At 63.3% G+C, this 115,343-nt stretch carries 85 protein-coding genes and 1 tRNA gene (1 of these 86 cut by a window edge); 52 read left to right on the forward strand and 34 right to left on the reverse strand.

Annotation, left to right across the window (positions count from 1 at the left end; all coding sequences use genetic code 11):
• Nucleotides 1-177: 177 nt before the first annotated feature.
• A complete protein-coding gene (gene xseA / locus LCW13_RS02060) occupies nt 178-1,545 on the reverse strand; it encodes an exodeoxyribonuclease VII large subunit (RefSeq protein ID WP_043333717.1) in 1,368 nt (455 codons plus the stop codon).
• A 426-nt stretch (nt 1,546-1,971) separates the two neighbouring features.
• On the opposite strand from xseA, the gene guaB reads away from it, so the two are divergent.
• Both guaB and guaA read left to right on the forward strand, forming a co-directional pair.
• Nucleotides 1,972-3,441, forward strand: a complete 1,470-nt coding sequence (gene guaB / locus LCW13_RS02065; RefSeq protein ID WP_043333718.1) for an IMP dehydrogenase — start codon at nt 1,972-1,974, stop codon at nt 3,439-3,441.
• 165 nt (nt 3,442-3,606) lie between these two features.
• Nucleotides 3,607-5,181 carry a glutamine-hydrolyzing GMP synthase gene (guaA, locus tag LCW13_RS02070; protein ID WP_043333719.1) on the forward strand — a complete coding sequence of 525 codons (1,575 nt, stop codon included), beginning with the start codon at nt 3,607-3,609 and terminating at the stop codon, nt 5,179-5,181.
• A 173-nt stretch (nt 5,182-5,354) separates the two neighbouring features.
• Here guaA and LCW13_RS02075 read toward each other — a convergent pair whose 3' ends face one another.
• The 3 genes from LCW13_RS02075 to LCW13_RS02085 form a co-directional block, all read right to left on the reverse strand.
• Nucleotides 5,355-5,987, reverse strand: a complete 633-nt coding sequence (locus LCW13_RS02075) for a hypothetical protein (RefSeq protein WP_043333720.1) — start codon at nt 5,985-5,987, stop codon at nt 5,355-5,357.
• Nucleotides 5,984-7,177 (reverse strand): DUF3500 domain-containing protein, encoded by a 1,194-nt coding sequence (locus LCW13_RS02080; protein ID WP_197738698.1) that lies wholly within the window; start codon nt 7,175-7,177, stop codon nt 5,984-5,986. The genes LCW13_RS02075 and LCW13_RS02080 overlap by 4 nt, the downstream gene beginning before the upstream one ends.
• A 142-nt stretch (nt 7,178-7,319) precedes the next feature.
• A complete protein-coding gene (locus tag LCW13_RS02085) occupies nt 7,320-8,210 on the reverse strand; it encodes a pseudouridine synthase (RefSeq protein WP_043333721.1) in 891 nt (296 codons plus the stop codon).
• A gap of 514 nt (nt 8,211-8,724) precedes the next feature.
• Between LCW13_RS02085 and LCW13_RS02090 the strand changes: the two genes are divergently transcribed.
• A complete protein-coding gene (locus tag LCW13_RS02090) occupies nt 8,725-9,969 on the forward strand; it encodes an AAA family ATPase (RefSeq protein WP_084589407.1) in 1,245 nt (414 codons plus the stop codon).
• A gap of 4 nt (nt 9,970-9,973) precedes the next feature.
• Nucleotides 9,974-10,645: an HNH endonuclease family protein gene (locus LCW13_RS02095; RefSeq protein ID WP_084589408.1), complete on the forward strand. Its 672-nt coding sequence runs from the start codon at nt 9,974-9,976 to the stop codon at nt 10,643-10,645.
• 122 nt (nt 10,646-10,767) lie between these two features.
• Here the strand turns inward: LCW13_RS02095 and LCW13_RS02100 are convergent, their stop codons facing one another.
• A complete protein-coding gene (locus LCW13_RS02100; RefSeq protein ID WP_043333722.1) occupies nt 10,768-11,082 on the reverse strand; it encodes a hypothetical protein in 315 nt (104 codons plus the stop codon).
• A gap of 203 nt (nt 11,083-11,285) precedes the next feature.
• Nucleotides 11,286-11,789 (reverse strand): hypothetical protein, encoded by a 504-nt coding sequence (locus LCW13_RS02105; protein ID WP_153635088.1) that lies wholly within the window; start codon nt 11,787-11,789, stop codon nt 11,286-11,288.
• A 426-nt stretch (nt 11,790-12,215) separates the two neighbouring features.
• Between LCW13_RS02105 and LCW13_RS02110 the strand changes: the two genes are divergently transcribed.
• On the forward strand, nt 12,216-12,650 hold the full coding sequence (locus tag LCW13_RS02110; protein WP_043333725.1) for a hypothetical protein: 435 nt from the start codon (nt 12,216-12,218) through the stop codon (nt 12,648-12,650).
• A 342-nt stretch (nt 12,651-12,992) separates the two neighbouring features.
• On the opposite strand, the gene LCW13_RS02115 is transcribed toward LCW13_RS02110, so the two are convergent.
• Nucleotides 12,993-14,588 (reverse strand): hypothetical protein, encoded by a 1,596-nt coding sequence (locus LCW13_RS02115; RefSeq protein WP_197738699.1) that lies wholly within the window; start codon nt 14,586-14,588, stop codon nt 12,993-12,995.
• Nucleotides 14,589-15,695: 1,107 nt separating this feature from the next.
• Between LCW13_RS02115 and dbpA the strand changes: the two genes are divergently transcribed.
• Complete coding sequence (gene dbpA, locus LCW13_RS02120; RefSeq protein WP_043333726.1) at nt 15,696-17,096, forward strand: ATP-dependent RNA helicase DbpA; 1,401 nt, start codon at nt 15,696-15,698, stop codon at nt 17,094-17,096.
• Here the strand turns inward: dbpA and LCW13_RS02125 are convergent.
• Nucleotides 17,086-17,424: a hypothetical protein gene (locus LCW13_RS02125; RefSeq protein WP_225347497.1), complete on the reverse strand. Its 339-nt coding sequence runs from the start codon at nt 17,422-17,424 to the stop codon at nt 17,086-17,088. The two genes, dbpA and LCW13_RS02125, sit on opposite strands and share 11 nt — an antisense overlap.
• Nucleotides 17,425-17,448: 24 nt before the next feature.
• On the opposite strand from LCW13_RS02125, the gene LCW13_RS02130 reads away from it, so the two are divergent.
• Together LCW13_RS02130 and LCW13_RS02135 are read left to right on the forward strand one after the other, a co-directional pair.
• Entirely contained in the window at nt 17,449-17,898 is a 450-nt protein-coding gene (locus LCW13_RS02130; RefSeq protein WP_167333695.1) for a GNAT family N-acetyltransferase, read from the forward strand.
• 163 nt (nt 17,899-18,061) lie between these two features.
• A complete protein-coding gene (locus LCW13_RS02135) occupies nt 18,062-18,229 on the forward strand; it encodes a hypothetical protein (RefSeq protein ID WP_166019763.1) in 168 nt (55 codons plus the stop codon).
• 121 nt (nt 18,230-18,350) lie between these two features.
• Here LCW13_RS02135 and LCW13_RS02140 read toward each other — a convergent pair whose 3' ends face one another.
• The gene (locus tag LCW13_RS02140) at nt 18,351-19,709 is read right to left on the reverse strand and encodes a NarK family nitrate/nitrite MFS transporter (RefSeq protein WP_043333727.1); all 1,359 of its coding nucleotides are present in this window, start codon (nt 19,707-19,709) and stop codon (nt 18,351-18,353) included.
• Between the two features lie 551 nt (nt 19,710-20,260).
• Here LCW13_RS02140 and LCW13_RS02145 point away from each other — a divergent pair.
• From LCW13_RS02145 to LCW13_RS02155, 3 genes are all read left to right on the forward strand, one after another.
• Nucleotides 20,261-20,836, forward strand: a complete 576-nt coding sequence (locus tag LCW13_RS02145; protein WP_043333728.1) for an ANTAR domain-containing response regulator — start codon at nt 20,261-20,263, stop codon at nt 20,834-20,836.
• A gap of 50 nt (nt 20,837-20,886) precedes the next feature.
• Entirely contained in the window at nt 20,887-22,095 is a 1,209-nt protein-coding gene (locus LCW13_RS02150; RefSeq protein ID WP_043333729.1) for a CmpA/NrtA family ABC transporter substrate-binding protein, read from the forward strand.
• A gap of 170 nt (nt 22,096-22,265) precedes the next feature.
• Nucleotides 22,266-22,886, forward strand: a complete 621-nt coding sequence (locus tag LCW13_RS02155) for a TetR/AcrR family transcriptional regulator (protein WP_043333730.1) — start codon at nt 22,266-22,268, stop codon at nt 22,884-22,886.
• Nucleotides 22,887-23,047: 161 nt separating this feature from the next.
• Here the strand turns inward: LCW13_RS02155 and preA are convergent, their stop codons facing one another.
• From preA to LCW13_RS02175, 4 genes are all read right to left on the reverse strand, one after another.
• Complete coding sequence (gene preA / locus LCW13_RS02160; RefSeq protein WP_084589409.1) at nt 23,048-24,412, reverse strand: NAD-dependent dihydropyrimidine dehydrogenase subunit PreA; 1,365 nt, start codon at nt 24,410-24,412, stop codon at nt 23,048-23,050.
• A complete protein-coding gene (locus tag LCW13_RS02165) occupies nt 24,412-25,812 on the reverse strand; it encodes an NAD(P)-dependent oxidoreductase (RefSeq protein ID WP_043333731.1) in 1,401 nt (466 codons plus the stop codon). The genes preA and LCW13_RS02165 overlap by 1 nt, the downstream gene beginning before the upstream one ends.
• Before the next feature lie 195 nt (nt 25,813-26,007).
• On the reverse strand, nt 26,008-27,450 hold the full coding sequence (hydA, locus tag LCW13_RS02170) for a dihydropyrimidinase (RefSeq protein ID WP_043333732.1): 1,443 nt from the start codon (nt 27,448-27,450) through the stop codon (nt 26,008-26,010).
• Between the two features lie 84 nt (nt 27,451-27,534).
• Nucleotides 27,535-28,437, reverse strand: coding sequence for a nitrilase-related carbon-nitrogen hydrolase (locus tag LCW13_RS02175; protein ID WP_052384559.1), 903 nt, complete (start codon nt 28,435-28,437; stop codon nt 27,535-27,537).
• 487 nt (nt 28,438-28,924) lie between these two features.
• On the opposite strand from LCW13_RS02175, the gene LCW13_RS02180 reads away from it, so the two are divergent.
• Together LCW13_RS02180 and LCW13_RS02185 are read left to right on the forward strand one after the other, a co-directional pair.
• A complete protein-coding gene (locus LCW13_RS02180; RefSeq protein WP_153635089.1) occupies nt 28,925-29,320 on the forward strand; it encodes a hypothetical protein in 396 nt (131 codons plus the stop codon).
• Nucleotides 29,277-30,803: an NCS1 family nucleobase:cation symporter-1 gene (locus LCW13_RS02185; RefSeq protein WP_043333733.1), complete on the forward strand. Its 1,527-nt coding sequence runs from the start codon at nt 29,277-29,279 to the stop codon at nt 30,801-30,803. Before LCW13_RS02180 ends, LCW13_RS02185 begins: the two co-directional genes overlap by 44 nt.
• A 137-nt stretch (nt 30,804-30,940) precedes the next feature.
• On the opposite strand, the gene LCW13_RS02190 is transcribed toward LCW13_RS02185, so the two are convergent.
• On the reverse strand, nt 30,941-31,834 hold the full coding sequence (locus LCW13_RS02190; RefSeq protein ID WP_043333734.1) for a LysR family transcriptional regulator: 894 nt from the start codon (nt 31,832-31,834) through the stop codon (nt 30,941-30,943).
• Between the two features lie 286 nt (nt 31,835-32,120).
• Between LCW13_RS02190 and LCW13_RS02195 the strand changes: the two genes are divergently transcribed.
• From LCW13_RS02195 to LCW13_RS02240, 10 genes are all read left to right on the forward strand, one after another.
• Nucleotides 32,121-33,230, forward strand: coding sequence for an S-(hydroxymethyl)glutathione dehydrogenase/class III alcohol dehydrogenase (locus LCW13_RS02195; protein WP_043333735.1), 1,110 nt, complete (start codon nt 32,121-32,123; stop codon nt 33,228-33,230).
• Between the two features lie 121 nt (nt 33,231-33,351).
• Nucleotides 33,352-34,215, forward strand: coding sequence for an S-formylglutathione hydrolase (gene fghA / locus LCW13_RS02200; RefSeq protein WP_043333736.1), 864 nt, complete (start codon nt 33,352-33,354; stop codon nt 34,213-34,215).
• Nucleotides 34,216-34,903: 688 nt separating this feature from the next.
• Nucleotides 34,904-36,085: a choline metabolism transcriptional regulator GbdR gene (gene gbdR, locus LCW13_RS02205; RefSeq protein ID WP_043333766.1), complete on the forward strand. Its 1,182-nt coding sequence runs from the start codon at nt 34,904-34,906 to the stop codon at nt 36,083-36,085.
• Nucleotides 36,086-36,378: 293 nt separating this feature from the next.
• A complete protein-coding gene (mtgA, locus tag LCW13_RS02210; RefSeq protein WP_084589412.1) occupies nt 36,379-37,140 on the forward strand; it encodes a monofunctional biosynthetic peptidoglycan transglycosylase in 762 nt (253 codons plus the stop codon).
• Nucleotides 37,141-37,388: 248 nt separating this feature from the next.
• Nucleotides 37,389-38,399 carry a dipeptidase gene (locus tag LCW13_RS02215; RefSeq protein ID WP_052384560.1) on the forward strand — a complete coding sequence of 337 codons (1,011 nt, stop codon included), beginning with the start codon at nt 37,389-37,391 and terminating at the stop codon, nt 38,397-38,399.
• A 99-nt stretch (nt 38,400-38,498) separates the two neighbouring features.
• Complete coding sequence (locus tag LCW13_RS02220) at nt 38,499-39,035, forward strand: DUF5943 domain-containing protein (RefSeq protein ID WP_043333737.1); 537 nt, start codon at nt 38,499-38,501, stop codon at nt 39,033-39,035.
• A 278-nt stretch (nt 39,036-39,313) separates the two neighbouring features.
• Nucleotides 39,314-41,392 (forward strand): dimethylglycine demethylation protein DgcA, encoded by a 2,079-nt coding sequence (gene dgcA, locus LCW13_RS02225; protein ID WP_043333738.1) that lies wholly within the window; start codon nt 39,314-39,316, stop codon nt 41,390-41,392.
• Between the two features lie 88 nt (nt 41,393-41,480).
• Nucleotides 41,481-43,691: a (Fe-S)-binding protein gene (locus LCW13_RS02230; protein WP_043333739.1), complete on the forward strand. Its 2,211-nt coding sequence runs from the start codon at nt 41,481-41,483 to the stop codon at nt 43,689-43,691.
• The gene (locus LCW13_RS02235; protein WP_064503289.1) at nt 43,688-45,142 is read left to right on the forward strand and encodes an electron transfer flavoprotein subunit alpha/FixB family protein; all 1,455 of its coding nucleotides are present in this window, start codon (nt 43,688-43,690) and stop codon (nt 45,140-45,142) included. Before LCW13_RS02230 ends, LCW13_RS02235 begins: the two co-directional genes overlap by 4 nt.
• Nucleotides 45,143-45,175: 33 nt before the next feature.
• On the forward strand, nt 45,176-46,063 hold the full coding sequence (locus LCW13_RS02240; protein ID WP_225347499.1) for an electron transfer flavoprotein subunit beta: 888 nt from the start codon (nt 45,176-45,178) through the stop codon (nt 46,061-46,063).
• Nucleotides 46,064-46,166: 103 nt separating this feature from the next.
• Here LCW13_RS02240 and LCW13_RS02245 read toward each other — a convergent pair whose 3' ends face one another.
• Nucleotides 46,167-46,799 carry a DUF4174 domain-containing protein gene (locus LCW13_RS02245; RefSeq protein WP_167333696.1) on the reverse strand — a complete coding sequence of 211 codons (633 nt, stop codon included), beginning with the start codon at nt 46,797-46,799 and terminating at the stop codon, nt 46,167-46,169.
• A gap of 684 nt (nt 46,800-47,483) precedes the next feature.
• On the opposite strand from LCW13_RS02245, the gene LCW13_RS02250 reads away from it, so the two are divergent.
• Nucleotides 47,484-47,876: a DUF4168 domain-containing protein gene (locus LCW13_RS02250; protein ID WP_043333741.1), complete on the forward strand. Its 393-nt coding sequence runs from the start codon at nt 47,484-47,486 to the stop codon at nt 47,874-47,876.
• 153 nt (nt 47,877-48,029) lie between these two features.
• Here LCW13_RS02250 and LCW13_RS02255 read toward each other — a convergent pair whose 3' ends face one another.
• On the reverse strand, nt 48,030-49,619 hold the full coding sequence (locus LCW13_RS02255; RefSeq protein ID WP_043333742.1) for a BCCT family transporter: 1,590 nt from the start codon (nt 49,617-49,619) through the stop codon (nt 48,030-48,032).
• Between the two features lie 420 nt (nt 49,620-50,039).
• On the opposite strand from LCW13_RS02255, the gene LCW13_RS02260 reads away from it, so the two are divergent.
• The 3 genes from LCW13_RS02260 (at nt 50,040) to LCW13_RS02270 (ending at nt 55,327) form a co-directional block, all read left to right on the forward strand.
• Nucleotides 50,040-51,803, forward strand: coding sequence for an NADH-ubiquinone oxidoreductase-F iron-sulfur binding region domain-containing protein (locus tag LCW13_RS02260; RefSeq protein ID WP_052384562.1), 1,764 nt, complete (start codon nt 50,040-50,042; stop codon nt 51,801-51,803).
• Nucleotides 51,800-54,826, forward strand: a complete 3,027-nt coding sequence (locus LCW13_RS02265) for a molybdopterin-dependent oxidoreductase (protein ID WP_153635090.1) — start codon at nt 51,800-51,802, stop codon at nt 54,824-54,826. The genes LCW13_RS02260 and LCW13_RS02265 overlap by 4 nt, the downstream gene beginning before the upstream one ends.
• 261 nt (nt 54,827-55,087) lie before the next feature.
• On the forward strand, nt 55,088-55,327 hold the full coding sequence (locus LCW13_RS02270) for a hypothetical protein (protein ID WP_043333148.1): 240 nt from the start codon (nt 55,088-55,090) through the stop codon (nt 55,325-55,327).
• Between the two features lie 127 nt (nt 55,328-55,454).
• Here LCW13_RS02270 and LCW13_RS02275 read toward each other — a convergent pair whose 3' ends face one another.
• Nucleotides 55,455-57,035, reverse strand: a complete 1,581-nt coding sequence (locus LCW13_RS02275; protein ID WP_043333147.1) for a BCCT family transporter — start codon at nt 57,033-57,035, stop codon at nt 55,455-55,457.
• Between the two features lie 232 nt (nt 57,036-57,267).
• Nucleotides 57,268-57,897, reverse strand: a complete 630-nt coding sequence (locus tag LCW13_RS02280; protein ID WP_052384477.1) for a flavin reductase family protein — start codon at nt 57,895-57,897, stop codon at nt 57,268-57,270.
• Nucleotides 57,898-59,390: 1,493 nt separating this feature from the next.
• Between LCW13_RS02280 and cyoA the strand changes: the two genes are divergently transcribed.
• Genes cyoA through cyoE form a run of 5 tightly spaced genes read left to right on the forward strand, consistent with a single transcriptional unit; the run spans nt 59,391 to nt 64,195 of the window.
• Complete coding sequence (gene cyoA, locus LCW13_RS02285; protein ID WP_084589337.1) at nt 59,391-60,359, forward strand: ubiquinol oxidase subunit II; 969 nt, start codon at nt 59,391-59,393, stop codon at nt 60,357-60,359.
• A gap of 3 nt (nt 60,360-60,362) precedes the next feature.
• Nucleotides 60,363-62,372 carry a cytochrome o ubiquinol oxidase subunit I gene (gene cyoB / locus LCW13_RS02290; RefSeq protein ID WP_052384476.1) on the forward strand — a complete coding sequence of 670 codons (2,010 nt, stop codon included), beginning with the start codon at nt 60,363-60,365 and terminating at the stop codon, nt 62,370-62,372.
• A gap of 17 nt (nt 62,373-62,389) precedes the next feature.
• Nucleotides 62,390-63,001, forward strand: coding sequence for a cytochrome o ubiquinol oxidase subunit III (gene cyoC / locus LCW13_RS02295; RefSeq protein WP_378080002.1), 612 nt, complete (start codon nt 62,390-62,392; stop codon nt 62,999-63,001).
• Nucleotides 62,998-63,327: a cytochrome o ubiquinol oxidase subunit IV gene (cyoD, locus tag LCW13_RS02300; RefSeq protein ID WP_043333144.1), complete on the forward strand. Its 330-nt coding sequence runs from the start codon at nt 62,998-63,000 to the stop codon at nt 63,325-63,327. Before cyoC ends, cyoD begins: the two co-directional genes overlap by 4 nt.
• A gap of 13 nt (nt 63,328-63,340) precedes the next feature.
• Entirely contained in the window at nt 63,341-64,195 is an 855-nt protein-coding gene (gene cyoE, locus LCW13_RS02305; protein WP_043333143.1) for a heme o synthase, read from the forward strand.
• A gap of 147 nt (nt 64,196-64,342) precedes the next feature.
• Here the strand turns inward: cyoE and LCW13_RS02310 are convergent, their stop codons facing one another.
• Nucleotides 64,343-65,626, reverse strand: a complete 1,284-nt coding sequence (locus LCW13_RS02310; protein ID WP_043333142.1) for an aromatic ring-hydroxylating oxygenase subunit alpha — start codon at nt 65,624-65,626, stop codon at nt 64,343-64,345.
• Nucleotides 65,627-66,245: 619 nt separating this feature from the next.
• Here LCW13_RS02310 and LCW13_RS02315 point away from each other — a divergent pair.
• Nucleotides 66,246-67,355 (forward strand): hybrid-cluster NAD(P)-dependent oxidoreductase, encoded by a 1,110-nt coding sequence (locus tag LCW13_RS02315; RefSeq protein ID WP_043333184.1) that lies wholly within the window; start codon nt 66,246-66,248, stop codon nt 67,353-67,355.
• 215 nt (nt 67,356-67,570) lie between these two features.
• The gene (gene nhaC / locus LCW13_RS02320) at nt 67,571-69,103 is read left to right on the forward strand and encodes a Na+/H+ antiporter NhaC (protein WP_052384475.1); all 1,533 of its coding nucleotides are present in this window, start codon (nt 67,571-67,573) and stop codon (nt 69,101-69,103) included.
• A 559-nt stretch (nt 69,104-69,662) separates the two neighbouring features.
• On the opposite strand, the gene LCW13_RS02325 is transcribed toward nhaC, so the two are convergent.
• Nucleotides 69,663-70,553, reverse strand: a complete 891-nt coding sequence (locus tag LCW13_RS02325; protein ID WP_043333141.1) for an AEC family transporter — start codon at nt 70,551-70,553, stop codon at nt 69,663-69,665.
• Between the two features lie 372 nt (nt 70,554-70,925).
• On the opposite strand from LCW13_RS02325, the gene glyA reads away from it, so the two are divergent.
• The 6 genes from glyA to purU all read left to right on the forward strand — a co-directional run bounded on the left by glyA (nt 70,926) and on the right by purU (nt 78,894).
• The gene (gene glyA / locus LCW13_RS02330; protein ID WP_043333140.1) at nt 70,926-72,236 is read left to right on the forward strand and encodes a serine hydroxymethyltransferase; all 1,311 of its coding nucleotides are present in this window, start codon (nt 70,926-70,928) and stop codon (nt 72,234-72,236) included.
• A gap of 141 nt (nt 72,237-72,377) precedes the next feature.
• Nucleotides 72,378-73,628, forward strand: a complete 1,251-nt coding sequence (locus tag LCW13_RS02335) for a sarcosine oxidase subunit beta family protein (RefSeq protein ID WP_043333139.1) — start codon at nt 72,378-72,380, stop codon at nt 73,626-73,628.
• A gap of 25 nt (nt 73,629-73,653) precedes the next feature.
• A complete protein-coding gene (locus LCW13_RS02340; RefSeq protein WP_043333138.1) occupies nt 73,654-73,980 on the forward strand; it encodes a sarcosine oxidase subunit delta in 327 nt (108 codons plus the stop codon).
• Entirely contained in the window at nt 73,977-77,084 is a 3,108-nt protein-coding gene (locus LCW13_RS02345; protein WP_043333137.1) for a sarcosine oxidase subunit alpha family protein, read from the forward strand. Before LCW13_RS02340 ends, LCW13_RS02345 begins: the two co-directional genes overlap by 4 nt.
• Nucleotides 77,077-77,778, forward strand: coding sequence for a sarcosine oxidase subunit gamma (locus LCW13_RS02350; RefSeq protein ID WP_225347500.1), 702 nt, complete (start codon nt 77,077-77,079; stop codon nt 77,776-77,778). The genes LCW13_RS02345 and LCW13_RS02350 overlap by 8 nt, the downstream gene beginning before the upstream one ends.
• Before the next feature lie 240 nt (nt 77,779-78,018).
• On the forward strand, nt 78,019-78,894 hold the full coding sequence (gene purU / locus LCW13_RS02355) for a formyltetrahydrofolate deformylase (protein WP_043333136.1): 876 nt from the start codon (nt 78,019-78,021) through the stop codon (nt 78,892-78,894).
• A 124-nt stretch (nt 78,895-79,018) separates the two neighbouring features.
• Here the strand turns inward: purU and fhuB are convergent, their stop codons facing one another.
• From fhuB to LCW13_RS02405, 9 genes are all read right to left on the reverse strand, one after another.
• On the reverse strand, nt 79,019-81,139 hold the full coding sequence (gene fhuB / locus LCW13_RS02360; protein WP_225347501.1) for a Fe(3+)-hydroxamate ABC transporter permease FhuB: 2,121 nt from the start codon (nt 81,137-81,139) through the stop codon (nt 79,019-79,021).
• Nucleotides 81,126-82,070, reverse strand: a complete 945-nt coding sequence (locus LCW13_RS02365) for an ABC transporter substrate-binding protein (RefSeq protein ID WP_225347502.1) — start codon at nt 82,068-82,070, stop codon at nt 81,126-81,128. Before LCW13_RS02365 ends, fhuB begins: the two co-directional genes overlap by 14 nt.
• 8 nt (nt 82,071-82,078) lie before the next feature.
• Nucleotides 82,079-82,846 carry an ABC transporter ATP-binding protein gene (locus tag LCW13_RS02370; protein ID WP_043333135.1) on the reverse strand — a complete coding sequence of 256 codons (768 nt, stop codon included), beginning with the start codon at nt 82,844-82,846 and terminating at the stop codon, nt 82,079-82,081.
• Between the two features lie 99 nt (nt 82,847-82,945).
• Nucleotides 82,946-83,713 (reverse strand): RNA polymerase sigma factor, encoded by a 768-nt coding sequence (locus LCW13_RS02375; protein WP_064503260.1) that lies wholly within the window; start codon nt 83,711-83,713, stop codon nt 82,946-82,948.
• A 220-nt stretch (nt 83,714-83,933) separates the two neighbouring features.
• A complete protein-coding gene (locus LCW13_RS02380) occupies nt 83,934-86,651 on the reverse strand; it encodes a GNAT family N-acetyltransferase (protein WP_052384473.1) in 2,718 nt (905 codons plus the stop codon).
• The gene (locus tag LCW13_RS02390) at nt 86,648-88,234 is read right to left on the reverse strand and encodes a lysine N(6)-hydroxylase/L-ornithine N(5)-oxygenase family protein (protein ID WP_064503259.1); all 1,587 of its coding nucleotides are present in this window, start codon (nt 88,232-88,234) and stop codon (nt 86,648-86,650) included. The genes LCW13_RS02380 and LCW13_RS02390 overlap by 4 nt, the downstream gene beginning before the upstream one ends.
• Entirely contained in the window at nt 88,227-89,861 is a 1,635-nt protein-coding gene (locus LCW13_RS02395; RefSeq protein WP_225347503.1) for a pyridoxal phosphate-dependent decarboxylase family protein, read from the reverse strand. Before LCW13_RS02395 ends, LCW13_RS02390 begins: the two co-directional genes overlap by 8 nt.
• Before the next feature lie 444 nt (nt 89,862-90,305).
• Nucleotides 90,306-92,438 (reverse strand): TonB-dependent siderophore receptor, encoded by a 2,133-nt coding sequence (locus tag LCW13_RS02400; RefSeq protein ID WP_084589336.1) that lies wholly within the window; start codon nt 92,436-92,438, stop codon nt 90,306-90,308.
• 277 nt (nt 92,439-92,715) lie between these two features.
• Nucleotides 92,716-93,420 (reverse strand): hypothetical protein, encoded by a 705-nt coding sequence (locus LCW13_RS02405; protein WP_043333134.1) that lies wholly within the window; start codon nt 93,418-93,420, stop codon nt 92,716-92,718.
• A gap of 208 nt (nt 93,421-93,628) precedes the next feature.
• Between LCW13_RS02405 and LCW13_RS02410 the strand changes: the two genes are divergently transcribed.
• Nucleotides 93,629-93,705: transfer RNA gene (locus LCW13_RS02410), tRNA-Ile, on the forward strand.
• A gap of 261 nt (nt 93,706-93,966) precedes the next feature.
• Here the strand turns inward: LCW13_RS02410 and LCW13_RS02415 are convergent.
• Nucleotides 93,967-94,524, reverse strand: coding sequence for a PRC-barrel domain-containing protein (locus tag LCW13_RS02415; RefSeq protein WP_052384472.1), 558 nt, complete (start codon nt 94,522-94,524; stop codon nt 93,967-93,969).
• A gap of 722 nt (nt 94,525-95,246) precedes the next feature.
• Between LCW13_RS02415 and LCW13_RS02420 the strand changes: the two genes are divergently transcribed.
• From LCW13_RS02420 to LCW13_RS02430, 3 genes are all read left to right on the forward strand, one after another.
• Entirely contained in the window at nt 95,247-95,609 is a 363-nt protein-coding gene (locus tag LCW13_RS02420) for a hypothetical protein (RefSeq protein ID WP_153635092.1), read from the forward strand.
• Nucleotides 95,610-96,251: 642 nt separating this feature from the next.
• Nucleotides 96,252-96,566, forward strand: coding sequence for a hypothetical protein (locus LCW13_RS02425; RefSeq protein ID WP_043333132.1), 315 nt, complete (start codon nt 96,252-96,254; stop codon nt 96,564-96,566).
• Nucleotides 96,567-96,802: 236 nt separating this feature from the next.
• The gene (locus tag LCW13_RS02430; RefSeq protein WP_043333131.1) at nt 96,803-97,030 is read left to right on the forward strand and encodes a hypothetical protein; all 228 of its coding nucleotides are present in this window, start codon (nt 96,803-96,805) and stop codon (nt 97,028-97,030) included.
• A 132-nt stretch (nt 97,031-97,162) separates the two neighbouring features.
• Here the strand turns inward: LCW13_RS02430 and LCW13_RS02435 are convergent, their stop codons facing one another.
• Nucleotides 97,163-98,776: a peptidoglycan DD-metalloendopeptidase family protein gene (locus LCW13_RS02435; RefSeq protein ID WP_225347504.1), complete on the reverse strand. Its 1,614-nt coding sequence runs from the start codon at nt 98,774-98,776 to the stop codon at nt 97,163-97,165.
• A gap of 509 nt (nt 98,777-99,285) precedes the next feature.
• On the opposite strand from LCW13_RS02435, the gene LCW13_RS02440 reads away from it, so the two are divergent.
• Together LCW13_RS02440 and LCW13_RS02445 are read left to right on the forward strand one after the other, a co-directional pair.
• Nucleotides 99,286-100,191 (forward strand): LysR family transcriptional regulator, encoded by a 906-nt coding sequence (locus LCW13_RS02440; RefSeq protein WP_225347505.1) that lies wholly within the window; start codon nt 99,286-99,288, stop codon nt 100,189-100,191.
• A 155-nt stretch (nt 100,192-100,346) separates the two neighbouring features.
• Entirely contained in the window at nt 100,347-101,357 is a 1,011-nt protein-coding gene (locus LCW13_RS02445) for a glutathione S-transferase family protein (RefSeq protein WP_225347506.1), read from the forward strand.
• Between the two features lie 86 nt (nt 101,358-101,443).
• On the opposite strand, the gene LCW13_RS02450 is transcribed toward LCW13_RS02445, so the two are convergent.
• The gene (locus LCW13_RS02450) at nt 101,444-101,965 is read right to left on the reverse strand and encodes a YaiI/YqxD family protein (RefSeq protein ID WP_084589335.1); all 522 of its coding nucleotides are present in this window, start codon (nt 101,963-101,965) and stop codon (nt 101,444-101,446) included.
• A 591-nt stretch (nt 101,966-102,556) separates the two neighbouring features.
• Here LCW13_RS02450 and LCW13_RS02455 point away from each other — a divergent pair.
• The 3 genes from LCW13_RS02455 (at nt 102,557) to LCW13_RS02465 (ending at nt 105,814) form a co-directional block, all read left to right on the forward strand.
• Complete coding sequence (locus LCW13_RS02455; RefSeq protein ID WP_043333127.1) at nt 102,557-104,263, forward strand: DEAD/DEAH box helicase; 1,707 nt, start codon at nt 102,557-102,559, stop codon at nt 104,261-104,263.
• Between the two features lie 169 nt (nt 104,264-104,432).
• Nucleotides 104,433-105,005 (forward strand): hypothetical protein, encoded by a 573-nt coding sequence (locus LCW13_RS02460; protein WP_225347507.1) that lies wholly within the window; start codon nt 104,433-104,435, stop codon nt 105,003-105,005.
• A 53-nt stretch (nt 105,006-105,058) separates the two neighbouring features.
• Complete coding sequence (locus LCW13_RS02465) at nt 105,059-105,814, forward strand: endonuclease V (protein ID WP_225347508.1); 756 nt, start codon at nt 105,059-105,061, stop codon at nt 105,812-105,814.
• Between the two features lie 6 nt (nt 105,815-105,820).
• Here the strand turns inward: LCW13_RS02465 and LCW13_RS02470 are convergent, their stop codons facing one another.
• Entirely contained in the window at nt 105,821-109,411 is a 3,591-nt protein-coding gene (locus tag LCW13_RS02470) for an AAA family ATPase (protein ID WP_225347509.1), read from the reverse strand.
• Complete coding sequence (locus LCW13_RS02475; protein ID WP_225347510.1) at nt 109,408-110,826, reverse strand: exonuclease SbcCD subunit D C-terminal domain-containing protein; 1,419 nt, start codon at nt 110,824-110,826, stop codon at nt 109,408-109,410. Before LCW13_RS02475 ends, LCW13_RS02470 begins: the two co-directional genes overlap by 4 nt.
• A 415-nt stretch (nt 110,827-111,241) precedes the next feature.
• Between LCW13_RS02475 and LCW13_RS02480 the strand changes: the two genes are divergently transcribed.
• From LCW13_RS02480 to recC, 3 genes are all read left to right on the forward strand, one after another.
• Nucleotides 111,242-111,661: a DUF1499 domain-containing protein gene (locus LCW13_RS02480; RefSeq protein ID WP_043333122.1), complete on the forward strand. Its 420-nt coding sequence runs from the start codon at nt 111,242-111,244 to the stop codon at nt 111,659-111,661.
• Nucleotides 111,662-112,216: 555 nt separating this feature from the next.
• On the forward strand, nt 112,217-113,554 hold the full coding sequence (locus LCW13_RS02485) for an MFS transporter (RefSeq protein WP_052384471.1): 1,338 nt from the start codon (nt 112,217-112,219) through the stop codon (nt 113,552-113,554).
• A 205-nt stretch (nt 113,555-113,759) separates the two neighbouring features.
• A protein-coding gene (gene recC / locus LCW13_RS02490) for an exodeoxyribonuclease V subunit gamma (RefSeq protein WP_225347511.1) crosses the window boundary here: on the forward strand, nt 113,760-115,343 show its 5' portion. 2,475 nt of this gene lie beyond the right edge of the window; 1,584 of the gene's 4,059 nt are visible here — the first part of the coding sequence; it begins with the start codon at nt 113,760-113,762; its stop codon lies beyond the right edge, outside the window.

A 115,343-nucleotide genomic window follows, 5' to 3' on the forward strand; every position in this document is an offset into this window, starting at 1 on the left:
GAAAGGCGTAAGGTCAAAAGCGGCCCACAGCTTCTTGCAAGCCCACGCGCGTAAAGCGTGAGTGCAAAAGCGGCTTGGTGTATCGGACGTGAAGCGCTCATGAAAAAGCCCCGTTACCTGTTCAGGTAGCGGGGCTTTTTGCGTCTTGTTCTCGTCATGCCGAGGCAAGGCAGGGGATCAGGGGCGCGGCTTGTAGCGGCGTTTGACCTCGACGGCGAGGCGGCCTTCGCCGAGGCGGATCGAGAGCATCTCGCCGGGCTGGGTCTGGTGGGCGGCGCGAATCACCTTGCTGTCGCCGGGTGCCGGCGTCTGGCTGCCGACACGCTCGACGATGGCGTAGCCACGGTTGAGCACATTGAGCGGGCTGACTGCATTCAGCGCGCGCATCGCGCCTTCCAGGCGCTCACGATCAGCGGCCAGGCGACGTGGCAGGGCGTTGTTGAGGCGCGGGGTCAGCATCGCCAGTTGCTGACGATGGCGCTGGATATCGCGCGCGGGGCTGGCCTGCTGCAGGCGGCGGGTCAGCTGATCGGCCTTCTGCTGCTCACTGGTCATGCGCATGCGCACTGCGGTGTGCAGGCGGCGTTCCAGCTCGCGGGCACGCTGGCGCTGGGTTTCCAGCTCACGCGCCGGATGACGCAGGCGCGAGCGGGCATGATCCAGCCGCTGCGCCGCCTGATCGAGGCGGGCACGCTGCGCGCGCCACAGGCGCTGCTTGAGGGCGGTCAGTTGCTGCACCTGGGCGCGTTGGTCCGGGTACAGCGCCTCGGCAGCAGCAGAGGGCGTCGGCGCGCGCAGGTCGGCGGCCAGCTCCGCCAGGGTGGTGTCGGTCTCGTGGCCGATGGCGGCCACCACCGGCAGGCGCGAGTGGAAGATGGCGCGCGCCAGATGCTGATCATTGAAGGCCCACAGGTCTTCCAGGCTGCCGCCGCCACGCGTGATCAGCAGCGCATCACAGTCGCTGTCGCGATTGGCCATCGCCACCGCGCGAATCAGCTGCGGCACCGCCTGCGGCCCCTGCACGGCGACCGGCAACACGCTCAGATGCGCCTGCGGCCAGCGCTTGCGCGTCACCGCGATCACGTCCTGCAGCGCCGCGCCGGTGGCGGAGGTGATCACGCCCAGATGGCGCGGCGGATGGGGCAGGGCGCGCTGATTGGCGAACACGCCCTCGGCCGCCAGTTGCTCCCTCAGGCGTGCCAGTCGCGCCAGCCACTCCCCCAGCCCCGCCTGCTGCAACGCCTCGACGATCAGCTGATAGTCGCCACGCGCCTCGAACAGCGACACCTTGGCGCGCACCCGCACCCGATCGCCATCCCTGGGTTTCTCGCGCAGAAACTGGGCGCGGCTCTTGAACAGCGCACAGCGCACCTGGGCGTTGTCATCCTTGAGCGTGAAGTAGCAGTGGCCGGAGCGCGGCTGCGAAAAGCCCGAGATCTCCCCCTCGATCCAGAGCTCCCCCAGGCCTCGCTCCAGCAGGCCCTTGGCCTCGCGGTTGAGCTGGGTCACGCTGATGGCGTTGGCGGCAGACGAGGTTTCGAACACGCGACATTCCTTGTGCTGGAGCTGACGGGGAGCTTGAGTGAGGGCGACTATTGAAGTTGTGAAGCACTGAAGCTTGTGAAGTGAACAAGACAATGATGCCACAGGCGAGAAGCGAGAGACGATCCAAAGCGATCCTCGGGATGCGCTGGCCGGCACCCAGCAAGGCTCGGCTCTGGCAAGGTGACTCACCGCCCGCCAGCCCGCAGGCCGCGCCATCCGTGGCTTTAGTTGACCAGATGGTTAGTGTCGTCGGGACGTGAAGTTGCGAGTTTGATAGCCTGCGACGTTTGTCTCGGGCGGGGCGAATGGGTTATCATGGGTGATTACCTCGCAGCAACCGCTAGAACCGTAGTCATGGCGCCTGTCCATCGGGCCCTGCACTGCGGCTTTCGCGCATCCCTCATAAACTGCTACTGGGCGTTCGACATGCTACGTATAGCGCAAGAAGCTCTGACGTTTGATGACGTTCTTCTCGTCCCCGGCTACTCCGAGGTCCTCCCCAAGGACGTCAGCCTGAGATCACGTCTCACACGCGACATCAGCGTCAATATCCCGCTTATCTCCTCTGCGATGGATACCGTCACCGAAGCTCGCCTGGCCATCGCCATGGCGCAGGAAGGTGGTGTCGGCATCATCCACAAGAGCATGAGCATCGCCCAGCAGGCCGCGGAAGTCCGCAAGGTCAAGAAGCACGAAAGCGTCATCGTGCGTGACCCGGTCACTGTCAGCCCGAAGGCCAAGATCCAGGATCTGCTGGCAATGTCCGAGGAGCATGGCTACTCCGGCTTCCCGGTGGTCGAGGGCGAATACCTGGTCGGCATCGTGACCGGTCGCGACATGCGCTTCCAGCCTGACTTCAGCGATACCGTCGCCGGCATCATGACCGGCCGCGAGAAGCTGGTCACCGTGCTGGAAGGCACGCCGCTGGACCAGATCAAGGCCAAGCTGCAGGAAAGCCGTATCGAGAAGATGCCGATCGTCGATGAAGAGTTCCGCCTGCGCGGCCTCGTCACCGTTCGCGACATCGAGAAGGTCAAGACCTACCCGAACGCGGCAAAAGACAGCAACGGCAGCCTGCTGGTCGGCGCCGCCGTCGGCACAGGCCCGGAAACCCCCGACCGCGTCGCTGCACTGGCCGAAGCCGGCGTTGACGTCATCGTCGTCGACACCGCTCACGGTCACTCCAAGGGCGTGATCGACCGCGTCGCCTGGGTCAAGGAGCACCACCCGAAGATTCAGGTCATCGGTGGCAACATCGCGACCGCTGAAGCCGCCATCGCCCTGGCAGAAGCCGGCGCAGACGGCGTCAAGGTCGGTATCGGCCCGGGTTCCATCTGCACCACGCGTATCGTCGCCGGTGTCGGTGTGCCGCAGATGAGCGCCGTCGCCAACGTCGCGGCCGCCATGGCCAAGTACGACGTGCCGGTCATCGCCGATGGCGGTATCCGCTTCTCCGGTGACATCGCCAAGGCCATCGCCGCAGGCGCCAGCATCGTCATGATCGGCGGCCTGCTCGCCGGGACAGAAGAAGCGCCGGGCGAAGTCGAGCTGTTCCAGGGTCGTACCTACAAGGCGTATCGCGGCATGGGTTCCATGGGCGCCATGTCCCAGACCCAGGGTTCCAGCGACCGTTACTTCCAGGACAAGAATGCCGGCGTCGAGAAGCTGGTACCGGAAGGCATCGAAGGCCGCGTGCCCTACAAGGGCATGATGAGCGCCATCGTGCACCAGCTGATGGGCGGCCTGCGTGCCTCCATGGGCTACACCGGTAGCCAGACCATCGAAGAGATGCGCACCGTGCCGCAATTCGTGCAGATCACCGGTGCCGGCTTCGCCGAATCCCACGTCCACGACGTGCAGATCACCAAGGAAGCGCCCAACTATCGGCGCGACTGATACATAGCGAAGCGCGACGCAAAGCGGGAGCCCAACACGGGTTCCCGCTTTGCTTGGGTCGAACGAACTTTCGGTATCGGCTACCCTCGACGCCAGATTGTTTCGGCCCTGCGCTCCCTCGCAGCTCCGAAGCGGGTCTCACGACTCCCCAATGAGAGACTGAAGATGCAAGACATCCATTCCCACAAGATCCTGATCCTCGATTTCGGTTCCCAGTACACACAGCTGATCGCGCGTCGCGTGCGTGAGCTGGGCGTGTTCTCCGAGGTGCGTGCCTTCGACATCACCGAAGAAGAGATCCGCGAGTACAACCCCAACGGCATCATCCTGGCCGGTGGCCCGGAATCCGTCACCGAGCTGGACTCGCCGCGTGCGCCTGAGTGCGTGTTCGAGATGGGTCTGCCGGTGTTCGGCATCTGTTACGGCATGCAGACCATGGCCGAGCAGCTCGGCGGCAAGGTCGAAGGCTCCAACATGCGCGAATTCGGCTATGCCCAGATTCGTGTCGACGGTGAGTCCGCGCTGTTCAAGGACATCAAGGACCACCTGGACGACGAAGGCCGCCCGCTGCTCGACGTCTGGATGAGCCACGGTGACAAGGTCGCGCAAGTCCCGGAGACCTTCACCGTCACCGCCTCCACCCCGAGCTGCCCGATCGCCGCCATGGCGTGGGAAGAGAAGCAGTTCTACGGCGTGCAGTTCCACCCGGAAGTCACCCACACCCTGCAGGGCCAGCGCATCCTCGAGCACTTCGTGATCGAGATCTGCCAGTCCGAGCGTCTGTGGACTCCGGCCAAGATCATCGAAGACCTCACGGATCGCGTTCGCGCTCAGGTCGGTGACCGCAAGGTGCTGCTCGGCCTGTCCGGCGGCGTCGACTCCTCCGTGGTCGCGGCGCTGCTGCACAAGGCCATCGGCGACCAGCTGACCTGCGTCTTCGTCGACAACGGCCTGCTGCGCAAGAAGGAAGGCGACCAGGTCATGGAAACCTTCTCTCGCCACATGGGCGTGAAGGTCATCCGTGTTGACGCCGAAGACCTCTTCCTCGGCAAGCTGGCTGGCGTCAGCGACCCGGAAGCCAAGCGCAAGGCCATCGGCAACACCTTCATCGAAGTGTTCGATGCCGAAGCCGCCAAGCTCAAGGATGTCGACTTCCTCGCTCAGGGCACCATCTACCCGGACGTGATCGAATCCGCTGCCAGCAAGACCGGCAAGTCTCACGTCATCAAGTCCCACCACAATGTCGGCGGCCTGCCGGACGACATGAAGATGGAACTGGTCGAGCCGCTGCGCGAGCTGTTCAAGGACGAAGTCCGCAAGGTCGGCCTCGAACTCGGCCTGCCCTACGACATGGTCTACCGTCACCCCTTCCCGGGGCCGGGTCTGGGCGTGCGTATCCTCGGTGAAGTGAAGAAGGAATACGCAGATATCCTGCGTGAAGCCGACGCCATCTTCATCGAAGAGCTGCACAACTTCGACTGGTACCACAAGACCAGCCAGGCGTTTGCCGTCTTCCTGCCGGTCAAGTCCGTCGGCGTCGTCGGCGATGGCCGTCGTTACGAGTGGGTCATCGCCATTCGTGCCGTCGAGACCGTCGACTTCATGACTGCCCGCTGGGCGCACCTGCCGTATGAGCTGCTGGAGAAGGTCTCCAACCGCATCATCAACGAGCTGGAGCACGTCTCGCGCGTCACCTATGACGTCAGCAGCAAGCCGCCGGCCACCATCGAGTGGGAATGATCGCCTGACGATCCCCCCTCGCTGAGCTGACGCAGCGTTCTGTCTTGACGGTCTCTTGAGCTGATCGAGACGAGAACGCAGCAAGCAAAAAGCCCTTCTGGCCATTGGCTGGAAGGGCTTTTTTGTGGGCGCGATTCAGGAAACGCTTACCGCCTTGTTTACTCCAGCTCGGCTCACTCCTGCTTGGCTGGCGCCTGCCTGGCCTTGCGTAGATCGAGCCGGACGCCGTGGGCGGAGTGGAAGAAGCCGAAGTCGGCCAACAGGCGGGTGTCGCCTGCGGGAGTTTGCCATTCGACTTCGGCGCGGTGATTGCGGACTTCGTGCATCACGGCGTCGTACTTCAGCAGCAGTGAGTCCAGATCGGCTTGCTCGGTCTTCACATTCCATTGAGTGACGACCAGCAGGTAGTCGCCGAGTTGTGGCTGATAGGTGGAGGTGAGATGCGCCTCGGTGAGCGTCAGCGGTAGCGCGTCGCCATCCTTGGAGAGTGCCAGATGCTGATTGAGATAGTCGCTGAGTTGATCTGTCAGCGTCTGCGCCAAGGGAGCATCGGGCTTGGCGTCACCCAGCGCTGCCAGTTGTGGCGCTGCGATCAGCAGGTCTTCACGCGGGAACTGGAGAGTGAGCTTGAGCGTGTGCTGCGGCTGCTGCTGGAAGATGAGCGTGCTGCCGGGCAGGGCATGGGCGTGAGCCGACTGGATGATGCCCATGCCGCTGACACCCATGCCGCTGATTCCCGTGGCAATACCGCCGATCATCACCGCGAGCGTGAGCAGCGCCGCGCGCCACGGCGAGCTGCGGGTCATTCGCTCTGGCCGCCGTAGTCGTCGGTGCGGTCACGCCATACCGAGTGCGGATGGTTGCCGACCTTGTCGGTGGACTTGTTGGACTGCAACGAGAATTCGATCCACAGCGACGGGCCGTGTATGCGCACATAATCGTTTTCGGCGCTGACCTGCGGCGTGCCGGAGAAGCCGAGATAGGTCTCGGGAAGCTCGGAGGTGTACTTCTCCATGTAGGCCGCGGCTTCGGGGGCGGAGATGTCGTCCACATAGGTTTCGATGGCCGTCAGCAGCAGCGCTCGCTGGTCATCATCCAACTCGGAGACCGGCAGGCCTTCATAGCTTTCGGGGATGGCATCGTCGGCCTGGGGGCCAGCGAGGATATCGCGGTAGGTGCCTGCCAGCGTGGCCTCGGCCTTCTGGTCATCGGAGAGCGAGCTCAACAGGGTGGCGAAGGCATCGCGCTCCTGGGTCAGCGGCTCGTTCACCCGGCCGTTCATCTCGAAATAGGGGAAGGGTTCTACACCACGGAAGGAGGGCGTGGCACCGGCCAGCTTGCCGTCGGTATAGGTGTTGGCGAAGGCCATGTGGTGGCCACCGTAGTACAGCTCCCAGGTGCCGGTCTCGCCGGGCGTGCCGAGGAAGGCGAACTTGGTGTTGTAGGAGGAGTAACCGGCCTTGTAGTCGGTGCTGACGGTGTTGATGTAGTCATCGGCGTTGAGCGTCTGGAGCATCTCGTCGAAGCCTTCATCGGGCGCGTGGCCGGTGGCTTCCAGCATGATGGCTTTGACGAGGCCGCGCTGCTTGATGTTCAGCTCGCCCAGCAGCACGCCGGGGCGTTTCGGGAAGGCGCCAGCGGGCAGATTGCTCCAGTTCTCGGCCTCAGCGAGGGAGTAGTCATGCTGGAGGTTCTGCAGGATGTCGTCGTCGGAGATATCCGCCTTGAGCAGATCAATCAGGCACAGCATGCGCGCATAACCGGGTGTGTCGCCGCACTCGGCGGCGCTCTCGGGGATGGGCACGCTCTGCATCTGGGTGCTGGTGTCGCCCATGCGCGCGCGCAGCGCCTCGCTCAGCGCCTGGTCTTCCGCTGACATCGGCGGCGGGCCATCGTGATCGGGCGGCGGCCCATCGTGCCCTTGCTGTGCGAGGACGGGGAAGGACAGGAGCGCGGCCAGCGCGGCTCCTCCGGTCACTGCGAGACGTCGGGACATCGATGGGCCTATTTTCCGGGGACAGGAGGAAAACCTTAGCCCGCCTGACGTCGAGCAGGAAGCCTTCGCCAGATGATTTCTTTGTGCACATGCGGTGGGCTGTGCGTCGGCTGGCGACGACAGCCACGGGCCATGTCACGGCTCACGCCAGTGTCAGGTCACCGTCGTATTCGAAGCACCTTTCCTCGCCGGTGACGGGGTCAATGAACTCGAATCCCTTGGAGAGCAGCTGCAGGGGGCGCGCGTAGTCATCCGGCGAGAGCGGTTGCAGCACGGGGTAGTAGCGGTCATTCAGAATCGGCCAGCCCAGCGTCTGCATGTGCACGCGTAGCTGGTGGGTTCTGCCGGTGACAGGATGCAGCTCGAACAATGCCTGGCGGTCTGTCTGCTGCACGCAGCGAATCACCGAGTGGCTGTTGGCCGCGCCGTCGGTGACATGAATGCGGAAGCGTTGCTCGCTCTGCTCGAGACGATTCTTCACCTCCCACTGCTGGCCCACCAGGGACTCATCGCTGTGGGTCTCCGCGATGGCCTGATAGGTCTTGTGGATATTCCGCGACTTGAACAGCTGATGATAGAGGGGGCGCGTGTCGGGATTGACGGAGCACAGCACCAGCCCCGCCGTGACCCTATCCAGGCGATGCACCGCCTGCAGCGCCTCTATCCCGGTGCGCTTGCGCAGTCGCTGCTGCAGGCACTCATTCACGTACAGGCCGCCGGGTGTCACCGGCAGAAAATGCGGCTTGTAGGCCACCAGAATGTGCTCATCCTGATAGAGAATCCGCTCCGCGAAGGGGATGCTCGGCTCGCTTGCCACCTCGCGGTAATAGAACACGCGTAGATGTGGCTGGTAGGGCGACTCTGGCGTAATCCGCGAGCCATCATCGCGATGCACCTTGCCCTCGGCCATGCGCTCGCGCCAGCGTGACTCGGCAATCGCCGGAAACTTGAGCAGCAGATACTCCAGCACCGTCGTCACACCGGGATTGACCTGAGGCAGGCTCAGCTTGGAAGGACGCGCGGAAATGGACATGGAAGGCCTGAGGTTGAGGGGGGGGGGGCGGCTTGAGGGAGCCATTGTACAGGGTGAGGTGGGGAGCGAGTGTCAGTAGAGGATAGGTTATCTGTGTCGCCGATATATGATCGGGTCTTATGACACTGATCAACGTCCAGTCAGTATTTGCGACACGAAATAGGAATCCGGCTGTATATCGTTGTCATCAAGAGCTACCATCGCGCATTTACCTACATGATAATTTTAGGCTATTGTCAAGAGAGCTCTGCGTTTGTCTCTGCAGTGGACGCCGACTTTGTCGTAGAGCCTTGAGCAGCGACGTTAAGTATTATCTGTGAAATTAGAAGGTTGATTGTGAGTCAAGGGGGAATGAGAGAAGTTGTGTAATATCGTAATTTATTAAGTGCTCATAATATTCGTAATCCAGTTGCTTTGTTGTAGGAGCATATTATCTTTATATGAGATCAAAAAATAGCGCCTAGCTAACCTCCTAATTCAATTTTCGCCGATTAATGCTAATAAGGGTTGTCTGATGACAAAATATATTGAAGAAATAGACCTGGTTATCCCTAGTACTGGTAAAGAGGTAAGAATTGATCTTAAGGGAAGGAATTTAATCATAACTGGCTCTAATGGGTGTGGCAAGACACAACTGTTAAGCTGTATTTATAAGGAGTTATGGTCTTCTGTTATTGAGCGTGACAATAAAAATGTTAATGATGTTGAGCGTGATATCAGGAACACGGAATATTATATTGGCACTTTGAATGTTTCGTCTCAAAACTATAAGATTACAAAGGAAAACCTAAATAATCTTCGGCTTGCACTTGCTAAAGCACAACGACCGCCTGTTGTTATTAATGGGTTAGATGATTTTGTGTTAAAGGTCGAAAAATCTACAGCAATATTATCTAATTTTGGGGCCATGAGGAAGTCAGAAATTGTCAAACCAACATCTATTGTTAGTTTTGATAAGTTGCGCGAACAAGACAGAAGAACATCTATGGACAGGGAGCTTAAGTCTAGCTCTTCTCTTTTTGAACAGTTTTTAGTATCTAATATGGCTCTCCAAGCTTTCTCGGAATCTCCTAATATAAATAATGATGCGGGAGAGGCCAAACGAATTAACAAATGGTTTGTTAAGCTAGAGGAAGATTTGAAAAACCTATTCGAGGATAATTCTCTAAATATAAAATTTAAATCAGACACACTTTCTTTCGAAATAAATCAGTCAGGAAAAAAACCTTATACATTACAATCTTTATCATCTGGCTTTTCTTCTATAATGGCTATATATGCGGAGTTAATCACAAAGGTTTCACTTTACTCAGTAGATCCTAGTGAGTTAACAGGAGTAGTGCTCATAGATGAAATCGATGCGCATTTACATGTTTCTTTACAAAAGAAGATACTTTCATTCCTAACAATATCTTTCCCAAAAGTTCAGTTTATTGTTACTACTCATTCACCATTTGTAGTTTCATCAGTCGAAGATGCTGTGATCTATGATCTATCATCTAATAAGCAAATAGATGATTTGTCTATGTACTCTTATGAATCTATTTTGGAAGGACTTTTTGATGTGCTACCAGTATCTAACAATATGCAAGAAAAGATCAGCTACTTAAACAAGCTCACAAGTAGCAGTTTTATAGATATCGCTAAGATAAAAGATATATTAAGTAGACTCCCTAAAGACGACGATCTAGATCCAGAGACGTTGTATTACGTTAATTTAGCAAAGGTTGCTATTCGTAAAAGCAAGAAAGAGGTTTAGAGCCATGTTTAATACAATAAGAACACGAGAAGCGCCCTCGTCTCTATCACGTCGTCAAAAATACAATTCTAAAGATGTATTGGATGAGCTTTGTAAAGTGTTTTTCAAGAAGTGCTATATTTGTGAGACTAAAGAACCTTTAGATATTAATGTAGAGCATTTTTCATCTCATAATGGAGATTTGAATAAAAAGTTCGATTGGGAGAATCTATACTTATCATGTGCACGGTGCAATAACATAAAACTTCAGGGGTATAATAATCTGCTAGACTGCTGCGATACAAATACCGATGTTTTGAGAGCAATAAAGCACAAGCCACCTACTACCCCTTATGCAAAAAGATTGGAAATAGAACCACAGCTTGTAGATGAAAGTACTTTGGCGACGGCTGAGTTGTTAAATAAAGTTTATAATAGTGACCATACCGATACTAAAATGGTTACTGCTGTAGCTTTGCGTAAGGAGGTTTTTAAGCAGTTTAATATATTTCTTGAGTTACAATGTGAGTATTTTGACGAAACGAGTCTTGAAGTTGAGAAAGAAAATGCTATAGAAAGAATGAAGCTTTTAATAATGCCTTCCTCTAAATATAGTGCATTCATAAGCTGGTGTATAATTGAAGATACAGTGCTTTATCCTATTCTGGAGCCATATATTGGATTAAGTGAGGAGTAAGGGTTATTAGATGTTAGGTCAAGGTAAAGCCCTCCCGGCATCGCCGGGAGGGCTTTTACATGCGTCTTGCGGACTACGTTCACCGATGGGTTGATCTGCGGGGTTCTACTCAGATCAGACCATTACATCGGGTGTTGCTCTTCTTCGTAGAGCTCGGCCTTGGCGTCGCGTAGGACATCTTCGCAGGCGCTGTGGTTGGCCAGTTGCAGCATCAGGTTCTGGCTGAGGGCGAAGCCCTTGCCCAGGCAGGTGTCGACCTCTTCGCGGGTGAGCGCCGGGGTGACATTGCAGTCAATCTTCATCGTACGACTACCGCCATCAAAGCGGTCGGCTAGGGCGCGCAAGCGCCAGGCAAGCCGTGTTTTCCAGCGGGCGGTGGGGTCGGGGCCTTCCGTCACGTCGAGCGTGCAACGCCATTCAGGTTTGTAGACCTTCATGTGAACCTCCTCGGCTGGTCGTTTTCAATGATCGATCGTGATGTTCTGCTCCGCGTGCTGTGCTTGATGTCGTGCCTTGTTGCTCGTACCAGAAATGCGTTCCAGTCGTGCATATGACAGTCGTGCTCGAGGCTCGCGCGTCATCTTGATCGACGACAGGCCGAGCCTCTCTCTCACCATACGAGTTTTGGCGCCGAGATACATCAGTCTGAGTGTAAACGTTGCTTATCCTGATGTATCTGCAACAGCTGCTCCAGCGCCAGATGCAGCCAGTCGAAAGTATCAAGTGGCCTCACGACCCGCGCTGGCTCGCCACTTTGTGCAGCGGTGGCGGGGCTGTCAGGCGGAGTGTGCTCACCCAGCAGCTCCGCCAGGCTCTCGATCTGGATGCCTTCGCGTAATGCGAATGTCTCAAGCTCGCCACTGGCCAGCCAGATCTCCTGAATCACCGTCGGCACCGCACTCATGGCACAGGCGTAGTCGAGAATCTCGCCGCGCTCGCGTTCTGCTGCAATGCGCGCGGCATGCGCCAGCAGTTGGGCGCTCAAGGCCGGAAAGCGCGCCTTGGCAATGCGTGGCGGCAGGTGAGAGTCGCCAGGCCCGGGCGCTCGCCAGCGGCGCAGCGCAGGAAGGGGCTGGGTGGAAGAGCCCGGCATTGAAGCGTCTGACGACGGACAAGCAGACGGGGGATCAGTCTTGGAGGCCATGTGGATAAACTCCAGCGCGAAGGGCGAACCGGCAGGCCGGTCGAGGGCGAGGGCTAGGGTCCAGGGTCAGGGCGAGGCAGCAAAGGCCATAGCCGCTGATGAATCAGACAGCGAGGCTGCAAAGACGCTAGCCGCTGATGAATCAGACAGCGAGAAGGGCAGAGTGTTGGATGGCGGGCGAGTCAGCGTCTCTTGTGCGGCAGTCACTGCTGCTGTATTGCCCAACAATGGCAGCTCGGGGTCGCTTAAGCGGCCTATGCAGCAGGCGTTTGCGCCAAGGAGTCACGCGGCGGGCTAGGCTGCCAAGTGATTAATTTTGCGAGAAAAATCATCAATCAATGCAACCAGGCGGCCACTTCGTGCGTACACAGCAGCACGTGCCCGCTGCGTTGCAGCGCTGGCCCATTCCCCCTGGAGAGAATTGACATGACGAAGTACGCCGATCGAATCCGCATTTCCCTGCTGCTGCTGCGCCTCGGGGTCTTCCTCGTTATCACGATGTGGACACTGGACAAGTTCTTCAATCCTGGCCACGCCGCCGCCATCTTCGAGAAGTTCTATGCCATCGGTGGCATGGGCGAGGGCATCGTCATCGCGATTGCCGTCATCGAGATGGTGTTGTTGCTGCTGTTCGTCACCGGCGTGAAGAAGACCCTCACCTACGGTCTGGTGCTGTTGCTGCACGCCGGGTCTACCTTCTCTGCCTTCAAGCAGTATCTGGACCCGTTCGATCACCTGCTGTTCTTCGCTGCCTGGCCGATGCTGGCCGCCTGTGTCGCGCTGTTCATGCTGCGCGAGATCGATACCTGCTTCACCCTCGGTGGCAAGCAGGCGCGTCTTGAGGAAGAAGCGGCACGCTAAGTGACCGTGGTCGAGCTGGCTGCAAGGTTCGGCCACTGCCCTTGCTGAGATGACACACAATAGCGCCGCTCGGGACATGCCCGGGCGGCGCTTTTGTGTGGGGAGGTATCGCCATCGTGCGTCTTCGTGTGGCCTTGCTTGCTTGCGCCGGGGAGAGTAGGGGCTCCAGCGTCGTTATGTGTTTTTTCTTGTTATGTTTATCCAAAAGGCAATCATTTGTCTTGTGTGCAGATAGTAAAGCCCATGATTGTTTCTACTGTGCTCCATAACCGGCATTACGTAATCATCTGATGGCAAGGCCCACAGGCAGCACTGTGCTTGCTCAGGTCACGTCATGCCTTGCTACGCCATGCGGGATTTCTGATGCAGGCCCAGTGAGTCACTCAGCACCTTGAGGGCGCTGGAGAAGTCCTCGGCTTCGCTCGCCTGTGCGAGGCTGTCCGCGCTGGCTTTCTCACTGACGACACTGTTTGCGCTGCTCTTGTCGCTGGGCATTCCACTGCCGCTGACGCTTGCCATGCCGCGATCGCTGGCGATCACCTGACCGACGGAGTGAGCAGTATCGCTGCCGAGTGCGTCGTCACTGGCGTTGCGCGCGATGATGGCGTGGAGGGCCGGCAGGCTGGCGTGATTGTGGAACTGCCAGACGCCGTAGATGCGGCCATCAAAGGAGGCTTCACTGCCCAGCGTCGGGTCGACGGCGAGACCGGCGCCCAGCCCGAACATGTAGAGGCCCGCAAGACGCTGGCCGTGGATGTCGCAGGGGTTGCCGTTGGCATCGGAATCCAGCCCGCCATTCACTTCACGCAGCGTGATGGGCTGATGATGGGCGTCGCTGATGGTGGGCAGAATCGGCTGATAGCCGTTGCACTGCACCACGATGGGCGCGTCGGCGAGTACTTCGCTGGCCAGTTCCAGGCGTTGGGCACTGCCGGGACCGGTCTGCACCAGCTGGATGTCCATCGCGCACTCTTCGATGCGGCCGGTGGCCAGTATTTCCTGACCGATGGCCAGTGCCCGGTAGCGCAGCCCGCCGGAGCGGTTGATGCGACCGCTGATCGGGCATACATCGCGCTCGGCATCGTAGTGATAGCCTGCGGCGCGCGCTTCTTCGGCATTCTCGAAGAACAGCCGAATCGGCGAGCGATGCAGCAGGGTAATCTCCTTGACGCGGGTATTGCGCAGCGCGTCGGCCAGCACGTCGAGCATCGAGAAGGCGCTGTGCGAGCCACCCACCACACAGACGCGACCACCACGGCGCAGACGCGGCAACAGCAGGCTGCGCAGCTGTCCCGGCGGCATGCGCAACAGCTCATCGCCGCTGTAGATGCGTGCGCGCCGCGACGGCGTCAGTCCCTGACGATTGAGGCTCTGGGTCAATCGCTCCGGGCACTGCTGGCCGCCCAGATTGAGCACCAGGTTCTCGGTGCGCAGCCGCGACGTGCGCTGGGCCACTTCCGGTTCATGCGAGAGGGTCAGAATGCTGGTGCCGTCGAGGTACTGCAGCGTGTCCAGGCTGGTGCCGCACCACATCTCGACGCCCGGCAGGGCGGTGATGTGCGCCAATACCAGCGCACTGGCGGCTTCCAGCAGCTCGCCGATCTCATCGAGTCGCGGGGAGGAGTAGGGATCGGCGCGGATTCGCTCCAGGCAGGGTTCGCCTTCGAGCGGGGCCAGCACGTCGGCGAGTGCCGGGTCGCGCAGGCAGTCGAGGAACACATCGCCGACCGAGTTGGCGGTGATGCGATATTCACCCAGCCGACCAGCGCCAAGCTTGCCGCTGGCGTGGGTACCGCCGGCATCGAGAATCAACAGTCCGTGGCGGGCCAGTGTCGTGATCTGGCCTGTCTTGAGGGCATTGAACAGAAATCCCATGCCTGCCGGGCCGACACCGGCCACGATACATCCGTAGCCCGTGATTCTTAAGAGGTCCTTCATGTCGTCTTGCTCCCTGGGTCGTAGTGACATCTTGTGGCTGTTTGGGTAGAGAGGTGTGATCCCCTCTTACAGCTGGCGGCTTGAAGACTGCGCCGCTCTATTGCTGCTCCCCTGTTGTCGGGGCAGCGGTGACCGTGGTGTTTCGGGTGGCAAAGATCGCCTGTCCGTGCGATATCATTTGCTCTTTGATGTGCTATTACAGCAACTTGCATGCGCGTTATGCCGTGCATTGCGGCAATGAAGCTGCCGGATTCACGTCAATGCTGTTTCCATGGTGTTGCCGGTTCTGAGTGCCGGTTCTGAGTGCCGGCGACCTGTGCCTTGCGCCGGGCTTGATGACCGGTTTCATGACCAGCGTGATGACCGGCTTCACACGAGCTGTCAGTACGCTTGCAACGATCCAATTCGGGAGACCACCCCGAGATCGAAAACGCCTGTGCGACACAGACAGCATTTCGCTATCTGCAAGTCATTGATATTCATGATATCGGTTCAGATGGATCCTTTGGACGCGCAGCGGCACCGCTGCGGTAGCCGAGCAATAGCCGAGCGGTATCCAGCAGCACATCACTGATGAGAGGTGGCATTCCTCATACCCGGCATGGGGGTGGGCCCATCTCGGTATGCGCCAATCCTGGTGTGTCATTGGCACTGATAGTCTGAGGCAGATAACAAGAACGTCTTGATGATTATCCCGTCACGAATGTCGGCGCCATTTTCGTGAAGTGCGCTGCAGGAAATGCACGGCGTGAAATATGCAGCGACTCAGCCACCGCCTGATATGGGATTTCGTGACATGCCAACTGACCGTTGGCCATTTTGTTTAATTAACGATAATTAATAAATGATATTTGGCGGGAATCGAATCCTGTCGTGACGAAAATCATGCTTTGAGTTGAGTCACATTCGAGCTGGCTCATACGGTGTGCTGAGAGGTGAGTCTGGCGGGCAAGAGAGGGCGTTGCTCAAAAAGGCTATCTCGCCTGGGGAGCCGGTATCAGGTGCTGGCATCCGTGGCAGGCGTTAGTGGCCACGCTCTGCTATGCTCTGCGCCCGCGCGTAAGCCCGTTCGGCTCGTGCCTGTTCATCGATTGAAGGAATGTCCCCGTGACTGACGCCACCGCCACCCCTGCCTTTGCCTCTCTGGCGCTGGCGCCCGAGCTGCTCGACAACCTCGCCACGCTCGAATATCACACCATGACGCCGATTCAGGCGCAGAGCCTGCCGCCGATGCTGCAAGGCCGCGATGTCATCGCCCAGGGCCAGACCGGCTCCGGCAAGACCGCTGCCTTCGGCCTGGGGCTGCTGTCACGCCTCAAGGTCTCGCGCTTCCGTGTGCAGTCACTGGTGCTGTGTCCGACGCGTGAGCTGGCCGATCAGGTCGCCGGCGAGATCCGTCGTCTGGCGCGCGGCCTGCACAACGTCAAGGTGCTGACCCTGTGCGGCGGCGCGCCCTTCGGCCCGCAGCTGGGCTCGCTGGAACACGGCGCGCACATCATCGTCGGCACGCCGGGACGCGTGGATGAGCACCTGCGCAAGGGCAGCCTGAGCCTGGTCGAGCTCAATACCCTGGTGCTGGATGAAGCCGACCGCATGCTCGACATGGGCTTCGCCGAGGTGCTGGATGCCATCGTCGCCGAGACCCCGGAGGAGCGTCAGACGCTGCTGTTCAGCGCGACCTTCGCCGATGGCGTGCGTCCGATCGCCGAGCGCATGCTGCGTGACCCGGTCAGCATCGAGGTGGCCTCCACCCACGATGACAGCAGCATCCGTCAGCTGTTTCACCGTGTCGCCGATGACGAGGCGCGCTTCGAGGCGCTGCGTATCCTGCTGCTCAAGTACCGCCCGGAGTCCAGCGTGGTGTTCTGCAACACCAAGCGTCAGGCGCAGGAAGTCAGCGACGCGCTCAATGAGCACGGCTTCAGCGCCATGGCGCTGCACGGTGATCTCGAACAGCGCGAGCGTGACCAGACACTGGTGATGTTCGCCAACAAGAGCACCTCGATTCTGGTGGCCACTGACGTCGCGGCGCGCGGGCTGGATATCGAAGCGCTGGACGCGGTGTTCAACTACGAGATCGCGCGTGATCTCGACGCTCACGTGCACCGTGTCGGGCGTACCGGCCGCGCCGGCAGCTCCGGCATCGCCTGCACGCTGTACACCGAGAAGGAAGACTATCGCCTGACCAAGCTGGGCGAATTCCTCGAGCAGACGCTGGAAGCCGAGCCGCTGCCCTCGAAAAGCATGCTGACGCGTGAGCCGTTCCATGCGCGCATGGCGACGCTGCAGATCGACGGCGGCAAGAAGGACAAGCTGCGCCCCGGTGATATCCTCGGCGCGCTGACCGGTGACGGCGGCCTGGAAGGCAGCAAGATCGGCAAGATCAAGGTACTGGCGCGGACCACCTTCCTCGCCGTGGAGCGTGATGTCGCCAAGTCGGCACTCACCCAGCTGATGAATGGCAAGCTCAAGGGGCGCTCCTTCCGCGCGCGTCGTCTCAAGAGCTGAGGCGGGCGGCGTCGGTGACGCGCCTGACCGGTATCGGCGACATGTCTGAGAGGGGCTGAACCAGGCTTTTCATCTGCCATGCGACCTTGATATCACCCCAAGCGATGCCCGCCACCACGGCGGGCATCGTGCTTTTTGAGCAGCAGATTGACGCTCGCAGCCGCTGCGGGCGGTGGCTAAGCTTGAGGTAACGTCCCTGGCCATCAGGGCGCTGATTCGGTACCTCGTGATGACTGCCAACGCCGTCGATAATCTTCGCATTCGTGAAGAACGTCTCATTGATCATGAGCGCATCTACCGCATTCATGAATCCGTCTTTGCCGGCCATCGTGAAGCGCGCCTGGGTGACAGATTGCGTCGAGGCAATCTGGCGCAGATCTCGCTGGTGGCCGAGCGTGTCACCGACCCGGAGACCGGCCGCCACCTCAGCGAAGGCGAGGGCGGCCTGCTGGGGCATGTGATGGTGTCGCGGGTGGAGCTTTCCGGCTACCCGGACCGCGTGCTGATGGCGTTGGCGCCGCTGGCGGTGCTGCCCCAGCATCAGCGTCACGGCATCGGCAAGCGGCTGGTGATCTCGGCGGTCAAGCGCTGCCGGCTGCTGGGGGCGGGGGCCGTGGTGGCGGCAGGCCATGCGGATTTCTATACCCACCTGGGCTTTCATCCGGCGGGTCATTACGGGCTCTACTGCCATCATGACGACGTGCCGGGTTCCTTCGTCGCCTTCGAGCTGCTGCCGGACTATCTGGAGGGGCTGGGCGGTGAAGTGCAGTTTCCCGATACCTTCTCTGAGCTGGGTATCTGAGCAGCCTTGAGCGGTTGGTTTTGATCAGCAACAGGCAACTCGGCGTTGCGTGACCCTTGAAACGGCAAGGCTCCAGCTCCATGTCATGGGTAACACCACGTGGCAGCCTGAGTGTGATGGCAGCTGTCGCGTCATTCCGACCGATGATTCAAGGAGAGACATCATGAAGCTCAAGACTCTGGGTAGTTCGCTGATGATTGCCATGCTCGGTCTCGGTGGCCTGTCGCTCGCCGGTTGCGAGGACGAAGGCCCGATGGAGAAGGCCGGTGAGAAGATGGACAACGCCGTCGAGGAAGCCGGTGATAGCGTCGAGAACGCCACCGATAGCTGAGGCTCGGATGCCAGCGCCGCGATGAGTCGCCGCTGACCTGAGCTGTCGCCAGACACAAGAAGGCCCCGCCTCCCATGAGGCGGGGCCTTCTTGTGTCTGGCTCGGGGAGAAAGCAATCCGCTTATGCCGAGGCGGGCTGCTGCTCGCTCTGCTGCTTGCGGTCCGCGACGGCGGCGTCGTAGGCGCGGCTTTCCTCGGCCTCGGTGGCGGCGCTGAAGCGCACCAGCAGTGCGAACAGCGAGATCACGATCACGCCCATGCCCAGGTACATCAGGCCTTCCTGGTAGGTCAGCTCCTCACTGCGGAACAGGAAGCCCGCGGCGACCGCGCCTGCGTTGCCGCCCGCGCCGACGATACCGGCGACCGCGCCGAGTGCCTTGCGATTGACGAAGGGCACGATACCGAAGGTCGCGCCTTCCGCCATCTGCACGAAGAGGCTGAAGACCAGCATGATGCCGATGGCGACCGCGAGGGTTTCCATCTGGGCGAAGCCGACCAGCGCCACGCCTTCACACAGCAGCGCGATGAACAGCCAGCGCACGCGGCCCTTGAGGCCGGACTGGCGGGCGAACAGGTCGGAGAACACGCCGCCCAGGGTGCGGGCGAACAGGTTCATCAGGCCGAACAGCCCCGCGATGAGACCGGCGGTGGCGAGGTCGAGATCGAAGTGATCGAAGAAGTAGATGGCGGCGACGTTGTTGATGGTCAGCTCGACCCCGAAACAGGCGCCATAGACGAGGAAGAGGGCCCAGACGCGAATGTCGCGTGCCGCCGCGCCGAAGGTGGCGCGCATGCTGTATTCCTTCTCGGCCTTGGGCAGCTCACCACGCTCACGCAGCTCGCTGAAGTTGCCGTCCGGTGCATCCTGGGTGAAGAAGTAGTAGGCGATACCGGTCAGGAACAGCACGATGCCCGGCACGACCATCGCCAGACGCCAGCCCAGGGTCTGCTCGACGCCCAGCATCAGCAGGCCGGCCATCACCAGCGGCATCAGCATCTGGGTGGTGCCGCCGCCCAGGTTGCCCCAGCCCGCGGTGGTGGCGTTGGCGGTGCCGACCACGTTGGGGCCGAACATCACGGAGGTGTGGTACTGGGTGATGACGAAGGAAGCGCCGATGGCACCGATGGCCAGACGGGCCAGAAAGAAGGATTCGAAGCTGTCGGCGAAGCCGATGCACATCACCGGCAGCGAGCCGAGGCACAAGAGCCAGGTGTAGGCCTTGCGTGGCCCGATGCGATCACACAGCACGCCGATGGCGAGGCGCACGATCACCGTGATGGCGACGGAGGCGATGATGGTGTTGCCGATCTGGGTCTTGGTCAGGCCGAGGTCGTCACGTACCACGGCCATCAGCGGCGCGATGCCGAACCAGCCGAAGAAGCAGACGTGGAAGGCGAACCACGACATGTGGAAAGCGCGCATTTGCGGGGTGTTGAAGCTGAACAGCCGGATGCGGCTGGCCTTGTTGCGGATATCCATGAGTGGGCTCCTGATTCAGCGTCGGTGCCGGGCACGAAGTCAGGTGTGCTCGGCGAGTGGTCGAACGGCTGTGAATGAACGACAGCAAGGGCGCCTCGTCATTGAGGGGCCTGGTTCGACGCACTCGTACTCCGAAGAGCCTGGTCCACGTCATGGATAGCGATGGCAGCAGTCGGTGATGCCATGGTTGCCGGCAGCAGAGCGTCTGTGCGGCAAGTGACAGGAACAAAGCAAGTAGCGCGCCAGTTGCGGGGGTGTGGGCGGGACAAGTCCCAGAAGATCAATGGCTTGGCGAGGACAATAGGTTGGCACGTGCAGGCGGTGTCTAGGGCTGGGTGCGCGCTGGCGGTGCGTCAGCAAGGCGCGAGGTACCAGTCTGGCGCACGAAGATGGCGCTGGGAGGGTCGGCAAGGCGCATGCCTCATTGCAGTGCAGCGACGCTTTCGGCTCGGCCGCTCTGAAGGCCTTTAACCGCAGGGTTGCACCAGATTGCGGCACGAATCCTGCTTGGGTGTACGGCAAGTCTCATGCCCGACCCAAGGAAACCTGACATGCCCGTGACCGTGCTGATCGTCGATGTCCGCAGTGAGCGCTCCGCCGCGCTGGAGCAGGCGCTATTGAGCGCCGGCTTCGAGGTGGCGCTGCGCGTTGACGAGCACGAGGACCTGCACGCGCTGGTCGAGCAGCATCAGCCCGATGCGGTGATCATCGACGCCGACCTGCCCAGCCGCGACACCCTGGAGCATCTCGGCCAGCTGGGGCGACGCTATCCCAAGCCGATGATCATGCTGGCCAGTGAAGATGCCCCGGACCTCGTGCGTGAGGCGGCAGGCGCCGGTGTCTCGGCCTATGTGGTGGACCACGTTATACCAGCGATGGTGCGCAGCATGGTCGAGGTCGCCATCACCAGCTTCGAGGCGCACCGTGCGCTCAAGGGGGAGCTCAACCGTACCCAGACCACATTGGTGCAGCGGCGCAGCGTCGATCGCGCCAAGGCCGTGGTGATGGAGACGCGCGGGCTCAGTGAAGATGCCGCCTACCAATACCTGCGCAAGACCGCCATGAACCGGCGCCTGGCCCTGCATGAGCTGGCCGATGAGCTGCTCAAGGCCGCGCGTCGGCGCTGAGCCGGTCGCCGTACTGTCCTTCTCTCTCGATCGTTCAAGAGGTGTGCGTGATGCCCACAGATGTACCCCTGAATGGCCATCAGCTGACGCTGGGCCTGATGCCACTCAATGATGCCGCGCCCTTCGTGGTCGCTGAGCAGTTGGGGCTTTTCCGCGAGGAAGGGCTGGCGGTGACACTCAAGTGGCAACCTTCGTGGGCGGCGTTGCGTGATGACCTGCAGACCGGCGTGTTGCAGGGCGCGCAGATGTTGGCGCTGATGCCGCTGACCTCCACCCTGGGCCTGGATGGCCGCGCCACGCCGGTGATCAGTGCCATGACGCTCAATCTGGGCGGCAACTCCATCACGCTGTCGCGCGCGCTGATGGCCGCCCTCGGCGAGGACGGCCACGACCTCTCCAGTCCGTTGCAGGTCGCGAAGGCGCTGGCGGCGCATATGCGCGAGCGCAAGCAGCGCGGTGAGCCGCTGCTCAAGCTGGCCAGCGTGCATCCGTTCTCTTCGCATCGCTATCTGTTGCGCTACTGGCTGGCGGCGGGCGGCATCAATCCGGACCGCGACGTCGAGATGCGCGCCGTGGCACCGCCGCTGATGGCCGCGCAGCTGGCCAGCGGTGCGCTGGACGGCTTCTGTGTCGGAGAGCCCTGGAACAGCCTGGCAGCGGCGCAGGGGATGGGGCAGGTGGTGGCGGGCAGTCACGATATCTGGCGCTTCGGGCAGGAAAAGGTGCTGGGCGTGCGCGAGGACTGGGCGGAGCAGCATCCGCTGGCGCATCAGGCGCTGATTCGCGCGCTGCTCAATGCCTGCGCCTGGCTGGATCGCCCCGGCAATCGGGCCAGAGCCGCCGAGTGGCTGCATGACGAGGGCATGCCGGAGGTGCCGATGAGCGTGGTGACGCGCGGACTGGAAGATGTCGATGTCGAGCAGTCGGTGGACGACTTCCAGCAGCACAATCCCGGCTGGACCATCTTCCATCGCTACGCGGCCAACTTCCCGTGGCGTTCCCAGACGCGCTGGTATGCCGCCCAGATGCAGCGCTGGGGGCATCTCGAGGGCATCAGCGACAATGATCTCGAAGCGACCTTGGCGCGCTGTGTGCGTCCGGACCTCTACCGCACGGCGGCCCGCAAGCTGGGCATGGTGGTACCGGTGGCGGATGAGCGCAGTGAAGGCACGCATCCGGCGCCCTGGTGGCTGAGCGGTGAGGCGGGCCAGGTGCCGATGCCGGCGGATGGCTTCATCGATGGTGCGGTCTTCGAGTGATGTCGCGGGCGCGGTCCTTGCCGATCCGCGCTGGCGCGGGATTGCACAGCACTTGTAGATAAGTCGCCATCTCCTTTGCCGGATGACAGGGCAAACCTGACGGCTCAGACATGTTGGCAGTGCGGTTGTGATATTCTCATCGCACTGCCAGCACCGCGTCAGGGGATCGCATGACCACTCGCAAGTCTCAGATTCGCAAGGATAATGTCGGCCGCATCCTGCTCGCCGCCGAAAAGATCTTCGCTCTCAAGGGCTATGTCGGCGCCAGCATGGTCGATATTGCCGCCGAGGTAGAGCTGCCCAAGTCCAATCTGCATTACTACTTCAGCACCAAGGAAGCGCTGTATCGCGCGGTGCTCGATGGCCTGCTGGCGCTGTGGAAGGAAGATGCGCTGTGCTTCGAGGCCTACGACGACCCGCAGCTGGTGCTCTCCACCTACATTCGCGCCAAGATGATGCACTCGCGCCAGCGCCCCTATGGCTCCAAGGTGTGGGCCAGCGAGATCATGCAGGGTGCGCCGGTGCTGGGCGAAGAGCTGACGGTGTGGCTCGACGAGTGGGCCGAGATGAAGAAGTCACGTCTGCGCCAGTGGATCGGCGAGGGCCGCATCGACAACGTCGATGCCTCCGCCTACCTGTACATGATCTGGGCCAGCACTCAGCATTACGCCGACTTCGATCACCAGATCGCGGTGCTCAATCAGGGCAAGGCGCTGAGTGATCGGGAATTCGAGCAGGCGGTGCAGAACGTGACGCGGGTGCTGCTGAAGGGCGTCGGTTTGTCCGCCTGAGTCAGCAGTTGACTCCATGATTTCATTGTCCTTAAGCTAATCATGGTCATCGTTGATTGGTCATCAAGACAATGAAGAAGGGGCTGCCATTGCTGGCAGCCCCTTTTTTTGGTTCCCATCTATTGCTACCTGCGCCCCGGGATCAGAGGAGCACCAGACGATCAGGCCGCGCGATGCGGATTGCGTGGGTCCTCCATCCAGTTCATGTACGGCTTGCCGGTGTCCTGCACTTCCATGGTGATGCAGTCCTCGACCGGGCAGGTGATCTCGCACAGGTTGCAGCCCACGCAGTCGGCGTCCTTTACCTCATAGCGGGCGGTGCCGTTGTCCTTGGCCAGATGCATGATGGCCTGGTGCGAGGTGTCCTCGCAGGCGATATAGCAGCGTCCGCAGCCGATGCACTTGTCCTGGTCGATGCGGGCGATCACCTGATAGTTCATGTCCAGCTGCTTCCAGTCGGTGGTGTTGGGCACCGCCGCGCGGGAGAACTCGTCGATACGCTGATAGCCCTTGCTGTCCATCCAGCGCCCCAGGCCATCCTTCATCTCCTCGACGATACGGAAGCCGTGCAGCATCGCCGCCGTGCACACCTGCACGCTGCCCGCGCCGAGGGCGATGAATTCCGCGGCATCTTCCCAGTTGGAGATGCCGCCGATGCCGGAGATCGGCAGGTTGGCGGTTTCCGGCGTGCGCGCTATCTCGGCCACCATGTTCAGCGCGATGGGTTTCACGGCGCTGCCGCAATAGCCACCGTGGGTGCTGCGGTCGCCGACGATGGGATGCGCGACCATGCGGTCGAGATCCAGGTGGGTGATGGAGTTGATGGTGTTGATCAGCGAGACGGCATCGGCGCCACCACGCCAGGCGGCCTTGGCCGGTTCGCGCACGTCGGTGATGTTGGGGGTCAGTTTGACGATCACCGGCAGCGAGCTGTAGGTCTTGCACCAGCGCGTGACCTGCTCGACATACTCCGGCACCTGGCCCACCGCCGCGCCCATGCCGCGTTCCGGCATGCCGTGGGGGCAGCCGAAGTTGAGTTCGATGCCGTCACAGCCGGTGGCCTCGACCTGCGGCAGGATGGTCTTCCAGGCCTCTTCCTCACACGGCACCATCAGCGAGACGATCAGCGCGCGGTCCGGCCAGTCCTTCTTGACCTGGGTGATCTCGCGCAGGTTGATCTCCAGCGAGCGGTCGGTGATCAGCTCGATGTTGTTGAAGCCGCTGACCTCGCCATTCGGGCCATAGTGCGCCGAGTAGCGGGAGGAGACGTTCACCGCGGCCGGGTCTTCGCCGAGGGTCTTCCAGACCACGCCTCCCCAGCCGGCCTCGAAGGCGCGTACCACGTTGTAGGCCTTGTCGGTGGGCGGGGCGCTGGCCAGCCAGAAGGGGTTGGGGGCACGGATGCCGGCGAAGTTGACCGACAGATCGGCCTTGTAGCTGGCGACGTGATCGCCACTTGCTTCAGCACTTGATCCAGCACCTGCCGGGCGCGCGTTATCGTCATTGAGCGGGGTATGAATGGTCATCAGGCGGCCTCCACCTTGAGCATCAGATCGTGATGGATGGCCTCGGCGGCCAGCTTGCCGTGGGCGACGGCTTGAACGGTGAGGTCCTGCCCGCGGGCGATGCAGTCACCGCCGGCATAGACGCCGGGCAGACTGGTGCGCAGCATCTCGTCCACCTCTATCTTGGCCCCCTCGCGGACCAGCCCTGCGGCATGCGCATCGCTCAGGCTCGCGTCATCGAAGCCCTGGCCGATGGCGGTGAAGACCCCGTCGCAGGCCAGCGTGAAGGTCTCGCCGGTATCGACGAGGCGGCCATCCTCGACCCGCGTGCGCGCGAACTGCATCGCGCTGAGCGCGGCGTCATCACCTTCTTCGCTTCTACCACTATCGTTTGCCACATCGAGCGCCAGCGGGCGCGCCCAGGTGTGGATCATCACGCCATTGGCGCGCGCGATTTCCTGCTCGTGATGGGTAGCGGACATCTGCTCTTCGCCACGCCGGTAGACCAGGTCCACCGTCTGCGCGCCGAGGCGCCTGGCCTGCACCGCGATATCGATGGCGGTGTTGCCGGCGCCGATCACCACGGCGTGTCTGGGCACCGCGAGGGCGTTCAGTTCGCCACTCTGACGCAGCACCTTGATGAAGTCGGTGGCCGCCATCAGGCCGCTGGCATCCTCGCCGGTCAGGCCGAGGGCATGGCTGGTGCCAAGGCCGAGGCCCAGGAAGACGCTATCGAATTCGCGTGTCAGGGAGGCCAGCGCCAGGTTGTCGCCGAGGCGCTGGCCGTGGCGGATCTCGATGCCGCCGATCTCGAGCAGGAATTCGACCTCGCGGGCGGCGAAGTCATCGGTCAGCTTGTAGCGGGCGATGCCGTATTCGTTGAGGCCGCCGGCCTTTTCCTCGGCCTCGAAGATCACCACGTCGTGGCCGAAACGCGCCAGGCGATGGGCGCAGGAAAGCCCGGCAGGCCCGGCGCCGACCACCGCGATACGCCGACCGGTGCTGGCGCCACGCGTGAACGGATGGGCTTCGAACTGGGCGTTGTCCAGCGCATGGCGTTGCAGCAGGCCGATCAGCACCGGCTGGCACTCATCGCCCTGATTGCGCACGCAGGACTGCTCGCAGAGGATCTCGGTGGGGCAGACGCGGGCGCAGCTGCCACCGAGGATATTGGCATCGAGAATCTCGCTGGCGGCGCCTTCGAGATTGTCATCGTGGATACGGCGAATGAAGGTCGGGATGTCGATGCTGGTCGGGCAGGCCTTGATGCAGGGGGCATCGTAGCAGTACAGACAGCGCGAGCTCTCGATGAAGGCCTGGCGCTTGCTGAGCGCCGGATGCAGGTCTGTGAAACGCGCACTCAGCGCCTCTTCCGCGAGCCCGCTCGGGGCCCAGTGGGAAGGAGTGGAGGATGTGGTCACGGTGTGGCTCCTGCCCGCGCTCAGGCGCGGGGTCGTTGTTGTTGGTCTTGCAGGCGAGTCGGGTTGCGCTTCTTGACTGGCAGCGGCTTGTTTAGCAGTGCTAAGGGACTGGCAGCGCGTCAGGTGCGCCGCCAGGCCGCCGTTCAGTCGTGTCGTACTTGTCTCAGTTGTCTCAGGTGGGCCGTTCGCCGACCGTCAGCTGCGATCCACGGCGCTGACGACGTTGCTCTCCGCGCGGGCCTTGAGCTGGTCGAACACGCTGGGGTAGGCCGGACGCTCGACATACTGGCCGTGACCGCGCTTGGCATGCAGTTCGCCATCGCGCCAGGCCCAGTCGCCGCGGCTGATGGTGTGACGCGGAATGCCCTTGACGGTGCGGCCTTCGAAGATGTTGAAGTCGATGTTCTGGTGGTGGGTCTTGGCCGAGATGGTGCGTTCGGCGTTGGGGTCCCAGACCACGATGTCGGCGTCGCTGCCGACGCGGATCGCACCCTTGCGCGGATAGAGATTGAAGATCTTGGCCGCATTGGTGGAGGTCAGGCCGACGAAGTCCTCGGCGGAGAAACGCCCGGTGTTGACGCCTTCGTGCCACAGCATCGCCATGCGGTCCTCGACCCCGGCGGTGCCGTTGGGAATCTTCGAGAAGTCGTCCTTGCCCATCTCCTTCTGCTCGGCGCAGAAGCAGCAGTGATCGGTGGCGGTGGTCTGCAGGTCACCGGACTGGATGCCGCCCCACAGCGCCTGGCGATGCTCCAGCGAACGGAACGGCGGGCTCATCACGTGGCCGGCCGCGAATTCCCAGCTCTTGTTCTGATAGACCTCTTCATCGATCAGCAGATGGCCTGCCAGCACCTCGCCGTAGACCGGCTGACCGTGCTCGCGGGCGTAGCGGATCTCCTCCAGCGCATCGGCGGTGGAGACGTGGACCAGATACACCGGCGTGCCCAGGGTGCCGGCGATGCGGATGGCGCGGCTGGCGGCTTCGCCCTCGACCTGCGGCGGGCGTGACAGCGGGTGCGCCTCCGGGCCGGTGATGCCGTCGGCCAGCAGCTTCTGCTGCAGGTGGTAGACCAGCTCGCCGTTCTCGGCATGCACGGTGGGAATCGCGCCCAGCTCCAGGCAGCGCGCGAAGCTCGAGACCAGGGTGTCGTCCGGCGCCATGATGGCGTTCTTGTAGGCCATGAAGTGCTTGAAGCTGTTGACGCCGTAATCGGCGACCAGCGTCGCCATGTCCTGGCTGACGCTCTCGTCCCACCAGGTGACGGCGACGTGGAAGCTGTAGTCGCAGCACGACTTCTCGGCCCATTCGCGCCAGGTGTGATAGGCCTCCATCAGCGGTTGCTGCGGGGAGGGGATCACGAAATCGATGATCATGGTGGTGCCGCCGGCCAGCGCCGCGGCGGTGCCGGTCTGGAAGTCCTCGCTGGCCACGGTGCCCATGAAGGGCAGCTGCATGTGGGTGTGCGGGTCGATGCCGCCGGGCATCACCAGACAGCCGCTGGCGTCGATCACTTCGCAGTCGTCCGGTACGTCCAGGTCGGTGCCGATGGCGGTGATGGTCTCGCCGTCACACAGCACATCGGCGGTGTAGCGCTCTTCGTGGGTCTGGATGCTGCCGCCCTTGATCAGGATTGCCATGAGTCTCTCCCGGCCGCATCGCGCGGCCTTGTCCGGCATTGAGTGTCAGGTCGTCTTGTTGTTGTCGTGCGGGTCGTCAGTCCGTCATTCGCCGTCGGTGAGGCGGGTATAGGCATCCGGGCGACGGTCGCGGAAGAACTGCCAGTTGTTGCGCACCTCGCGCACCATCGCCATGTCGAGGTCGTGGATCAGCAGCTCATCCTCGGTGGCGCTGGCCTGGGCTTCGATCTGGCCGCGTGGATTCACGAAGTAGGAGGAGCCGTAGAACTCGCCGATATCCCAGGGCTGTTCATGGCCGACGCGGTTGATGGCGGCGATGTAGCAGCCATTGGCGGCGGCGGAGGCGGGTTGCTCCAGCTCCCACAGGTATTGGGAGAGGCCCGCGACGGTGGCGGAGGGATTGAAGATGATCTCGGCGCCGTTGAGCGCCAGTGCGCGCCAGCCTTCCGGGAAGTGGCGGTCGTAGCAGATGTAGACGCCGATGCGCCCGTAGGCGGTGTCGAAGACCGGCCAGTCTGACTTGCCCGGCTTGAAGAAGAATTTCTCCCAGAAGCCCGCCACCTGCGGGATGTGAGTCTTGTGATACTTGCCCAGATAGCTGCCGTCGGCATCGATGACGGCGGCGGTGTTGTAGTACACCCCCGGCTGCACTTCCTCGTAGATGGGCACGATGATCACCATCTGATGCTTCTTCGCGTACTGCTGCATCAGGGTGACGGTGGGGCCGTCGGGCACGCGCTCGGCGGCGGCATACCACTTGGCATCCTGGCTCGGGCAGAAATAGGGCTGATTGAAGACTTCCTGGAAGCACAGGATCTTGACGCCTGCCTCACCGGCCTGGTCGATCAGCGGCAGGTGGGCCTCGTTCATGGCATCACGGATCTGCGCGGGCTCGAGGTCGGTGGAGACGTTGAGTCCCATCTGGATGACGGCGCAGCGCAGCTTGCCGGCATCCTCGGTATAGGAGATGCGGGAATCGTTCGACATGTCTTCCTCATCGGGCGCTTGGCGCCGGTTGTTGTTGTCTTCAATGAGTGCTGGTGGGCTGAGCGGGTGAGCAGGGATAGCGCGAAATGGCCCCAGGAAAAACACGCCGCCTGCCTGGCAAGTCTGCATGCCGCTGGCAGGCGTCATGGGTCAGGAAAGGTCCGATTTAAATCCTGTCTCACCAGTCAGCTTAATGAACATTAGACAGTGTTCCCGCGTTCGGCAAGATGAAGTGTCAAATAAAGTCTTGTGGATTTATCTTGTTGTTATCAAAGAGTTTTTATTCAATAAAAGGCCATATTTCACCATTGTGGTGCCTGGAGAATCAGCGTGGTTCACGCGATTTTCAAAGGAAAAGACGATGCACAACAGTGGCTTGTGATCGTTTGCGTGGGCATTGCGCAAGACCGCCTTGCACCAGCTTGGAACCTGACCATACTGACAGTTGGCGCGAACACGGCTTGTCGCCACCTGACAGGCGTCATGAATGAAAATACGCGCCATTGCATCTCAAGTTGTCTTGCAAGACAGGTTTGATTTGTCGGCAATAATCCGGCCGGCGGCATGCGATTTGCCACAGGGTTTTCCACACGAACTGCGCAAGGTGTTTCTTCTACACGGCCTGCCACAGATTCGTCTGCCGCAGAATCTTCTGAATCAGAATCTTCTGCATGCAGTGCCGAATGAAGTGTGCCTGATGATGTGTGCCGAACGGGGAGGAGCGAAGAGGAGTCAGGAAAGCGACGGAGAAGGTAAGGAAGACAGGAAACGACAAGTGACACAAGGCAAGCGCAGTGCATCACCCTCAACAATAACAACAGCTGAACAGGTGAGGACTCATGGCCCCGACACAGACGCGCTCGCACATGGTGCGCAGCAATGAGGAAATGATCGAGCTGGTGGTGGCACAGGATGTCGCCCGCAGCCCGCGTTACAACGAGGATATCGCGCCGACCAGGAGTGCCGAACGCACCTGGTCGCGCTGGAACATCGCCGCACTGTGGGTCGGCATGTCGATCTGCGTGCCGACCTACACCCTGGGTGGCGTCCTGACCGCCTACTTCGGCCTGAGCGTCGGCGAGGCGCTGTTCACGATTCTGGTCGCCAACCTGGTGGTGCTGATTCCGCTGACCCTCAACGCCTTCCCCGGCACGCGCTTCGGGATCCCCTTCCCGGTGGTGCTGCGCTCCTCCTTCGGCATCATCGGCTCCAACGTGCCATGCATGATTCGCGCGGTGGTCGCCTGTGGCTGGTTCGGTATCCAGACGATGTTCGGCGGGCTGGCCATCCACCTGCTGCTGTCGAGCCTCTCGGCCGACTGGAAGGCGCTGGGCGGGGTGGGCGAGGTCATCGGCTTCTTCGTGTTCTGGGCGCTCAACCTGTTCGTGGTGATTCGCGGCGCGGAATCCATCAAGTGGCTGGAGACGCTGTCCGCGCCCTTGCTGCTGGCGGTGGGGGTCGGCCTGATGGTGTGGGCGCTGCCGCATACCTCGATCAGCGAGCTGTTGGCCCAGCCGCCGAATCGTCCCGAAGGCGATGGCGTGGCCAGCTACTTCATGGCGGGCCTGACCGCGATGGTCGGCTTCTGGGCGACGCTGTCGCTGAACATTCCTGACTTCAGTCGTTACGCGAAGAGCCAGAAGGACCAGATCGTCGGTCAGATCATTGGCCTGCCGCTGACGATGTTCTTCTTCGCGGCGCTCGGCGTGGTGCTGACCGCGGCGTCCAGCTCGCTGGTAGGCGAGACCATCTCCGACCCGGTCAACCTGATCGGTCGTATCGACAGCCCCGGCTGGGTCGCCATCGCCATGGTGCTGATCATCATCGCGACGCTCTCCACCAATACCGCGGCCAACATCGTCTCGCCGACCAATGACTTCCAGAACATCGCGCCGAAGTTGATCAACCAGACGCGCGGCGTGCTGCTGACCGGGCTGGTCGGGGTGCTGCTGATGGGCTTCGAGCTGATCAAGAAGATGGGCTGGATCGTCTCGGACGTCAGTCTCGAGAGCCTCTATTCCAACTGGTTGCTGGGCTATTCGAGTCTGCTGGGGCCGATCGCGGGGATCATGATCGTCGACTACTTCGTGATCCGTCGTCAGTCCTTTGATCTGCCGGCACTCTATCTGGATGGCAGCACCTATCCGGCCTTCAATCCGGCGGGCTTCATCGCCTTCTTCGTGCCGGTGGGACTGACGGTGATCAGCTTCTCGCAGCCCGGACTTTCCTGGTTCTACGACTACGGCTGGTTCACCGGCTCGCTGCTGGGGGCGCTGGTCTACTTCGTGGCCAGCAAGTTGCTGGTCAAGGCACCGCCGGTGCATCTGCCGGAGGCAGTACCGGGCAGCGGGGCGCAGCGCGCCTGACGCCGCTTATGAGCATGGTGAGTGCAATGACAGACGGGCTGCCGATTGGCAGCCCGTCTGTCGTTCGTCGGCTTATCAACTCATCCGCTCATCAACTTATTCGTTCATCAATTCGGCAGCTCATCCGCGGCGGCGCGTCATGCGTCAAGGCCGGGGGTGCCATCTTCGAAGCGCTCGACCATGAAGTCGACGAACTGGCGCACCTTGGGCGAGAGGTGGCGGTGGCGGGGATAGACGATCCACACCCCGGTATCGCGCACCTGGTACTCATCCAGCACCGAGATCAGCTTGCCGCTGGCCAGATGGGGCGCGACGTAATAGTCGGGAATCTGGGCAAGGCCGAGGCCCTTGAGCGTGGCGTCCAACAGCGCCGGGCCGGAGTTGGCCTGCCAGCTGCCGGTGATACGCACCTCACGGCGCTGACCCTCGACCTCGAACAGCCACTCGCGCTTGGAACCGGCCAGACAGCGATGACTGGAGAGCTCGGCCAGGGTGTGCGGGCGCGGTGCCTGCTGGAAGTAGTCGTGCGAGGCGACGACGAATTCGCGGCGATCCACCAGCCGCCTTGCGATCAGCGAGGAGTCCTTGAGCACGCCCATGCGGATGGCGACGTCGAAGCCCTCGTCGATCAGTTCCACCGGACGGTTGGTGAAGTGCATCTGCACTTCCAGTTGCGGGTGCAGCAGCTGGAAGTCGTTGACCAGCGGCGCGACGTAGCGCTCGCCGAAGGTGGTGGCGCTGGTCAGCTTGAGCACGCCGCTGGGGCGGGCGTGGAAGTCGCCGATGGCCTGTTCGGCGGCGCGGAAGCCATCGAAGAGGTGATGGCAGTGCTCGAAATACACCTGTCCGGCATCGGTGAGACGCGTCTGACGGGTGGTGCGGTAGAGCAATTGGGTATCGAGCTGGGCTTCCAGCTGGCTGATCAGACGACTGACATGTGAGCTGGACACCCCGAGATGACGGGCAGCACCGGAAAATGAGCCGATTCTGACGACTTCCACGAAGGCTTCGATACGGTCCCAGCGCTGCATGCTGGCTCCTCTTTCATTGTTGTTGAGTGGCAATAATCATCTGAGTGCCAACGGCTTAATCCCACCCGCATGACTGCGTAGACTGTGCTCCATGCCAAGCCCGCAAGGATGAACCGCAAGGACAAGCCCAGTGCCTGTCGCGTGGGGAGTCCCTCGGGCGACTCATCCATGCAACCTGTCAGGTGCGGCTACCTTTCAGGGTGGCCTCCGTGGTGATCATCACCACACCAGGGGGCATGAGATTGGCAGCCAGTTTACCGCTATTGATGCTCACTAGGAGAGATTCATGAAATCACGTGCTGCGATTGCGCTGGAAGCCGGCAAGCCGCTGGAACTGGTCGAGATCGATGTCGAAGGGCCGAAGGCCGGTGAGGTGCTGGTACGCATCGTCAATACCGCCGTCTGTCACACCGATGCGTTCACCCTGTCCGGCGCAGACCCGGAAGGCCTGTTCCCGTCCGTGCTGGGCCACGAAGGCGCCGGTATCGTCGAGGAAGTGGGCGAAGGCGTGACTGGCCTGGTGCCGGGCGACCACGTCATTCCGCTCTACACCGCCGAATGCGGCAAGTGCAAGTTCTGCCTCTCCGGCAAGACCAACCTGTGCAGCGCCGTGCGTGCCACCCAGGGTCGCGGCCTGATGCCGGACGGCACCTCGCGCTTCTCCCTCGATGGCAAGATGCTGCACCACTACATGGGCACCTCCACCTTCTCCGAATACACCGTGGTGCCGGAAGTCTCGCTGGCCAAGGTGTCCAAGGAAGCGCCGCTGGACAAGATCTGCCTGCTGGGCTGTGGCGTCACCACCGGTATCGGCGCGGTGATGAACACCGCCAAGGTCGAGCCGGGCTCTACCGTCGCCATCTTCGGCCTCGGTGCCATCGGTCTGGCCGCCATCCAGGGCGCGGTGATGGCCAAGGCGTCGCGCATCATCGCCATCGACATCAATGAAGACAAGTTCGACCTGGCCCGCAAGTTCGGCGCCACCGACTTCGTCAACCCGAGCAAGCTGTCCGTGCCGGTCCAGGAAGCCATCGTCGACATGACCGACGGCGGCGTCGACTACTCCTTCGAGTGCATCGGCAACGTCAATGTCATGCGTGCCGCGCTTGAGTGCGCGCACAAGGGCTGGGGCGAATCCATCGTCATCGGCGTCGCCGGTGCCGGTGAAGAGATCTCCACCCGCCCGTTCCAGCTGGTGACCGGGCGCGTCTGGAAAGGCTCCGCCTTCGGTGGCGTCAAGGGCCGTACCGAACTGCCGGGCTACGTCGAGCGTTACATGGACGGCGCGATCAATCTGGACGACTTCATCACTCACCAGATGCCGTTCGAGAAGATCAACGAATCCTTCGATCTGCTGCACGAAGGCAAGTCGATCCGTACCGTGCTGAGCTTCTGATCCGGGGCTGAACTGCCGCCGGGCAACACGGAAACACCTGTTGCCCGGTGAGGTCTGGAACGCGAAACGGCGTCGGCTTGCCGACGCCGTTTTCATGGGCGATATCACAAGGGAGAGCATGATGACCGCGACCGAACAACTCGAGCTGGTCAGCGCCAACAAGGTGCATGGCGGCTGGCTCAAGCGTTACCGTCACCGCAGCGGCAGCCTGGATTGCGACATGGTGTTCGCCATCTATCTGCCGCCCCAGGCCGAACAGGGCCCGGTGCCGATGCTGTGGTGGCTGTCGGGGCTGACCTGCACCGACGAGAACTTCATGCAGAAGGCCGGCGCGCAGAAGAAGGCGGCGGAACTGGGCATCGCCCTGATCTGCCCGGACACCAGTCCGCGCGGCGTCAATCTGGACGGCGAAGACGACAGCTACGACTTCGGCAGTGGCGCAGGCTTCTACGTCAATGCCACCCGCGAGCCGTGGGCGCGTCATTACCGCATGTATGACTACGTCACTGAGGAGCTGCCGGCGCTCGTCAAGCGTCACTTCCCGGTGGACGGCGAGCGCGAATCGATCTCCGGTCACTCCATGGGCGGCCACGGCGCGCTGATCTGCGCGCTGAAGAATCCGGGCCGCTATCGTTCGGTCTCGGCCTTCGCGCCGATCGTCAATCCTATGGCCTGCCCGTGGGGCGAGAAAGCCTTCAGCGGCTATCTCGGCGATGACCGCGCCCAGTGGGCGCAGTGGGACACCTGCGAGCTGGTCAAGCAGGCGAGCAAGAGCGGCACCGAGCGTCAGGAGCTGTTCGTCGAGCAGGGCGAGAGTGATCAGTTCCTCGAGGAGCAGCTCAAGCCGGAGCGCCTGGAGGCGGTCTGCGCCGAGCTGGATCACCCGTTGGTCCTGCGTCGTCAGCCCGGCTACGACCACAGCTACTTCTTCATGGCCAGCTTCATCGATGAGCATCTTGCCTACCATGCGAAACACCTCCTTTGAGGTGTGAGTGTGGTCGCCGGTAGAAATGAAAAGGCACGCGAAACACCTGCTTTGAGGTGAGCCTCAGGCGTTGAGGTATGAAAGCGCCAGTCGCAGCTGATCGCTCGCCGAGCAGAGACACTGCGTGAAAGACAGAAACGACAGTCCCGCTATCGATTGATGGATAGCGGGACTGTCGTTTTTTCGTCATGAGAAGCAGAGTTTTTCAGAACCTTCAGGCATGAAAGCCCGTTTTGGTGGCGTTTGCTTATGCTGCGTCAGTGGTAGCCAACTCAGGCGTTATTCTGTGCCGTACGGCAACGATGATTTGCTGCACAGCGGCGATAAAGTCACTGCGCCAGGCAGGCGCGATGGTTTACTGTCGAGAGGTGGACAACGCACGACGTCCAGGCAGTGAATCACGACATCCCTGACGCTATCGGAATTGCAGAGGTCGCTTATTGACCTCCCCCTGATGGGACCGATCGCCGATGTTGTCGCTGCTGGAGCTGACCCCCCAAGGTTCGCTCCCTGCTGAGACCCAATAACGATAATACTGCGGACCCCCGCCGGCCTCATCAGGCCACGGGAGAGGGCACCACGAGGCCCCGGTCTGCCACTCAAGCAGATATAGAGAAGGACTCCCCTCATGGCATTGACCAGTGGCCGTTTCGCCCGCCCGTACGAAGCTCACTCATCCGCTGCAGGAATGGCCGGCGAGACGCGCCAGCCGCAGACCATCGGCTTCCTGCTGCTCGACAGCTTCACGCTCATCTCGCTGGCCTCGGCGGTGGAACCGCTGCGCATGGCCAATCAGCTGGCCGGACGCGAGCTGTACCGCTGGTATACCGTGACGCTGGAAGGCGCCCCCGTGCGCGCCAGCGATGGCCTGCAGGTCACGCCCGATACCTCCACCGAGGCCTGCCCGCCGCTGGATATCGTCATCGTGTGCGGTGGAGTCGGCATTCAGCGCTCCGTGCATCGCCCGCATGTCAGCTGGCTGCAGGCCCAGGCACGTGCCGGCCGCAAGCTGGGTGCCGTCTGCACCGGCAGCTGGGCGCTGGCCCAGGCAGGGCTGCTCGAAGGCCATGAGACCAGCATCCACTGGGAGTGCCTGGCCGCGATGCAGGAAGCCTTCCCGCGCGTGCCGCTGACCACACGACTGTTCTCCATCGATCAGGACCGCGCCACGGCCTCCGGCGGTACCGCGCCGATGGACATGATGCTGACCATGATCGGTCGCGAGCATGGCCGCGAGCTGGCGGCGGGCATCTCCGAGATGTTCATCTGTGATCGCGTACGTGGCGAGCAGGACCAGCAGCGCGTGCCGCTCAAGCATGTGCTGGGCACCACCCAGCCCAAGCTTCTGGAAATCGTCGCGCTGATGGAGGCCAATCTGGAAGAGCCCATCGGCCTGGACGAGCTGGCGCACTATGTCGATGTCTCGCGCCGTCAGCTGGAGCGGCTGTTCCAGCGGTATCTGCACTGTTCGCCGTCGCGCTACTACCTCAAGCTGCGCCTGACCCGCGCGCGTCAGCTGCTCAAGCAGACGGCGCTGTCGATCATCGAGGTGGCCTCGGCCTGTGGCTTCGTGTCCACGCCGCACTTCTCCAAGTGCTACCGCGAGTACTTCGGCATGCCGCCGCGTGATGAGCGCATCGGTGGCGAGCGCAGTGTCAGCGTGCTGGAGGTGCCGTGTCGCGCCGATGGCGACCATCAGCTGACCGGAGTCGCCAGTCTGGAAGGGCTGCTGCACCAGTCGATCGGTCAGAGCATGGTCGGCAATGCGCCCCTGCAACCGGCCAGCGAGTCCCCCGTCTCCTCGGCGATTCTGGCACTGGCCAATGCGCGCGGTGAGCCGACCTACGCCAGCGTGCGCCTGCAGGGCTGACGCCTGCCGACTGACAGCAGCTTCCCGCAACATCCAACGCCTCTGCCGCTCCGGCAGGGGCGTTGTCGTTTTCACAGGAGCCACTGGCACGCTCTGGTACACTCGAAGGCACCAGGAAGCAGTAGCTGACACGACAATGGCTCGGTGGCGGAATGACGCGCCACGACACGCACGACAGGGGACGGCAAGGGATGGCACGAGGACAGCAACGCAGGCAGGAAGGCACGGAGCGTGTGGCGGGTGCTCGGCGCGGGGCGACACGCCGCCCGGCGCCGCGTGCCGGCATGCGCCCGATGGAGCGTCTGCGCTGGCTGGCGGTGTGGGCATTCAAGGTCGTCGCCTGCTGGATGGTGGCCTGCATCGGCCTGGTGGTATTGCTGCGCTTCGTGCCGCTGCCGGTGTCGATGGTGATGCTCGAGAAGTGGGGCTATGGCCTGGTCACCGGCGAGCCGATGGCGCTGCAGCATGACTGGGTGCCGATGGAGCAGATTTCCAACAATGCCCGTCTGGCGGTGATCGCCTCGGAAGACCAGAAATTCCCCGATCACTACGGCTTCGATGTCGATCAGATCGTCAAGGCCATCGATGCGCGGCTGGCCGGTGAGCGTCTGCGCGGCGCCAGTACCATCAGCCAGCAGACCGCCAAGAATGTCTTCCTGTGGAACGGGCGCAGCTGGGTGCGCAAGGGGCTGGAGGTCTGGTTCACCATCCTGATCGAAGTGATCTGGCCCAAGGAGCGCATTCTCGAGGTCTATCTGAATGTCGCCGAATGGGGGCCGGGGGTCTTCGGCGTCGAGGCCGCGGCCGAGCATCACTTCAATACCGATGCCGCCAGCCTTTCCGCCTACCAGGCCAGTCTGCTGGCGGCGGTATTGCCCAACCCGATCCGCTTCAATGCCGGCAAGCCCTCGGCCTATATCCAGCGCCGCGCCAGCTGGACGCGCCGTCAGATGAACAATCTCGGCATGGGCTACTTGAAGCGTCTGGAGCAGCCGCGTGGCTGGCTGAGCTGGGACCTGCTGCCTTCGCTCAAGGAGCTGTCCCCCGCGCATTGACCGGCCTGACGGTACACCATCGGCTGTCCCACGACGCCCCGGCTCTCTCGAGTCGGGGCGTCGTCGTTTCAGAAACGACAGCCCTGACGCGATTCGATAGCCACGGGTCGCATCTGGCGTCAGAGGGGAAAGAGGGCAGGACTATGCTGGCACAGCCTGCTGGAGATCGTGTTCCGGCAGGCCCTGTCCGCCGGGTACGGGCAGTGACCTGACTTCCAGAGCCGCCTGCCCAGCGCCGGAGCGACATGATGTCCGAATTCTCCTCCTCCTTCGGTGGGTCCGATGCGGCCCGCGCCCTGCACGATGACAGCATCGTCATCGATGGTCTGGTGATCGCCAAGTGGCAGCGCGAGCTGTTCGAGGACATGCGCAAGGGCGGTCTGACCGCTGCCAACTGCACTGTCTCGGTCTGGGAAGGCTTCCAGGCGACCGTCAACAACATCGTCAAGAGCAACCAGCTGATCGCCGAGAGCAGTGATCTGGTCTGCGTGGCGCGCACGGCCGCCGACATCCGCGCCGCCAAGGCCGCCGGCAAGACCGGCATCATCTACGGCTTCCAGAATGCCAACGCCTATGAAGACCAGATCGGCTATGTCGATGTCTTCAAGCAGCTCGGCGTGGGCATCGTGCAGATGTGCTACAACACCCAGAATCTGGTCGGCACCGGCTGCTACGAGCGCGACGGCGGCCTGTCCGGCTTCGGCCGCGAGATGGTCGCCGAGATGAACCGCGTCGGCGTGATGTGTGATCTCTCCCACGTCGGCTCGAAGACCTCCGAGGAAGTCATCCTCGAATCCAAGGTACCTGTCTGCTATTCCCACTGCGCGCCGGCCGGTCTCAAGGACCACCCGCGCAACAAGTCCGATGCCGAGCTGCGCTTCATCGCCGAACACGGCGGTTTCGTCGGCGTCACCATGTTCACCCCCTTCCTCAAGGCCGGCGTCAACGCCACCGTCGACGACTACGTCGAGGCCATCGAATACGTGATGAACCTGGTCGGCGAGGATGCCATCGGCATCGGCACCGATTTCACCCAGGGCCACGGCCAGGACTTCTTCGAGTGGCTGACCCACGACAAGGGCTACGCCCGTCGTCTCACCAACTTCGGCAAGATCGTCAATCCGGAAGGCATCCGCACCATCGGTGAGTTCCCCAATCTGACCGAGGCGCTGCTGCGTCGCGGCATGAGCGAGCATCAGGTGCGCAAGATCATGGGCGAGAACTGGCTGCGCACGCTGGAAAATGTCTGGGGCGGCTGAGTCTGGCTGCCTGTGCCTTTTCTTGATCGCTCTTACTTGATCTCTCTTTCCTGATCTCTCTTTTGCAATTCCCTCAAGCCCCCTTTGGAGGACACCGACATGAGCAAGATGGCCCCTGAACTGCCGATCGAAGTGGATAGCGAGACTGGCGTCTGGACGTCCGATGCGCTGCCGATGCTGTACGTGCCGCGCCACTTCTTCATCAACAACCATGTCGCGGTGGAAGAGGCGCTGGGCGTGGAGAAATACGCCGAGATTCTCTATCACGCCGGCTACAAGAGCGCCTGGCACTGGTGCGAGAAGGAAGCCGAGCTGCATGGCCTGGTCGGCGTGGAAGTCTTCGAGCACTACATGAAGCGTCTGTCGCAGCGCGGCTGGGGCCTGTTCATCACCGAGGAGATCGATCTGGAGCGCGGTACCTGCAAGGTGCGCCTGGAACACTCCTGCTTCGTCTATCAGCAGGGCAAGACAGGTACCAAGCTCGAGTACATGTTCACCGGCTGGTTCGCCGGCGCGATGGACCAGATTCTGGCTGCGCGTGGCAGCGAGCTGCGCACCGTCGCCGTCCAGACCCAGAGCGGCGGTGAGGAAGGCTGTGACGTGGGGTATTTCGAGGTCGCTCCCGGAACAGTGTGACGTTTTCGGATCCGCCACTCTCTATTCCATGGCTCGGGCCAAGGCCAAGGCCCAGGCCCGGCCCAGGCAAAAGGCAACAGCACAAGCCGGCTGCCCGATCATCTCTCTGTCACGACACTCACCACCCACAACAACGACAACGCAACGCCTGAGCGCCGCCTTTCCTGACATGCAAGACGCCTGACGCCGACCCCGCCGCCACCAGCAACGACTCGTGGCGGCGGGCAGGCCAGGCCAGCGTGACAAGGCGGCGTTCTCCCCGGCGAGGAGCTCTCACCATGGCATTCGACGCACTCTTCCAGCCGATCGAGATCGGCAAGCTGACCATCCGCAACCGCGTCGTCAGTACCGCCCACGCCGAGGTGTATGCCACCGATGGCGGCATGACCACCGAGCGCTACGTGCGCTACTACGAAGAGAAGGCCAAGGGCGGGTGTGGCCTGTGCATCTGTGGTGGCTCCTCGGTGGTCTCCATCGACAGCCCGCAGGGCTGGTGGAGCTCCGTCAATCTGTCGACCGACCGCATCATTCCGCATTTCCAGAATCTGGCCGATGCCGTGCACAAGCATGGCGGCAAGATCATGATCCAGATTACCCACATGGGCCGTCGCTCGCGCTGGGACGGCTTCGACTGGACCTCGCTGATGTCACCGTCCGGCATCCGCGAGCCGGTACACCGCTCCACCTGCAAGACCATCGAGGTGGAGGAGATCCAGCGCATCATCGCCGATTTCGCCCAGGCGGCGCGGCGTGCCAAGGAAGGCGGCCTGGACGGCGTCGAGCTGTCCGCCGTGCACCAGCACCTGATCGACCAGTTCTGGAGCCCGCGCGTCAACAAGCGCACCGATGAGTGGGGCGGCAGCTTCGAGGGCCGCATGAAGTTCGGCCTCGAGGTGCTCAAGGCGGTGCGCGCCGAGGTCGGCGACGACTTCGTGGTCGGCATGCGCATCTGTGGCGATGAATTCCATCCCGATGGCCTGTCCCACGACGACATGAAGCAGATCGCGGCCTATTACGATGCCACCGGTCTGCTCGACTTCTTCGGCGTGATCGGCTCCGGCTGTGATACCCACAACAGCCTCGCCAACGTCATTCCCAACATGTCCTACCCGCCGGAACCCTTCCTGCACCTGGCGTCCGGCATCAAGGAAGTCGTCTCGATTCCGGTGATCCACGCCCAGAACATCAAGGACCCCAACCAGGCCGAGCGCATTCTGGAAGGCGGCTATGTCGACATGGTCGGCATGACCCGCGCCCACATCGCCGACCCGCACATCATCGCCAAGATCAAGATGGGCCAGCTCGACCAGATCAAGCAGTGCGTCGGCGCCAACTACTGCATCGACCGCCAGTATCAGGGCCTCGACGTGCTGTGCATCCAGAATGCCGCCACCTCGCGCGAATACATGGGCCTGCCGCATCAGATCGAGAAGACCAGCGGCCCGGTGCGCAAGGTCGTCATCGTCGGCGGCGGTCCGGCCGGCATGGAGGCAGCCCGCGTGTGCGCCGAACGCGGCCACGACGTGACGCTGTTCGAGGCCCGTGACGAGCTGGGCGGCCAGATCACCATCGCGGCCAAGGCGCCGCAGCGGGATCAGATCGCCGGTATCACGCGCTGGTATCAGCTGGAGCTTGCGCGCCTGAAGGTTGACCTGCGCCTCGGCACCCGAGCCGATGAGGCCACCATCCGTGACCTGCGCGGCGATGTGGTGATCCTCGCGGTGGGCGGTCGTCCGTTCATGGACCAGTTCGCGTCCTGGGGCTACGACGAAGACCCGGCCAAGAGCCTGATCGTCTCCTCATGGGACGTGCTGGACGGGCGCGTCGCGCCGGGCAGCAACGTGCTGATCTACGACAGCATCTGCGAGTTCTCCGGGGTCTCGGTGGCCGACTATCTGGCCGACAAGGGCGCCAGGGTCGAGATCGTCACCGACGACATCAAGCCGGGTGCGGCGGTCGGCGGCACCACCTTCCCGACCTACTACCGCAGCCTGTATGCCAAGGAAGTCGTGATGACCTCCGACATGGTGCTGCATGAGGTCTACCGCGAAGGCGAGGGCCTGGTGGCGGTGCTCGAGAACGAATACACCGGCACGCTGGAAGAGCGCGTCGTCGATCAGATCGTGGTCGAGAACGGCGTACGCCCGGATGAGGCGCTCTACTACGCCTTCAAGGACGGCTCGCTCAACAAGGGCCAGATCGACGTCGAGTCGCTCTACGCCATCAAGCCGCAGCCGTGCCTGAGCCAGGCCACCGAAGGCAATGATTACCTGCTGTTCCGCCTCGGTGACTGCAACGCACCGCGCAACACCCACGCCGCCATCTATGACGCCCTGCGTCTGTGCAAGGACTTCTGATGACGTGATCTGCCGAGCCGGCTGCTCCTGTGCGCCGGCTCGGCAGTCGTCCGGTCGACAGCGGGCTTGAAGAAAGAGGGTGAGCAGCATGAATGACACGATCTTGTCGGTATTGATCTTCACCGCGCTGGCGCTGGCTGCCCTCGGCGCGGTCAAACGTATTGGTCTGTGGCGCCAGGGGCGGGCGGACGCCACGTCCATGAGTGTGGGAGAGCTGATCGCGAGCCTTGCCAAGGTACCGCGCCGCTACGGGGTGGACCTGCACCACGTGGTCGCGCGGGACCGCTACATGGCCAACACCCACGTCGCCACCGGGGGTGGTTTCGTGGCCGCGGCGCTGCTGATGGTGGTGGTCTACGGCTTCGGCATCGACTCCGCCTGGCTGGGCGTCTTGCTGCTGCTGGCCAGTGGCGCGATGTTCGGTGGCGCGCTGTTCGTGCGTCGTCGTCGCCTCGACCCGCCGGCGCGCCTGTCGCGTGGCCCGTGGATGCGTCTGCCCAAGAGCCTGCTGGTGTTCTCCGCAAGCCTGTTCGTGATGAGTCTGTCACTGGTGCTGCCGGAAGGCGTCGGCGGCATGATCTCCGGCGGTATCCTTGGGCTGGTGCTGGTAGCGGGCATCGCCTGGGGACTGCTCGAGATGATCGTCGGCATGACCGGCGGCGGCTCGCGCATCACCGGGCCGACGAAACATGCCTTCGCCGGCGCGCTGCATCTGGCCTTCCATCGGCGTCCGGCACGTTTCAGCACCCGTGACAGTGCCGGCATCCGCGACAGCGCACTGCTGCCGCTGGACCTGACCAACCCCGAGGCACCGCTGGGCGTCGGCAAGCCGTCCGACTTCAACTGGCGTCAGCTGCTGGGCTTCGATGCCTGCGTGCAATGCGGGCGCTGTGAAGCGGTGTGCCCGGCGTTCGCGGCCGGTCAGCCGCTCAATCCCAAGAAACTGATTCAGGACATGGTGGTGGGCATGGCCGGTGGCAGCGATGCCGCCTACGCCGGTTCGCCCTATCCGGGCGATGAGCCCAGGCGCGCGCCCGGCCAGCATGGCGGCGGCCCGCAGCAGACCATCGTCGGGGCCTCTCCGCATGCTCGCCCGGCAGCTCAGGCCGTTGACTCTGATAGCCAGACCGTTGCCTCTGGGCCGATCCAGATGAAGGCGGCACCGGGTGCTGCGGGTGAGGCGACAGATGGCGACAAGCTGATCCACGAATTCAAGGTACTGGTCGAGCCGGAAACCCTGTGGGCCTGCACCACCTGTCGTGCCTGCGTCGAGGAGTGCCCGATGATGATCGAGCACGTCGATGCCATCGTCGACATGCGCCGTCACATGACGCTGGAGCAGGGCGCGACACCGGGCAAGGGTGTCGAGGTGCTCGACAACCTGATCGCCACCGACAATCCGGGCGGCTTCGCGCTCGAAGCGCGTCTGCATTGGGCGGCGGACCTCGACCTGCCGCGCATCGCCGAGCTGCAGGCCGCCCGCGAGGCAGCGCGTGATCCGCGTCCGGTGGAAGCGCTGCTGTGGCTGGGCGATGGCGCCTTCGACATGCGCAATCAGCGCACGCTGCGCGCCTTCGTGCAGGTGCTGCGCGCCGCCAGGGTGGATTTCGCCATCCTCGGTGCGGAAGAACGTGACAGTGGCGACGTGGCGCGCCGCCTGGGGGATGAGGCGACCTTCCAGTCGCTGGCCACCCGCAATATCGCCACCCTGTCGAAGTATCGCTTCGCGCGCATCATCACCTGCGATCCGCACAGTTTCCATGTGCTGGGGCGCGAATATGCCGCCTTCGGTGGCGACTACCTCGTCAACCACCACACCAGCTACATGAACGAGCTGCTGGCGGCCGGTCGCCTGAGCCTTGATGCCACCAGACTGGCGACGCTCGGCGCGGTCACTTGGCACGACCCCTGCTATCTGGGTCGCTACAACGGTGAATTCGAGGCGCCACGTAGCTTGCTGGCGGCGCTGGGGCTGGAAGTGCGCGAGATGCAGCGCTCCGGTTTCCGCTCACGCTGCTGTGGCGGCGGTGGTGGAGCGCCGGTGACGGACATCCCCGGCAAGCAGCGTATCCCCGACATGCGCATGGGCGATGTGCGCGAGACCGGCGCCGAGGTCGTGGCGGTCGGCTGCCCGCAGTGCACCGCGATGCTGGAAGGCGTGGTGGCTCCGGCCGGTGAAGCCGAACCCCAGGTGCTGGATCTGGCGGAACTGATGGCGCGGGCGCTGGTACTGGAAGCGTCCACGCAAGGCTTGGCGACGTCGACCACGCAGCCCACTGACGCGGAGGTGGCGGCATGACGATTCCCGTCGATCCACAAGCAACCGAGCGCGAGTCACTGCCACGCCGTGACCCGCGTCTGGAGCAGCAGGCACGCAATCGCCTGCACCCGCAGCATCTCATCGCGCTGCAGGCGCTGGGCCGCGGCGCGGCAGCCCCTCAGGAACGCTGGATGGGCCCGAAGGGCGTGACGCGTCGCGATCCGCACGTCGGCCACTTCATCGCCGCCAATGGTCGCAAGCGCATCGACCGCAGTGGCCGCTCCGGGCCTGCCGCGGCGGGTGCTGGCCAGCCCGCAGTCGTGGCCAAGGCGCGCGTACTGCCGCTGGTCGAGATCGCATCACCCGCCTTCCTGATCGCGGTGGTGCCGGACATGACCGGTGGGCGATTGTCGAGTCACGACCGCGATGTACTGGGGCTGGCGCGTCAGATCGCCGATGCCGACCCCGCCCATCAGGGCGCGGTGCTGGCCATCACCTTCGGCACGCTGCGTGAGGATGGTGACGCCGCCGACAGTGTCGGACTCGGCGCGGCGGGTGCCGATCGCTGGCTGCACTTTGCCGATACTCTCCACGATGGCTACGCGCCGCTGGCTCAGCTGGCGGAGCTTGAGGCCATCGATGGCAAGCTGGCACCACGGCTGTGGTTGCTGCCGGAATCCCGTACCGGCGGCGGCGAACGCGGCCGACGTCTCGGTGCGCGCCTGCTGTGCCGGGGCGATGCGCTGGCGCGGCCCAGCGGCAATGCCTATCAGCTTGACGGCGAGCTTGCCGCCATCGGGCGTGGCGAGCTTGTCGAGGTGAGCGTCACCGGGCGCAGCGGCAATGGTCAGCAGGACCTGACCCGCCCGCTGACCCGTATCGTGCTGTGCGAGGCGGAATGCGCCGAGCCGGTGGAAGATGTGCGCCACGCCGCGCTGCCGCTCGAGTGGGAGGCGGCCAGCACCGCGCGCGCCGTGCCAGACGTGATCGAAGACCTTGGCCCGGTGGCCGTCGATCCCTCCGCGATCGCGCTGGGCGAGGCCGAATTCATTCTCTCGGCGGGCAACGGCATCCGCGATTGGGATGGCTTCCACCGCGCCGCCAGCCTGCTGGGCGCCACCGAAGGCGCCTCGCGGGTGGCGGTGGATGACGGCTTCATGCCGCGTGCCCGCCAGGTCGGCGCCACCGGTACCTGGGTGACGGCGCGGGTCTATGTCGCGGTGGGTATCTCGGGGGCCATCCAGCATCTGCAGGGCATCCAGCGCTGCGACAAGGTGGTGGCCATCAACACCGATGGCGGCTGTGACATGGTCAAGCGTGCCGATCTTTCGGTGATCGGTGACGCCGGGGCGATTCTCGCCAGCCTCTGTCAGCAGCTCGAGGCCGAACGCAGTGCCGTCAGTGATGCCTCGGCGGCGGGTCAGGCACCTGCCGCGCCCTCGACATCATCCAGTGCGTCATCCGCCACGCTTGCCGCCGACGCGGCCTGAACTCGCGCCTGTGACAGGGGAAAGGAGAAGGACATGAAGGCAGATCGTTCGTCCGTTGCGCAGCAGGCCTCGGCGCCGCTTGAGGTCGTGAGTCTGGTGTCGTTGGGGCAGCACCCGGTTTCGGGGCGTCTGCGGCGCGCCGAGCAGGACGCCCGCGCCCTGGAGCTGTGTCTGGCGCTGGAGCGTCAGTCGGCACCCGGTGCCGTAAGCCTCAGCGCCTGGCATGCCAGTGGCAGCGAGATCGCGCTCGGCAGCGAGCAGGATCAGGCGCTACGCGGCTATCTGGGCATGGGGCTGGAGTCGTTGACGCTGGTGACGCCGAATGCTCCTGGCGCTGCCCCGCTCAAGGCTGTTGATCAACCGGTCGTTGATGTCTGGCCGCTGCTGGTCACGCGCCTCAAGCAGGCGGCACCGCAGCTGGTGGTGTGTGGCGGCCAGGGCGAGACCGGTGAGGGCAGTGGCCTGCTGCCGCATCTGCTGGCGGAGAGTCTTGGCTGGCCGCTGGTGGAGGGTATCGTCGCGATCGAGAGCTGCGATGGCGCGCATCTCACCGCCTTGCAGGCGCTGCCGCGTGGCCAGCGGCGACGGTTGCGCGTGAAGCTGCCGGCACTTGTCAGCGTCGATTCCGCGGCGCCGGCGGCGCGTCAGTCGGCCTTTGCACAGGCGCGGCGCGGTGAGCTGTCCACACTGGCCAGCGGCGAGCTGGTGCATGATGCACAGGCCGAGACCTTCGGCGTGGCCCCGGCTCGCAAGCGTCCCAAGCGCTTGAAGCGCATCAAGGCGACCAGCGCGCGGGACCGCTTCAAGGCCGCGGCCGCCAAGGCCGAAGGGGGTGGTGGCAAGCGGCTGGAAGGCGTAAGCGCCGAGGAGGGCGCGGCGGAAATCCTCAAGCTGCTGCGTGAGGAAGGCGTACTGCGCTGAAGCCGCGCAGACGGTAAAAAGCCCCTGTCAGCCGAGCTGACAGGGGCTTTTTCATGCAACACAGAAAGTAGCTCCTCACAGAAGGTCGCTCCTTACAGAAAGGTCACTCCTCCCACTGCCAGTCCTCATCGTTCAAGGGGTCGGGCGAGGTGTGCTCGTCGGTGCCCTGGGGGGGCTTGCGCGCTGCCTGACTGGCTTCGCGCTGGCGCATCGGCATGTTGTCGATCACCTGATAGATCTGGTCGGGGGAGACGAAGCCTTCCTGCTGCATCTTCTTGCCGCCGTCCTTGCCCATCAGGATGACGGTGAAGGGCGCGCCCTCGCGCAGTTGCATGGCATCACGCAGGGCACGCACCTCCTCGAAGCTCATCGGCACGCCATCGTGGATGCCGCGCGTGCCCATCAGCGTATAGAGCGTCATGTCGCGTTGCTGCATCTCGCCACGCGTGGCGCGCAGTTCCTCGCGCTGACGCTCGAGGTCCCGGTCCTGCTCATCCGGCGCGATCAGCACCAGCGAGCGTCGGTTCCAGGTCTCGCCCAGCAGCGGGTTGGCGGCGGGGTCGACATTGGCGGCGGTCATGGTGGTCTCCGCGGTGTCCGGCGAGGTCGGGGGCGGCGGCGCGCCAGTGGATGTCTCGGCGGGCGCGTTCAGGTCGGCATCCGAATCCAGCAGGCTGATGGCATGCACCGGCGAGCTCAACAGCAGGGCCGGCAGCAGGGCCAACAAGAGGCTCATCAGGCCCGGCATCAGCCTGTGATGCGAGAGCAGTCGAGGCAGTGCGGGCGGTATCTGTGTGGACAGTACCTGCTTGGACAGTCTCTGCTTGGACAGTCTCTGCTTGGACAGTCTCTGCGTGGACGGTATGTGCGTGGACATGGCAGTCCTCCGGCAACGAATGTTATGAGCTGGGCTAGCCAGCCTGGGCTGCAGAAGCAGGTTGCACAGGAGAATGGCACACCCGGGATGACAGCCTCTCCTTCAAGACTAAGACAGTCGCCGAGAGTTTGCTGCCCGTTGGCGCGCGATTTATGTGGTACTTCATGACATGCCACCCTCATTCAGCCTGTGAAAAGGCCAGTGGCGACATACCGATAGCGGCGGCAGCAGGTGGCATGCCTTGCTAGAGCGCGTAGCGAGCGCAGAGGCATGTCTGTATCGAGGGCGGGGCGAGTGCGTGGCGGGCAGACCTCACGCGGCTTGCTGCAGATATTTTCACAATCGTGGCGCAAGCTGTATGCGCGTCCAGCCGTCATGACGCCCGCCATGCGCGGCCCCGCGGTTTTTACGTTGCTGATCTGCGACTCATGTAACTCTGGCGATACAGAATGTTTTCAAAGAGTTGCATGAAAAAATGAACATCCTGTCGTCAGGCCCGTCTGAGTTAGGGCAAACACTTATTGATCACTGCTGGAGGCTGCAATGAAACGGATGACTGCATACATGACGGCTGCCCTGATTTCCGCGGGCATGATGTCGGCACCGGCGTTCGCTGCTGACGCACCGGCCCAGGGTCAGTCTACTGCCCAGGCGGCACAGGCTCAGGCTGGCGATTTCACTGACGCTCAGCTGGAACAGTTCGCTGCGGCCTCTCAGGACATCGCACGCATCTCTCAGGAATTCGCCGGCAAGCTGCAGAAAGCCGACGACGAGACTGCCAAGCAGAGCGTGCGTCAGGAAGCCAACGACGAGATGGTCAGCGCTGTCGAAGACTCCGGTCTGGAAGTCGCTACCTTCAACTCCATCGGTCAAGCGGTCCAGAACGACCCGGACCTGATGAAGAAGGTGCAGAAGCTGGCTCAGGAAAACTCCTGATCTCGCCTGGATGACGTTCGGGTCATCCAATGAAAACGCCGCCCCCGGTTGCCGGGGGCGGCGTTTTTTTGTGCCCATGTCTTGCGGCCTGTCAGTCAGTACCGCCTTGGTCAGTAAAGCTTTGGTCAGTAAAGCTATGGTCAGCGCCGCATGTCAGGCGCCGGCGACCGGACGAATGAGCATGTCCTGTGCCTTCTTTTCCTGCATCAGGCCACGGAACAGCGAATAGCACATCACCAGCAGTACCAGCGTGAACGGCAGCCCCGTGGCGATGGCGCCCGCCTGCAGCGAGCCCAGCGCAGCGCTTCCGCCGCCATAGAGCAGGGCACCGGCGATCAGGCCTTCCATCGCTGCCCAGAACATGCGCTGGCTGATCGGTGCATCCACCTTGCCGCCGGCGGTGATCGAATCGATCACCAGCGAACCGGAATCCGAGGAGGTCACGAAGAACACCAGTACCAACAGGATGGCGATGAAGGACGCCACACCGGACAGCGGCAGGTTGTCGAGCATCTGGAACATGGCCAGCGACACGGAATCGATGCCATTGGCCAGCGCGCCGACGCCATTGATGGCCTGTTCCAGTGCGGTACCGCCGAAGACTGACATCCACACGATGGTGACGAGTGTCGGTACCAGCAGCACGGCGGTGACGAATTCGCGTACGGTGCGGCCGCGCGAGACACGTGCGATGAACATGCCGACGAACGGTGACCAGGAAATCCACCACGCCCAGTAGAAGACGGTCCAGCCGTGGAACCAGCTTTCATCGGGGCGGCCGATCCAGTTGGACAGCGGCAGTAGATATTCCACATAGCTGAGGGTGGTGGTGCCCAGGCCCATGAGAATGGCGAGTGTCGGCCCGAAGATGAGGATGAAGATGATCAGGACAGCGGCGATGATCATGTTGATGTTGGAAAGCAGCTTCACGCCGCCATCCAGGCCACGACTGACCGAGTAGATGGCCACCAGCGTCACCAGGATGATGATCGCGATCTGGGTCGGCAGGCCATCGCCGACGCCGAACAGGTAGTCCAGCCCCGATGCTGCCTGAGCGGAGCCCAGCCCCAGCGAAGTCGCCAGACCGAAGATGGTCGCCAGCACGGCGAGGATATCGACGATATGCCCCATCCAGCCCCAGGTGCGCTCACCGAGTATCGGGTAGAACGCCGAGCGGATGGTCAGCGGCAGGCCCTTGTTGTAGGTGAAGAAGGCCAGCGACAGCCCGACCACGGCGTAGATGGCCCAGGGATGCAGGCCCCAGTGATACATGGTGGCGCCCAGCGCGGCGCGTGCTCCTTCCGGCGTCCCGGCGGGTGCGTTCAGTGGCGTGCCGTACCAGTCGGTGTAGTAGGCCACCGGTTCGGCGACGCTCCAGAACATCAACCCGATGCCCATGCCAGCGGCGAACAGCATCGCGAACCAGGAGCGTGTCGAGAACTCGGGCTTCGCCTTCTGACCGCCCAGGCGCAGCTTGCCCACCGGGTGCACGATCAGCAGCAGGCAGAACAGCACGAAGAGGTTGCCGGCCAGCATGAACAGCCAGTCGCCATGTGCGATGGACCAGGCCTTGGCGCCGCCCAGGGCACTTTCCGCGCCCGCTGGGAAGAGGATGGCAAACAGGATGAAGCTGACGATCAGCACGGCGCTGATCGCGAAGACGGGGTTGTGAACATCGAGACCCATGACCTGGACATTGTCCTGGCCGATCTCGTAGTCCGTGTCATACGGATTCGATGACATGTGGTGACCTCATGTTGTTATTGGTGTCGCCAGCCGGGCAGGGCAGCTGGCGTGAAGCGAGGTGTTGTCGTGGGTGTCTCCCGGGGCTGCGATGTGGGAAGGGGGTGGAATGGCAATCCGGAGCGCGGTGGCGAGTCTGACTGCGGGGCAGGTCGCCACCGGCCCTCGTGATTGTGTGAGGGCTGGGCGAGAGCGAGTTAGCTGGATACGACGCCGGCATATGCGTGACTGACATAGGGGGCGATTCAGCGCTCAGAGCGGTTGTCGCAGGTGTGCCCGCTTTGTAGATTGCGATCTACAGTGAAGGAAAGTGGTGCGTGCTCCCTGACCGCGCACCACTTTCGCGCCCGAGACTTCACTCCTCGCGCGATACGCCAGTCCTTGCCTGCTCCTGCCCAATAACAACACCGTGGTGCCGCCATGACGCCTGAGACCCTGACCGAGCCGACACCTGTCGCTCGCCGCCGTTCGCGCAGCCAGTTGCGCGGCCGTCCGCTGGATGCCGAGGCCTGGGCCGAGGTACAGCGCCTGCTGGGCGATGCCCCGGCGCAGCGTGACCTTCTGCTCGAATATCTGCATGTGCTCAATGATGAGGTCGGCTACCTGACACTGGCCCATCTGCGCGCGCTGGCCGAGTGGATGCGCCTGCCGATGGCCGAGGTCTACGAGACGGCCACCTTCTATGCCCACTTCACCGTGGTTCGCGATGGCGAGACGCCGCCCGCGGCGCTGACCGTGCGCGTCTGTGATTCGCTGTCCTGCCAGCTGGCCGGCTCCGAGGCCTTGCGCGCCGGTCTCGCCTCGGGGCTGGACCCCGAACAGGTGCGCGTGCTGCGTGCGCCCTGCATGGGGCGCTGCGACAGTGCGCCGGTGGCGGAGGTCGGGCATTACCATCTCGGCCACGCCAGCGTGCAAGGCGTCACGGCGGCGATTGCCGAAGGCCATGTGCATGCCGCGCCGGCAGCGAGTCTCGACTATCCGCGGCTGGCGGAATATCGCGCCAGTGGTGGCTATGGGCTGCTCGCCGCGCTGGATGGCGGTGAGGTCAGCATCGAGGACCTGGCGCAGATGATCGAGCAGGCCGGTCTGCGTGGCCTGGGCGGGGCGGGCTTCCCGACGTTTCGCAAGTGGGGCTTCGTGCGTGCCGAGGCGAGGCCGCGCTATTGCGTGATCAATGCCGATGAAGGCGAGCCCGGCACCTTCAAGGACCGCTGCTATCTGGAGCGTGAGCCGCACACCTTCCTCGAGGGCGCGCTGGCCAGTGCGCATGCCATCGAGGCCGAGGCGCTCTACCTCTATCTGCGCGACGAATACCCGACCCTGAATGAGGTGCTGCGCGAGTGCATCGCGGAGCTGGAAGCCGCAGGCCTCGTCGCGCCGGGCTATATCCAGCTGCGGCGTGGCGCCGGCGCCTATATCTGTGGCGAGGAATCGGCACTGATCGAGTCGCTGGAAGGCAAGCCCGGCAAGCCGCGTCAGCGGCCGCCCTTCGTGGCGCAATGTGGCTTGTTCGGTCGCCCGACCCTGGTCAACAACGTCGAGACGGTCTATTGGATCGCGCGGCTCCATCGCGAAGGCCATGACCACTACGTCGCGGCCGGCCGTCAGGGACGTCAGGGGCTGCGCAGCTTCTCGCTCTCCGGGCGCGTCAGACGCCCGGGCATGTATCTGGCACCGGCCGGCATCACGCTCAGCGAGCTGGTCGAGGAATATGGCGGCGGCATGGCCGACGGCCATCGTCTGCGTGCCTATCTGCCCGGCGGCGCCTCCGGCGGCATTCTGCCGGCCAGCAAGGCGGACCTGCCGCTGGATTTTGACACCCTGCAGGCCCACGGCTGCTTCATCGGCTCGGCCGCGGTGGTGGTGCTGTCGGATAAGGACGATCTGGCAGCGGTGGCGCGCAATCTGATGAGCTTCTTCATGGACGAGTCCTGCGGCCAGTGCACGCCGTGTCGTGTCGGCACGCGTCAGATGCTGGCGGCGCTCAGCGGCGATGAGTGGGATGAGACGCTACTGACGCGCTTGTCGCAGGTGATGATGGACGCCTCGATCTGTGGGCTCGGTCAGGCCGCGCCCAATCCGGTGCTCGGCCTGCTCAAGGACTTCCGGGAGACCCTCGCCAGCAGCGGGGTGCGCTTGATCGCCACGAGCCATGCGGCTGACGCCACGGGAGGTGAGGCATGAATGCGCTGACAGGGTTGGGCAACTCATCCTCGGATGATCAGCCGCTGCGCGAGGATGGCTTCACCATCACGCTGGATGGTGCGGAGGTGACGGCCTATCCCGGCGAGACGCTATGGAAGATCGCCAAGCGTGCCGGTGAGACGATTCCCCATCTCTGCTACAGCGAAGCGCCGGATTATCGCGGCGATGGCAACTGTCGCGCCTGCATGGTCGAGATCGATGGCGAGCGCACTCTCGCCGCCAGCTGTATCCGCGAGGCGCGGGCGGGCATGGTGGTGCGCAGTGCCAGCTCACGGCGTGCCGGCGAGGCGCGTGCGATGGTGGTGGAGCTGCTCGCCGCCGATATGCCCGCCGAGGCGCACAACCCCGATGTCAGCAGCCACTTCATGGCGATGGCCGAGCTGCTGGCGGTGGATGTCGGGCGCGCTCGCGAGACCCTGTGCGGCGCCCGCGAGACGGTCCGCGAGTGGCTGGGGGATACGGTGGAGGAGTGGTTGCCGACGCAGGCCAGCGCTCTCGATCACTCCCATACCGCGATGGCGGTCAATCATGATGCCTGCATCAGCTGCGGCCTGTGCGTGCGCGCCTGTCGCGAGGTACAGGTCAATGACGTGATCGGGCTGGCGGGGCGCGGCAGCAATACGCGCATCGTGTTCGATCTCGAGGACCCGATGGGCGACAGCACCTGCGTCGCCTGCGGCGAGTGCGTGCAGGCCTGCCCGACCGGCGCCCTGATGCCTGCCGCCCAGGTGGATGAGCAGGGCTTCGGCGACAGCGCCGCCGTCGATGAGCGCGTCGCCTCCATCTGCCCGTACTGCGGCGTGGGCTGTCAGCTGGAGTATCAGGTCAGTCGCGGCAGCGGCGAGGCGTTGAGTGTCGAGGGCCAGCCGGTCGCGACCCTGGCGGATGCCCAGCAGGGCATGGCGGACGGCGACTCCCTCAAGACTGACAAGCGCCGACAGCGCGTCGCGGATACGCGGCTGGACAACATCATCGCGGTCAGTGGCCGCGACGGGCCCTCCAACCACGGCCGGCTGTGCGTGAAGGGGCGCTTCGGCTTCGATTATCCGCGCCATCCGGAGCGTCTGATCCGCCCCCTGATCCGCCGTGACGGCGTAGCCAAGGGGCTGGATGCGAACTTTGACCCCGCCCACCCGCTGACCCACTTCCGTGAGGCCAGCTGGGACGAGGCCCTCGAGGTCGCGGCCGAGGGGCTCATGCGCCTCAAGCGCGCGCATGGCCCCGACAGCCTGGCGGGCTTCGGCAGCGCCAAGTGCACCAACGAGGAGGCGTGGCTGTTCCAGAAGCTGGTGCGCACCGGCTTCGGCTCCAACCATGTCGATCACTGTACGCGTCTGTGTCATGCAAGTTCGGTGGCGGCGCTGATGGAAGGCGTCGGCTCGGGCGGCGTGAGCGCCTCCTTCATGCAGGCCGAGCAGTCCGATCTGATCGTGCTGACCGGCTGCAACCCGGGCGTCAATCATCCGGTGGCGGCGACCTTCTTCAAGCGCGCCGCCAAGCGTGGCACACGCATCGTGGTGATCGACCCGCGTGCGCTGGCGCTGCGTCGTCAGGCGCATCGCTCGATCCAGTTCACGCCGGGGGCGGACGTGGCGCTGTTCAATGCCATGCTCAACGTCATCATCAGCGAGGGGCTGGCCAATCAGGCCTATATCGAGGCACACACCGAGGACTTCGCCGCGCTGGCGGAGCATGTCGCGGCGCTGACGCCGGAGGCGATGTCGCCGCTGTGTGGCGTGGCGGCAGAAGAGATTCGCGCCGTGGCCCGCGAGTACGCGACCGCCAGGCGCGCGATGATCTTCTGGGGCATGGGCATCTCGCAGCACACCCACGGCACCGACAACGCGCGTTGCCTGATCGCGCTGGCGCTGGTGTGTGGTCATGTCGGGCGTGAAGGCACCGGCCTGCACCCGCTGCGCGGTCAGAACAATGTCCAGGGTGCCTCGGATGCCGGGATGATTCCGATGGTGTTCCCCGACTATCAGCCGGTGGGCGACACGGCGGCGCGCGAGCGGCTGGAAGCGCTGTGGCAGACCCCGCTCTCGGCGACGCCGGGCCTGACGGTGGTGGAGATCATGCACGCCATCCACGCCGATCAGATCCGCGGCATGTACATTCTCGGCGAGAATCCGGCGATGTCGGACCCGGATCTCGAGCATGCGCGCAGCGCGCTGGCGCATCTGGAGCACCTGGTGGTGCAGGACATCTTCGTCACCGAGACGGCACAGTTCGCCGATGTGGTGCTGCCTTCGTACGCCTGGCCGGAGAAGGACGGCAGCGTCACCAATACCAACCGGCAGGTGCAGCGTGGCCGGGCGGCACTGCGCGCCCCGGGCGAGGCCAAGCCGGACTGGTGGATCACCCAGCAGCTGGCGCGGCGCATGGGGCTTGACTGGGATTACGCCGGGCCGGAGGAGATCTACGCCGAGATGCAAAAAGGCATGGATTCCCTCGACAACATCGACTGGGCGCGGCTGTCCGAGGAGAACTCGGTGACCTATCCGTGCCTGACGCCGGGGGGCGAGGGCGAGGATGTGGTATTCGGCGAGGGCTTCCCGCGCGCCAGCGGCCGTGCCCGCTTCGTACCGACCTGGCCCACGCCGCCGGATGAGACGCTGGATGACGACTATCCGACGGTGTTGACCACCGGCCGTCAGCTCGAACACTGGCATACCGGCTCGATGACGCGCCGCGCGGCGGTACTCGACAATCTCGAGCCGGCCGCCGTGGCCACGCTCAATCCGGTGGAGCTGGAGCGCCTGAGTATCACGCCGGGCGAGCCGCTCTCGATCACCACGCGACGTGGCCAGATCACCCTCGCTACCCGCGCCGATCCGCTGACGCCGGCCGGCATGGTCTTCGTGCCATTCTGCTACGCCGAAGCCGCCGCCAACCTGTTGACCAATCCGGCGCTCGATCCGGTGGGCAAGATTCCCGAGTTCAAGTACGCCGCCTGCCGTCTGGCCAGAGCCGAACCCGCCTCGGCGGGTGTGGAGAGCTGAAGCAGACATGTGAGGCGGACATGGCAAGCGGGCTGGACCGAGCGGATAGATCGAGGCAATAGACCGCAACCGAGCCAGACGCGCCTGACGCAAATGCCTACGCCAGTGGCGTGGGCAGGCACGCAGAGGGCGCCCCGGTCTGACCAGAATGTCGGAGACAGCCCGTCGTGCATTTCGGCTATCCTCAGAAAGGCTATGCTCAGAACAGAGTGGGTCAATACCAATGACAATGCCCGCCGTCAGCGAGCAAGGAGAATGACGATGATGATCGTGGAGCTGATTGATCACGAAGACTTTCGTGAGCGGCTGGTGGCGCTGGGCGTGCAGATTTCCGAGCATGCCTGCGCGGATACCTGCGCGCGCATGGCACTCAGAAAGCATGCCGAGGTGGGCGTGCCGGGCCTGCAGGAACTGGTGCGCGAGCTGGTGATGCACTCCGATATCCTGCTGCCGTCGGTGCGCCAGGCGCTGGACAAGTATCTGCTGCCGGGACTGCGCTAGGCGCGGCACTCCTGAAAGATTGCGCGCCGCGCGCTGACACTGATTGCCAGATGAACAAAAGGGCCTGTCGACTGACAGGCCCTTTTGCGTGGGTGCTCACTCGCCTCTTTTCACTGCGCGCAGTGGCTCAGGTCGCTGCGTTGGCGCGATCGTATTCGCGCTTCTCCCAGCGCAGACCGCGGAACAGCGAGAAGCACATCACCAGCAGCACCACCGTGAAGGGCAGTCCCGTGGAGATGGCGCCCGCCTGCAGCGCACTCAGTGCGGTGCTGCCGCCGCCATACAGCAGGGCACAGGCGATCAGGCCGCCGGCCGCTGCCCAGAAGATGCGCTGGCGCGTCGGAGCATCCTGCTTGCCACCGGCGGTGATGGAATCGATCACCAGCGAGCCGGAGTCGGAGGAGGTCACAAAGAACACCAGCACCAGCACGATGGCGACGCAGGAGGTGATGGAGGACAGCGGCAGGCTGTCGAACATCTGGAACATGGCCATCGAGGGAGTGTCGATGCCCTGGGCCAGCTCGCTGCCGGCGGCTCGTGCCTCTTCCAGTGCGGTGCCGCCGAAGACGGTCATCCACACGATGGTGACCAGGGTCGGTACCACCAGCACGGCGGTGACGAATTCGCGCACGCTGCGTCCGCGCGAGATACGCGCGATGAACATGCCGACGAACGGCGACCAGGAAATCCACCAGGCCCAGTAGAAGATGGTCCAGCTATGGAACCAGCCTTCGTCGGGGCGATCGATCCAGTTGGAGAGCGGCAGCAGATATTCCAGATAGCCGACGCTGGTGGTGCCGAGTCCGGTGATGATGTCCATGGTCGGGCCGACGATGAACAGGAACACCACCAGCAGCGCGGCCAGCATCATGTTGAGATTGGAGAGGCGTTTGACGCCGCCATCCAGGCCGCGACTCACCGAGTAGATGGCCGCGAGCGTGACCGCCACGATCACGCCGATCTGACTGACCAGCCCATCGCCGATGCCGAACAGATGGTCCAGCCCCGAGGCCGCCTGTGCCGCGCCCAGCCCCAGAGAGGTGGCAAGGCCGAACAGGGTGGCGAGCACCGCGACGATATCGATGATATGGCCGCTCCAGCCCCATACACGTTCACCCAGCAAGGGGTAGAACACCGAGCGCAGCGTCAGCGGCAGGCCCTTGTTGTAGGCGAAGAAGGCCAGCGACAGGCCGATCACGGCATACATGGCCCACGGGTGAAGCCCATAGTGGAAGACGGTGGCCGAGAGTGCCGCCGTTGCGCCTTCCGGCGTACGCGGTGGTGCGTTCAGTGGCGTGCCGGACCAGTCGGTGTAGTACGCCACTGGCTCGGCGACCCCCCAGAACATCAGGCCGGTGCCCATGCCGGCCGCGAACAGCATCGCGAACCAGGCCATCCGGCTGAATTCCGGCTTGGCGTCGCGTCCGCCCAGACGCAGGCGGCTGACCGGGTGCAGGACCAGCAGTAGGCAGAACAGGATGAAGAAGTTGCTGGAGAGCATGAACAGCCAATCACCATGGGTGATGGACCATGCCTTGGCGCCGCCCAGTGCCGACTCGGCCGACTCGGGCATCAGCAGCGTGAACAGGATGAAGCCTACGATCAGCAGCGCACTGATGGTGAAGACCGGCTTGTGGACATCCAGCCCGAGTCGCTGAACATTGTCCTGACCGATCTGGTAATCCGTCACATACGGATTCGATGACATGGAGTTACCTCGTATGTTTTCTTTCGATAGCCGCTCCTGTGGGCATCTCGAGTCAGAATGAGGGACCTTGTCCCGCCTGGTGGAAGCGTTCAGACCTTGGTCTGAAGCCTTGTGCAACATGCGCCTTTCTGCCAGTTGCAGGTGGTGGCGTCAAACCTTGAGCCATCCTTGTCGTGCGCTGAAAGGCATTGATTGTATTAAGGTTTATGGATTTCCTATCCGTGCCGGAAAGTCATTCGGGGCGCTGTAAACTGAACAGGCTATCCGTGCGTGCATAGTCACTGCCGGCCATGCGCCCGATGGCACGCAGCACCTCATTGTCGACATGCCGCCCATCCCAGACCGCTGCGTCGGCATGCATCACCACCACCTCGGCCAGCACCAGTGAACCGGCCAGCGGCTGATCACCGAACGAGATGATGTCGCGCAGTCGACAGCCGAAGGCGATCGGGGCGCCCTCCACGCGCGGGACCGCAAGCGGCGGCATGGCCACCTTGTTCAGGCCCGCGTGGGTGAACTCATCCTCGTCGGCGGCGAGACTGGCGCTGGTGAGATTGAGCGCCTCGCTCATCGCCTCGCCACCGATGTGAATGACGCATTCCGCGACCTGCCCGAGGTTGTTGAGGGTGTCCTTGGTCTTGCCTTCGCCATTGCGCAGCGGGCTGAAGGCGAGCACCGGCGGATTGATGCTGGCGATGGTGAAGAACGAGAAGGGCGCGAGGTTGGTGTTGCCTGCCGCATCGATGGTCGAGACCCAGGCGATCGGCCGGGGCGCGATGCTGCCCGAGAACAGGCGATAGAGGATGCCTGCGGGAAGCTGGTCGGCGGCGATGAGGGAATGCGTGGTCGAGGAGGCAGTCATGGTAGGGCTCTCGTTGCAGGGCTGTTGTTGTAGAGCTGTCATTGCAGAGCTGTAGCTGTAGAGCTGTCATCGCAGAGCTGTCATCGCAAAGCGGGCGTTTCAGGGCATGGCTCTCGACCCGCTCAGGCAGCATGTCGCACGGCCCTGACATTGGAGAGAGTGTGAGCCCGCCAGGCCCAGAGCCCGATAAGCCAAGAGACCCGGCAAGCCAAGAGACCCGGCAAGCCAAGAGACCGCTAGACCGAGAGCTCGAGAATCTGGCCGTCGCGGCGAGTGGCGGCCGCGAATCATCGCTGATGGGGAACGCGAATCGCGCCTGACCTCAGGCCGATGGTGCTGGTGAAGAGAGACCTGTGTGGCCGCTGGGCGTGGAAAAGGCCCCGGGAAATTCTCCCAGATCATTGTCCCTATTTTTGGTGTGGTCAATTGTCGCAGGTCTTGACCTTTTTCGAGGATGTTGTTCCTGACGCCGCGGTCGAGTTCATTCCTTGTCTGACTCAAGTCACACAATGGGGGCGGGAAACCGGATTTTTGTGCAAAATTGGTAACCAGAGAGTTTCTGAGGTGTGTTTATTTGTGTATTTTTTATGATGGAAGGCTGGGCGTCATCTGGCAGAAAGGTGGTGAGTCCGCGTAAATGAATGACGGAAAATGACACTCATCAGGCCATTTGGTTCGGCATTGATCATGAGAATGGCATGCCAAGGTTGCGAAAAAGTGTCCCCTGTTGATCGGGAATGCCAGCATCATGTGAGACGCATCATGGTGCATTTACCTGTCAGGTAATGATCGATAATGATGCATGTTTTCTCGTCAATGAACGCCGGCCTCATACAAGTATCATGTCGGGAAAATGCCTCTCTCGCCCGGGTTGGGGGAGTACTTCAGCAACTTTTGAAAGGCTTATCGGTACAATTTTTGGCATTTAATTTCAATTGGTGGCTGTTTATTGGGGTTTTGTTGCGCAGTATCGTGTGGCGGTAGTGGTTGCTTCGACGCCACCTGGTGCGCCGATGGCGAGGACATCTGTGGGGATGCACTGAATTGTGACGCGACAAGGTCGTGATTCTCACGGGCATCATCAAGCAGGGCAGGGGGGCTGGCATCGCGGAGAAGGCCGGTGAATGACGAGCTGTCTGGCCCTGCAAGGCATGCACTGTCGCGACATCATTGCCGTGAGTGTCGGCTTCCCCCTCCGATCCCGCTGCTTTAACCTCCCTCGAGCGTGAGAGAACTCATGCCGCTCAAGGCATGATTGGCGCGCACCGGATGGCCGAAGTCATCCGCATGTGGCCCCTGGTGCGTCATCCTGCCCCGTAGTCAGCCCCCCTGTCTTTTCTCTATCCTGTGCCCGCCTGCGGGAAATCTTCTGATTTCGTTCGAAAGATCGACGGCTTCCTGTTGGTCATTTCTTCGAACGCTGTGTTCCACATGTGGGCTCGTCATGACGCCATGGCGTGTTCCAACGAGGTCGTGAGATGAGAAAAAGCCTAATGCGGGGGGCTCTGCGGGGACTCCCTATCCTCGCGGGATTATTGATGCTGTCCGGCTGTGACGCCGTACTCTTCGATCCCAAGGGGCCTATCGGTGAATCCGAAAAGTCGCTGATCCTGACTGCTACCTACCTGATGCTCGTGGTTGTTATCCCGGTCATCTTCATGACGCTGTGGTTCGCCTGGCGCTATCGCGATACCAAGCAGAGCAAGGCGACCTACACGCCCAACTGGGCGCATTCCACCAAGATCGAGATCGTGGTCTGGGGCATTCCGTGCCTGATCATCCTCGCTCTGGGCATCCTGACCTGGAAGAGCACGCACGAGCTGGACCCGCGTGCCGAGATCGTCGACGGCGGTGAGCCGATCGAGGTGCAGGTCGTGTCCATGGACTGGAAGTGGTTGTTCATCTATCCGGAGCAGGGCATCGCGACGGTCAATGAACTGGCCATGCCGGTGGATCGTCAGGTTCGCTTCCACATCACATCCGACACGGTGATGAACTCGTTCTTCGTCCCGCAGCTCGGTAGCCAGATCTATGCAATGGCGGGGATGGAAAACCGTCTGCACCTGATCGGCAGTGAAGTGGGTACCTACGACGGTATCTCTGCCAGCTATAGCGGCGCCGGCTTCGCCGACATGCACTTCAAGGCGCATGTCATGAGCGAAGGCGACTTCGACGCCTGGATCGAGAAGGCACGCGGCAGCAGCAAGGTGCTGGATGACGCTGGTCTTGCCGCTCTCAAGGAGCCGAGCGAGGACGTCGCCCCGACCTTCTATGGTCAGGTCAAGCCGAACCTGTATGAGCAGATCATGGCGCCCTACATGGACGGCATGGAGCTGGGCATGAGCGATGATCAGATGCGCCACATGAAGAAGGGTGGAATGCATCACGACAGCGCCGAAGACGGCATGTCCGATCATGACGCTTCTGGTCACGCTGAATCTGCGATGGCAACCGAGGAATAAGCAATGCTTGGAAAACTCACATTAGAGGCGATTCCGTATCACGAGCCGATCATCATGATCGTGCTTGCGGCGGTAATCCTCGGTGGTGCAGCCCTTGTCGGCTTCATCACGGTAAAGAAAAAGTGGGCCTACCTGTGGAATGAGTGGTTCACCTCTGTCGATCACAAGAAGATCGGCATGATGTACATCATCGTCGCGTTGGTGATGCTGATCCGTGGTTTCTCCGATGCGATCATGATGCGTTCCCAGCAGATGCTGGCGTCCAGTGGTGGTCAGGGCTATCTGCCCCCGGATCACTACGACCAGATCTTCACTGCCCACGGCGTGATCATGATCTTCTTCGTGGCGATGCCGCTGGTCATCGGTCTGATCAACGTTGTCGTGCCGCTGCAGATCGGCGCACGTGACGTGGCCTTCCCGTTCCTGAACTCGCTCAGCTTCTGGCTGTTCGTGGTCGGCGCGCTGCTGGTCAACATCTCTCTGGGTCTGGGTGAGTTCGCCAAGACTGGCTGGCTGGCCTATCCGCCGTTGTCGGGGGCCAATTACAGCCCCGGGGTCGGGGTGGATTACTGGATCTGGTCATTGCAGATCTCCGGTGTCGGTACCCTGCTGACAGGTGTCAACTTCATCGCCACCATCCTCAAGATGCGTGCGCCGGGCATGTCCCTGATGAAGATGCCGGTCTTCACCTGGACCGCACTGTGCGCCAACGTCCTGATCGTCGCGGCCTTCCCGATTCTGACCGCTACCATCGCGATGCTGACGCTCGATCGCTACCTCGACTTCCACTTCTTCACCAATGACCTTGGTGGAAACATGATGATGTACGTCAACCTCATCTGGGCCTGGGGCCATCCTGAGGTGTACATCCTGGTGCTGCCGGTCTTCGGTGTGTTCTCCGAAGTCATCGCCACCTTCTCCAAGAAGAAGCTGTTCGGTTACACCTCGCTGGTGTGGGCGACTCTCGTCATCACCGTCCTGTCGTTCATCGTCTGGCTGCACCACTACTTCACCATGGGTGCCGGCGCTGACGTGAACGCCTTCTTCGGTATCGCGACGATGATCATCTCGATCCCGACAGGTGTGAAGATCTTCAACTGGCTGTTCACCATGTACCGCGGTCGCGTCGAAATGACCTCTCCGGTACTGTGGACCCTGGGCTTCATCGTCACCTTCACCATCGGTGGCATGACCGGCGTTCTGCTGGCCGTTCCGGGCGCCAACTACGTACTGCACAACTCGCTGTTCCTGATCGCCCACTTCCACAACGTCATCATCGGCGGCGTGGTCTTCGGTGCGATGGCCGGTATCACCTACTGGTTCCCGAAAGCGACCGGCTTCATGCTGTGCGAGAAGTGGGGCAAGCGTTCCTTCTGGTTCTGGATCACTGGCTTCTACCTCGCCTTCATGCCGCTGTACATCCTCGGCTTCATGGGCATGACCCGTCGTCTGCAGCACGTCGACAACCCGCTGTGGGTGCCGTACCTGGTCGTCGCCTTCATCGGTGCTGTCCTGATCCTGATCGGTATCGCGTGCACCGTGATCCAGATCGCGGTCAGCATCAAGAACCGCAAGCAGCTGCAGGACACCACTGGCGATATCTGGGGCGGTCGTACCCTGGAGTGGAGCACCACTTCACCGGCACCGTTCTACAACTTCGCTCACGAGCCGCAGGTTTCCGAGCTCGACGAGTTCTGGGAAATGAAGGAACGTGGCATCGAGCAGGAGGCCAAGAAGCCTTATGCGCCGATCCACATGCCGCGCAACGCCGCTGCTGGCGTCATCATCTCCGCCTTCAGCCTGGTGTTCGGTTTCGCACTGATCTGGCACATCTGGTGGATGGCCGTGGTCGGGCTGGTCGGCATGATCGCTACCTTCATCGTGCGCTCCTTCAACTACGACATCGACTACTACGTGTCCGTCGAGGAAGTGGAGCGTGTCGAGCGTGAGGGTCGCGAGCGTCGCGCCCTGCCCAGCGCCCGCACACCTAACGACACAGTGGTTCAGGGGTAATCATGGCGAATAATGCAATGACATCTCACGATGGGGCGCATGACGCCCATGACGATCACGAGCATCACGATACCAACGGCCTGAAGGTCTTCGGTTTCTGGCTCTATCTGCTGAGCGACTGCATCCTGTTCGCGATGCTGTTCGCGGTCTACGTGGTACTGAGCCAGGCGTATGCCGGTGGCCCGACGGGCGCCGAGATCTTCGAGCTGAACTTCGTGCTGGTCGAGACCGCGCTGCTGCTGGCCTCGAGCTTCACCTACGGCCTGGCGATGCTGGGCATGAACCGCGGAGACAGCTCCGCGGTGATCAAGTGGCTGATGATCACCTTCGCCTGTGGCGCAGGCTTCATCGCGATGGAAATCTATGAGTTCTACCACCTGATCGTGAACGGCCAGGGTCCGGACAAGTCCGCGTTCCTGTCTGCCTTCTTCACCCTGGTCGGCACCCACGGTCTGCACGTGACCGTCGGTCTGATCTGGATGGCGCTGCTGATCTTCCAGGTCAAGAAGAAAGGTCTGACGGAAGTGCATCGCGGTCGTCTGATGATGCTCAGCCTGTTCTGGCACTTCCTGGACGTCATCTGGATCTGCGTCTTCACCGTCGTCTATCTCACAGGAGTGATGCTATGAGCCATTCCAACAACGACCACAACGACAATCACGGCAGCGTCAAGCAGTACGTGACCGGTCTGATTCTCTCCATCATCCTGACCATCATCCCGTTCGGGATGGTGATGATGATGGATGATCCGGGTGTCGGCGTGATCTGGGCCATCTACGGTTTCGCCATCGCTCAGGTCTTCGTGCAGCTGTACTTCTTCCTGCACCTGGACGGCTCCAAGGAGCAGAGCTGGAATGTCATGGCCATGCTGTTCACCGTGGTGATCGTGGCAATCGTCGTTGGTGGTTCCATATGGATCATGATCGAGCTGAATCAGAACATGATGCCCATCTGATAGCGTGAGCCTGATGATCAAGGACTACCTGCGTACCACCAAGCCGGGCATTATCTTCGGCAACCTGATCACCGTCAGCGGCGGCTTCTTTCTCGCTTCCGGTGGTGAGGTGGATTGGGCGCTGTTCATCGCCACCCTGGTCGGGGTGGCGTTGATCGTGGCCTCAGGCTGTGTGTTCAACAACTGCATCGATCGCGATATCGACCGCCACATGGCACGTACCCAGGGCCGTGCTCTGGTGCAGGGCGACATCTCGCTGAAGGGGGCCTTCGTCTTCGGCAGCGTGCTGGGCCTTGCAGGCTTCTGGCTTCTGGCCGCGATGACCAATCTCATGGCGATGATCGCCGTGGGGCTGGGCTTCGTGATCTATGTCGGGGCCTACAGCATGTGGCTCAAGCGTGGCTCGGTGTATGGCACCCTCATCGGCTCACTGTCCGGCGCTGCGCCGCCAGTGGTCGGCTACCTGGCCGTCACCGGTCAGGCGGACATGGGGGCGCTGCTGCTGTTGATCATCTTCAGCATGTGGCAGATGCCGCATTCCTATGCGATTGCCATGTTTCGTGTCGATGACTATCGGGCCGCCAATATTCCGGTACTCCCGGTAGCGCGAGGCATGGAGCATGCCAAGCGTGTAGTGACGGGGTACATTGCCGGCTTCATCCCGGTGTCGCTGTTGCTGACACTGTGGGGATATACCGGCATCTGGTATCTGGTAGTCGCGACCGTCACGGGTGGCTGGTGGCTGTATCTGGCCGCCTGGCGCCTCAAGGATCAGCCTGATGCCTCCTGGGCACGCAAGCTGTTCGGCTTCTCCATCATCATCGTCATGGCGCTCAGCCTGATGATGAGCCTGGACACGCAGCTGTAATCCAGCCGTAGTACCTCTCGGGTGACCCGCCATCGGCGTGTTGCCCGAGTGAAAGCCAAAAAAACCCGCCACCGGCTTGCCGGTGGCGGGTTTTTTCTTGCCTGTCTTTCAGAGTCTCAGGTTTCGAGGACTCAAGGACTCAAGCCCTCAGGCCAGCTGCAGATGCGGCTCCTGCTGTCCCTTGAGCGCTTCCTGCATGCGCTCGGCATACCAGTCGACGAAGTCGACGACACCGAACTCGAAGGTCGCCGAGTAGGGGCCGGGCTGATAGGCGCTGGAGTTGACGCCGCGCTGGTTCTCTTCCACCAGCTGACGGTCCTGATCATTGGTGGCGTCCCACACCTTGCGCAGCTTCGCCAGGTCGTAGTCGACACCTTCCACCGCGTCCTTGTGCACCAGCCATTTGGTGGTCACGCGGGTCTTGAGGGGGCCGATCGGGTCGACCTGGAAGACCACGGCATGATCGCCCATGAAGTGGTTCCAGGAGTTGGGCAGGTTGAGGATGCGCAGCGAGCCCATGTCGGGGCTTTGCAGGCGACCCAGCAGCTTCTTGCACGCCGGGGTGCCGTCCGTGGTCATCGAGACGGTGCCTTCCAGCAGCGGCGTGCGCGTCATGCGATTGCGGCGACCGAAGCGCACCAGTTGATAGGGCACCTTCTCGGCATCCCAGTCGGCCTGCTTCTTGGCGACCAGCGCCTTGTAGGCCTCGGTGGCACGCGGGTCATCGGTGTCATCGAATTCCTGCAGGGTGTTGAGCAGCTCCGGGTGGGAGCCATCGCAGTGATAGCACTCGCGATTGTTCTCGATCACCAGCTTCCAGTTGCCTTCCTCGATGATGGAGGAGCTGGCCGCGACCTTGACGTTCTCCATGTCGTAGGGCTTGAGGTAGAACTCCAGCGTCTTGAAGAACGGCTCGCAGTTCTCGGGCTGCTCGGCGAGGTTGATGAACAGCATGCCGCCGGCTGAGCGCACGTGGACGGGGTGCAGGCCGTATTCACTGGTATCGAAGGTGGTACCCATGTCGGAACCGGCGAACAGCAGGCGGCCATCCAGCTCATAGGTCCACTTGTGATAGCCGCACACCAGCTTGGCGACCTTGCCACGCTCGGTGCTGCACAGGCGGGACCCGCGATGGCGACAGACGTTATGGAAGGCATGGATGGCCCCGTTGTCACCGCGCACGATGATGATCGGACTGTTGCCTACATCCATGGTCATGAAGTTGCCCTTGAGCGGGATCTCGCTGCTGAGACCGGCAAACAGCCACTCGCGCTCGAAGATCTCCTTCATGTCGAGATCGAACAGGCGCTGATCATTGTAGAAGGGCTGGGGCAGGGTGTAGCCGGGACTGCGGGCCTCTAGAAGCCGCGCGGCGGCCTCGCGTACCGCCTGACGCTGCTGATCCTGAGCGTGTTCCAGTAAGTCGCTCATCGCGGTGTCCTCGCACGGTCGGTAGGCGCCGGGAGCAGGGTCGCCTTGGGTTGAGTGAGTGTGCTGATCATTGTTGTTGTGAAGCCGGGACAGAGGGAACGAGTGAACAGACCATTGCCGGGCAGCACCGCGGGGCTACATCGGGGCCCCATGAGGGAGTGCCAATGCATCGCGCGGTGCGTCATCCCGTCCTGGTCGGTTCGGGTGTCGAGGGCGGCGCAGGCAGAGTGCCGCTCGCTCGACAGGATAGTCAGCGTGGAAGTTCAGGCAGTCCGCATGACATCTGAGTGGCATTGCCACGCATGGATCGCAGTGTGGCTGAGGTCAAGTCACGACTTATGTCTGATGGCGACGCTCAATGATGTATTTCCGACGCCGGTCGTCTGCGCAGGGGCTTTGAGGCACAGGCAGGCGTAGCGATGAGGCGGCGGCAGGGCGCTGCGGGGGCGGGATTGGAGTGATCGGGCATGTTTCTGTCGTGCACGGATAAATGCTTGCCGGGCGCTGACTCGACAATCCTGAGCATGTCCCACCGTTGGCCGCGCACGCAGCGCAGGGTGGCCTGACACTGTCTCTTCAAGAACATGTCTCCAAGAACAACATGCCCAGCGAGGCCTTCATGAGCACCACTCTCAGCAACTTCAATCCAGTTACGACGCAGACCTGGACCAACGGTCGACATAGCGTGCGCTGCGTGAAGGTCATTCAGGAAACCTGGGACGTTCGCACCTTCTGTTTCATGGCCGAACAGCCGGTGATGTTCTTCTTCAAGCCGGGGCAGTTCGTGACCCTGGAGCTCGAGATCGATGCCCAGCAGATCATGCGCTCCTACACCATCTCCAGCTCACCGTCGGTGCCCTACAGCTTCTCGATCACCGTCAAGCGCGTGCCGGGCGGGCTGGTCTCCAACTGGCTGCACGACAACCTCAATGAAGGCGATGTGCTGGCGGTGCACGGCCCGGTCGGCAACTTCAACTGCATCGACTACCCGGCGGAACGCATTCTGATGCTGTCCGGTGGCGTGGGCATCACGCCCTTGATGTCGATGGCGCGCTGGTACTTCGATACCAATGCCAATGTGGACATCTCCTTCGTGCACAGTGCGCGCAGCCCGCGCGACATCATCTTCTGGCGTCAGCTCGAGTTCATGGATTCCCGCGTGCCGGAGTTCAACATGCACGTCATCTGTGAACGCTTCGAGACCGGCCAGACCTGGTCCGGCTATCGCGGCTATCTCACCGATGCGATGCTCGAGATGATCGCGCCGGACTTCATGGAGCGCGAGATCTTCTGCTGTGGCCCCACGCCCTACATGAATGCGGTCAAGCATCTGCTGCGCAGCCACGGCTTCGACATGAGCCGCTATCACGAGGAATCCTTCGGTGCCACGCCGGTCGATGTCGAGGAAGAGGCCATCGAGCAGGCCGAACAGGCCGAGGTGCTGGCCGATGAGCTGGACCGCTCCGATCTCACGCGGGTCGAGTTCTCCGCCACCGGCAAGTCGGTGCAGATCGCCCCGGGCGAGACCGTCCACGCCGCCGCCGCCAAGCTCGGCCTGCATATTCCCAAGGCCTGCGGCATGGGCATCTGCGGCACCTGCCGGGTGCAGAAGGTCTCGGGCGAGGTCGAGATGGAACACAACGGCGGCATCACCGATGAAGACGTCGCCGAAGGCTTCATCCTGTCCTGCTGCAGTGTGCCCAATGGCGATGTGGTGATCGATTACTGAGGATCTGAGGTTCTAGTGGAGAGCGTCTTTTCACCACAAGATGAAGTTGGTGACAGTCCCCGGCGAGGTGAATGAATCTCGCGCAAGTGATAGGCGGAAAGTCGTAGACGATGTCGCATACAGGGAGGCCGGTGACGCTGTCAGTCATCTGTCGGGACATGGGTCGGTTAGCGTGGGGGTACAACAAGTAAAACTGGCTAATGGAGCAATGTCTCATGACTCGTGATGTCGATGCACCGCAACGCCCCTCCCTGCCCATGGCCAGCTTGCCTATCCTGGCAACGCTGGCCGTGTTGGCCCTGCAACTGTTTGTCTTCGGTGAATTCACTCCGCACGTACCGCTGATCTGTGGCGTCGCGATGACGGCGCTGGTCGGCTGGAAGCTGGGCCACGGCTGGTCGGCGATGGAAGAGGGCATGATGCGCATCGTGCGTGTCGGCCTGCCTTCCATCGCGATCCTGATTCTGGTCGGCATGACGGTCGGGGTTTGGATCGCCTCCGGCAGCGTGCCGATGATCATCTACTACGGACTCAAGCTGGTCTCGCCGGAATACTTCCTGGCGGCGGCCATGCTGCTGTGCGCGGTGGTCTCGGTAGCGCTGGGTACCAGCTGGGGCACCGTGGGCACGGTGGGGCTTGCGCTGATGGGCATCGGGGCCGGCTTCGGCATTCCGCCGTGGTGGACCGCCGGTGCGGTGGTGTCCGGCGCCTTCTTCGGTGACAAGGTCTCGCCGCTGTCGGATACCACCAATCTGGCGCCGGCGGTGACGGGTGTGAATCTGTTCGCGCACATCCGCAACATGATGCCGACCACCATTCCCGCCATGCTGATCGCACTGGTGATCTACCTGATCGCCGGCAACCTGCTCGCCGCCGGTCAGGTGCTGGATCTCGAGCGCATCACCGCCATCACCGAAGGGCTTTCCGGACACTTCACCTTCAATCTGTGGGTGCTGATGCCGCCGCTGCTGGTGATGACACTGGCCGTTGCGCGCATGCCGGCACTCCCGGCGCTGTTCGTCGGGGTGCTGGCCGGGGCGGTCGTGGCATTCGGCGTACAGGGCGAGGCGGTCAAGGCACTGTTCGGCTATATGCAGGGCGGCTACGCCTTGAGCACCGGCGTGAGCGAGATCGACAGCCTGCTCAATCGCGGCGGCATCATGTCGATGGCCTGGGTCATCCTGCTGGTGATGATCGCACTGGCCTTCGGGGGCTTGCTGGAAATCATCGGCTGTCTGGAGGCGCTGTGTGCCGCGGTGCTGGTCAAGGTGCGCGGTATCTTCGGTCTGCAGGTCGCGGCCAGTTCCACGGCGGCGCTGACCAATGTCATCGCGGGCGACCCCTACCTCTCCATCGCTCTGCCGGGGCGCATGTACGCGCCGATCTATCGCGGTGAGGGATACTCGACGCTCAATCTGTCGCGCTCACTGGAAGAGGGTGGCACGCTGATCTCACCGCTGATTCCCTGGAATGCCGGTGGTGCGGTGGTGGTCAGTTCACTGGGGCTGATGGCCGGTGGCGCGGGCATGGAGGGGCTGCTGTACATTCCGCTGGCCTTCGCCTGCTGGCTGTCACCGTTGCTGGGGCTGCTCTACACCCTGCTTGGACGCTTCATCATTCGGGCCGATGATGATGAGCGCGCCGAATGGCAAGCCAGGGGACATGCCGTGACAACGCTGGCCCAGCTGCGTCAGCAGCAGGCCGAGGGCCTGGCGGGACTGCCAGCCGCCACGCCCGAGGTGCGCTGACAGTCTGCTCGGCATGAGTGCTCTAAGACTTCATGCTCAGGTTCATGAGCAAGTCGACTCGCGCAGGAAGACGGCACAAACCATCTGGAGGTGCAGACGACTTCGGGGCTACCCTTCAGATGTTGCCACGTGAATGAGCGCATGCAGTGCAGGGGGCTCTGCGGGAAGTCCCGCCAGGCCATGCCAGGGTTTGCCCTGGTGCCATAAGCACAAGGCCCCGTTGGGCTGCATGCCACCTTCAGCTGCGGGTCGAGAGCGGAGAGCGTTCACGTCAGGTCCACGACTGCCACTCCAGTCACGGGTTTGGTCAAAAGGGCAATGATGACACAGGGGAACAGTGCGCCACCTCCAGGCCGGGAGCGGGTGCCAGCAGGACTACAAGGCTGATCGTCGCAACAGGAAGCGCCGTGCTGCTCAATATCGGGATGGTGCAATACCGTCTTCTTCACGGCACGGCAGTTTCCGCAGGAAGGTGTCACACGACCACGCAAGCTCAGGCTCGCGTGGTTTTTTTGTGCCTGTCATTCACTGCGGAAATGCTCGGGCAGCCGCAGTCTGCTCAGCCCAGTGTCGCCCCCATCGCCGCCAGCAGCATGGGCAGATAGAGGAAGGCGGCGAGCGTCGAGCAGAATACCAGCGTAGCGACGTACTCCGGCTCACGCCCGGCCTTCTGGGCGAACATGTAGTTGTAGACCGCCACCGGCATGGCCATCTGCATGGTCAACACATGCAGCGCCAGCGGGGGCAGGTCCAGCAGGGTGCCGATCCCCCAGGCACACAGGGCGGCAAAGGGAATGCGCAGGACACTGAAGCCCACGCCCGCCGCCAGATTCCTGACGCGAATGCTGGCCAGCGACACGCCCAGGGTGATCAGCATCAGCGGCACGGTGAAGCCGGAGATCAACTCCAGGCTGTTGGCGACGAAGCGCGGCATGTGCACATCGCAGAGCAGCATGAGGGTGGCGACGATGCTGGCCCAGATGGTCGGCGAGCGCACCACGCTGCGCAGCGGGTTGCCGCTGGTGCTGGCAAGCCAGGCGCCGAGGGTGAACTGCAGCAGCGACATGGTGACCATGATGGTGATGGCGTAGGCGAAGCCGGCCTGACCGAAGGCGTAGAGCGAGACCGGCAGGCCCATGTTGCCGACGTTGGAGAACAGCAACGGCGCCACCGCGACCTTCCAGGGCTTGCCGATCAGGCGCGCGAAGGGCCAGCTCAGCGCCAGCAGCAGAGCCATCACGGACAGCGTCGCCAGGCCCGTACGCAGGAAGCTCGAGTTGTCGATCTCGGCGCTACCCAGCGCATTGAGGATCAGCGCCGGCGTGCCGATGTAGAGCACCAGCCGGGTGACGAAGGCCATCGGGTAGTCGTTGCCCAGCCTGACCCAGAAGAAGCCGATGGCGGCGCCACACAGTACCGGTGCCATCACCGCCAGCAATTCCATCAGCATATTCTCAACTCCCTTCCTCAGGCGCGCGCTTGCATGGATCAGTCGTCATCCGGCGCCTGATCGCACGATATCGGTGTCTAGCATACCTGCCCGCAGGGGCTTCGGTGTAGCGCCAGTGGCGGGCAGCCACTATTCGCAGCAGCTCTGCGCGGGCCGTCGAGATGTCGCTTTTGCCTGCCGATGTCGCATTCGCGCTGCGGGGTGACGCTGACAAGCAGTTTGCCGCAGGGGGGCAGGGCTAGTATCGGGTCAAGACAGCCACCCATGGCCTTGGCGCCGGCTGACTCGACAGGATTTGAGCGAACAGACGAACACTGATCACCCTTCATCGATCCACTCCAACAACAACGATCCGCTTACCGGAGGCGCGCAATGTCTCAGCAACATGGCTACACCCGTGATGACCGACTGGCCAGACTCGACCCTGCACTGGCCGAGGCCATCCTCGAAGAGACAGCGCGTCAGGAAGCGCATATCGAGCTGATCGCCTCCGAGAACTATGCAAGCCCGCTGGTGATGGAGGCTCAGGGCAGTCAGCTGACCAACAAGTACGCCGAAGGCTATCCCGGCAAGCGCTACTACGGCGGCTGCGAATTCGTCGACAAGGTCGAGACGCTGGCCATCGAGCGCGCCTGTGCGTTGTTCGGCTGTGACTACGCCAACGTGCAGCCGCACTCCGGCGCCCAGGCCAACGCGGCCGTGTTCATGGCACTCGTCTCGCCGGGCGACACCATCCTCGGCATGAGCCTGGCGCATGGTGGCCACCTGACCCACGGCGCGGCGCCCAACTTCTCCGGCAAGCACTACAACGCCATCCAATACGGCCTGACCGAGAGCGGCGAGCTGGACTACGAGGAAATGGAACGTCTGGCGCGCGAGCACAAGCCGAAGATGATCATCGCCGGCTTCTCCGCCTACTCGCGGGTGGTCAACTGGCGTCGCTTCCGCGATATCGCCGACGAGATCGGCGCCTGGCTGATGGTCGACATGGCCCACGTGGCCGGTCTGGTCGCGGCGGGTCACTACCCGAGCCCGCTGCCCTACGCCCATGTCGTCACCACCACCACGCACAAGACGCTGCGCGGCCCGCGCGGTGGCCTGATTCTCTCCGCCACCGGTGATGAAGCGCTGCACAAGAAGCTCAATGGCGCCGTCTTCCCCGGCCAGCAGGGCGGCCCGCTGATGCACGTCATCGCCGCCAAGGCCGCGGCCTTCAAGGAAGCGATGAGCCAGGACTTCGTCAGCTATCAGGCCCGCGTGATCGCCAATGCCCGCGTGATGGCCGAGGTCTTCATGGCGCGCGGCTATGACGTGGTCTCCGGCGGTACCGATGACCACCTGTTCCTCGTCTCGCTGATCCGTCAGGGCGTGACCGGCAAGGACGCGGATGCCTCACTGGGCCGCGCCCATATCACCGTCAACAAGAACAGCGTGCCGAATGACCCGCAGAGTCCCTTCGTGACATCCGGGCTGCGCATCGGCACTCCGGCCGCCACCACGCGCGGCTTCGGCGAGGCGGAATGCGAGGCACTGGCCGGCTGGATCTGTGATCTGCTCGACGCGCTGTCCACCGGCGAGAGCGCCAAGGTGGAAGCCGAGGTGCGCGGCAAGGTCGAGGAAGTCTGTGCCCGCTTCCCGGTCTATGCATCGAACAGCGTGACCGACCCCGCCGCGCTTGCCTGAACAAGGCGCTGGCGAGAGACAACGATAACAACGACACATGCCGCAAGCGCAGAGACATCACTCGGGTGACAACAACAGACATCACTCGGGCGAGAGCACCGGACAGCGCTTGCGGTGGCAAAGATGTGAGGAGGGTGGCAAATGCAGCGTTACTCGGGATTCGGGCTGGTCAAGCATGCGCTCAGCCACCATGAGAACTGGCAGAAGGTCTGGCGTAGTCCAGAACCCAAGAAGGAATACGACGTCGTCATCGTCGGTGGCGGCGGGCATGGTCTGGCCACGGCCTACTATCTGGCCAAGGAGCACGGCATCACCAATGTCGCGGTGATCGAGAAGGGCTGGTTGGGCGGCGGCAATACCGCGCGCAACACCACCCTGGTGCGCTCCAACTATCTGTGGGATGAGGCGGCGGCGCTCTACGAGCACTCCATGAAGCTGTGGGAAGGCCTGTCCCAGGATCTCAACTACAACGTGATGTTCTCCCAGCGTGGCGTGCTCAACCTGGGCCACACCCTGCAGGACATGCGTGACATCCAGCGGCGCGTGAATGCCAACCGTCTGCAGGGCATCGATGGCGAAGTGCTGGATGCTCAGCAGGTGCAGGAACTGGTGCCGGCGATGGACTGCTCGAGCCGCGCACGCTACCCGATTCTCGGCGCCTCCTGGCAGCCGCGCGGTGGCGTGGCACGTCACGACGCCGTGGCCTGGGGCTTCGCGCGCGGTGCCGACAGCCTCGGCGTCGACCTGATCCAGCAGACCGAAGTCACTGGCTTCCGCAAGCAGGATGGCGCCATCGTCGGGGTGGAAACCTCACGCGGCTTCATCGGTGCCAAGCGTGTCGGCGTGGTCACCGCCGGCAACTCCGGGGTGATGGCCGAGAAGGCCGGCTTCCGCCTGCCGCTGGAATCCCACCCGCTGCAGGCGCTGGTCTCCGAGCCGCTCAAGCCGATTCTCGACACCGTGGTGATGTCCAACCACGTCCACGGTTATGTCAGCCAGTCGGACAAGGGCGACCTGGTCATCGGTGCCGGCATCGACGGCTACGTGGGCTACGGCCAGCGTGGCAGCTACCCGACCATCGAGCACACCCTGCAGGCCATCGTCGAGATGTTCCCGATCTTCTCGCGGGTACGCATGAACCGTCAGTGGGGCGGCATCGTCGACACCTGCCCGGACGCCTGTCCGATCATTTCCAAGACGCCCGTGAAGGGGCTCTATTTCAACTGCGGTTGGGGGACCGGTGGCTTCAAGGCCACGCCGGGGTCCGGCAACGTCTTTGCCTGGACACTGGCCAAGGGGCGCACCCATCCGCTGGCAGAACCCTTCTCCTATGACCGTTTCAACACGGGCAAGCTGATCGACGAACACGGCGCCGCTGGCGTCGCGCACTGAACCTGCCGTCAGGAGACGACCGACCATGATGCATATCTTCTGTCCCTACTGCGGCGAGCTGCGCGAGGAAGAGGAATTCCACGTCAAGGGCCAGGCGCATATCGAGCGCCCGAAGGACCCCGAAGCCTGCTCCGATGCCGAGTGGGGGGATTATCTGTTCTTCCGCAACAACCCGCGTGGCGTCCACCACGAGCTGTGGATTCACGCCGTGGGCTGTCGCAAGTATTTCAACATCACCCGCCACACCGTGACCTACGAGATTCTCGAGACCTATCGCATGGGCGAGCAGCCCACCATCACCGGTGAGACGAAAGCCGATCCGACTACGCAAGCCAAGGGGGTGAGCGCATGAGCCAGCAAGACAACCAGACCGCCGCTGCCCCGCGCCGTCTCGCCTCGGGTGGACGCATCGATCGCGCCACGCCGCTGACCTTCACCTTCAATGGCAAGCGCTATCAGGGCCTGGCAGGCGATACCCTCGCCTCGGCACTGATGGCCAACGGCCTCGACGTGCTCAACGCCAGCTTCAAGTATGCGCGTCCGCGCGGTCTGGTCGCCGCCGGTGCCGAAGAGCCCAACGCCATCCTGCAGCTGGGCAGCACCGAAGCCGGCCAGGTGCCCAACGTGCGTGCCACCCAGCAGGCGCTCTACGACGGCCTGGAAGCCCACGCCGTCAGCGGCTGGGTCAAGGCGCAGAAGGACCTGATGAGCCGCTTCCTGCCGCAGGTCGGCAAGCTGGGCGGCAAGTTCATGCCGCCGGGCTTCTACTACAAGACCTTCATGGCGCCGGCCTCGTTGTGGATGACCTACGAGAAGTACATCCGCAAGGCCGCCGGTCTCGGGCGTTCTCCGCTCGAGGAGGACCCGGACATCTACGATCACCTGCATCAGCACACCGATGTGCTGGTGATCGGCTCCGGCCCGGCGGGCCTGATGGCGGCGCTGGTCGCGGCCCGCAGCGGCGCGCGCGTCATCCTGTGTGATGAGCAGGAAGAGCTGGGTGGCTCGCTGCTCTCCATGTCGGCGGACTGTCTCGATCAGACCCTGGATGGCCAGCCTGCCATCGAATGGCGTGACGCGGTGCTTGCGGAACTCGAAGCCTGCGAGGATGTGCAGCTGCTGCCGCGCACCACCGCCAACGGCTACCACGATCACAACTTCGTGACCCTGCACGAGCGCCGTACCGAGCATCAGGCTGACCTCGCGCCCTTGAATGCCCGCGGCGCCCAGCAGGCACGTTCACGTCTGCACCGCGTGCGTGCCCATCGCGTCATCATGGCCACCGGCGCCCACGAGCGGCCACTGGTCTACAGCCACAACGATGTGCCGGGCAACCTGCTGGCCGGTGCCGTCACCACCTATCTGACCCGTTACGGCGTCGCCGCCGGTGACAAGCTGGTGCTGTCGGTCAACAACGACCACGCCTATCGCGCGGCACTTGCCTGGGCGGCGGCCGGTCGTGAAGTGGTCGCGATCGCCGATGCGCGTCCGGACCCTGCCGGCGTGATGGTCGAGGCGGCGCGTGCCGCGGGCATTCGCATCATCGCCGGCGCCGCGGTGATCGAGGCCAAGGGCGAGCGTCGCGTGACAGGCGCACGCATCGCGGCCATCGATATCGATGCCTTCAGCGTGACGGGGGCAGTGGAAGAGCTCGCCTGCGACACCATCGCGAGCTCCGGCGGCTACAGCCCGGTGGTTCACCTGGCGGCGCACACCGGTGCGCGTCCGGTATGGAGCGACGAGATCCACGGCTTCCTGCCCGCGCTGGGCGCACCGATGCTCAAGGGCTTCGATGCCTGCGGCGCCGCCAATGGCAGCTTCGCGCTGGAAGATGTGCTGGTCGCGGCCTACGCCAGCGGTGTCGCCGCGGTGGAAGCCTGTGAGTTCGAGACCGCCCAGGCCGAGGTGCCTGCGGTCTCCGAACTTGCAGAAACGCCGATGCTGCCGCTCTATCAGGTGCCGCACGACAAGCCCACCGCTCGCGCGCCCAAGCAGTTCGTCGATCTGCAGAACGACGTCACCGCCGCCGGTATCGAGCTCGCCACCCGTGAAGGCTTCGAGTCCATCGAGCACGTCAAGCGCTACACCGCGATGGGCTTCGGCACCGACCAGGGCAAGCTGGGCAACATCAACGGCATGGCGGTCGCCGCGCGCTGTCTGGGGCAGACCATCCCCGACACCGGTACCACCGTGTTCCGCCCCAACTACACGCCGGTGACCTTCGGCGCCATCGTCGGCCGTCACTGCGGCGAGCTGTTCGACCCGATCCGCTACACCGCGATGCACGAATGGCACGTAGCGCAGGGCGCCAAGTTCGAGGATGTCGGCCAGTGGAAGCGCCCCTGGTACTACCCGCAGGGCAGTGAGGACATGCATGCCGCGGTGGAGCGCGAGTGTCTGGCGGTGCGCGAGAAGGTCGGCGTTCTGGACGCCTCGACCCTGGGCAAGATCGACATCACCGGTCGCGATGCGCGCGAATTCCTCAACCGCATCTACACCAATGCCTGGGCCAAGCTGGGCGTCGGCAAGGCGCGCTACGGCCTGATGTGTCACGACGACGGCATGGTGATGGACGACGGTGTCACCACCTGTCTGGCCGAAGACCACTTCCTGATGACCACCACCACCGGTGGCGCGGCCTCGATCCTGGAATGGCTGGAACTGTGGCACCAGACCGAATGGCCGGAACTGGACGTGCAGATGACCAGCGTCACCGATCATTGGGCAACCCTGACCGTCACCGGCCCCGAGGCGCGTGCGCTGGTCGGCGAGCTGACCGACATCGACCTTGATCGCGACAGCTTCAAGTTCATGGAAGTGCGTGAAGGACTGATTGCCGACATTCCCGGGCGCATCTTCCGCATCTCCTTCACCGGCGAGCTGTCCTACGAGCTCAACGTGCCGGCCAACTACGGGCTGCATGTCTGGAAGCGCCTGTTCGAGTGCGGCAAGAAGTACGGCCTCACGCCCTACGGCACCGAGACCATGCACGTGCTGCGCGCCGAGAAGGGCTTCATCATCGTCGGTCAGGACACCGATGGCTCGATCACCCCGGAAGATCTCGGCATGCAGTGGTGCGTCGGCTACAACAAGCCGTATTCCTGGATCGGCAAGCGTGCGCTGTCGCGTCCGGATACCCGTCGCGATGACCGCAAGCAGATGGTCGGCCTGATTCCGACGCGCAAGAAGGCCGGCGATGAGCGCATCGTGCTGCCGGAAGGCTCGCAGATCGTCTTCGACCCCGAGCATGCCATCCCGATGCCGATGGTCGGCCACGTGACCTCCAGCTACTACAGCCCGACGCTGGGACATGGCTTCGCGCTGGCGGTGGTCAAGGGCGGTGCCAAGCGCATCGGCGAGACGGTGTTCCTGCCGCAGGCCGATGGCACGACGCTGGAAGCCGAAATCACCTCACCGGTGTTCTACGACAAGAAAGGGGAGCGCCAGCATGTCTGATGCCACCACACTCGACCCGCAAGCGGGTGCCGCCGTCGATGCGCAGCCGCAGGACATGACAAGTTCTCAGACGTCGGTGATCGACCAGCGCCCGACGCCCGAGGTCCACGCTCAGTGCGCCCGTTCGCCGCTGGCGCATCTGTTCACGGCCCGCGATGACGGCGATGCCGGCATCGTGCTGCAGGAAAAGGCGTTTCTCGGTCACCTGACGCTGCGCGGTGACCCCGCGCAGCCGGGCTTCGCCGAGGGTGTCGAGGCGGCGCTGGGTCTGGCGCTGCCGTTGACGCCGGCGACCCTCCACCAGAATGAGGGCGGTCGCTCGATCCAGTGGCTGTCACCGGATGAGTGGCTGATCCTGGTGCCCGGCGAGGAAGCCTTCACTGTCGAGAAGGCGCTGCATGAGGCGTTGGCCGGCCGCTATCAGGTGGTCAACGTCAGCGGTGGTCAGACCGTCATCTCGCTGAGTGGCGACCAGGCGCGTCAGGTGCTGATGAAGTCGACGCCCACCGATGTGCACCCGCGTGCCTTCCCGGTCGGACGTGGCGTGCCGGCGGTGTTCGCCAAGGCGACACTGGTGCTGCGCCGCGTCAGCGAGAGCGAATTCGAGCTGGTGGTGCGCAGAAGCTTCGCCGATTACCTCGGCCGCTGGCTGCTGGATGCCAGCGAGGAATTCGGGGTCTGCATCAAGGGCTGATTCTGCGTCTGGAGAGAGAGGTCTGCGTCTGGAGATAGATCTGCGTCTGGAGAGAGGTCTGTCGCAGGCGCACGCAATGACCTGAATCGACTGCCAGGGGCCTTGCCCGGGCCAGGAGGCGGGCTTCAGAAATACTGAAGCCCGCCTCAATAATATTGGTTTGTCGCGCAGGGCCTCGGATGCAACCCTGACGTTGCTGCTTCCAACAATAGATAATCCTTACATGACAGGCACCTACGTATGCGTGATACCTGGATTCTGACCGCCCAATGTCCCAGCCGCATCGGCACGGTGGACGTCGTGACACGCTACCTGCGCGAGCAGGGCTGCTATATCACCGAGCTCAATTCCTTCGATGACCGCCTGTCGGGGCGCTTCTTCATCCGGGCCGAATTTCGTCCGCAGACCGAGGCCGGCACCCTCGATGACGGCTTCGATGCCGCGAGTTTCGAGCAGGGCCTGGGTACGCGTGCCGCCGACTTCGAGATGGACGTCAGCCTGAGTGCGCCGGATGAGCGCATGAAGGTGGTCATCATGGTCTCGCGCTCGGACCACTGCCTGAACGACCTGCTCTATCGGCATCGCATCGGCCAGCTGCCGATGGACATCACCGCCGTCATCTCCAACCATCCGGACATGGCACCGCTGGCCGAGTGGCATGGCCTGCCGTATCACCACCTGCCGATCACCGCCGAGACCAAGGCCGAGCAGGAGGCTCGGGTATGGCAGATCGTGCAGGACACCGGGGCTGAGCTGGTGATTCTGGCGCGCTACATGCAGGTGCTGTCGAGCGACATGTGCGAGAAGCTCTCGGGGCGGGCGATCAACATCCACCACTCGCTGCTGCCGGGCTTCAAGGGTGCGCGCCCCTATCACCAGGCCTACGAGAAGGGCGTCAAGCTGGTCGGTGCCACCGCGCACTACATCAATGATGATCTCGATGAAGGGCCGATCATCACCCAGGGCGTCGAGACGGTGGATCACGCCCACTATCCCGAAGACCTGATCGCCAAGGGCCGTGATATCGAGTGCCTGACCCTGTCGCGCGGCGTGCGTTATCACCTCGAGCGTCGCGTTTTCCTGCATGACAAGCGCACGGTGGTGTTCGGTAACTGAGCCCGGGCTGCGTCCGTCAGTTCACTCAGTTCATGCAGTTCACGAGCTCCACAACGTCCACCAACGACGAAGCCCGCGACCTTTCGGTGGCGGGCTTCGTCGTTCCTGCGTGTGCGTATGCGCGTCAGCTTCTGCGCAGGCTCCACAGGAAGTAGCTGCCGCCGATCAGCGAGGCCATCAGGCCGGCGGGAATCTCGTAGGGCGACAGCAGCTGGCGGCCCAGCCAGTCGGCCAGCACCATCAACAGCGCGCCGCACAGCACCGCGCCGAGCATGTGCTCGCGGGCGCGGCTCAGGCCCAGCAGGCGCGCCAGATGCGGGGCCAGCAGGCCGACGAAGGACAGCGGGCCGACGATCAGGGTCGCCAGCGCGGTGAGCACCGCCACCGCGCCCAGCAGCACCAGGCGGGCGCGGGTCACGCCGATGCCCAGCGCACTGGCGCTCGCCATGCCCAGTGGCAGGATGTCCAGCCAGCGCGCCAGCGGACGCACCAGCAGGACCGCGATGATCGCCAGCGCGAGCACGCCGACCGCCGCGGAGAGACCCACGTAATAGGTGGAGCCGGACAGCCAGGCCAGAATCTGCTGACCGCGCGGGTCGCCATCGGCAAGGATGATGCCGCGCACCGCATCGTAGAGCGCCGTGATCGCCACCCCGCACAGCAGCACGCGTTCGGGAATGAAGCCACTGCGATGATTGAGCATCACCAGCAGCGCCAGACAGGCCAGCGCCCCGCAGATGCCTGCGCCCAGCAGGGTCAGCTGCCCCGGTGACGGGACCAGCAGCAGTGTCAGCATCAGGGCGATGGCGGTGCCGCCGCTGATGCCGAGAATCTCGGGGCTGGCCATCGGGTTGCTGGTCAGACGCTGCAACAGGGTGCCGGCCAGGGCCAGCAGTACGCCGGCGCCTGCCGCCGCCAGTACCCGTGGCAGGCGGAAGTCCAGCACGCTGGTCTGGCCGGCCATCAGCTGTTGGAGCATGTCACTGCCCAGGGTCCAGCCATCGGCGCCATTGCCGACCAGCAGGGCCAGCATCAGGGCCACGCAGACCCCGGCCAGCAGCCAGCCGAGCAGGCGGTCGGGGCGGGGGTGACGATGCGTCAGTGACATGCCGTGATGACTGGCGGGGCCAGCCCCCTGCGCCATCTTGAGGCGCGGAATCAGCCACAGCAGCAGCGGCGCGCCGAGGGCCGCCGTCATCGCGCCGGTTGGAATCAGGTTGGGCAGCAGGCCATCGAGACTGGCGACCACCTGGTCCGTCACCGCCAGCAGTAGCGCCCCGAACAATGGTGCCCACAGCAGGCGCTGGCCCAGGCGGCGCGCGCCCATCAGACGCACGCACGCTGGCGCGGCCAGGCCGATGAAGCCGATGATGCCCAGCACGCTGACCACGCAGGCGCTCAGAAATACCGCCAGTCCCAGACTCATCAGGCGCAGCTTGCGCAGCGAGACGCCAAGGCTTCTGGCATTGGCCTCGTCGAGGTCCAGTACTGCCAGCGGACGCATCAGCACCAGTGCCAGCAACATGCCCGGCAGCAGACGGGAGAGCAGCGTGATCACGCCATCCCAGCTGTTCTGGGCCAGCGAACCTGCGCCCCATACCAGGGTGCCGTGCAGGGCCTCCTGATTGAACAGCAACAGCACCATGCCCAGCGCGCCGATGTAGAGATTGACCACCAGCCCTGCCAGTACCACCACGGTCGGTGACATGCCTCGCGCCCAGGCCAGCGCGAATACCAGCCCCATGGCGGCCAGGCCACCGGCCAGCGCGACCCATTCACGGCCCAGCTGGAAGCCGTCTCCCCCAAGACCCGTGCCGGCCATCAGTGCCGGGGCGAACAGCGTCGCCAGCATCATCGCCAGACTCGCGCCACTGGCGACGCCGAGAGTGGTGGGCGCAGCCAGTGGATTGCGCAGCACCTGCTGCATCAGCACGCCCGCCATGCCCAGCGCGCCACCGGCCAGCAGCGCGCAGACCAGACGCGGCCACCAGCTGACATGGGCCACCAGCTGCGCGGAGAGCAGCGCGCTGTCTGCCTGGCCGAGACTGGCCGCAGCGCTGAAGTCGGGCGATGCCCACAGTGCGGTCAGGCCCTGCATCAGGCTCAGGCCTTCACGGTTGAGCGCGAGGCTGCCGAGTACCACAAGGGCCAGGGCCAACAGGCTGCAGGCCCGGCCCGGCGAGAGATGCAGCGGTCGCCGGCCTGATGCGGGGCGGGTGCTCATGGCCTGCTCAGTGGTTGCCATCGGTGGTCTCCCCCTCAAGTGTCGCCTCATCATCAATCAGATGGCTGGCAAGCAGTGCGGCGAAACGATTGGCCGAGGGCAGGGCGCCGAAGCTCCAGACCGGCGGCAGGAACAGCGGCGCCGAGGCCTGACTGTTCTCGCGCACGCCGGGCATGGCCTGCCACAGACCGTTATGCGCCAGTGCCTGGTGTCCGCCGGGCGGCAGCGGCTCCACCACCACCATGCGGCCCTTCAGCGTCACCAGCTTCTCGAGACTGACGGTGGCGAAGCCCCAGGCGTTGGTGTCCCCTTGCCAGGCGTTGGCGATGCCCATGCGCTCGATCACGGCCTGGAACAGGCTGTTGTCGCCGAAGATGCGCACATGGCGGTCATCCATGAATTGCACCATCAACAGCGGCAGGGGCGATTGACCCTTGCGTGCCGCCTGCTGGCGCAGCGCGGCGTTGTAACCGGCGAGGCGAGCGGTGCTCAGGCGGATCAGCTGTTCGGCCTGGGGCTCGCGCTGCGTCAGCTTGCCCAGCTGGCGGGTCGCCTTGACCAGTGTCTGCCAGGTGTCGGCGTCCGGGGTATAGATGGCGATGCTGGTGACCGGCGCGATGGCCGACAGGCGCGGCGCGAGGCTGGACAGCATCGGGCTGATCAGGATATCGGCGGGGGCGAGGGCGGCCAGCTGCTCCAGGTTCGGCTGGGTGCGCAGGCCGAGATCCCGCGTGCCCTGCGGCAGCGCCGGTTGATCCACCCAGCTTGCGTAGGTCGCGACCTGACCCACACCCATGGCGCGTACCCCGATTCCGGTCAGGGTCTCGGCCAGGGTCCAGTCCAGTGCCACGATGGGGCGATCGACGAAGCCGGCCGGTGGCCGGACTGTCTCGTCCGTCGTGGCAGCGCTGGCGGCCCCCACCGCCAGCAGGCTCAGACTGATCAGTGCCAACAGCCACTTCATAGCGGCACCGCGATCTGCTGCTGGCTCTGCGGCGGGGTGATCACCTGCATCTCGACGCCGTAGATATCCTTGAGCGTGACGGGGTTCATCATCGCGTCGGGTGCGCCTTCAGCCAGCACCTGGCCGCCGTGCAGCGCCACCAGGCGATCGCAGTAACGCGCGGCCAGATTGATGTCGTGCAGCACGATGATGATACCCAGCCCGAGGGTGTGGCTCAGGTGCGAGACCAGCTCCATCACCTCGATCTGATGGGCGATATCCAGCGCCGCCAGCGGTTCATCCAGCAGCAGATAACGACTGCCCTGGGCCAGCAGCATGGCCAGCCACACGCGCTGACGTTCGCCACCGGAGAGGGTATCGACCTGCTGTTCGGCGAAGGCTTCGGTGTGGGTCAGCGCGATGGCGCGCTCGATGGCTTCTTCATCCTTGGGGCCGGGACGGCCGAGCAGGCCGTGCCACGGATAACGGCCGAAGGCGACCAGCTCGCGGCCGGTCAGCGCTTCGGCCGCCGGCAGATGCTGCGGCAGGTAGGCCACCGCCCGCGCGAATTCCCGACTGCCGAACTGCGAGAGCGGGCGATCATCCAGCGCCAGCTTGCCACTGGTCGGGGTGTTCTGACGCGCCAGCAGCTTGAGCAGTGTCGACTTGCCGGAGCCATTGTGGCCGATCAGGCCATGCACCTGGCCGGGGGCGAAATCGAGAGACTGCGTCTTGAGCAGGCAGCGCTCGCCGAGGTCAAAGCGCAGGTGGTCGAGAGTGAACATGAAAGCATCGTCATCCGTGGTCAGGGCGTCAGGCTAGGGGCGATTCATTCTGGGCGACATGACGCGGAGACGTTCGCCCATCCGTGCTCCGCGGGGCCATCAGTGCTGATCGCCTCTTGCTGTCGGGCTGTCATCACGCCGGCTTCGTCGTCGCGCCTTGCCGGGCGCGGTTGACGTGCGCTGCGCGGCTGGCGGCGAGTTCGTGGTGTCCTGTTGGCTGGCGGCGCAGTCGCGGCTGACTTCATTGCGATAACAGCCCGCCGCGGCCAGGCGCATCTCGCAGTGCTGCTGCGCCTGGGTGACGTAGCGGCCTGCCATGCGCTCGGACACGCCGAGTCGCTCGCCGATCTCGCGCTTGGTCAGGCCCTCGAGGCGATACCAGGTCAGGGCGAGGCGAAAATGGCCCGCCAGCTCGGAGAGTGCCGCATCGACGACCTGCAGCTTCTGGCGGCGCGCCAGGCTCCTCTCCGGGTCCAGATGGGCGGCCGCCACGCGCTCATCGCCCTCGGACACCGATTCGAATTCCGGTGCGCGGGACTGGTGGCGGTGATGGTCGATGATCAGATTGCGTGCGATGCGAAACAGCCAGGCGCGCGGGTTGGCGGGCCAGTCTCCGGTTAGGCGCAGACGCAGATAGACCTCATGGCTGATGTCTTCCGCCAGCTCATGCGAGCCCAGCTGACGCACCAGAAAGCCGGTCAGTTCGTGACGATGCTCGGCAAACAGCTGGTCCAGCGAGTGACGGTATTGCTGTGCAGCACAAGCCTGAAGCTCAGCGGGCGTTTCAGCTTCTGGCCCGTGTGCGTCAGGCGTTCGCTCATCCGTGTCGCGATGAGGCCGAACAGGGGGCTTGGCGTGAGAGGACATCCACGGCTCGCAATGAGATCTGTCGTGATGGGAGGGTAATGGTATTGTTGTTACGAATCATTATCAATGATTGTGTGTCAGGAACGCCAAGGACCACCCCCGTGCATGACAAGGGCGGTCCCGGTGCTGCTTGGTCGTAGTTAGCTGGTCGTAGTTAGCTGGTCGTAGTTAGCTGTTCTTGGCTGACGGGCCGTAGCTGACGGGTCATGGCGATCACCGCCTAGCGGCGGGCGAAGGCCGCGATGGGGTTATCCAGCTCGCCCTTGAGCTGCAGGGCGCCGGACGGATCGGTGAGATCGACCATCTGCTGGTTGTTGCGCAGCTGCAGGCGGTTGAGGCACGACAGCGTGAAGCGCGGCGCGAACAGGTCATGACGCGCGAACTTGTCGGCCATCTCCGGATGGGCATCCTGGTAGTCATGGATACAGGCCGCGACGCGAGACCAGAAGGCCTCTTCCGTCATCACCTGCTCGCGCACCAGCAGCGGTACCGCGAAGCGGAAGATGCAGTCGAAGACATCGGTGAGCAGCGACAGGATACGGATCGGTTCCGGCACCTCGACCACCAGACGCTCGACCCCTGCCGGCAGTTCGAGTGCGCGCGTCTCCTCGGTGGCGAACAGCGCCGCTTCCTCGGCGATGTCCTTCATCAGCGCACCACACGGCACGCCATCGCGCAGACGCATGATCAGGTTCTCGCCGTGCGGCATGAACACCAGGTCGTGCTTGAAGTAGCAGTGCAGCAGCGGCGTCATGTAAGCCGTCAGCCACTTGTCGATCCACGCTTCGGCGCCGATGCCGGAGCGCTCGATCAGCGCCGGCAGCAAGGCCTTTTCATCGTTGTCGACATGCAGCAGCGCGGCCATGGTCATCAGGCGCTCGCCCTCGTCCTTGACGTCTTCCGGGCTCTCGCGCCACAGGCTGGCCAGCATCTTGCGATAGCCGACGGCTGCCGGGTCCGCGTCTTCCAGCACATCATCGCGATAGCCGATGGCCGCGACTTCACGCAGCAGGCGGAAGCCCCACTTCTCGAAGGACGGGTCCGAATCGATCAGGCCCTGCAGCCACTGATTGATGACCGGAGTGGCACGCATGTAATAGGGCGACAGGCCGCGCATGAAGCCCATGTTGAGGATCGACAGCGCCACCTTCACATAGCGACGGTTCGGCTGATTGCGGTTGTAGAGCGTGCGGATCGACTGCTGCGCCTGATAGCGGTCCTCCCCCAGGCCGAGACAGACGATGTGCTGACTGGCGATCTCTGCGGCGAAGGTGATCGCCAGCTTGTGGCTCCACTGCCACGGATGCACCGGCATCATCAGGTAGTCGGCGGGCGCAAGGCCCTTCTCGGTCAACTGCTGTTCCAGGCGTGCCAGCTCGGCTTCACCCAGCTCTTCCTCGAGCAGACGGCGCGGATCGAGACCATCCACGGCCGAGTAATGGGCGTTGTCGCGATGCACGGCGATCCACACCAGCGAGAACGGCTGCGCGGCTTCCGGCGCGTAGGCGCGATAGTCCAGCGCATCGAAGCCCATGCGGCCATTGTTGGCGACGAAGCACGGATGGCCTTCGCTCATCGCCGATTCCAGGGTCTGGAAGGAGGCACCTGCCAGCACGCGGGCGGACTGATTCTCGCGCACGGCGCGCTGCATCTTCCAGGCGCTGGAGGCAAGCGTGGCGCTGACCTCCTCGAGATAGACCGGCAGCAGACGCGGCGGAATCTCCAGCACGTCATTGAGTTCCAGAATCAGCTCACGCGCGTCCAGCGGCAGGGCGTTGCCGTCGGCATCCAGACGCTGGATGGAGGCGGCATCGATCAGCCAGTGATCGAGCTGGAAACGGCGCGCCACAAAGCGATATTCCGCCGCGCGGCGGCTGACCGGCGGCGTGTCGCTGACCTGCGCTGCCAGCGGCAGGCGGAAGTGATGCCAGTTGTCATGGCTCTGGCAGGCGGTGCGGGTGCCGCAGCCATCGGCGCATTGCGGGTGGATCAGACGCTCGTGGCTGAACTCGGCCAGCGCCTTGCGCACCAGCAGGCGATTGGCCTGCTGCCAGTCCGGGCCGGTGAGGTGCTGGCTGGCCGCGGCCGGGTTGGCGGTCACGCCGCGGTCCAGACGCGGGCTGCGAGTGGCCAGGGCGGCGCGGAAGTCCTGCGGGGTGCAGAAGCACAGGCGCGCCGGCTTGCCGTCGAGATCCAGCGGGCCATGATCGACGAAGCCCACCGCGGCATTCAGCGGATGAATGGCGCGATTGCGGCTGTCCGGCTCCACCACCACACGGGTCACGGGACGGACTGCATCTTTCCCTTCATCGGCATGCTCATCGCGGAACTGGCCGGCGAAGATCATCGCCATGATCGATTCGATCACCGCCCGCGAGAAGCCGCTGATGGGGGCCTGGTCCTCGCTGCGCGGCGCGACGAGGAAGTGCATGCCGAAGTCGCCGGGCTGCACACTGTAATGCTTGCCGAGCGGGTCGTGCGCCGGGTCATAGAGCTCAACCAGAAAGGCCGGCTTGTCGTTGTAGAAACCGACCCAGCCCTGGGCGTGCTGGCTTTCTTCCAGGCCCTGGTAGAAGTCGTACTTGGTGGTGATGAGGTCATCACTCATGCCCCAGAAGCTGGCGCGTTCGCCGCTGGTCCACTCATCCACCATCGCCATGTCGGCGGCAAGGTCGAGCGGGCGTAGCGCGAATTCGGCGCGCTCGCTCGTGCTGTCATCCTTTGGCTTGCGCAGGCGTGCCTGGGCTTGCTCCAGCTCCACCGCGCGGCGGGTGAAGCGCGTTCCCGGTGCCGGGCTGAGCAGATCGAGCGGTGCCGGCGCGGCGAGTGAGGTCGTCCCGAACAGCTGCTGTGAGGGTGTCGCTGCACTGTGAGAACTTGCCGCACTGCTGGACTGTTCGGCGCTTGCGGCGCTGGTGATGTCGACTGGCATGTTCATGCGGTGGTCTCCCGGTGTTGCGGTGCAGCGGTGTGAGTCGTATCGGCCTGGGTGTCAGAGACGGTGCCGGCAGAAGAGAGGCCGGTAGAAGAGCTTTCGGTAGAGGATGGGCCGGCGTGAATATCCGTCTCGCCGTAGGGCAGGTGTGCGGCGGGCAGCGGTGTGAAGCCATTGCCACAGCCCTTTTCAGAGCCGGGCGCGCCGAAGCTCTGGAAGGCGATGCGGCGCTCGATGGTATAGACCTCACGACCGGTGATGGCGCGCAGGATGCAGCTGTTGCGATAGCAGGCCATGCCCAGGTCAGGCGCGGCCAGCGAGTGGGTATGCAGCTCGGCATTCTGGACGAAGATCTCGCCGGCGAACGGTGATTGATCGCCCTCGTTGCCGTCAGCATCCGCGGTGCTTTGCGTGTCGACGGCGTAGAAGCGACCGACGGCGTAGCGGCCTTCCTCGTCACGACGAATGCGCGATTCGATGCTGCGCAGGAAGGGCGGTGCCACGTAGTGATAGCCCGTGGCCAGCACCACGGCGCTGGTGTCATGACGCCAGGCCTGCTGCTGTTCGCGCTGATAGAGCCCCAGCGTGAAGTCGCCGTCGGTCTCTTGCTTGTTCAGCGAGGTCAGTTCGGTATTGGTCATCAGGGTGGTGGGCACCACGCCTTGCAGCTGCTTGGCATAGAGGGTGTCGTAGATCTCGTCGATCAGCTCGAGATTGATGCCCTTGTAGAGGCCCTTCTGGGTCGCCAGCAGGGTGTTGCGCTGCTCACGCGGCAGGGCGTGGAAGTAATCGATGTAATCCGGCGAGGTCATCTCCAGCGTCAGCTTGCCGTATTCCAGCGGGAAGAAGCGCGGCGAGCGCGTGATCCAGTTGAGCTGGTAGCTGTGCTGGTCGATCTCGCGCAGCAGGTCGAGATAGATCTCGGCGGCGCTCTGGCCGGAACCGATGATGGTGATGGCCGGCTGGGAGGTCAGCTCCTCCTTGCGCGCCAGATAGTGGGCGTTGTGGCACACGCGGCTGCCCGCGACCGGCACCACGTCACGCACGGCATCGGCGGCTTTCGGCAGATAGGGCTGGGTGCCGGTGCCCAGCACCAGCTTGCGTGCGCGATAGGCGAAGGCTTCGCCGGTGCTGGGGCGAGTGCCGCGCACGACATAGATGTCGCCGACATGCTGGATGTCCTGGACGTCGTGATCGAAGCGCAGGCTGGTCAGCTCGCGCGCCGCCCACTGGCAGTACTGGTTGTACTCGCGACGCAGCAGGAAGAAGTCTTCGCGGATGTAGAAGTTGTAGAGCTTGTCATGCAGCTTCAGATAGTTGAGGAAGCTGAAGTGGCTGGTCGGGTCGGCCAGCGAGACCATGTCCGCCATGAAGGGCGTCTGCATGCTGGCATCTTCCAGCAGCATGCCCGGGTGCCAGTCGAACGCGGCCTTGCGCTCGAGGAAGACGCCCTGGACGTCTTCCAGCGGCTCGCTCAGGCAGGCAAGGCTGAGGTTGAAGGGGCCGATGCCGATGGCAACGAAGTCCAGCACATCATCGCGCGCTTCCAGAGTGTCTGTGACGTGAGGGTTCGAGGTGTCATGCATGACGGCTTTCCTTGGCTTCTGTGGTGTGACTGCGACGGCTGGCGGCCGGAATGTCGGCCAGTGGTGCGCCATGGTTCGGCTGGGCGGTGGTGCTGACGGCCAGATGATGCGCCTTGACCAGCGCCTGGCCGTGCTGACGGATCAACTCGACCACGGCGGCCAGGTCTTCCTGGCGCGTTTCCGGGTTCAGGAGAGTGAACTTCAGGTACTGACGGCCGGAGACCTTGGTGGCGGCGACGATGGCTTCACCGCTGCGTGACAGGCGCTTGCGGATCTCGCGGTTCAAGGCGTCCCACTGCTCGGCGCTGAGGGTCTCTTCACTGGCGTCATGGAAGCGGAATACCAGGGTGCTGAGCTCCGGCGCCTGGACGACATCGATGTCCGGCGCCGCCTCGAGCAGCTGGTAGCCCTCGCGGGTGAGGTCGATCACGCAATCGAGCATGTCGCCGAGGGCATCGGCGCCCATCAGGCGCAGTGTCATCCACAGCTTCAGGGCGTCGAAACGGCGCGTGGTCTGCAGACTCTTGTTGACCTGATCCGGCGTGCCTTCGCGGGCCTGAAGCTCCGGGTTGAGGTAGTCGGCGTGATAGGTGACGTGGCGCAGCTGGGTGCGATCACGTACCACACAGGCACTGCAGCTGACCGGCTGGAAGAAGGTCTTGTGGTAATCGATGGTGACGGAGTCGGCCATCTCGGTGCCCTTGAGCCAGTGACCATGACGACGAGAAGTGATCAGGCCGCCGCCATAGGCGCCATCGACATGGAACCAGATACCGCGGGCGTGGCACTCACGGCCGATGGCCTGCAGCGGGTCGATGCTGCCGAAATCGGTGGTACCGGCAGTGGCGACCACGGCCATCGGGATCAGGCCTTCGGCGCGGGCGTTGTCGAGGGCGTCACGCAGGGCCACGGGGTCCATGCGGCGGCGCTCATCCACGGCGACCGGGATGACGGCGTTGTGGCCGAGGCCGAGCAGGGCACAGGCCTTCTGCAGACTGAAATGGCTGATGCCGGAGGCGAAGACGCGCAGGCGTCCGGCTTCCGGCGGCAGGCCGTGGGTCTGGTTGCCGGGATGGTTGGGCAGCTTCTCGCAGACCGCATCACGGGCCAGCAGCAGTGCCATCAGGTTGGATTGGGTGCCGCCGCTGGTGAAGATGCCATCGGCGGTCGGGCCCAGGCCCAGGCGCTCGGTGGTCCAGTCGATCAGGCGCTGCTCGATCAGGGTGCCGCCGGCGCTCTGGTCCCAGGTGTCGAGTGAGGAATTGATCGCGCCCAGCAGGCTCTCGGCCCATACACCGGGCAGCACGACCGGGCAGTTGAGGTGCGCGATGTAGCGGGGATGATGGAAGTAGACGGCATCCTTGAGGTAGAGCGACTTGAGCTCCTCCAGACCGGCTTCGAGGTTCTCGAGGGGCGTCTCGAGATCGAGGTCGGCAAAGGCCGGACGCAGGGCCTCCGGGGTGATGCCACTGAACGGCTTTTGAACACTGTCGAGCTGTTCAGCCACCAGCTGGCTGATGCGGTCCATGCCTGTCTGCCAGGCATCCATGTTGGCAGGCGAGAACAGGGCGGCGCGCGGCGAGCTGGACAGTGAGCGCGCACAGGCGTCGGTCTGGGCGTCAGACACGGAGGATCCTGCGGCAGCGCCGTAGGTGGCGGCGGAATCTTGAAGGCTGTGCATTACATAACCTTATGCGAATGTTCGCAGATAAAGACTTGGAAGAGACTCGCAGCCAGCTGGGACAGATGGCTCAGGTGCGAGGACCAGTCAGGACATTCATCAAGTGCCGCGTTTGCGGTCGTTGTTGTTGGTGAAGCTGTTGGCAAAGCCGTCGGCGTGGTCAGTCACGTCTGCCGTGGGCATCGGCAGAGTGAGTCGTCACCGAGCACCCCTGTGTCGGGCAAGCTCGGTGGCCGGCAATCCCGGTGGCCGGCATCCCCGGTGTCATGTGCTGGACACGCCAGAGCTATCAGACGATGAGTGGTTCAGGGCGATGGTACCGGCGACATCCTTGCCGCCGGCGGGTCGTGCGGGTCGATTCAGAATCGACGGACTGCGGAGTTTTCGAAATCAGAAATCATAGGTCAGTGTCGCGGTCATGCTGCGCTCGGCACCGTAGTAGCAGAAGCTGGTGTTGTAGCAGGACGCGATGTATTCCTTGTCGAACAGGTTGCTGACGTTGAGCTGCACGCTGGTGCCGCTCCAGCCGATCTGGCTCAGGTCGTAGCCGACCAGGGCATCGACCAGCGCGTAGTTCGGCACCTTCTCGGTGTTCTCGGAATCCGCCCACATGTCGGCGTAGTAGCGCACGCCGAGGCCGGCATTCAGTCCCGTGAGCGGGCCTTCATTGAAGGCGTAGTCACCCCAGACGCTGACCTGGTGCTTGGGCACCTGGTTGGCATCGTTGCCTTCGGTGCCATCTTCCGCCTTGGCATAGGTCACGTCGGTGTAGCTGTAACCGGCCTGCAGCGCGAAGTCGCGGGTCACCTGAGTGCGGGCTTCCAGCTCCAGGCCCTGGGACTCGATCTCGCCGTAGGCGGTGTAGTAGCTGTCTTCCGGGTCCTTGGAGGCGACGTTTTCCTGATTGATGCGGAACAGCGAGACGCTGTACTGATCACGCGTGCCGTTGGGCTGGTACTTCATGCCGACTTCGACCTGCTCGCCGGTGGTCGGGTCGAGCAGGTCGCCGTCTTCATCGGTGTAGGAGTTCGGCGAGAAGGACGTGGAGTAGCTGACATAGGGCGAGATGCCGTTGTCGAAGCCGTAGATCAGGCCGATGCGGCCGCTCATCTCGTTGTCGTTCAGCTCACTGGTGGTGTTGTAGTCACGATCGGTGTTCTTGATGTTGACCCAGTCCTGACGCAGGCCGGCGGCCAGGTTCCAGCGACCCCAGCTGATCTGGTCCTGCAGGTAGACACCAGTCTGGTCCAGTTCACGCTTCTGGTTCTCGGTGGCATAGATGGAGACATCGGCATCGCTGCTGCTGGAGACATCCAGCGTGCTGGCGGTGCCGTATTCCCAGTCCACGTCATTGGTGCGCGTCTGATAGTCGGCGCCGAACAGCAGGGTGTGATCGAAGGCGCCGGTGGAGAAGCGGCTCTCCAGCTGGTTGTCGACGGTCCAGGCGCGCAGGCTTTCTTCGCCACCGGAGTAGTAGCGGGTCAGCTCGGTGTCCGAGGCCCAGCCATAGGCGTAGACCTGCTCGAGGTCCACATCGGAGCGCAGATAGCGGAATTTCTGGCGTGCGGTGACAGCGTCGTTGAAGCGGTGCTCGAAATCGTAACCAAGCATGCGTTCGGTGCGATCGAACTCTTCGTAGTCCTCGTCACCTTCGTAGAAGTCGTTGCCGAGCTTGGTGCCGTTGTAGCTGACCACCGTGCCTTCATAGGGCAGGCCGGAGTGGTAACCGCCTTCCGGGTCCTTCTGGAAGTAGCCCATCAGGGTGACGGTGGTGTCGTCGGTGACGTCCATGGTGATCTGCGGCGAGAAGGCGTAACGCTCTTCCTCGACGGAGTCGACCTGGGTGTCCTCGGCACTGGCGAGGCCGGTCAGGCGATAGGCGATGCGCTGCTCGTCATCCAGCGGGCCGGTGAGGTCGAATGCAGCACTGCGTTCGTTGTCGTCGCCGACGGTGAAGCGGACCTGGCCGGAGTCCTGGAACTCGGGGCGCTTGGACTGCATCGCGACCAGGCCACCCGGCGAGGAGCGACCGTAGAGGACGGAAGACGGCCCTTTCACCACCTCGATGCTGTCGAGGAAGTAGGGGTCGATGGTCATCGAGCTGTAGGAACCCGAGTCGCCCATCAGCTTCAGGCCATCCAGGAAGGTGTTGCTGACACTGCCATCGGAGAAGCCACGCAGCACCAGATAGTCATAGCGGTTGGAGGCACCGATCTGGTTGGTGAAGACGCCCGGCGTGTAGTCCGCTGCACGCTGGACTGTCTCGGCTGCGCGCTTGTCGATATCGTCGCGCGTGATGGTGGAGACGGCCTGTGGGGTTTCCAGGTAGCCGGTGTCGGTCTTGGTAGCCGCTGTGGTGGTCACCGTCATGGTGTCGAGGGTCTCGTCCTGAGACTCACGGTGGTCGGCCGCCATGGCCTGACCGGCGAAGGGCAGGCCAAGGCCAATCGCCAGTGCCAGAGGGTGCCTGGGCAGGGTCATCAGCAGGGAGCGAGTGGCTTTATGTGCGGCGGAGTCTTTCATGAGCGCGGTGTTCCATCCGGAATGATTTATATAGGAATGATTCTTGTTCGTCGTTCTCTCCTGTGGGTAGACGTTCAGATGACAGCTTTCTGAACCATGAATGAGAATTATTTTTATCATTCTCTTATGTCGTGGTGTCATGAGGGCTGACCATCGCCGTCATGCGCGCTCTCGCTGGCTGGCGCAGGCCGTTATCCTCGGCTGCTACCGACACAAAAAAACCGCCCCGTGGGGCGGTTCTGATGACGCGATGCGCAGGCTCGCGCTGTGCTGAAGGTTACTGGTCGACCATCTCGCCCTGCAGCGTGACGGGAATGTCGCCTACCAGCTTGCCGTAGCCCAGCAGGTTGAGCAGGGTGCTGCCGACCTGATTCCTGGCTACTTCTGCACTGTCCAGTGAGATGGGGTCGGCGTTGATGAAGGTCAGGTGGGTGGCATCCTGACGGGTGACCTCCAGCGGCAGGGTCTCGCGGTGGGTGCGGTTGCCATCGGTGGCCGAGAAGGGCACCTGCATGCGCGTCGTCTGGCCGGGCTCCAGAGCCGCGATGGCCAGCGGGTCAAGATTCAGGGTCAGCGTGGCCAGGCGCATCTGACTGACGCCGGACAGCCACGGCGGCAGCTCGCCGACCTTGTCGAGCAGATCGGTCTGGCCGACGCTCAAGGGAATGCTCATCTTGCCGTCATCTCCCACGGTGCCGCTCAGGCCATTGAGGTGATGCACGTGCTCCACATTGCCCTGGCTGCCCTGCGCGGTCAGTGTCGCGGTGGCGCCGCTGCTGTCGGGCACCAGCTGCCAGGCGGCCTGTGTCGGCAGGCTGACACCGATACCGCTCATGGCGAAGGCCAGTGCCGCGGCCTTGATCGGGGCACCGAAGCGGCTTTTGGCGGCTGTGGCGGTGAGGCGGCTGGCGGGTTTGCCGGTCGAGCGACGCGCAAGCGTGCGACTCAGGGCGCGGGTCCAGCGAGAGAAAGGCAATGACATGTCATGACTCCTGATGGCCAGGGGCTTGATCGGGCGAGGCCCGCCATGAGCGCCTGGAAAAGATTCGATGCTGCAGATGGGACATTGGACAGGCGGCGGCTCCAAGGGTTCGCGACACTCGTCGCAGCCGGGAGGGGAGAATCGCTATGTTGTTGAGTTTTCGGGCTTTCCCGAGGCTCATGCTTTCGCTATCATATGCGCGCTGCATGGGCCCATAGCTCAGTTGGTTAGAGCACTCGACTCATAATCGATTGGTCGCAGGTTCAAGTCCTGCTGGGCCCACCATGCATGCATGCCAGTGGGGGTCATTCAGCTGATGCTCAAAAGCTTCAGTGCCCCCACAAGTCGCCAATGGCGGCTTTTTTTGTGCCTGCCATTCCGGCCTTTCTTGCTGTTCTTTCTTTCCCTTCTTTCCCCCACCAGTGCATCAATGGCGTGATTTCTCGTGGTCCTGAACCACGAACGCCCCATGCCGTGGGGCATGAGGCGTTTTCCTCTGCATTGCCGCGGATCATCCGGTTCGGGTGATCTCTTGCAGGGTCGCTATCACTGAGTCTCTTCTTCCATTTCCTGCTCAGTGTCATTGGCGGCACCGCTGATGGCGTTGCCGGCGGTGGTCAGCGCATTGGCGGTCGCCTGACGAGTGTCCTGCCAGGCACTGGCAGCGGTGTTCTTGGTTTCATCCCAGGCCGCTGCGGCGCTCTTGCGCGTGTCCTGCCACCAGTCGGTGGTGTAGTTCGGCTGCTGCTCGAACTCGCTCACATCCATGTCGAGGTGGATGCGGTATTCCAGGGCATCCAGATCATCGCCCTGTTCGGTCTCGAGGGTGAACTTGCCCGTTTCCACGACGTACTGGTTCTCGTCCAGCCCCATGGAGTCATCGCTTTCGACGACCAGAGCGGCGACCTGCATGTTGTCGTCGAGCAGGATGTCCTCGACTTCACCGATCACGTTGTTGTCATCGTTCTGCAGGTAGACGTCGGCATCCATCAGCTCATCTGCGGAGTAGAGCCCCTGCGGACTGGCCATGGCCATGCTGGTAGTGGACAGCAGCGTGGTCGCGGTGATCGCACCCAGAATCTGTTTGCGGTTCATATTGCTCATGCCGTACTCCTTGCGTGTTGAATCGGTACTTCTGGTCCGGTCCCTCAAGCGCTTCCTTCTCGCTCGTGGCGCAAATGATTCGCCAGAACCATGACCCTACCCACTGAGATCCTGACGAGACCGACAAGTTTCAAGGGGGGGGGGAAGAAAAACTTGTACGAGAATTTCTCTGTCTGTCACATGCAAGGTGTAAAGGGGCAATGTCGTCGTGCCAAGAGAGTGGGCTTTCTGGTGCTCCATAACTGTCGCGAACAGGCCGCCCGCAAGCGCTCTGTCAGCAGGGCTCTGACGAAGGGTTCGAGTAGAGGGGCGAGCAGAGAGATGAGGTGCTGAAGGATTGCATGGATACCAAGGCCCGCGCCGTTCAAGGCAAGAAGTCGAGATGATGCACGTGGATATGTCGCAATCAGTGCGCGTTCAAGGCTTTTTCTGCTCTCTGATTGGCTGCCTGGCGAGTGGAACAAGCTGTTTTTGCACTTCATAAGAGGCTTTTTTGTAGCGAAATGTTACACGGTTCTGGCGGGGCGCTCTCGTGCTACAGCGGGCGCATGGGGAGAGGTAAACGCTTGATCAGCGCACACGAAAACGCCTGCCAATGCGTCTACATTAGCTATACAGATACGTTCTGATACGCGTTAAAACTTGTACAAGGTTTTGGAAGTGTCTAACTTTGCAACTGTCGAAGCACGGCGGGGCAGGCAGGAGATCACCCTGATACAACATTGATGGAGCCGCAGAGCCGCTTTTTCAATCCCTTGTCAGGTTGCCGCAAGTTTTTACATCGTCATGCCGCCCGCTCCACCGGTTTCGAGCACAAGGTTTTCATCATGGATCCAATGGAGGGCATCGAGATGAACACAGTACGTAAGGTTCCCATGGAGTGTTCACGCTGTGGCAGCAACCGGGTTCACCTCGAAGATTCCCCGGCAGATGATGACATCGTCAGTTGTGCAGAATGTGATGAGTTTCTGGGTGTCTGGTTCATGTTGCGTGATCGCCTTGAAGTCAGTGCCCGCAAGCGAGCTGCGATTGACCCGGCCCTGATGGCGCAGAAGGTGGTCCAGCAGCTGGACGCCTCGGCCTGAAGCAAGCGCATGTAAGGCCAGTGTTCGCCAGTGCGTGTGAGGGCGCACAAGAATTTTTACCTCAGTGCCAGTCGGATTCGCTGTTTCGCCCTGGTCGCGGGCTTGTTGCCCGGGGCAGCGAAACTGAATTTATGGCACTGCAGGTGGAGTCGAGATTTCCGTGATACCGCTGACGACTGTTCAGCGTCCTGGTCGACCTGCGGCGAGCCGCGTTGCTTCCGCGATAGGTCCTGTTCTGCCTGAGAGTGTTTTCCCGGCCTTTGGTCGGGATTTTTTTGGCTTCAAGCCCATGAATACCCGTCTGACGCCCGTTTGAATAACGGTGCGGCGGACACCCCCTGATCTGGTATGCGTTTGATCTGCGTCATTCGCGAGGTGTTATCAGACTGTAAGATAGTGCTGTCAGACTCTTGCCGGTCGCGCTGCCATGAAGTGTGTTCCGCGCTCTGCGCGATACCTTCCGCAGCCGTGAGCGCAGAGACTGACCAGCGATAAAATTGTGGCATCTAACCGAAAGTGCAATGGAGTCTGTCGCTATCTGTCTCCATCATGCGCACGCAAACCGAGCCACGTCTTGATGTTTTCTGTACTGAGAATCTGGTCATGACATCGTCATCTTTTGCGTCGAAAAGGAGTTCGCGCATGTTTACCCCATCAGTCCCGACCCGTAATGGCCCTCAGTGTCCCGAATGCAACGAAGCGCTGGATTGGCCTGCCCGTGATCTGCCGGATGATCACATCCTCAAGTGCCCGAACGGCCATGCGTTGTGTTCGATGGGCGATTTTCGCCTGGCGGCACGTGAGATGGCGCTGCAGGAAGAGTTCCGCCTGACGCGTGATGGCGCCAGGTCACACGGCCAGCACCGTGTGCCGGAGCGCCCCGTCGCACGCATGTCCAACACCGCAAGCCACGGCACCAGCCATGAGTCGCTTGCCGGCAGCATCAGCGCCGCGTGACATCTGTCTGTTCGCGCCTGCCCCTCAAGCCCCGGCCACCGTGCCGGGGCTTTGCGTCTGAGCGTAGTGCCGGGCAGTGCCTGGGCGAGGTAGCTCGGTGAGGTATCTCGAGCCGAAAGACGAGCGACTCCCCGCCAGCGGGGTTGCATGCCGTGTGAGTGGCCCCATGTCTTGGGGAGACGCCAATCGACCAGCCTCAAGGCGAGCGGCTCAGACACCGAACAGGAGAATGCTTCATGTCAGATCTTTCCGAGGAACTGCGTATTCCCAAGCCGTGCCCGGACTGTGGCAGCCAGCGAGTCCGCGTCTCGCAGGTCCACAATCCCGACGACAAGGTGTTCTGTGCATCCTGCGGTACCTACGTCTGCCTATATGCCGATGTGGCCAGGATGCGAGAGGAGGGCGCGAGCAGCGAAGCGGAAGAGCTGCTGGAGCAGGCCTCCAACAAGGGCATGAAGAAGTGACCTGATCTCTGGCCGAGACACCGACAAAAGAAAAGGCCCCCCACCGTGAGGTGAGGGGCCTTTTCTTTTGTCGGGCACATTTCATGTCAGGCGCAGGCCCTATTGCTTGCGAGCCCGCGCCTGGGGTCGCGTCTAGCTCTCGTCACCCTGGCTCGGGGTAGAGGCCTTGGCGATGGCGCCAGTGTTGTCGGCGGCTTCCAGCTTGGCCAGCATGTTCTCTGACTGACGCTTGAAGTTGGCGAGCGCCTTGCCGGACAGAGACTTGTTGTTCGGCAGCTGAACGCGCATGGCATCGACCTGGCGGTTGTTGACCATCACCTCATAGTGCAGGTGCGGGCCGGTGGAGCGGCCGGTGTTGCCTGACAGGGCGATCTTCTCACCCATGGTCACGCGCTCGCCTTTCTTGACCAGCGGGCGTGACAGGTGCAGATAACGGGTCTTGTAGCCGTTGTCCATGCGCAGCACCAGATAGCGACCGGCCAGCGGGTGGTTGCCGACCAGCTCGACGACGCCATCCGCGGTGGAAAGCACCGGCGTGCCGATGCGCACCGCGAAGTCAGTGCCCTTGTGCGGGCTGATGCGTCCGGTCACCGGATGGCGACGGCTGAGGTTGAACGGCGAGCTGATGCGCGCCTTGTGCGCCAGCGGATAGCGATTGAAGGCCGGGTCGAGGCCCTTACCGTCGGGGGTGTAGTAGCGGCCATCGCTGCTGTTGCGCACCACGGTCAGTGACTTGCGAGAACCTTCATAGCGTGCGGCGAGGATGCGGGAATCCATGCTGGTGCCGTCGATCATGTCGGACTCGACCAGCACCTGGAACCTGTCACCCTTGCGCGTATCGCGACGGAAATCGATCTTCTTGCCCAGCACCTGGGTCAGCTGGCTGACTTCCGCGACGCCCAGGCCAGTGGCTTCCGCTGACAGGGAGAAGCTGCCACTGACCGTACCGGCGAACATGCGCTGAGTGGCCTGGGTCGCCTTCTCGATCTTGGCGACATTGAAGCTTTCACCGCCGGCCTCACGCTTGACCATGAAGCCGCGACGCGCATCCTTCATGATGCGCAACGCCAGCAGGTTGCCGTCTTCATCCAGCTTGTAATCGAAGCTGTCGCCGATGCGCCAATGGGTCAGCACGCGCTTGTCAGGCAGCGCCTTGAGGATGCGCGTGGTCTCGCTGTAGCCAAGGCCCAGCGAGCGCTCCGCCATCACGGCGAAGGTATCGCCGGCCTGCACGGTATAGGTCTGCCACTCGGGCACATAGACTTCCTCGGCCGCCAGCTCGGTCTGCAGCGTCGGGCTTTCGCCGAGCTCGACCGGGTCGACGGAGAGGTCGTCATAGGAGGTGCCGCCGGCCTGTTCGTCGGTCGCGGTGCCGATGACGGCTTCTGCCGTCTTCACTGCCGCCGGCGCCAGTGCCACGATCGGGCCTGCCGTCTGGCTGTCGGGATGATAGTTGGCATCCGTCAGCAGCGTCGGCATGTCGAAATCGATGGCGACGATCTCGCTGGGCGTCAGCGCTGCCAGCGGAATGTCACCGGAGGTCGAGCTGGTCGCCGTCTGATTGGCGAGCTGCGCCGGGCTCAGGGGAGACTGAGTGTCATCGGCGGCAGCAATCGCCAGCGGCAGCTTGGCCGGGGTGCTGGAATTTGCACTGGCCAGGTCGATGGCGATGGACTGTGAGGCCGTAGAGACATCAGGAGCATCGAATGTTTCGAGAAGCTTGTGAGCACCCAGCACGGTAACCATGGTGGCAACAGGTAAAAGAAGATACTTGTGCGCGCGAGGGAGCGAATGAAGGATTCGCAGCATATGTGACCGATAAAGTTATGTGAAATGAAAAGATGGCAACAATGAGGCATTCGAACCTTAACCAAGGTTCCCATCGTTCGATAGGCTGGACGCATGTCCAGTATGAGTAATTCAACCCTGTTTAGATCATTGACGGCGCAATTGGCGGTACCGGCAACATGAGGTCTGGCGAAAATAGCGCCATTTTTGCTTAGGAAACGCTGTTCAGGCAGTAAATCCTGCTTGGTGTTAAATTTTGTAAAGTTACGCAAAATAGCGTATTTGGCCTCCTGCATTTCAGAGGATGCCGTCCTGATGTCCGAGGATTGCGACCAGATGTCGGGAGTCTGACAGCACAGAATGCTCTTTTGCTCCCGTCGGGTTGCAGTATCAGGTGTCTGGTTTTTTGCGTCTGGCATGTCAGGATTGCCCCGTGCATTTCCGTACGTTCTGCAAGAGGAATCCCGATGTCGTCACGCGTGACACTGGCTCAGTGGCAGATGCTGGCCGCCGTGGTGGACCACGGCAGCTTCGCGCGCGCGGCGGCCGCGATCCACAAGAGCCCCTCGACCCTGAATCATGCCGTGCATCGCCTCGAGGCCTTGCTGGGCGTGCAGGTGCTGGAGCCGGTAGGGCGCAATGTCCGGCTGACCGAGGCGGGTGAATTGCTGCTGCGCCGGGCGCGTCAGCTGATCGAGAATGCGCGGGCACTCGAGGATGTGGCCGATGCGTTGTCGGCGGGCATGGAGAGCGAGATCGCCATCGCGGTGGATCAGCTGTTTCCGCCGGATGTGCTGGCACGGGCGCTGGAAGCCTTCTCGACGGCCTACCCTCAGGTGCGTGTCCAGCTGCACGAGACGACGCTGACCGGCGGGCGCGAGCTGTTCGAGGAGAAGGAAGCGGACCTGTTGATCAGCGGTCTGATGCTGGATGGCCATCTCGGCACCCCGTTGCTGCGTGAAACCTTCATCGCCGTGGCGGCGCCGGGGCACCCGCTGCACGCCCTCGGGCGGCCGCTGGATCTGCGTGATCTCGTGCAGCATCGCCAGCTGGTGGTACGCGACAGCAGTCGTTCCAGCGGCATGGATGCCGGCTGGCTCAAGGCCGAGGCGCGCTGGACGGTGAGCCACCTGGCCACGTCAGTCGATCTTGCCGAACGCGGACTGGGCTTCGCCTGGCTGCCCCGTTCCCGCATGTGCGAGGCTCTGGCCCGGGGGCGGCTGCTGCCACTGCCGCTGGCCAATGGCGGCGAGCGCGAAGTGTCGCTGATGCTCTATCTGCCGGACGATGATCGCGCGGGCCCCGCCGTCCGGGCGATGAAGGCGCAGCTGCACGCTGCCGTCGAGCAGGAGGCAAGCGAGCGACGCTCCTGAAAGCGTATAGGGTCTGAAAAGCGTGAGGGCTTGAGAAGAGCGCGTGACGTGATCGTTCGAGAAACTCGATCGTTGCCACGCAGTGAATTCGCTTGCGCTGTCGCGCTCGACTCTTAGGCTGGGGGCATCCCTCAGCCATATAAGGAGCGTGCAAGATGGGCTTACTGGTCGACGGCAAGTGGCAGGATCGCTGGTATGACACCGATAGCACCGGCGGTGAATTCAAGCGCGAGAGTGCGCGGCTCAGGGATTGGGTCGTGGCGCCCGATGCCCCGCTCGAAGGGCCGCAGGGACAAGCGGCCGTGCCCGCCAGTGCGGACCGCTTCCATCTCTACGTCTCGCTGGCCTGCCCGTGGGCGCATCGTGCGCTGATCATGCGCTCTCTCAAGGGGCTCAAGCCGCTGGTCGGCATGTCCTACACCAGCCCCTTGATGCTCGAACATGGCTGGAGCTATCTCGAGGAAGAAGGCTCCAGCGGTGATCCGATCAATGGCGTGCGGTATCACCATCAGCTCTACACCCTGACCGACCCGCACTACACCGGCCGTGTCACCGTGCCGGCGTTGTGGGACAAGCAGACCGGTCGCATCGTCAACAACGAGTCGGCGGAGCTGGTGCGCATCTTCAATGACGCCTTCGATTCGCTGACCGGCAATGATCTGGACTTCTATCCCGAAGACCTGCGCGGCGAGATCGATGCCATCAATGCCGAGGTCTATGACAAGGTCAACAATGGCGTCTACAAGACCGGCTTCGCCACGCGGCAGGAGGTCTACGAGCGTCACTTCACGGCACTGTTCGAGTGCCTGGATTCACTGGAGCGCCGGCTGGCCGACTCGCGCTATCTCACCGGTGAATGGCTGACCGAAGCCGACATCCGCCTGTTCACCACCCTGATCCGCTTCGATGTCGTCTACTTCGGGCACTTCAAGTGCAATCAGCGCCGTATCGCCGACTATCCCAATCTCTCGCACTATCTGCGCGAGCTGTATCAGTGGCCTGGCATCGCCGAGACCTGCGATCTTGCGCATATCAAGACCCACTATTACGCCAGTCAGCAGACCATCAATCCCACCGCTATCGTGCCGCTCGGCCCGAGCCTGGCGCTCGATGCTTCCCATGACCGCGAGCGTCTGCCGGGCCAGGGCATTCGTCGTCACGCCTGAGGTATTGAAGTGTGAGCTGATCGCGCCCGAGTTGATGGCGCCTGAGTTGATGGCGCCCGAGTTGATGACGAGCAGCGGTGGTTGGGTCAGGCGCGCGGTGTTGGGCGTCTGATCTTGGCCAGCCAGCGGTCCAGTGCATTGCCGAAGTCGCGTTGCTCGCGCTGGCCATAGGCGGAGGGGCCGCCGGTGTGCTCGCCGCTGGAGCGCATGCTCTCCATGAAGTCGCGCATCTGCACCTTGGCGCGAATGTTGTTGCTGTCCAGCGCTTCGCCGCGGGTCGTCATCACCAGCGCGCCTTTCTCGATCGCCTCCAGCGCCAGCGGCAGGTCGGAGGTGATCACCATGTCGCCGGGGTGGGCGCGCTCGACGATCAACTGATCGGCAGCATCGGCCCCTTGTGGGACCGACAGCGCCTTGACGTGCATCGAGCGCGGCAGCGGCACCTGATGATTGGCGACGAACCAGGTGGGGGTCGCAGTGCGTTCCGCCGCGCGCACCAGGATGTCGCGCGCGGCGCGCGGACAGGCATCGGCGTCGACCCACAGCGTGGTGACATGCTCGGCGGGATGTTGTGGGGAGGGGGCGTCATGGTCTTGCGCGTCAGTCATGCAGGCTCCTGTCAGGTGGCTGTTCAGCGAGTCGTGATGGCAGGGCGCATGCCTGCCCGAGGGCGGCCGGCCTGCGACCAAGGTCAAAAGAAAGGATGCAGAATGCGTGAGAGGCTGCTAGAATGCCAGCTCCTCGCATGTAGTGACCCACCATCCTGAGTAGCCGAGCCCGACGTGATCGCCGTTTCTTGTGGCCATCAGCCGGTATTTCGCGCCTCCCGGACCGCGTGGCGTAGCTTGCCCCAGCCATCCGTGACCCCTCGATTCGATCGATGTCCGGCCGCCGCGATGCAAGACCCGTCCCTGTCCACAGTGTGCATGATGGAGCGCCCCGAGACTCTGAGTAGAAGAGCCTCTGGTTGCTGTACGGTCGCCGCAGCGTTGTGCCTGAAAGTGGAATTGCGTCCACCTTCAGAGCAACCCGGGCCCGTCCATGCCAAGACGTCCAGCACTCGTACGTTTTTTCTGATGATGCCAGCGCCTCGTGCCTGACTGCATCGCCAGACGGAGCCCTTACGCTTCGTGTCGGTTCAACCCGACCCATTCTTCAGCTGCAAGCCTTACTTGTAGCCATTTAGGTGTGAGATATACATGACCACGACTTCCGTCGTCGATCGCTTCAGCGATCTTGCCCTGCTGCCTGCCGTCCTGACCTCTCTCGAGAAGCTGGGCTACGAAACTCCGTCCCCGATCCAGGCTCAGACCATCCCGAGTCTGCTCGAAGGCCGTGACATGATCGGCCAGGCACAGACGGGTACCGGCAAGACCGCTGCCTTTGCACTCCCGCTGTTGACCCGTCTGGACCTCGACCGCCGTGAACCGCAGGTTCTCGTGCTGGCCCCGACCCGTGAGCTGGCCCAACAGGTCGCCGTCAACTTCACACGTTACGGTCAGTTCATGCGTGGCCTGGAAGTGGCCACTCTCTGCGGTGGTCAGGACTACCGCGAGCAGATGCGTAGCCTCAAGAGCGGCGCGCAGATTGTCGTCGGCACCCCGGGTCGTGTCATCGACCACCTGGACCGCAAGAGCCTGAACCTGAACGGCCTGAAAGCCCTCGTGCTGGATGAAGCCGATGAGATGCTGCGCATGGGCTTCATCGATGACGTCAAGCGCGTCGTCGCCGATACCCCGAAGGAAGCGCAGCGCGTCTTCTTCTCCGCGACGCTGCCGACCGAGATCGAGCGTATCGTCAACCGCTACCTGGTTGATCCGGTCAAGGTTGCCATCAAGTCCGAATCGCGTACCGCTTCCACCATCGAACAGATGATGGTGCGTGTCGAAGGCGGCGCCAAGCTCGAAGCGCTGTCCCGTCTGCTGGAAGTCGAGACCGTCGATGCGGCCATCGTCTTCGTGCGTACTCGTGCCGCCTGTACCACTGTCGTCGAACAGCTGATCGCTCGCGGTATCTCCGCGGCAGCGCTGTCCGGTGATCTGGACCAGTCCCTGCGCGAGCGCACCGTGACTCGCCTGAAGCGTGGCAAGGTCGACGTGCTGGTCGCGACCGACGTCGCCGCTCGTGGTCTGGACGTGGCGCGTATCACCCACGTCTTCAACTACGACCTGCCGGGTGACAGCGAATCCTTCGTCCACCGTACTGGCCGTACTGGCCGTGCTGGTCGTGAAGGTCGCGCCATCACCTTCGTCAGCGGTCGCGAAATGCGCAAGGTTCGCTGGATGGAGCAGGCCCTGGGCCAGCGCATCACTGAACGCCAGCTGCCGAGCGAAGAAGAGATCCGTGGTCACCGTGACGCCGCCTTCCGTGCTCGCGTCGTCGAAGCCCTGGGCAGCAGCTCCAACGGTCACCGCGCTCTGGTCCAGAGCCTGGTCGAAGAAGGTCACGATCCGGTCGAGCTGGCCGCTGTCTTCGTCAAGATGGCTCGCGCCGAAGAGACGCCGATCCAGTCTCTGCCGAAGCCGGGTGCGCGTCGCAACGAGCGTTCCGAGCGCGGTGAGCGCACCGAGCGTCCGGAACGCGGTGAGCGTCGCAACTCCGCGCCGGTCGCGCGTGAAGGCATGAAGCTCTACCGTGTGGCCGTCGGCCACCGTGACGGCGTCAAGCCGGGCCAGCTGGTTGGCGCTCTCGCCAACGAAGGCGGCATCGAAGGTTCACGCATCGGTCGCATCGACATCCGCAACACCCACAGTGTCGTGGAACTGCCGAGCGGTCTGCCGACCAGCATCGTGTCCAAGATGGCGCGTGCTCGCGTCGCTGGCCGTCCGCTGGAACTGGCAGAAGACGGTGCGGGCGCTCGTCCGCAGCGCCGTGAAGGTGGCAACGACGACCGTCGTCGCGCCTGATCAGGCCTGAGTCGGGCCGGCACTGATCGCAGTGCTGGCCACGGCTTCTGAAAAGACCGGTACCTCTCACGAGGTGCCGGTTTTTTTGTGCCTGGACGAAAGGCGCCACCGGGGCTGGTATCCTGTGCTGGCGTAGCTCCACCGCTCATCATTTCCCGAGGATGCCCACATGATCTCTTCACTCGACGCCTTGCGCCGTGGCCTGCAGGCCACGCCTGCCCGCCAGCTGATGCTGTGCGCTCTGCTGGCGACACCCTGGCTGTCGCTCAGTGCGGCCCACGCCGAGTCCGGCATGCCCGCCAGTAGCGCCACGCCGGAGATTCGCGTCCCGCTGGTCTCGCTGGAGGCCCTGCGTCTGGCGCCGGTGGTCTCACCGCAGGGCGAGGCGCTGGGCAAGGTCGAGGATGTGCTCAGTGATACGCGTGGTCAGATCCATCGCCTGCTGATTCGCCCTGACGGCGGTGACAAGGCGGCCAGCATCGACTTCGCGCGCTTTACCCGTGAGGCGGTCAGTGACCCGCTGGCGGCTGAGGCCCCCGGCGATATCCGTTACCGTCTGGTGCTCGACATGACGCCGGAGCAGCTGACGGCCCGCGCGGACCAGCCGCTTTCCAATCGCCTGTCACGCCAGCTGGAACGCAGCATGGGGGAGGTCGGCAATGGGCTGGACACCTTCCGCAATCAGGCGGCGGAGGTGCTGCGTTCACTGGGCAAGCAGCTTGAAGGTGAGGGCGATCGATAGCATCTGGTGGAGAGAGACCCGCAACCGCCGAGAGGGAATGCATGAGTGAGTGGATGACAGCACTGCACGATTGGAATCTCGACCCTGCCGCCGCCGTTGCCAAGCAACGCGAAATGGCCACTCGACTGACACTGACACCGCCCTGGGGAGCAAGCCCCGGCGAGTGGCCAGCGACCATCACAGGGGTCGATATCGGCTTCGAGGATGGGGGCGAGGTGACACGCGCGGCGGTGGTGACGCTGGATCTGGCGACGCTGGAGCCCCTCGAGCAGCAGCTGATCCGTCAGCCGACACGCATGCCGTATATACCGGGCTTGCTGTCGTTTCGGGAGCTGCCCGCCGCCATCGCCGCCCTCGAGTCGCTGGAGCGTGCGCCCGAATGTCTGATGGTGGACGGCCATGGCATCGCACACCCACGCCGCCTGGGCGTGGCGGCGCATCTCGGCCTGTGGTGTGACCTGCCATCCTTCGGCGTGGCCAAGAAGCGTCTGTGCGGCAAGCATGGTGAACCGGGCGATGAGCGCGGCGACTGGGTCGCGCTGACCGATCGCGTGCGTGAGGCGGATGGCGAGCTCGGCATCATCGAGAATAGCGAGCTGCCCAAACGCGAACAGCGCAGCCAGTTGGGCGCCGTGCTGCGCTCACGCGCGAAGGTCAAGCCGGTGTTCGTCTCGCCGGGCCAGCGCATGAATCTGGACACGGCGCTGGCGATGACCCTGCATTGTCTGGGCAAGACCAAGCTGCCCGAGCCGACCCGACTGGCGGACCAGCTCGCCAGCCGCCGCCTCAAGCGGCTTCGTGATGCCTGACCGCCGCTAGCCCTCGATCTCCAGTCGGCTCTGGCCGTTGCCCGAGGGGCGCACCGCGATCCGCACCGGAATGCGTTCATGCATCTCGGCCACATGCGAGATGACCCCGACGCGACGGCCACTGGCCTGCAGGCCATCCAATGCCTCCATCGCCAGGGCCAGCGAATCCGGGTCGAGGCTACCGAAGCCTTCATCGATGAACAGCGATTCGATGCGCAGCTCACCGGAGGCCATGCCCGCCAGGCCCAGCGCCAGCGCCAGTGAGACCAGGAAGGTCTCGCCGCCGGACAGCGAATGCACGCTGCGCAGCTCGTCACCCATCTCGGTATCCACCACCACCAGTCCCAGCGGGCTGGCGCCGCGCGCCAGACGATAGCGACGAACCAGATTGGCCAGATGCAGATTGGCATGCTCGATCAGACGCTCGAGGTTGAAGGCCTGGGCGATGGTGCGGAACTTGGCACCACTGGCACTGCCGATCAGTTCCGATAGCGTGCCCCAGCGTTCATGGACTGCGCGGGTGCGGGCCAGCTGCTCGCCAAGTTCGGCGCTGCCGCTGCGGCGCTGATCATCATTGAGTATCGCCGCCTGCGCCGATTGATGGGCCTCGCGCACGGCAGTGAGCGGTGTCTTGAGCGCCGCGATCAAAGTGGCCAACGCCTCGCCAAGCGCGTGGGTGTCTTCCTCGGGCTGTGGCTGCGCATCCTCCGGCGCACCAGCGGCATCTTCTTGCGGGGGTTGCGCATGAGCCTGCAAGCGAGCATGCAGCGCCAGGGCCTGCTGGGCCTGGGCGCGGATGACGCCCGTCTCTTGCGTTCCCGCCGTGCCTTCTCCTGCGCTGCCTTCTCTCGCCGTGCTTTCTCTCGCCGGACCTTCTCCAGCGGTACCTGCTCCTGACGTCTCCACGGCGGGCGCTGCCAGCTGTTCGAGTGCTGCCAGCTGCTCGAGTACCGTCTGCCAGCTGGAGGTCCGAGCGGCCTGCCAGTGTTTGAGCTGGCGCGCATTGCGCTCCTCACATAGGGCATCCGCGCGTGCCACGCGCTCGTGGGCACTGCGCAGTTGCTGGCGCAGTGCCTGCAGCTCGTGATCCTCGACGGCCAGCAATTCCGCGATGCGCGCGTCATCCAGGCCGGGATTCGCTGTCTGCCAATGCGCGCGTTCGCGGTCGAGCGAGTCTTGCTCCTCGCGCAGCTCCGTCTGGCGTTGCTGCAGGTTGGCCTGCTGCTGCGTCAGCTGCTGTTGCTGGTCGCTCAACTCCTGCAGCGCCTGCCGCGCATCCTCTTGTTCGTTGCGCATCCGGGTGGTCAGCGACTCGATCCAGTCGGACCAGTCGCTCACGCTGGCATGCTGTCGCTTGGGGTCTGCGCTCAGCTGCTGGGCAAGCGTGGCGCTGAGTTGCTCGATCTCGCGCGCCAGCGCAGTGATCTGCGTCTCGCACTGTTGAAGCTGCGCCTCGCCATGCTGGCATTGCGTCGTCAGCGTGGCGTGGCGTGTTGCCAGTGCCTGGCGTTGCTCACGCAGCGGCGTCAGCTGACGCAGTGTCGTCACCAGCGTGTTCTGGCGGGCGTCCAGCTCCCCAAGGCGCTGCTCGATCAGTTGCAGTGCGTGGGCAGCCGGCAGCTGCGGCAAGGGGGCAAGCTGGGGCTGCTCCGACAGCGAGTGCCGGGCCAGAAGCTCGCTCAGGTTCGTCTGGCAGCTCTGCGCCTGCTGCTGCAGGCGTTGCAGCTCCGTGTGCAGCTGGGTCTGTTCCTGTTGCAGATAGCCGAGCTGCTCCTCGAGGCGGGCGTGCTCGTGACTGGCCGTCTCCATGGCTTGCTGCGCGGTGGCCGTGGCCTGGCGGCGCTGGTCAAGGCGCTCGCGGGCCTGCTGCTCCAGCTGAGCGATCAGCGCCTCGGCCGGTGCGGCCTGGTCGGCGGCGGGGTGCTCGTGGCTGCCGCACACCGGACACTCCTCGCCCTGGACCAGCCCGCGGCGCAGCGCCATCACGTTGTCGCTGCGCGCCAGACGCTCCTGCTCCTGCTGGCGGCGCTCGGCGTCTTCCTCGTGACGCGCCTGATCACGGGCCTGCAATGCCTGCACCTGCCGGGCAGTCACATCCCGCAACGCCTGTTGCTGTCGGGGCAGTTGCTGCTCCAGTTCGACAAGACGCTGCTGCACCTCATCACGGCGGGCCAGGCCACTGATCTGCTCGCTGAGTACGGGCTTGAGCTCCAGTAGTGCATCGCGCTGACGTTGCAGCTGGTCACGATAGTCTTCGGCATCGCGCAGCGGCTGGCCGGACTCGTCGACCAGCCTTGCCTGCAGCTGCTGGAGTTGCTGCTCCAGCTGCTGGCGCTGGCGATCCTGAGTCTCCAGCTCCTGCTGATGTTGGCCGAGCGTGTCGCGCAGGCGTTGCTGTTCACTCTGCTGGCTGGCGTGTGCTTCGCGTTGTTGCGCCAGACGCGAGGCCACCTGACGTGCCTCTTCAAGTTTCGGCAGTTGCTCGCCACGCCAGGTATCGCAGCGCTGCATGCGTTCATCGGCGGTGTGCCTGGCGGCCCGGGCCTGCTCAACCCTGGGCGACAGGGCGCCGAGTTGCTGCTCCAGCTGGGCCAGTTGCGTGACCAGCTGTGCATGCTGCGGCGCGATCGCCTTGAGGCGCAGCAGGGCAGGGCGAATCGGCGCGAGGGCTTCCAGGGCGCTGAGTTGCTCGCGCTGACGGGAAAGCCCATCGCTGGCGACGTGGGCCTCGGTCTGCTCCTGCTGCGCCTGACGCAGGGCCTGTTCGAGCTCGCCCGCCGTGGTGGTCCACTGGTGATAGGCCGTCAGTGCATCATGCTGTTCACTGAGCCGGGTCATGGCCGTCTGGCGCAGACGCACCTCCTCCTCGAGCGCCTGGCGTTCCTGTGGGCTGGCCGGCAGCTGGCCCTCCAGCTTGCGCTCCAGTTCATTGACGGTCTCGCGGGCGGCGCGCTCGCGCTCATGGGCGGCCATCGAGATCTCGGAGTAATGGCCGGTATCGGTCAGCTTCTCCAGCAACTCCGAGCGTTCATTGTCATTGGCACGCAGGAAGGCGCTGAACTCGCTCTGCGCCAGCAGTACGGCGCGGGTGAACTGCTCGAAATTGAGCCCCAGCCTGTCGATGATCAACGCCTTGGCGTCATTGCTGGTGGTGTTGAGGGTCTGAGCCGGCTGGGTGTCATCGCCGGTGGGCAGCAGCTGGAGATGTTGCTTGGCATTCTGCAGGCGCCCGCCGGGCTTGCCGCGTGCGCGGCTGACCGTCCAGCTGGCGCGATAGCGCAGGCCATCGCGGCCGATGAAATCCACCTCGGCCTTGCCTTCGCCGCAGCCACGCCGGAGCAGGCTGCGCGGGTCCTTGAGCGTCAGCTGATGCTCGCCGACATCCTCCAGCTGACCGCCACTCGGCGTCTGGCGCAGGCGCGGCGTGGTGCCATAGAGCGCCAGACACAGGGCATCGAGCAGCGTGCTCTTGCCGGCCCCGGTGGGACCGGTGATGGCGAACAGGCCGGCATCGGACAGCGGCGCCTTCTCGAAGTCGACTTCATGTGCGCCGGCCAGCGACGCCAGGTTGTCGAGGCGCAGGGCGAGAATCTTCATGCCTGACCTCCCTTGGCCTTGTCTGCCGTGCCAGTCTTGTCTATCGAAGCCGCCTTGTCGGCCTTGCGAGCGGGCCGGGTGGCCGGCTCGCCTTCGAGGCGCGTCTCGCACGCGGCCTCGACTTCCTCGAGCAGCTGGGCGAAATCCTCGATCAGCGTCGGGTCCGGCTCATTGTCATAGGTGGCGCGATAGTGACGCTCGAACAGCCCCATCGGCCCCAGCTCATCGAGCTTCACGCCCTTCGGCGCGCGAAGCTCGGCGCTGGGCGCCGGGTAGCGGGTGACCAGCTTGATCAGACGTAGCGGCGCGCCTTCCAGCAGTGCCTCGATACGGGCGCGCAGGTCGATCAGCGGGGCTTCCAGCTGCACGGTCACTTCCAGCCACGGCCAGCGTGTCGGCTCGAGATTCGCCTGCGCCTCGGCGACCAGCGCCGTGAGTTGAGTGGTGATCTCGGCCAGTGGCGCAGGCCCGACGCGCGTGAGCGCGACATGGCAGGGCACGCGATGCTCCTCGACCTTCTCCAGGCTTTCATTGCTGAGCGTGACATCGAGGATGCGGTGACCGTAGTCGACCTCGGAGAAGTCCATCGCCAGCGGCGTGCCGCAATAGCGGATGCGCTCCTCGCCGCCCACGCGTTGCGGGCGATGCAGGTGGCCCAGCGCCACATAGGCGATGTCGTCGGGGAACAGGCTGGTCGAGAGCGCCTCTTCGCCACCCATCAGGATCGGGCGCTCGCTGTTCTCGGACACCTCGCCGTCACGCATGTGGGCATGGCCCATGGCGATCAGCGCCTCGCCGGGCTGGCGGGCGGCGCGCGCAGCACTGACCAGCTGCTGGTGCACGCGGGCCACGCCGTCGCGGTAGGCCTCGCTGCGGGTGCGTTCGGCCTTGCCTGCTGCTTCTCCTTCCTGCTCGGCTTGCTCGCCGCTGCTCAGGCCGGTGACCTCGGCCGGGCGCAGGAAGGGCACCGCCAGACACAGGGCGCGGCGCTTGCCATCACGATCATGCAGGGGCACCAGCAGATGCTGGCAGTCGAGACTGTGGGCATCGCCGCCGTCGGCGGAGTCATCCACCCAGCGCACGCGTCCCAGCGCATGGGTCTTGAGACGTGCCAGCAGCGCGGCCGGCAGCTCGATGCGCGAGCCGGAATCGTGATTGCCGGCGATCATCACGATCTCCAGCGCCGCGTCCTGCTCGTGGGCGCGCACGATGAAGTCGTAGAGCAGCTCTTGGGCGGCCAGGCTCGGGTTGACCACATCGAACAGGTCTCCGGCGATCAGCAGCGCATCCGGCGCCAGAGTCTTGAGCTGCCCGAGCAGCCAGTCGAGAAAGGCAGCATGCTCGACGTGACGGCTCTGGCCGTGAAAGCTCTGGCCGAGATGCCAGTCGGAAGTGTGCAGAAAGCGGAAGCTCACGATGGGGTCCTTGCGAAGTCGTCTGGCCGGCGGCTGGGGCTGCGGCTGGGGCAAGCCGGGCCGGGTGAAATGCTGCCCAGTGTACGGTCTGGCTTCGCTGGGGCGGAAGAGGGCGCGGCCTCAAGCCGCTCAAGGTGCGGCGCATTATCAGGCAGATGATCTGGATCAAGGCCTTCCACGGGCAAAATCGACAAAAGTCGCTACGCTGAAAGTCGAGGCCCTTGTCATTCACCGACAAGCCCACGCGATGGCAGCGTGTGGGAGTTGTCTCAAGCGAACCACATCAGCGGAGAAGCCCGCATGGGGCTTTCTTGCGCACAGTCTTCGCAACGTCTTCAAGCTGACTTGGATAACAATCAGGCTGGTGATAGAGGATGCTGTTACCGACGCCCAGAGATGACAGGAAGGATTCGAAATGCGCCAAGGTCTTTTTGCTTCACCTCGTCCCGACAATCTCGGCCTGCATGATGGCATGCTGGCTCCGGCCCCCAGCACCCCCAACGGGGTCAGTTCCCAGGCCACTGACAGCAAGCATTATGTCGCGCCACTCCCGATGCCGCAGGATTGCTGCGTCAGTGCGATGGAGAAGTTGCACGGCATCATAGAATCGATGGGTCATGCTGAAATCGTCAGCGAAGATGGCGGCTATCTGCACGCCGAGTTCCACACCCCCGTGCTGGGCTTCGTCGATGATGTGGAAATCGTCTGCAATGAAGAGGAGGGGGTCTGCCATGTGCGCAGCGTCTCGCGCAGAGGGCATTCCGATCTCGGCAAGAACCGCCAGCGGGTCGAGGACATTCGTCAGCGCCTGGAAGGCTGGGGCTACTGCAGCTGACGCTTGTCGATGAACCTGAACCTGAGCTTGAACCCAGGTCTCGGGAGTCGCTCGGCAGGCGCGGGAAGATGACTCACCGCATGACACCCACCACATCCCTCATTGCTTGAACTGCACAGGATGACGTCCACCACCCCGGTCCGCCTTGTCGAGGCGCCGGGGTTTTTCATGCCAACTCTTGGCAAGGTCGGCGTGATTTCCCGCAAGACCCCTGCCAAACAGTGAGCGAACGCTACCCAGCCAAGGTCGCCTTTGCTACTCTGGACGCGATACATGAGACGCATGATTGCATCGATCTGTATTGTGTTTTTTGCAATACAGTGATGCGTCGTACGCTGGCAGGATTCCGCATGATCGCCACGCCTCCGGGGCAACCCCGGCGCTTTCAGTCATCATCAGCACGACTTCCGCTCCGTGATCGATGATGTCTCTCGGTTGGATGATGTCTTTCGACAGGATGATGTCTCCCCGACTGAAAGCCTCCAAGACAAGATGTGCGACGCGTGAATCACCCTTGACCATCGCTGGACACCAGCCCCCGCTAAACAGAGATCCATGAACGATTCCGTCCCCGCAGCGGGCTCCGCCTCCGCTGCTCACGATTTGCCCAACGAAAATTCGCTCAAGCGTGGTGACATCAAGGTACTCGGTCTGTCCGCTCTCGGCGGCGCCCTCGAGTTCTATGACTTCGTCATCTTCGTGTTCTTCGCCACCGTCGTCGGCCAGCTGTTCTTCCCGCCCGACATTCCCGAGTGGCTGCGTCAGGTGCAGACCTTCGGCATCTTCGCCGCCGGTTATCTGGCGCGCCCGCTGGGTGGCATCATCATGGCCCACTTCGGCGATACGCTGGGCCGCAAGAAGATGTTCACGCTGTCCATCTTCATGATGTCGCTGCCGACCCTGCTGATGGGCATGCTGCCGACCTATGCCGTCATCGGCATGTGGGCGCCGCTGCTGCTGATCATCCTGCGTCTGTTCCAGGGCGCGGCGGTCGGCGGTGAGGTGCCGGGTGCCTGGGTGTTCGTCAGCGAGCACGTCGCACCGCGTCACAATGGTCTGGCCTGCGGCACGCTCTCGATGGGTCTGGTGGGGGGCATCCTGCTCGGCTCGCTGATGGCCAGCGCCATCAACAGTGTCTACACCCCGCAAGAGGTCAGTGATTTCGCCTGGCGGATTCCGTTCATCATCGGCGGCGTGTTCGGGCTGTTCTCGGTCTATCTGCGTCGCTGGTTGCACGAGACGCCGGTATTCGCCGAGATGCAGCAGAAGAAGGCGCTGGCCGCCGAGCTGCCCTTGAAGATGATCCTGCGGGAACAGCGTCCGGCGATTGCCGTGGCGATGGCGGTCACCTGGATTCTGACCGCTGCCATCGTGGTCGTGATCCTGATGACGCCGAGCCTGATCGCGGGTCTCGAGGGGCTGAGCCGCGCCGCGGCCTTCTCCGCCAACAGTCTGGCGATCGTGGCGGTGTGCGTCGGCTGCATCGTCTCCGGTTACATGGTCGATCGCATCGGCGCCGGCGTCACCCTGGTGCTGTGGAGCGCCTTGCTGGGCATCACCTACTGGGTCTTCCTCGCCACCATGCACTCAGACCCCAGCCTGCTGGTGCCGCTCTACTGCCTGACCGGCTTCAGCGTCGGCATCGTCGGCGCGGTGCCGAGCATCGCGATCCGCGGCTTCCCGCCGGCGGTGCGCTTCACTGGCCTTTCGTTCTCCTACAATGTCGCCTACGCCATCTTCGGTGGCTTCACGCCGATTCTGGTCTCGCTGATGATGACCGTCTCGCCGCTGTCGCCCACCTGGTACGTGGCGGCGCTGTCGCTGATGGGCGTGGTGCTCGGCCTGTGGCTGGCGATCAGCCCGCGTGGCCGCGAACTGATGCGCATCGTCTGATCAGCGTATCCGGCATCGCAGGATGAGAGGCAGGCCCTTGTGGCCTGCCTCTGCCTGAAAACGCGCATCACCCTCTGGGCGGTGCGCGTTTTACGTTTGGGCCGGCGCCACGGCGACGCTAGGATAGAGCCATTCATTGTCTCTTCCGCGCAGCGGCTTGCCACGGCCACGATGGCCGGGTTGTCACTCCCAGCAGGATGCCCGCATGTTTACCGTTCTTCACGCCAATCACCTCGAGGACCTGCGCGATCTGGCCCTCAAGGTGATCAAGGCCGCGCCTCAGCCTCCGCTGGTGCCGGAAACCTTCCTCGTCCAGTCCAACGGCATGGCCCAGTGGCTGAGATTGTCATTGGCCGAGGCCGATGGCATCGCCGCCTCGGTGGATTTTCCACTGCCCTCAAGCTTCGTGTGGCGCGCCTATCGCGGGGTATTGGGTGGCGTGCTGGGCGACGAGATTCCGGAACTGTCGCCCTTCGACAAGGGCCCGCTTGCCTGGCGTCTGCTGCGCCTGCTGCCGGGGCTGCTGGCCGATGAATCCCAAGCCGAATGCTATGCGCCGCTCAGGGATTACCTGTGTCGCGACGAGCGTGGCCAGTTGATCGAGGCGGTCGGTGAGGACGCATTGCCAGCGCTGCCCGAAGGCCCCGAGGCCGAGCGTCAGCAGTGGCAGCTGGCCTGCCAGCTGGCGGACCTGTTCGATCAGTACCTCAACTATCGCCCCGAGTGGGTACGCAGTTGGGAGAGCGGGCTTGAAGACGACAACTTCCGGGATGCCTTCGCGCGTCAGCAGGCCGCAAGCGAGCTGCCGGCCAATCTGCTGCCCGACAACCTGCCGGACAGCCAGCAGTGGCAGCCGGCACTGTGGCGAGCGGTGCTGGCCGATGCGCCGTCCAGCAGCCGCCAGCATCACCGTGCCGCCCTGCATGGTCGCTTCGTCGCGGCGGCGCGTGCGCTGGAGACACTGCCCTCGACCCGCCGTCATCCGCTGCCGCCACGCCTGTTCGTGTTCGGTATCTCGGCGTTGCCGGGCCAGACGCTGGATGCGCTGCATGCGCTGTCCGGGGTGATGGACATCTACCTGATGATCACCAATCCCTGCCGCCATTACTGGGGCGATATCGTCTCCGACCGCGAAGCCGTGCGGCGCAGTTCGCGAGCAGACAGCCAGCGCATGGACAGCGAGCGCCTCGCACAACAGCGTGCCCGTCACCCCGAGGCGCCGGCGCTGATCGGGCTGGCGGAGGAGGAGTTGCACCTCAAGGCCAACCCGCTGCTGGCAGGGCTTGGCGCACAGGGGCGTGACTTCATCGTCAGCCTGTATGAATTCGAGAGCGCGCTGTCGGGGCGCGACAGCGGCTTCGATATCGAGCTGGACGTCTTCGTGCCGCGCATCAGCGAGGACACCCCACCCGAGCAGGCGCCGCTGCTGCAGCAGATCCAGGACGAGATACTCGAGCTGGTCCACCCCGGCGAGCGCGCCCTGGCCGAGGGCAGTCCGCGGGTGCTCGCGGCCGATGACGACTCCATCAGTCTGGTCAGCGCCCACTCGGCGCTGCGCGAGGTCGAGATCCTCCATGACCGCCTGCTGGCGGCCTTCGAGCGCGCCCATGAGGCCGAGAAACGCGGTGAGGGCGAGCCGCTGCGGCCGCGCGACATCCTGGTGATGGTGCCCGACATCGACCGATATGCCCCCTATATCGAGGCGGTGTTCGGTCAGCTGCCGCCGGGCAATCCGCGCCATATTCCCTTCACCATCGCCGACCGCGTGGCCAGTCAGGCCAATCCGCTG

Source organism: Cobetia amphilecti (assembly GCF_020217465.1).
In the GTDB taxonomy this organism is placed as follows: Bacteria; Pseudomonadota; Gammaproteobacteria; order Pseudomonadales; family Halomonadaceae; genus Cobetia; species Cobetia amphilecti.

Bases quoted from the DNA above. Each gene is read 5' to 3' on its own strand.
- guaB (WP_043333718.1), top strand. From the start codon at position 1,972: ATGCTACGTATAGCGCAAGAAGCTCTGACGTTTGATGACGTTCTTCTC.
- guaA (WP_043333719.1), top strand. From the start codon at position 3,607: ATGCAAGACATCCATTCCCACAAGATCCTGATCCTCGATTTCGGTTCC.
- LCW13_RS02075 (WP_043333720.1), bottom strand. From the start codon at position 5,987: ATGACCCGCAGCTCGCCGTGGCGCGCGGCGCTGCTCACGCTCGCGGTG.
- LCW13_RS02080 (WP_197738698.1), bottom strand. From the start codon at position 7,177: ATGTCCCGACGTCTCGCAGTGACCGGAGGAGCCGCGCTGGCCGCGCTC.
- LCW13_RS02085 (WP_043333721.1), bottom strand. From the start codon at position 8,210: ATGTCCATTTCCGCGCGTCCTTCCAAGCTGAGCCTGCCTCAGGTCAAT.
- LCW13_RS02090 (WP_084589407.1), top strand. From the start codon at position 8,725: ATGACAAAATATATTGAAGAAATAGACCTGGTTATCCCTAGTACTGGT.
- LCW13_RS02095 (WP_084589408.1), top strand. From the start codon at position 9,974: ATGTTTAATACAATAAGAACACGAGAAGCGCCCTCGTCTCTATCACGT.
- LCW13_RS02100 (WP_043333722.1), bottom strand. From the start codon at position 11,082: ATGAAGGTCTACAAACCTGAATGGCGTTGCACGCTCGACGTGACGGAA.
- LCW13_RS02105 (WP_153635088.1), bottom strand. From the start codon at position 11,789: ATGGCCTCCAAGACTGATCCCCCGTCTGCTTGTCCGTCGTCAGACGCT.
- LCW13_RS02110 (WP_043333725.1), top strand. From the start codon at position 12,216: ATGACGAAGTACGCCGATCGAATCCGCATTTCCCTGCTGCTGCTGCGC.
- LCW13_RS02115 (WP_197738699.1), bottom strand. From the start codon at position 14,588: ATGAAGGACCTCTTAAGAATCACGGGCTACGGATGTATCGTGGCCGGT.
- LCW13_RS02125 (WP_225347497.1), bottom strand. From the start codon at position 17,424: ATGGCCGGCAAAGACGGATTCATGAATGCGGTAGATGCGCTCATGATC.
- LCW13_RS02135 (WP_166019763.1), top strand. From the start codon at position 18,062: ATGAAGCTCAAGACTCTGGGTAGTTCGCTGATGATTGCCATGCTCGGT.
- LCW13_RS02140 (WP_043333727.1), bottom strand. From the start codon at position 19,709: ATGGATATCCGCAACAAGGCCAGCCGCATCCGGCTGTTCAGCTTCAAC.
- LCW13_RS02145 (WP_043333728.1), top strand. From the start codon at position 20,261: ATGCCCGTGACCGTGCTGATCGTCGATGTCCGCAGTGAGCGCTCCGCC.
- LCW13_RS02150 (WP_043333729.1), top strand. From the start codon at position 20,887: ATGCCCACAGATGTACCCCTGAATGGCCATCAGCTGACGCTGGGCCTG.
- LCW13_RS02155 (WP_043333730.1), top strand. From the start codon at position 22,266: ATGACCACTCGCAAGTCTCAGATTCGCAAGGATAATGTCGGCCGCATC.
- preA (WP_084589409.1), bottom strand. From the start codon at position 24,412: ATGACCATTCATACCCCGCTCAATGACGATAACGCGCGCCCGGCAGGT.
- hydA (WP_043333732.1), bottom strand. From the start codon at position 27,450: ATGGCAATCCTGATCAAGGGCGGCAGCATCCAGACCCACGAAGAGCGC.
- LCW13_RS02175 (WP_052384559.1), bottom strand. From the start codon at position 28,437: ATGTCGAACGATTCCCGCATCTCCTATACCGAGGATGCCGGCAAGCTG.
- LCW13_RS02180 (WP_153635089.1), top strand. From the start codon at position 28,925: ATGAAAATACGCGCCATTGCATCTCAAGTTGTCTTGCAAGACAGGTTT.
- LCW13_RS02185 (WP_043333733.1), top strand. From the start codon at position 29,277: ATGGCCCCGACACAGACGCGCTCGCACATGGTGCGCAGCAATGAGGAA.
- LCW13_RS02190 (WP_043333734.1), bottom strand. From the start codon at position 31,834: ATGCAGCGCTGGGACCGTATCGAAGCCTTCGTGGAAGTCGTCAGAATC.
- LCW13_RS02195 (WP_043333735.1), top strand. From the start codon at position 32,121: ATGAAATCACGTGCTGCGATTGCGCTGGAAGCCGGCAAGCCGCTGGAA.
- fghA (WP_043333736.1), top strand. From the start codon at position 33,352: ATGACCGCGACCGAACAACTCGAGCTGGTCAGCGCCAACAAGGTGCAT.
- gbdR (WP_043333766.1), top strand. From the start codon at position 34,904: ATGGCCGGCGAGACGCGCCAGCCGCAGACCATCGGCTTCCTGCTGCTC.
- mtgA (WP_084589412.1), top strand. From the start codon at position 36,379: ATGGAGCGTCTGCGCTGGCTGGCGGTGTGGGCATTCAAGGTCGTCGCC.
- LCW13_RS02215 (WP_052384560.1), top strand. From the start codon at position 37,389: ATGTCCGAATTCTCCTCCTCCTTCGGTGGGTCCGATGCGGCCCGCGCC.
- LCW13_RS02220 (WP_043333737.1), top strand. From the start codon at position 38,499: ATGAGCAAGATGGCCCCTGAACTGCCGATCGAAGTGGATAGCGAGACT.
- dgcA (WP_043333738.1), top strand. From the start codon at position 39,314: ATGGCATTCGACGCACTCTTCCAGCCGATCGAGATCGGCAAGCTGACC.
- LCW13_RS02230 (WP_043333739.1), top strand. From the start codon at position 41,481: ATGAATGACACGATCTTGTCGGTATTGATCTTCACCGCGCTGGCGCTG.
- LCW13_RS02235 (WP_064503289.1), top strand. From the start codon at position 43,688: ATGACGATTCCCGTCGATCCACAAGCAACCGAGCGCGAGTCACTGCCA.
- LCW13_RS02240 (WP_225347499.1), top strand. From the start codon at position 45,176: ATGAAGGCAGATCGTTCGTCCGTTGCGCAGCAGGCCTCGGCGCCGCTT.
- LCW13_RS02245 (WP_167333696.1), bottom strand. From the start codon at position 46,799: ATGAGCCTCTTGTTGGCCCTGCTGCCGGCCCTGCTGTTGAGCTCGCCG.
- LCW13_RS02250 (WP_043333741.1), top strand. From the start codon at position 47,484: ATGAAACGGATGACTGCATACATGACGGCTGCCCTGATTTCCGCGGGC.
- LCW13_RS02255 (WP_043333742.1), bottom strand. From the start codon at position 49,619: ATGTCATCGAATCCGTATGACACGGACTACGAGATCGGCCAGGACAAT.
- LCW13_RS02260 (WP_052384562.1), top strand. From the start codon at position 50,040: ATGACGCCTGAGACCCTGACCGAGCCGACACCTGTCGCTCGCCGCCGT.
- LCW13_RS02265 (WP_153635090.1), top strand. From the start codon at position 51,800: ATGAATGCGCTGACAGGGTTGGGCAACTCATCCTCGGATGATCAGCCG.
- LCW13_RS02270 (WP_043333148.1), top strand. From the start codon at position 55,088: ATGATGATCGTGGAGCTGATTGATCACGAAGACTTTCGTGAGCGGCTG.
- LCW13_RS02275 (WP_043333147.1), bottom strand. From the start codon at position 57,035: ATGTCATCGAATCCGTATGTGACGGATTACCAGATCGGTCAGGACAAT.
- LCW13_RS02280 (WP_052384477.1), bottom strand. From the start codon at position 57,897: ATGACTGCCTCCTCGACCACGCATTCCCTCATCGCCGCCGACCAGCTT.
- cyoA (WP_084589337.1), top strand. From the start codon at position 59,391: ATGCGGGGGGCTCTGCGGGGACTCCCTATCCTCGCGGGATTATTGATG.
- cyoB (WP_052384476.1), top strand. From the start codon at position 60,363: ATGCTTGGAAAACTCACATTAGAGGCGATTCCGTATCACGAGCCGATC.
- cyoC (WP_378080002.1), top strand. From the start codon at position 62,390: ATGACATCTCACGATGGGGCGCATGACGCCCATGACGATCACGAGCAT.
- cyoD (WP_043333144.1), top strand. From the start codon at position 62,998: ATGAGCCATTCCAACAACGACCACAACGACAATCACGGCAGCGTCAAG.
- cyoE (WP_043333143.1), top strand. From the start codon at position 63,341: ATGATCAAGGACTACCTGCGTACCACCAAGCCGGGCATTATCTTCGGC.
- LCW13_RS02310 (WP_043333142.1), bottom strand. From the start codon at position 65,626: ATGAGCGACTTACTGGAACACGCTCAGGATCAGCAGCGTCAGGCGGTA.
- LCW13_RS02315 (WP_043333184.1), top strand. From the start codon at position 66,246: ATGAGCACCACTCTCAGCAACTTCAATCCAGTTACGACGCAGACCTGG.
- nhaC (WP_052384475.1), top strand. From the start codon at position 67,571: ATGACTCGTGATGTCGATGCACCGCAACGCCCCTCCCTGCCCATGGCC.
- LCW13_RS02325 (WP_043333141.1), bottom strand. From the start codon at position 70,553: ATGCTGATGGAATTGCTGGCGGTGATGGCACCGGTACTGTGTGGCGCC.
- glyA (WP_043333140.1), top strand. From the start codon at position 70,926: ATGTCTCAGCAACATGGCTACACCCGTGATGACCGACTGGCCAGACTC.
- LCW13_RS02335 (WP_043333139.1), top strand. From the start codon at position 72,378: ATGCAGCGTTACTCGGGATTCGGGCTGGTCAAGCATGCGCTCAGCCAC.
- LCW13_RS02340 (WP_043333138.1), top strand. From the start codon at position 73,654: ATGATGCATATCTTCTGTCCCTACTGCGGCGAGCTGCGCGAGGAAGAG.
- LCW13_RS02345 (WP_043333137.1), top strand. From the start codon at position 73,977: ATGAGCCAGCAAGACAACCAGACCGCCGCTGCCCCGCGCCGTCTCGCC.
- LCW13_RS02350 (WP_225347500.1), top strand. From the start codon at position 77,077: ATGTCTGATGCCACCACACTCGACCCGCAAGCGGGTGCCGCCGTCGAT.
- purU (WP_043333136.1), top strand. From the start codon at position 78,019: ATGCGTGATACCTGGATTCTGACCGCCCAATGTCCCAGCCGCATCGGC.
- fhuB (WP_225347501.1), bottom strand. From the start codon at position 81,139: ATGGCAACCACTGAGCAGGCCATGAGCACCCGCCCCGCATCAGGCCGG.
- LCW13_RS02370 (WP_043333135.1), bottom strand. From the start codon at position 82,846: ATGTTCACTCTCGACCACCTGCGCTTTGACCTCGGCGAGCGCTGCCTG.
- LCW13_RS02375 (WP_064503260.1), bottom strand. From the start codon at position 83,713: ATGTCCTCTCACGCCAAGCCCCCTGTTCGGCCTCATCGCGACACGGAT.
- LCW13_RS02380 (WP_052384473.1), bottom strand. From the start codon at position 86,651: ATGAACATGCCAGTCGACATCACCAGCGCCGCAAGCGCCGAACAGTCC.
- LCW13_RS02390 (WP_064503259.1), bottom strand. From the start codon at position 88,234: ATGCATGACACCTCGAACCCTCACGTCACAGACACTCTGGAAGCGCGC.
- LCW13_RS02400 (WP_084589336.1), bottom strand. From the start codon at position 92,438: ATGAAAGACTCCGCCGCACATAAAGCCACTCGCTCCCTGCTGATGACC.
- LCW13_RS02405 (WP_043333134.1), bottom strand. From the start codon at position 93,420: ATGTCATTGCCTTTCTCTCGCTGGACCCGCGCCCTGAGTCGCACGCTT.
- LCW13_RS02415 (WP_052384472.1), bottom strand. From the start codon at position 94,524: ATGAGCAATATGAACCGCAAACAGATTCTGGGTGCGATCACCGCGACC.
- LCW13_RS02425 (WP_043333132.1), top strand. From the start codon at position 96,252: ATGTTTACCCCATCAGTCCCGACCCGTAATGGCCCTCAGTGTCCCGAA.
- LCW13_RS02430 (WP_043333131.1), top strand. From the start codon at position 96,803: ATGTCAGATCTTTCCGAGGAACTGCGTATTCCCAAGCCGTGCCCGGAC.
- LCW13_RS02435 (WP_225347504.1), bottom strand. From the start codon at position 98,776: ATGGTTACCGTGCTGGGTGCTCACAAGCTTCTCGAAACATTCGATGCT.
- LCW13_RS02440 (WP_225347505.1), top strand. From the start codon at position 99,286: ATGTCGTCACGCGTGACACTGGCTCAGTGGCAGATGCTGGCCGCCGTG.
- LCW13_RS02445 (WP_225347506.1), top strand. From the start codon at position 100,347: ATGGGCTTACTGGTCGACGGCAAGTGGCAGGATCGCTGGTATGACACC.
- LCW13_RS02450 (WP_084589335.1), bottom strand. From the start codon at position 101,965: ATGACTGACGCGCAAGACCATGACGCCCCCTCCCCACAACATCCCGCC.
- LCW13_RS02455 (WP_043333127.1), top strand. From the start codon at position 102,557: ATGACCACGACTTCCGTCGTCGATCGCTTCAGCGATCTTGCCCTGCTG.
- LCW13_RS02460 (WP_225347507.1), top strand. From the start codon at position 104,433: ATGATCTCTTCACTCGACGCCTTGCGCCGTGGCCTGCAGGCCACGCCT.
- LCW13_RS02465 (WP_225347508.1), top strand. From the start codon at position 105,059: ATGACAGCACTGCACGATTGGAATCTCGACCCTGCCGCCGCCGTTGCC.
- LCW13_RS02470 (WP_225347509.1), bottom strand. From the start codon at position 109,411: ATGAAGATTCTCGCCCTGCGCCTCGACAACCTGGCGTCGCTGGCCGGC.
- LCW13_RS02480 (WP_043333122.1), top strand. From the start codon at position 111,242: ATGCGCCAAGGTCTTTTTGCTTCACCTCGTCCCGACAATCTCGGCCTG.
- LCW13_RS02485 (WP_052384471.1), top strand. From the start codon at position 112,217: ATGAACGATTCCGTCCCCGCAGCGGGCTCCGCCTCCGCTGCTCACGAT.